Origin of the sequence: Bradyrhizobium sp. ERR14, assembly GCF_014198235.1 — a bacterium.
Classification (GTDB): Bacteria; Pseudomonadota; Alphaproteobacteria; order Rhizobiales; family Xanthobacteraceae; genus Bradyrhizobium.
The window spans coordinates 57,672-171,550 of the sequence record NZ_JACIHD010000006.1; the positions used below are offsets into that span (position 1 = coordinate 57,672).

General features: G+C 64.7%; 104 protein-coding genes and 1 pseudogene (2 of these 105 cut by a window edge). 49 read left to right on the plus strand and 56 right to left on the minus strand.

Features of this window, described 5'->3' with window-relative positions:
• Together GGD62_RS18560 and GGD62_RS18565 are read right to left on the minus strand one after the other, a co-directional pair.
• Positions 1-1,301 carry the 5' portion of an MDR family MFS transporter gene (locus GGD62_RS18560; RefSeq protein ID WP_092256511.1) on the minus strand. 283 nt of this gene lie to the left of the window's left edge, so only the first 1,301 of its 1,584 coding nucleotides appear in the window; its start codon is at positions 1,299-1,301; the stop codon falls past the left edge of the window.
• 163 nt (positions 1,302-1,464) lie between these two features.
• Positions 1,465-1,980 (minus strand): YcgN family cysteine cluster protein, encoded by a 516-nt coding sequence (locus GGD62_RS18565; protein WP_091953116.1) that lies wholly within the window; start codon positions 1,978-1,980, stop codon positions 1,465-1,467.
• Between the two features lie 294 nt (positions 1,981-2,274).
• On the opposite strand from GGD62_RS18565, the gene GGD62_RS18570 reads away from it, so the two are divergent.
• The 3 genes from GGD62_RS18570 to GGD62_RS18580 are packed head-to-tail and all read left to right on the plus strand — an operon-like array spanning position 2,275 to position 5,732.
• Positions 2,275-4,563 (plus strand): transglycosylase domain-containing protein, encoded by a 2,289-nt coding sequence (locus GGD62_RS18570; RefSeq protein ID WP_092256514.1) that lies wholly within the window; start codon positions 2,275-2,277, stop codon positions 4,561-4,563.
• A 9-nt stretch (positions 4,564-4,572) separates the two neighbouring features.
• Entirely contained in the window at positions 4,573-5,151 is a 579-nt protein-coding gene (locus GGD62_RS18575) for a DUF1214 domain-containing protein (protein ID WP_183709391.1), read from the plus strand.
• On the plus strand, positions 5,148-5,732 hold the full coding sequence (locus GGD62_RS18580; protein ID WP_183709393.1) for a DUF1254 domain-containing protein: 585 nt from the start codon (positions 5,148-5,150) through the stop codon (positions 5,730-5,732). Before GGD62_RS18575 ends, GGD62_RS18580 begins: the two co-directional genes overlap by 4 nt.
• 215 nt (positions 5,733-5,947) lie before the next feature.
• Here the strand turns inward: GGD62_RS18580 and GGD62_RS18585 are convergent, their stop codons facing one another.
• The 16 genes and pseudogenes from GGD62_RS18585 to purU form a co-directional block, all read right to left on the minus strand.
• Positions 5,948-6,928 (minus strand): ABC transporter substrate-binding protein, encoded by a 981-nt coding sequence (locus GGD62_RS18585; protein ID WP_092256520.1) that lies wholly within the window; start codon positions 6,926-6,928, stop codon positions 5,948-5,950.
• Positions 6,929-7,173: 245 nt separating this feature from the next.
• Entirely contained in the window at positions 7,174-8,130 is a 957-nt protein-coding gene (locus GGD62_RS18590; RefSeq protein ID WP_161499992.1) for an ABC transporter substrate-binding protein, read from the minus strand.
• Positions 8,131-8,381: 251 nt separating this feature from the next.
• Entirely contained in the window at positions 8,382-9,341 is a 960-nt protein-coding gene (locus GGD62_RS18595) for an alpha/beta fold hydrolase (protein ID WP_183709395.1), read from the minus strand.
• A 162-nt stretch (positions 9,342-9,503) separates the two neighbouring features.
• The gene (locus GGD62_RS18600; RefSeq protein WP_183709398.1) at positions 9,504-10,013 is read right to left on the minus strand and encodes a phasin family protein; all 510 of its coding nucleotides are present in this window, start codon (positions 10,011-10,013) and stop codon (positions 9,504-9,506) included.
• Positions 10,014-10,662: 649 nt separating this feature from the next.
• Positions 10,663-12,168, minus strand: a complete 1,506-nt coding sequence (locus GGD62_RS18605) for a CHASE3 domain-containing protein (RefSeq protein WP_183709400.1) — start codon at positions 12,166-12,168, stop codon at positions 10,663-10,665.
• 630 nt (positions 12,169-12,798) lie between these two features.
• Positions 12,799-13,398, minus strand: a complete 600-nt coding sequence (locus tag GGD62_RS18610; protein WP_183709801.1) for a class I SAM-dependent methyltransferase — start codon at positions 13,396-13,398, stop codon at positions 12,799-12,801.
• Positions 13,399-13,440: 42 nt separating this feature from the next.
• Positions 13,441-14,310, minus strand: coding sequence for an SDR family NAD(P)-dependent oxidoreductase (locus GGD62_RS18615; protein ID WP_312014269.1), 870 nt, complete (start codon positions 14,308-14,310; stop codon positions 13,441-13,443).
• Positions 14,311-14,437: 127 nt separating this feature from the next.
• Complete coding sequence (locus tag GGD62_RS18620) at positions 14,438-15,610, minus strand: L-dopachrome tautomerase-related protein (protein WP_183709402.1); 1,173 nt, start codon at positions 15,608-15,610, stop codon at positions 14,438-14,440.
• A 75-nt stretch (positions 15,611-15,685) separates the two neighbouring features.
• Positions 15,686-16,702, minus strand: coding sequence for an AraC family transcriptional regulator (locus GGD62_RS18625; RefSeq protein WP_183709404.1), 1,017 nt, complete (start codon positions 16,700-16,702; stop codon positions 15,686-15,688).
• Between the two features lie 9 nt (positions 16,703-16,711).
• Positions 16,712-17,536 (minus strand): oxidoreductase, encoded by an 825-nt coding sequence (locus GGD62_RS18630; protein ID WP_183709406.1) that lies wholly within the window; start codon positions 17,534-17,536, stop codon positions 16,712-16,714.
• Between the two features lie 201 nt (positions 17,537-17,737).
• A complete protein-coding gene (locus GGD62_RS18635) occupies positions 17,738-18,154 on the minus strand; it encodes a DUF2147 domain-containing protein (RefSeq protein ID WP_312014270.1) in 417 nt (138 codons plus the stop codon).
• Between the two features lie 200 nt (positions 18,155-18,354).
• Positions 18,355-18,493: pseudogene (gene glnQ / locus GGD62_RS40835) on the minus strand (glutamine ABC transporter ATP-binding protein GlnQ); the annotation flags it as partial.
• Between the two features lie 159 nt (positions 18,494-18,652).
• Entirely contained in the window at positions 18,653-20,023 is a 1,371-nt protein-coding gene (locus GGD62_RS18640) for an MFS transporter (RefSeq protein ID WP_183709410.1), read from the minus strand.
• A gap of 101 nt (positions 20,024-20,124) precedes the next feature.
• Entirely contained in the window at positions 20,125-21,033 is a 909-nt protein-coding gene (locus GGD62_RS18645; protein ID WP_183709412.1) for a bifunctional 5,10-methylenetetrahydrofolate dehydrogenase/5,10-methenyltetrahydrofolate cyclohydrolase, read from the minus strand.
• A gap of 7 nt (positions 21,034-21,040) precedes the next feature.
• A complete protein-coding gene (locus GGD62_RS18650; RefSeq protein WP_246800164.1) occupies positions 21,041-22,321 on the minus strand; it encodes an aminomethyl transferase family protein in 1,281 nt (426 codons plus the stop codon).
• A gap of 16 nt (positions 22,322-22,337) precedes the next feature.
• Positions 22,338-23,210 carry a formyltetrahydrofolate deformylase gene (purU, locus tag GGD62_RS18655; RefSeq protein WP_018315797.1) on the minus strand — a complete coding sequence of 291 codons (873 nt, stop codon included), beginning with the start codon at positions 23,208-23,210 and terminating at the stop codon, positions 22,338-22,340.
• 62 nt (positions 23,211-23,272) lie between these two features.
• Between purU and GGD62_RS18660 the strand changes: the two genes are divergently transcribed.
• Positions 23,273-24,451: a LysR family transcriptional regulator gene (locus GGD62_RS18660; RefSeq protein ID WP_312014271.1), complete on the plus strand. Its 1,179-nt coding sequence runs from the start codon at positions 23,273-23,275 to the stop codon at positions 24,449-24,451.
• 207 nt (positions 24,452-24,658) lie between these two features.
• On the opposite strand, the gene GGD62_RS18665 is transcribed toward GGD62_RS18660, so the two are convergent.
• Together GGD62_RS18665 and GGD62_RS40840 are read right to left on the minus strand one after the other, a co-directional pair.
• A complete protein-coding gene (locus GGD62_RS18665) occupies positions 24,659-24,874 on the minus strand; it encodes a hypothetical protein (protein ID WP_026201549.1) in 216 nt (71 codons plus the stop codon).
• 209 nt (positions 24,875-25,083) lie between these two features.
• Positions 25,084-25,551 carry a phasin family protein gene (locus tag GGD62_RS40840; protein WP_143109050.1) on the minus strand — a complete coding sequence of 156 codons (468 nt, stop codon included), beginning with the start codon at positions 25,549-25,551 and terminating at the stop codon, positions 25,084-25,086.
• Between the two features lie 816 nt (positions 25,552-26,367).
• Here GGD62_RS40840 and GGD62_RS18675 point away from each other — a divergent pair.
• Positions 26,368-27,081, plus strand: coding sequence for a Crp/Fnr family transcriptional regulator (locus GGD62_RS18675; RefSeq protein WP_183709414.1), 714 nt, complete (start codon positions 26,368-26,370; stop codon positions 27,079-27,081).
• A gap of 146 nt (positions 27,082-27,227) precedes the next feature.
• Here GGD62_RS18675 and GGD62_RS18680 read toward each other — a convergent pair whose 3' ends face one another.
• Positions 27,228-27,653, minus strand: a complete 426-nt coding sequence (locus GGD62_RS18680; protein ID WP_018315792.1) for a hypothetical protein — start codon at positions 27,651-27,653, stop codon at positions 27,228-27,230.
• A gap of 276 nt (positions 27,654-27,929) precedes the next feature.
• Between GGD62_RS18680 and GGD62_RS18685 the strand changes: the two genes are divergently transcribed.
• Positions 27,930-28,337 (plus strand): GFA family protein, encoded by a 408-nt coding sequence (locus GGD62_RS18685; protein ID WP_018315791.1) that lies wholly within the window; start codon positions 27,930-27,932, stop codon positions 28,335-28,337.
• Between the two features lie 33 nt (positions 28,338-28,370).
• Here GGD62_RS18685 and GGD62_RS18690 read toward each other — a convergent pair whose 3' ends face one another.
• Together GGD62_RS18690 and GGD62_RS18695 are read right to left on the minus strand one after the other, a co-directional pair.
• Positions 28,371-29,258, minus strand: a complete 888-nt coding sequence (locus GGD62_RS18690; RefSeq protein ID WP_183258403.1) for a DUF1259 domain-containing protein — start codon at positions 29,256-29,258, stop codon at positions 28,371-28,373.
• A 46-nt stretch (positions 29,259-29,304) separates the two neighbouring features.
• A complete protein-coding gene (locus GGD62_RS18695) occupies positions 29,305-29,538 on the minus strand; it encodes a hypothetical protein (RefSeq protein WP_183709417.1) in 234 nt (77 codons plus the stop codon).
• A 416-nt stretch (positions 29,539-29,954) separates the two neighbouring features.
• Here GGD62_RS18695 and GGD62_RS18700 point away from each other — a divergent pair, with 416 nt between their 5' ends.
• Complete coding sequence (locus GGD62_RS18700) at positions 29,955-31,025, plus strand: Cj0069 family protein (protein ID WP_183709419.1); 1,071 nt, start codon at positions 29,955-29,957, stop codon at positions 31,023-31,025.
• A 36-nt stretch (positions 31,026-31,061) separates the two neighbouring features.
• Here GGD62_RS18700 and GGD62_RS18705 read toward each other — a convergent pair whose 3' ends face one another.
• From GGD62_RS18705 to GGD62_RS18735, 7 genes are all read right to left on the minus strand, one after another.
• Positions 31,062-34,250 (minus strand): efflux RND transporter permease subunit, encoded by a 3,189-nt coding sequence (locus GGD62_RS18705; protein WP_183709421.1) that lies wholly within the window; start codon positions 34,248-34,250, stop codon positions 31,062-31,064.
• Positions 34,247-35,668, minus strand: coding sequence for an efflux RND transporter periplasmic adaptor subunit (locus GGD62_RS18710; RefSeq protein WP_183709423.1), 1,422 nt, complete (start codon positions 35,666-35,668; stop codon positions 34,247-34,249). Before GGD62_RS18710 ends, GGD62_RS18705 begins: the two co-directional genes overlap by 4 nt.
• 79 nt (positions 35,669-35,747) lie before the next feature.
• Positions 35,748-36,140: a FixH family protein gene (locus tag GGD62_RS18715; protein WP_183709425.1), complete on the minus strand. Its 393-nt coding sequence runs from the start codon at positions 36,138-36,140 to the stop codon at positions 35,748-35,750.
• Positions 36,141-36,241: 101 nt separating this feature from the next.
• Positions 36,242-36,607: a hypothetical protein gene (locus GGD62_RS18720; RefSeq protein WP_183709427.1), complete on the minus strand. Its 366-nt coding sequence runs from the start codon at positions 36,605-36,607 to the stop codon at positions 36,242-36,244.
• Between the two features lie 132 nt (positions 36,608-36,739).
• On the minus strand, positions 36,740-37,717 hold the full coding sequence (locus GGD62_RS18725; RefSeq protein WP_179734065.1) for a tripartite tricarboxylate transporter substrate binding protein: 978 nt from the start codon (positions 37,715-37,717) through the stop codon (positions 36,740-36,742).
• A 72-nt stretch (positions 37,718-37,789) separates the two neighbouring features.
• The gene (locus GGD62_RS18730) at positions 37,790-38,695 is read right to left on the minus strand and encodes a VOC family protein (protein WP_183709429.1); all 906 of its coding nucleotides are present in this window, start codon (positions 38,693-38,695) and stop codon (positions 37,790-37,792) included.
• A gap of 16 nt (positions 38,696-38,711) precedes the next feature.
• Positions 38,712-39,704, minus strand: coding sequence for a zinc-dependent alcohol dehydrogenase family protein (locus GGD62_RS18735; protein ID WP_183709431.1), 993 nt, complete (start codon positions 39,702-39,704; stop codon positions 38,712-38,714).
• A 112-nt stretch (positions 39,705-39,816) separates the two neighbouring features.
• Between GGD62_RS18735 and GGD62_RS18740 the strand changes: the two genes are divergently transcribed.
• The 3 genes from GGD62_RS18740 to GGD62_RS18750 all read left to right on the plus strand — a co-directional run bounded on the left by GGD62_RS18740 (position 39,817) and on the right by GGD62_RS18750 (position 42,063).
• The gene (locus GGD62_RS18740; RefSeq protein ID WP_092256579.1) at positions 39,817-40,518 is read left to right on the plus strand and encodes a GntR family transcriptional regulator; all 702 of its coding nucleotides are present in this window, start codon (positions 39,817-39,819) and stop codon (positions 40,516-40,518) included.
• A 92-nt stretch (positions 40,519-40,610) separates the two neighbouring features.
• Positions 40,611-41,474, plus strand: coding sequence for a fumarylacetoacetate hydrolase family protein (locus tag GGD62_RS18745; RefSeq protein ID WP_183709433.1), 864 nt, complete (start codon positions 40,611-40,613; stop codon positions 41,472-41,474).
• A gap of 7 nt (positions 41,475-41,481) precedes the next feature.
• A complete protein-coding gene (locus GGD62_RS18750; protein WP_183709435.1) occupies positions 41,482-42,063 on the plus strand; it encodes an amino acid synthesis family protein in 582 nt (193 codons plus the stop codon).
• Positions 42,064-42,078: 15 nt separating this feature from the next.
• Here GGD62_RS18750 and GGD62_RS18755 read toward each other — a convergent pair whose 3' ends face one another.
• A complete protein-coding gene (locus tag GGD62_RS18755; RefSeq protein ID WP_183709437.1) occupies positions 42,079-42,906 on the minus strand; it encodes an MBL fold metallo-hydrolase in 828 nt (275 codons plus the stop codon).
• Between the two features lie 97 nt (positions 42,907-43,003).
• Between GGD62_RS18755 and GGD62_RS18760 the strand changes: the two genes are divergently transcribed.
• Positions 43,004-43,876, plus strand: coding sequence for a LysR family transcriptional regulator (locus tag GGD62_RS18760; RefSeq protein WP_183237394.1), 873 nt, complete (start codon positions 43,004-43,006; stop codon positions 43,874-43,876).
• On the opposite strand, the gene GGD62_RS18765 is transcribed toward GGD62_RS18760, so the two are convergent.
• Both GGD62_RS18765 and GGD62_RS18770 read right to left on the minus strand, forming a co-directional pair.
• Positions 43,860-44,621: a hypothetical protein gene (locus GGD62_RS18765; RefSeq protein ID WP_183709439.1), complete on the minus strand. Its 762-nt coding sequence runs from the start codon at positions 44,619-44,621 to the stop codon at positions 43,860-43,862. The two genes, GGD62_RS18760 and GGD62_RS18765, sit on opposite strands and share 17 nt — an antisense overlap.
• 15 nt (positions 44,622-44,636) lie before the next feature.
• Positions 44,637-44,825, minus strand: coding sequence for a hypothetical protein (locus tag GGD62_RS18770; RefSeq protein ID WP_179734048.1), 189 nt, complete (start codon positions 44,823-44,825; stop codon positions 44,637-44,639).
• 253 nt (positions 44,826-45,078) lie between these two features.
• On the opposite strand from GGD62_RS18770, the gene GGD62_RS18775 reads away from it, so the two are divergent.
• On the plus strand, positions 45,079-46,053 hold the full coding sequence (locus tag GGD62_RS18775) for a DUF2336 domain-containing protein (protein WP_183709441.1): 975 nt from the start codon (positions 45,079-45,081) through the stop codon (positions 46,051-46,053).
• Between the two features lie 142 nt (positions 46,054-46,195).
• Here the strand turns inward: GGD62_RS18775 and GGD62_RS18780 are convergent, their stop codons facing one another.
• From GGD62_RS18780 to GGD62_RS18795, 4 genes are all read right to left on the minus strand, one after another.
• Positions 46,196-46,540, minus strand: coding sequence for a DUF1491 family protein (locus GGD62_RS18780; RefSeq protein ID WP_018315768.1), 345 nt, complete (start codon positions 46,538-46,540; stop codon positions 46,196-46,198).
• Between the two features lie 53 nt (positions 46,541-46,593).
• Positions 46,594-46,803, minus strand: coding sequence for a hypothetical protein (locus GGD62_RS18785; protein ID WP_026201548.1), 210 nt, complete (start codon positions 46,801-46,803; stop codon positions 46,594-46,596).
• A 154-nt stretch (positions 46,804-46,957) separates the two neighbouring features.
• Positions 46,958-47,668 carry a peptidoglycan-binding protein gene (locus GGD62_RS18790; protein WP_183709443.1) on the minus strand — a complete coding sequence of 237 codons (711 nt, stop codon included), beginning with the start codon at positions 47,666-47,668 and terminating at the stop codon, positions 46,958-46,960.
• Positions 47,661-49,526: an ATP-binding protein gene (locus GGD62_RS18795; RefSeq protein ID WP_183709445.1), complete on the minus strand. Its 1,866-nt coding sequence runs from the start codon at positions 49,524-49,526 to the stop codon at positions 47,661-47,663. The genes GGD62_RS18790 and GGD62_RS18795 overlap by 8 nt, the downstream gene beginning before the upstream one ends.
• Before the next feature lie 410 nt (positions 49,527-49,936).
• Here GGD62_RS18795 and GGD62_RS18800 point away from each other — a divergent pair, with 410 nt between their 5' ends.
• Together GGD62_RS18800 and GGD62_RS18805 are read left to right on the plus strand one after the other, a co-directional pair.
• Positions 49,937-50,380: a DUF5330 domain-containing protein gene (locus GGD62_RS18800; protein ID WP_183709447.1), complete on the plus strand. Its 444-nt coding sequence runs from the start codon at positions 49,937-49,939 to the stop codon at positions 50,378-50,380.
• Between the two features lie 67 nt (positions 50,381-50,447).
• Positions 50,448-50,876, plus strand: coding sequence for a SufE family protein (locus GGD62_RS18805; protein ID WP_092256626.1), 429 nt, complete (start codon positions 50,448-50,450; stop codon positions 50,874-50,876).
• Between the two features lie 160 nt (positions 50,877-51,036).
• On the opposite strand, the gene GGD62_RS18810 is transcribed toward GGD62_RS18805, so the two are convergent.
• On the minus strand, positions 51,037-51,456 hold the full coding sequence (locus GGD62_RS18810) for a MucR family transcriptional regulator (RefSeq protein ID WP_183709449.1): 420 nt from the start codon (positions 51,454-51,456) through the stop codon (positions 51,037-51,039).
• Between the two features lie 133 nt (positions 51,457-51,589).
• A complete protein-coding gene (locus tag GGD62_RS18815; RefSeq protein ID WP_183709451.1) occupies positions 51,590-52,492 on the minus strand; it encodes a DUF308 domain-containing protein in 903 nt (300 codons plus the stop codon).
• A gap of 312 nt (positions 52,493-52,804) precedes the next feature.
• On the opposite strand from GGD62_RS18815, the gene GGD62_RS18820 reads away from it, so the two are divergent.
• Complete coding sequence (locus GGD62_RS18820; RefSeq protein ID WP_183709453.1) at positions 52,805-54,454, plus strand: glycosyltransferase family 39 protein; 1,650 nt, start codon at positions 52,805-52,807, stop codon at positions 54,452-54,454.
• Positions 54,455-54,635: 181 nt separating this feature from the next.
• Positions 54,636-55,415 (plus strand): class II aldolase/adducin family protein, encoded by a 780-nt coding sequence (locus GGD62_RS18825; RefSeq protein ID WP_092256635.1) that lies wholly within the window; start codon positions 54,636-54,638, stop codon positions 55,413-55,415.
• A gap of 221 nt (positions 55,416-55,636) precedes the next feature.
• On the opposite strand, the gene GGD62_RS18830 is transcribed toward GGD62_RS18825, so the two are convergent.
• The 3 genes from GGD62_RS18830 to GGD62_RS18840 form a co-directional block, all read right to left on the minus strand.
• Positions 55,637-57,031, minus strand: coding sequence for a M20/M25/M40 family metallo-hydrolase (locus GGD62_RS18830; RefSeq protein WP_183709455.1), 1,395 nt, complete (start codon positions 57,029-57,031; stop codon positions 55,637-55,639).
• A 25-nt stretch (positions 57,032-57,056) separates the two neighbouring features.
• Positions 57,057-58,385 carry a glycosyltransferase family 87 protein gene (locus tag GGD62_RS18835; protein ID WP_183709457.1) on the minus strand — a complete coding sequence of 443 codons (1,329 nt, stop codon included), beginning with the start codon at positions 58,383-58,385 and terminating at the stop codon, positions 57,057-57,059.
• A 246-nt stretch (positions 58,386-58,631) separates the two neighbouring features.
• Positions 58,632-60,254 carry a helicase HerA-like domain-containing protein gene (locus GGD62_RS18840; protein WP_183709460.1) on the minus strand — a complete coding sequence of 541 codons (1,623 nt, stop codon included), beginning with the start codon at positions 60,252-60,254 and terminating at the stop codon, positions 58,632-58,634.
• 348 nt (positions 60,255-60,602) lie between these two features.
• Here GGD62_RS18840 and GGD62_RS18845 point away from each other — a divergent pair, with 348 nt between their 5' ends.
• The 9 genes from GGD62_RS18845 to GGD62_RS18885 all read left to right on the plus strand — a co-directional run bounded on the left by GGD62_RS18845 (position 60,603) and on the right by GGD62_RS18885 (position 68,763).
• The gene (locus GGD62_RS18845) at positions 60,603-60,968 is read left to right on the plus strand and encodes a DUF2267 domain-containing protein (RefSeq protein WP_183709462.1); all 366 of its coding nucleotides are present in this window, start codon (positions 60,603-60,605) and stop codon (positions 60,966-60,968) included.
• Between the two features lie 26 nt (positions 60,969-60,994).
• Entirely contained in the window at positions 60,995-61,402 is a 408-nt protein-coding gene (locus GGD62_RS18850) for a DUF4332 domain-containing protein (RefSeq protein WP_018315752.1), read from the plus strand.
• A 230-nt stretch (positions 61,403-61,632) separates the two neighbouring features.
• Positions 61,633-62,493, plus strand: coding sequence for a dihydropteroate synthase (folP, locus tag GGD62_RS18855; RefSeq protein ID WP_018315751.1), 861 nt, complete (start codon positions 61,633-61,635; stop codon positions 62,491-62,493).
• Positions 62,490-62,858, plus strand: a complete 369-nt coding sequence (gene folB, locus GGD62_RS18860; protein WP_018315750.1) for a dihydroneopterin aldolase — start codon at positions 62,490-62,492, stop codon at positions 62,856-62,858. The genes folP and folB overlap by 4 nt, the downstream gene beginning before the upstream one ends.
• A complete protein-coding gene (gene folK, locus GGD62_RS18865) occupies positions 62,858-63,349 on the plus strand; it encodes a 2-amino-4-hydroxy-6-hydroxymethyldihydropteridine diphosphokinase (RefSeq protein ID WP_183709464.1) in 492 nt (163 codons plus the stop codon). The genes folB and folK overlap by 1 nt, the downstream gene beginning before the upstream one ends.
• Positions 63,350-63,430: 81 nt before the next feature.
• Entirely contained in the window at positions 63,431-65,302 is a 1,872-nt protein-coding gene (locus GGD62_RS18870) for a methylmalonyl-CoA mutase family protein (protein WP_183709466.1), read from the plus strand.
• Complete coding sequence (locus tag GGD62_RS18875; RefSeq protein WP_018315747.1) at positions 65,299-65,763, plus strand: GFA family protein; 465 nt, start codon at positions 65,299-65,301, stop codon at positions 65,761-65,763. Before GGD62_RS18870 ends, GGD62_RS18875 begins: the two co-directional genes overlap by 4 nt.
• A 16-nt stretch (positions 65,764-65,779) precedes the next feature.
• A complete protein-coding gene (gene scpA / locus GGD62_RS18880) occupies positions 65,780-67,936 on the plus strand; it encodes a methylmalonyl-CoA mutase (RefSeq protein WP_183709468.1) in 2,157 nt (718 codons plus the stop codon).
• Positions 67,937-67,974: 38 nt separating this feature from the next.
• A complete protein-coding gene (locus GGD62_RS18885) occupies positions 67,975-68,763 on the plus strand; it encodes an RsiV family protein (protein ID WP_409333952.1) in 789 nt (262 codons plus the stop codon).
• A gap of 7 nt (positions 68,764-68,770) precedes the next feature.
• On the opposite strand, the gene GGD62_RS18890 is transcribed toward GGD62_RS18885, so the two are convergent.
• Positions 68,771-69,238 (minus strand): SRPBCC family protein, encoded by a 468-nt coding sequence (locus GGD62_RS18890; protein WP_183709470.1) that lies wholly within the window; start codon positions 69,236-69,238, stop codon positions 68,771-68,773.
• A gap of 216 nt (positions 69,239-69,454) precedes the next feature.
• Here GGD62_RS18890 and GGD62_RS18895 point away from each other — a divergent pair, with 216 nt between their 5' ends.
• The 7 genes from GGD62_RS18895 (at position 69,455) to GGD62_RS18925 (ending at position 76,455) form a co-directional block, all read left to right on the plus strand.
• On the plus strand, positions 69,455-70,447 hold the full coding sequence (locus GGD62_RS18895) for a tripartite tricarboxylate transporter substrate binding protein (protein WP_183237383.1): 993 nt from the start codon (positions 69,455-69,457) through the stop codon (positions 70,445-70,447).
• A 229-nt stretch (positions 70,448-70,676) separates the two neighbouring features.
• Positions 70,677-71,168 (plus strand): tripartite tricarboxylate transporter TctB family protein, encoded by a 492-nt coding sequence (locus GGD62_RS18900; RefSeq protein WP_018315742.1) that lies wholly within the window; start codon positions 70,677-70,679, stop codon positions 71,166-71,168.
• A gap of 4 nt (positions 71,169-71,172) precedes the next feature.
• Entirely contained in the window at positions 71,173-72,684 is a 1,512-nt protein-coding gene (locus tag GGD62_RS18905) for a tripartite tricarboxylate transporter permease (protein ID WP_183709473.1), read from the plus strand.
• Between the two features lie 52 nt (positions 72,685-72,736).
• Positions 72,737-73,726 carry a methylmalonyl Co-A mutase-associated GTPase MeaB gene (meaB, locus tag GGD62_RS18910; protein ID WP_183709475.1) on the plus strand — a complete coding sequence of 330 codons (990 nt, stop codon included), beginning with the start codon at positions 72,737-72,739 and terminating at the stop codon, positions 73,724-73,726.
• Positions 73,723-74,379, plus strand: coding sequence for a pyroglutamyl-peptidase I (locus GGD62_RS18915; protein ID WP_183709477.1), 657 nt, complete (start codon positions 73,723-73,725; stop codon positions 74,377-74,379). The genes meaB and GGD62_RS18915 overlap by 4 nt, the downstream gene beginning before the upstream one ends.
• 201 nt (positions 74,380-74,580) lie before the next feature.
• Positions 74,581-75,951 carry a TIGR03808 family TAT-translocated repetitive protein gene (locus tag GGD62_RS18920; protein WP_183709479.1) on the plus strand — a complete coding sequence of 457 codons (1,371 nt, stop codon included), beginning with the start codon at positions 74,581-74,583 and terminating at the stop codon, positions 75,949-75,951.
• Between the two features lie 195 nt (positions 75,952-76,146).
• Entirely contained in the window at positions 76,147-76,455 is a 309-nt protein-coding gene (locus tag GGD62_RS18925; RefSeq protein ID WP_026201544.1) for a GIY-YIG nuclease family protein, read from the plus strand.
• Between the two features lie 131 nt (positions 76,456-76,586).
• Here the strand turns inward: GGD62_RS18925 and GGD62_RS18930 are convergent, their stop codons facing one another.
• From GGD62_RS18930 to GGD62_RS18945, 4 genes are all read right to left on the minus strand, one after another.
• Entirely contained in the window at positions 76,587-77,333 is a 747-nt protein-coding gene (locus tag GGD62_RS18930) for a TIGR03809 family protein (protein WP_183709481.1), read from the minus strand.
• 536 nt (positions 77,334-77,869) lie between these two features.
• Positions 77,870-79,585: a S8 family serine peptidase gene (locus GGD62_RS18935; RefSeq protein ID WP_183709483.1), complete on the minus strand. Its 1,716-nt coding sequence runs from the start codon at positions 79,583-79,585 to the stop codon at positions 77,870-77,872.
• A 16-nt stretch (positions 79,586-79,601) separates the two neighbouring features.
• Positions 79,602-80,297: a hypothetical protein gene (locus GGD62_RS18940; RefSeq protein ID WP_183709485.1), complete on the minus strand. Its 696-nt coding sequence runs from the start codon at positions 80,295-80,297 to the stop codon at positions 79,602-79,604.
• Positions 80,294-80,863, minus strand: coding sequence for a sigma-70 family RNA polymerase sigma factor (locus GGD62_RS18945; RefSeq protein WP_018315733.1), 570 nt, complete (start codon positions 80,861-80,863; stop codon positions 80,294-80,296). The genes GGD62_RS18940 and GGD62_RS18945 overlap by 4 nt, the downstream gene beginning before the upstream one ends.
• 440 nt (positions 80,864-81,303) lie before the next feature.
• Between GGD62_RS18945 and GGD62_RS18950 the strand changes: the two genes are divergently transcribed.
• Both GGD62_RS18950 and GGD62_RS18955 read left to right on the plus strand, forming a co-directional pair.
• A complete protein-coding gene (locus GGD62_RS18950; protein ID WP_183709487.1) occupies positions 81,304-82,461 on the plus strand; it encodes a GGDEF domain-containing protein in 1,158 nt (385 codons plus the stop codon).
• 63 nt (positions 82,462-82,524) lie between these two features.
• Entirely contained in the window at positions 82,525-83,628 is a 1,104-nt protein-coding gene (locus GGD62_RS18955) for a DUF2336 domain-containing protein (RefSeq protein ID WP_183709490.1), read from the plus strand.
• A 10-nt stretch (positions 83,629-83,638) separates the two neighbouring features.
• Here GGD62_RS18955 and GGD62_RS18960 read toward each other — a convergent pair whose 3' ends face one another.
• Together GGD62_RS18960 and GGD62_RS18965 are read right to left on the minus strand one after the other, a co-directional pair.
• Positions 83,639-84,277, minus strand: a complete 639-nt coding sequence (locus GGD62_RS18960) for an NrsF family protein (protein WP_183709492.1) — start codon at positions 84,275-84,277, stop codon at positions 83,639-83,641.
• A gap of 2 nt (positions 84,278-84,279) precedes the next feature.
• Positions 84,280-84,825, minus strand: a complete 546-nt coding sequence (locus GGD62_RS18965) for a sigma-70 family RNA polymerase sigma factor (RefSeq protein ID WP_092256690.1) — start codon at positions 84,823-84,825, stop codon at positions 84,280-84,282.
• Positions 84,826-85,116: 291 nt separating this feature from the next.
• On the opposite strand from GGD62_RS18965, the gene GGD62_RS18970 reads away from it, so the two are divergent.
• The 5 genes from GGD62_RS18970 to GGD62_RS18990 all read left to right on the plus strand — a co-directional run bounded on the left by GGD62_RS18970 (position 85,117) and on the right by GGD62_RS18990 (position 89,938).
• Positions 85,117-85,809, plus strand: a complete 693-nt coding sequence (locus tag GGD62_RS18970) for a hypothetical protein (RefSeq protein WP_183709494.1) — start codon at positions 85,117-85,119, stop codon at positions 85,807-85,809.
• A 134-nt stretch (positions 85,810-85,943) separates the two neighbouring features.
• A complete protein-coding gene (locus GGD62_RS18975) occupies positions 85,944-86,723 on the plus strand; it encodes an enoyl-CoA hydratase (protein ID WP_183237374.1) in 780 nt (259 codons plus the stop codon).
• Positions 86,724-86,944: 221 nt separating this feature from the next.
• Positions 86,945-88,342: a TolC family outer membrane protein gene (locus GGD62_RS18980; protein WP_049814753.1), complete on the plus strand. Its 1,398-nt coding sequence runs from the start codon at positions 86,945-86,947 to the stop codon at positions 88,340-88,342.
• A 24-nt stretch (positions 88,343-88,366) separates the two neighbouring features.
• A complete protein-coding gene (locus GGD62_RS18985; protein WP_183709496.1) occupies positions 88,367-88,924 on the plus strand; it encodes an AAA family ATPase in 558 nt (185 codons plus the stop codon).
• Between the two features lie 51 nt (positions 88,925-88,975).
• Positions 88,976-89,938, plus strand: a complete 963-nt coding sequence (locus GGD62_RS18990) for an amidohydrolase family protein (RefSeq protein WP_092256706.1) — start codon at positions 88,976-88,978, stop codon at positions 89,936-89,938.
• A 3-nt stretch (positions 89,939-89,941) separates the two neighbouring features.
• Here the strand turns inward: GGD62_RS18990 and GGD62_RS18995 are convergent, their stop codons facing one another.
• From GGD62_RS18995 to GGD62_RS19005, 3 genes are all read right to left on the minus strand, one after another.
• Positions 89,942-93,058 (minus strand): efflux RND transporter permease subunit, encoded by a 3,117-nt coding sequence (locus tag GGD62_RS18995; RefSeq protein WP_179734002.1) that lies wholly within the window; start codon positions 93,056-93,058, stop codon positions 89,942-89,944.
• 38 nt (positions 93,059-93,096) lie between these two features.
• Entirely contained in the window at positions 93,097-94,341 is a 1,245-nt protein-coding gene (locus GGD62_RS19000; protein ID WP_018315722.1) for an efflux RND transporter periplasmic adaptor subunit, read from the minus strand.
• A 145-nt stretch (positions 94,342-94,486) separates the two neighbouring features.
• Complete coding sequence (locus GGD62_RS19005; RefSeq protein ID WP_183709498.1) at positions 94,487-95,887, minus strand: CoA transferase; 1,401 nt, start codon at positions 95,885-95,887, stop codon at positions 94,487-94,489.
• A 53-nt stretch (positions 95,888-95,940) separates the two neighbouring features.
• On the opposite strand from GGD62_RS19005, the gene GGD62_RS19010 reads away from it, so the two are divergent.
• Together GGD62_RS19010 and GGD62_RS19015 are read left to right on the plus strand one after the other, a co-directional pair.
• On the plus strand, positions 95,941-96,228 hold the full coding sequence (locus tag GGD62_RS19010) for a hypothetical protein (protein ID WP_028146977.1): 288 nt from the start codon (positions 95,941-95,943) through the stop codon (positions 96,226-96,228).
• 234 nt (positions 96,229-96,462) lie between these two features.
• On the plus strand, positions 96,463-97,233 hold the full coding sequence (locus GGD62_RS19015; RefSeq protein ID WP_183709500.1) for an SDR family NAD(P)-dependent oxidoreductase: 771 nt from the start codon (positions 96,463-96,465) through the stop codon (positions 97,231-97,233).
• A gap of 325 nt (positions 97,234-97,558) precedes the next feature.
• Here the strand turns inward: GGD62_RS19015 and GGD62_RS19020 are convergent, their stop codons facing one another.
• The 3 genes from GGD62_RS19020 to GGD62_RS19030 are packed head-to-tail and all read right to left on the minus strand — an operon-like array spanning position 97,559 to position 103,210.
• Entirely contained in the window at positions 97,559-100,933 is a 3,375-nt protein-coding gene (locus GGD62_RS19020; RefSeq protein ID WP_183709502.1) for an error-prone DNA polymerase, read from the minus strand.
• Positions 100,930-102,525: a DNA polymerase Y family protein gene (locus tag GGD62_RS19025; RefSeq protein WP_018315717.1), complete on the minus strand. Its 1,596-nt coding sequence runs from the start codon at positions 102,523-102,525 to the stop codon at positions 100,930-100,932. Before GGD62_RS19025 ends, GGD62_RS19020 begins: the two co-directional genes overlap by 4 nt.
• Positions 102,422-103,210 (minus strand): ImuA family protein, encoded by a 789-nt coding sequence (locus GGD62_RS19030; protein ID WP_183709504.1) that lies wholly within the window; start codon positions 103,208-103,210, stop codon positions 102,422-102,424. The genes GGD62_RS19025 and GGD62_RS19030 overlap by 104 nt, the downstream gene beginning before the upstream one ends.
• 163 nt (positions 103,211-103,373) lie before the next feature.
• On the opposite strand from GGD62_RS19030, the gene GGD62_RS19035 reads away from it, so the two are divergent.
• The 3 genes from GGD62_RS19035 (at position 103,374) to GGD62_RS19045 (ending at position 107,778) form a co-directional block, all read left to right on the plus strand.
• A complete protein-coding gene (locus GGD62_RS19035) occupies positions 103,374-104,609 on the plus strand; it encodes a putative DNA modification/repair radical SAM protein (RefSeq protein WP_026201542.1) in 1,236 nt (411 codons plus the stop codon).
• Positions 104,609-106,051, plus strand: coding sequence for a UdgX family uracil-DNA binding protein (locus tag GGD62_RS19040; protein WP_183709506.1), 1,443 nt, complete (start codon positions 104,609-104,611; stop codon positions 106,049-106,051). Before GGD62_RS19035 ends, GGD62_RS19040 begins: the two co-directional genes overlap by 1 nt.
• Before the next feature lie 98 nt (positions 106,052-106,149).
• Positions 106,150-107,778 carry an inorganic phosphate transporter gene (locus GGD62_RS19045; protein WP_183709509.1) on the plus strand — a complete coding sequence of 543 codons (1,629 nt, stop codon included), beginning with the start codon at positions 106,150-106,152 and terminating at the stop codon, positions 107,776-107,778.
• Between the two features lie 73 nt (positions 107,779-107,851).
• Here GGD62_RS19045 and GGD62_RS19050 read toward each other — a convergent pair whose 3' ends face one another.
• Positions 107,852-109,024, minus strand: coding sequence for a M20 aminoacylase family protein (locus GGD62_RS19050; protein WP_018315712.1), 1,173 nt, complete (start codon positions 109,022-109,024; stop codon positions 107,852-107,854).
• Between the two features lie 199 nt (positions 109,025-109,223).
• On the opposite strand from GGD62_RS19050, the gene GGD62_RS19055 reads away from it, so the two are divergent.
• The 5 genes from GGD62_RS19055 to GGD62_RS19075 all read left to right on the plus strand — a co-directional run.
• Positions 109,224-110,843, plus strand: coding sequence for a GMC family oxidoreductase (locus GGD62_RS19055; protein WP_183709511.1), 1,620 nt, complete (start codon positions 109,224-109,226; stop codon positions 110,841-110,843).
• An 11-nt stretch (positions 110,844-110,854) separates the two neighbouring features.
• The gene (locus GGD62_RS19060) at positions 110,855-111,736 is read left to right on the plus strand and encodes an alpha/beta fold hydrolase (RefSeq protein WP_183709513.1); all 882 of its coding nucleotides are present in this window, start codon (positions 110,855-110,857) and stop codon (positions 111,734-111,736) included.
• 238 nt (positions 111,737-111,974) lie between these two features.
• Entirely contained in the window at positions 111,975-112,919 is a 945-nt protein-coding gene (locus GGD62_RS19065) for a metallophosphoesterase (RefSeq protein WP_183709515.1), read from the plus strand.
• Positions 112,920-112,933: 14 nt separating this feature from the next.
• Complete coding sequence (locus GGD62_RS19070) at positions 112,934-113,269, plus strand: cupredoxin family copper-binding protein (protein ID WP_018315708.1); 336 nt, start codon at positions 112,934-112,936, stop codon at positions 113,267-113,269.
• Between the two features lie 103 nt (positions 113,270-113,372).
• A protein-coding gene (locus GGD62_RS19075) for a sigma-70 family RNA polymerase sigma factor (RefSeq protein WP_026201540.1) crosses the window boundary here: on the plus strand, positions 113,373-113,879 show its 5' portion. It continues 45 nt past the right edge of the window; only the first 507 of its 552 coding nucleotides appear in the window; the start codon lies at positions 113,373-113,375; its stop codon lies off the right edge, out of view.

The following is a 113,879-nucleotide window of genomic DNA, read 5'->3' on the forward strand; positions in this document are numbered from 1 at the left end:
ATGGTGCCGACCTGCGGGCGCGCCACCGAGTTCTGCAGCGAGACGACGCACACCGGGAAGGTGGTGCCGAGCCCGAGCGCGAATGCCGCCATCAGTGTCAGCAAGCCCCACAGCGGCAGGGTGGTGAGCGTGAGGCCGAGGCCGCACAGCGCGGCCCAGGAGGTGCCGATGATCGCGACGCGCTTGTAGTGCTTGGCACGGGCCATGGTGCGGCCGGCGACGGCCGCGCCGACGGTCGAGACCGCCGCGAGCGGGATCAGCGCGAGGCCGGCCTCGCTTGCGCTCAAATGGTAGACCGACTCGTAATACAGCGGCAGCTGCACGGTGAGGCCGGTGATCGCCCCGAGCCCGCAGCCGCCGGCGGTCAGCGCGAACGGCGCCACCGATCCAGTCAGCAGCTTCAATGGCAGGAACGGCTCGTCGGCCCGCCGGGCGTGCCAGACGAAGCTGACCGCGAGCGCGACGGCGCCGCCCACCATCGCCAGCACGGTCGGCGACAGCCAGGGGTAGCGCGAACCGCCCCAGGTCAGCACCAGCATGAAGACGACGGCGGAGGCCATCAACAGCACGCCGCCAAGCCAGTCGACCTTGCGCTTGCGGTGGAACACCGGGATCTTCTTCATCTTCGGCAGCAGCATCACGATCGCCGCGGCCGCGAGCGGCAGGTTGATCCAGAAGATCATCGACCAGTGCAGATGCTCGGCGAACACGCCGCCGATGACCGGGCCCAAAATGCCGCCGACCATCCAGACGCTGGAGAAATAGGCCTGGTACTGGCCGCGCTCGCGCGGGGAGACGACGTCCGAGATCACGGTCTGCACGACCGGCATGATGCCGCCGCCGCCGAGCCCCTGAAGGCCGCGCGCCAGGATCAGCATCGGCATGTTCGGTGCGATCGCGCACAGCACCGAGCCCGCCACGAACAGGCTGAGCGAGATGATGATCATGACGCGGCGGCCGTAGATGTCGCTGAGCGTGCCGAACACCGGCGCCACCGCCGTCGAAGCGAGCAGATAGGCGGTGATGACCCAGGAGAGATTGGAGACGTCCTGGAACTGGCGCCCGATGGTCGGCAGCGCGGTCGCCACGATGGTCTGGTCGAGGGCCGCCAGGAACATCGTCAGCATCAGGCTGATGACGATGGTGCGGACCTCGTCCTGCGACAGCGGCACCGGCGGCGCGATGGACGGCGCGTCATCGACGCTGATGACCTCGCTCGGAAGCCGGGACAGCTCCTCGGCGATATCGTCAGGCAAAGTCTGGATGTCGGCAGAACTGCTCTGCCGGTCGAACTTGTTCATCTCGCTCGGACGTCGTGGGGCGGCGCAACGCCGCAAAGGATTCGTTCTATGCAGCCCAATGTAGACAGCAAAGTTTGTCCCAGGCAGACGCCGCGGCGCATGGGTGCATCCCGCCCCCGGGCCATCCCGAAGACGTGATCACCGCGCAAGACCTGACGACGGTTCAGTCCTTCGGACGTCGCTTCAGGCGGGCCCGTTTCGGCAGCAGGGCCGGCCATTGCACGATGTGGTCCTCGAGCTCCTCGTCCGGGATCTCGTCCTCGCTGCCTTCGACCCGGCCGCGCACGGAGACGCCGGCGTCATGCACGGTGTTGGGATCACCGGAGACCAGCGGATGCCACCAATAGAGATCGCGCCCCTCGGCGACGAGCTTGTAGCCGCAGCTCGGCGGCAGCCAGTTCAGGGTGCGGACATTGGCCGGGGTCAGGCGGACGCAGTCAGGAACCTTGTCGGAGCGATTCGGATAGTCCTTGCAGGCACAGCTGGCGCCATCGAGCAGCTTGCAGCCGATATGGGTGAAATAGATCTGCCCGGTGTCCTCGTCCTCGAGCTTGTTCAGGCAGCAGCGCCCGCAGCCGTCGCACAGGCTTTCCCATTCGCCCGCCGACATCTCTTCCAACGTCTTGGTTTTCCAGAAGAATCCTTCCTGGCCTGAAGGTCGTTTGGGAACTGCGGTCATGCGCCTCAACAAAGGTTCGAAAGAGCTACGGCTCAAGCCATCTAGGGCGTGCGGCCGGGGTGGTGCAAGCAAGGCGCCTTTGAGGCCCGTAATGACCCGGGGTCAATTAGGCCTGTTGTTCAAAATCGCGAGCCTGACCATTGGTTTATGGGCCCCGCTCGGCTAGAAGGAACAGCAAGTCCCTCGGATGCTGGCCGGGCGCCTTGGGTTTGCCGCAACATTCCCCCAAGACGTCTCGATGCCGCCCCCGACCGGGTGCTTGAACGCTTTCGAACCAAGCCTCAAGGGTTCTAGGTGCGCCAGATCATACCACCGCATTGGAAGCAGAAGGTCCGGAATTTCTTCCTGGACCTCGATGCGCGCATCGACTCCTCGCTGTTCTCCTCGGCCAAGGGCATCCGCGAGCTCTACGAGCGCTACTCGACCTTCATGGACCGCTTCTATGTCGGACGCTGGAAGCGCTGGGTGTTCATCGAGCCCCTGTCGGAGGCCGCCACCCTCGGCCTCGGCGGCCTGGTCGTGATGCTCACCCTCGCCATCCCCGCCTTCCGCGAGACCGCGGACGAGGACTGGCTGAAGAAATCCGATCTCGCCGTGAGCTTCCTCGACCGCTACGGCAACCCGATCGGCAGCCGCGGCATCAAGCACAACGACTCGATCCCGCTGGAAGACTTTCCGGACGTGCTGATCAAAGCGACGCTGGCGACCGAGGACCGCCGCTTCTACGAGCATTTCGGCATCGATATCGCCGGCACCGCGCGCGCGCTCGTCACCAACGCGCAAGCCGGCGGCGTCCGCCAGGGCGGCTCCTCGATCACCCAGCAGCTCGCCAAGAACCTGTTCCTCAGCAACGAGCGCACCATCGAGCGCAAGGTCAACGAGGCCTTCCTCGCGGTCTGGCTGGAATGGCGCCTGACCAAAAACGAGATCCTCAAGCTCTATCTCGATCGCGCCTATATGGGCGGCGGCACCTTCGGCGTCGACGGCGCGGCGCATTTCTACTTCAACAAATCCGCGCGCGACGTGACGCTGGCCGAAGCCGCGATGCTCGCCGGCCTGTTCAAGGCCCCGACGAAATACGCACCGCACATCAACCTGCCCGCCGCCCGCGCCCGCGCCAACGTCGTGCTCGACAACCTCGTCGATGCCGGCTTCATGACCGAGGGCCAGGTGTTCGGCGCCCGCCGCAATCCGGCCTTCGCGGTCGATCGCCGCGACGAGGCCTCGCCGAACTACTATCTCGACTACGCCTTCGACGAGATGCGCAAGCTGGTCGAGACCTTCCCGAAGTCGTACACCGAGCGCGTCTTCGTGGTGCGCCTCGCCATCGACACCAACGTGCAGAAGGCCGCCGAAGACGCGGTCGAGAACCAGCTGCGCCAGTTCGGTCGCGATTATCACGCGACGCAAGCGGCGACCGTGGTGTCCGATCTCGACGGCGGCATTCGTGCCATGGTCGGTGGCCGCGACTACGGCGCCAGCCAGTTCAACCGCGCCACCGACGCCTATCGCCAGCCGGGCTCCTCGTTCAAGCCCTACGTCTACACCACCGCGCTGCTGAACGGGTTCACGCCGAACTCGATCGTGGTCGACGGCCCGGTCTGCATCGGCAATTGGTGCCCGCAGAACTATGGCCATTCGTATTCCGGCTCGGTGACGCTGACGCAGGCGATCACGCGCTCGATCAACGTGGTGCCGGTGAAGCTGTCGATCGCGATCGGCCAGAAGGAGCAGCCGAAGGCGCCGAACCCGGCCAAGATCGGCCGCGCCAAGATCGTCGAGGTCGCGCGCCGCTTCGGCCTCAAGGCGCCGCTGCCCGACACGCCGTCGCTGCCGATCGGCTCGGACGAAGTCACCGTGCTCGAGCACGCCGTCGCCTACGCGACCTTCCCCAACCGCGGCAAGGCGGTGACGCCGCATTCGGTGCTCGAAGTGCGCACCGGCGCCGGCGACCTCGTCTGGCGCTGGGACCGCGACGGCCCGAAGCCGCGGCAGGCGATCCCCGCCTCCGTTGCCGCCGACATGGCCGGCATGATGAGCCACGTCGTCAGCGAAGGCACCGCGCGTCGTGCCGCGCTCGACGGCATTCCGACCGCGGGCAAAACCGGCACGACCAATGCGTATCGCGACGCCTGGTTCGTCGGCTACACCGGCAATTTCACCTGCGCGGTCTGGTACGGCAACGACGACTATTCGCCGACCAACCGCATGACCGGCGGCTCGCTGCCGGCGCAGACCTGGCACGACATCATGCTCGCGGCGCATCAGGGCGTCGAGGTCCGGGAGATCCCCGGCATCGGCATGGGCCAGAAGCTGCCGCCGCAGCATGTGAGCAACGCGCAGGCCAATGCGGCGCCGAAGGTGCTGGAGACCAAGCCGGGTCCGCCGCCGGTGCTGACCAAGCGCGGCGCCGACATCCTGGTGCGCGTCGAGAAGCTGCTGGATGACGCCGCCAAGACGGCAAAGAAATCGGCGGATGCCGACACCAAGGCGGCCAGGCCGCCCTCGGCGACGAGCGCGCTCGCCTTCCCGCAGAACTATGCGGAAGAGAATGCCAACGCCTCCGCCCCGCGCAAGAACTGATCGAAACAAGTGCGGCTGATCCTGATCACATTGACGGCCCTTCTGCTCGCGACGGTGGTGGGCCTCGGCGCAACCTGGATGACGACGACGCACGGCACCGAGATCGGCGCGCTGACCATCGGCGCCTGGACCGCACGGCCGCGCACCGGCACCGCCGACGTCGATCCCTATTCGCGTGCCACCATCGTGCGCAACGGCGAGCTGCCGATCGGCACCGGCGACGGCGTCGCCTTCACCGCCACCACCGACGACAAGAAGAAGGCGCTCGACGGCCGCTGCGACGTGATCGTCTCCGGCGTGACGCCGCCGGCGCGGTTCTGGACGCTGACGCTGTACGACCGCAAAGGCCACCTCGTCGCCAACTCGCTGGCCCGCTACGGCTTCACCAGCCAGGAGATCGTACGCCAGTCCGACGGCTCGTTCGAGATCCGCATCGCCTCGCGCTCGCGCGCCGGCAACTGGCTGCCGACCGGCGGCATCGAACGCTACGCGCTGATGCTGCGCCTCTACGACACCCCGGTCGGCGTTGCGACGCGCACCCAGCGCGATGCGCCGATGCCCACCATCAGCACGGTGGGCTGCTCATGATCCGCCTCTTGTTCACCGTCGTTGCCGGCGTGGTGCTGGGCCTCGTGGTCCACCTCGTCAGCGTGCTGGCGCTGCCGCGGATCGCGACGCAGGACGCCTATTCGCGGCTGACACCGATGACGAAGCTCAATGGCGTCAGCCAGCTTCCCCTCGCCGATCCCAACACTTCACCGATGCCGTTCATGGACCCGGCCTTCGCGCTGGCGATCTGCCGCTACGACCTCACAAGCGGACCGATCAAGCTGACGGTGCCGGTGAGCCAGGCCTACACCTCGGTGTCGTTCTACACCCGCAACGAGATCGCCTATTACGCCATCAACGACCGCTCGGCGGGCCGCAAGGTGATCGAGCTCGACCTGATGACGGAAGCGCAGCACAACGAGCTGCCCGAGGACGAAGAGGTCACTGCGGCCGACCGCCTGATCATCGACTCCCCCAGCACCACCGGCCTGATCGTGATGAAGGCGCTCGCCCCCGAGCCCGGCCTGATGCCGCAAGCGCAGGCGACGCTTGCAGCTGCGAGCTGCGGCCCGCAGACCGAGCCGCCCGCCAAGGCCGAGGCCCCCCGCGGCCGGCGCTGAGCGCGGCTGGTTCGGCGGCCCTCAAAACAAAAATCTGAAAAACAACCCCATGCACAGTAGGGGGACGTTGAGATCATCGGGCTTGTGCGTGAACTCCTACGCACGCCCGGCGCCCCCATGTCGGCTCAGTGTCCAACAGCGGCGCGAAAGTGGCCGCGACTGAACTTCGCTTTTGGGGCCAACAAGAAACTCGTGCATCGCAGCAAATAGGATCTCTATTCGATCACCTCATCAGCGCGAAGCAGTAATGAGGTCGGCACGCTGAGGCCGAGTGCTCTGGCAGTCTTCATGTTGATCACGAACTCGAATTTAGTCGGCTGCTCTACCGGCAGATCGGACGGTTTGGCGCCTTTAAGTATCCTATCGACGTAGCCGCCTGCACGGCGGAACAGATCGGCGATATCGGGCCCGTAGACGATCAATCCCCCATTGGCGAATTGTCGGGAGAAATGAACAGCAGGCAGATGATGTTTCGCCGCGAGCGCGACGACTCGGGGGGCCTCGACAACGGTCAGAGTATCGCCAAAAACAATGATAGCATCAGCGCGCTGGGCGGCAGCCGAGGCAAAGGCCACATCAAGCTCCTCGGCCGTGATCGCCTGAACTATCGGCAGAGCCACACCCAGGTTGCGGGCCGTACTGGGTACCTCGTCGGCTAACAACAGCCTATGCATCGGGTTGCCTGGATTGGCCAGGATTGCAAACCGCGAGGCACCAGGCACCAGTTCCCGCAGGATTTCTATTCGTTTTGCGACAAAATCCCCCGGCACGTAAGTCGCGAGTCCCGTTATGTTGCCGCCGGGACGCGCTAGGCTTTGCACAAGGCCAAGTCCCACAGGGTCAGCCACAGCTACGAATACGATGGGAATGGTAGCAGTTGCCGATTTCAGGGCCTTGGTTGCCTGCGGTGCCGCGACGATGAGCACATCGGGACTGAGGGCAATCAGATCGGCAACTGAAGCGGGCAGTCGATCCGGAGGTTGGGAAAAACGATAATCGATAATCAGATTTCTTCCGTCTATCCAACCGTGGTTTCGCAGCCCATCAAACAACGCCAGTTCGGTTTGATTGAGCGTCCGCGCGCTTCCGTCACCTACAGCGAGAAAGCCAAGTCGATAGCGTCTGCTCTGCGCCCGCAAACCCCGTGACGAAACGAGTAACGCCGCAGCGGCCGCTATGAACTCCCGCCGCTTCATTCGACCCTCATCACAACTTGAGGACGACGCGGTGCAGTATATCAGTTCTCGACAGAGGTGGCACTTGGTGAGTGCAATATTGCATCGCAAACCGGCGCGAAGATATGCCCGCAATGGGTCAAAGGCTGCCTTCGGCAGCCAGAAGACCTTGGTCGGGTCACCTCTATGAAGCGGACATCGACGCAACTCTGGGCTGAGATCAGCAACGGCCACAAGCTGACTCGTGCACCGCAGCAACAACTCCCCTAATCGATCACCTCGTCGGCGCGGGCGAGCAGCATCGGCGGGACAGTGATGCCCAGCGCCTTCGCGGCCTTGAGATTGATGACCAATTCGAATTTGGTCGGCTGCATAACCGGCAAGTCAGCGGCCTTGGCGCCCTGAAGAATTTTGCCGGTATAAAGTCCAATCTGCCGGTACGCGTCGGCCAGGCTGATCCCGTAGCTCATCAGGCCGCCGGCCACCACAAACTCCCGGAACTCGTAGATTGCGGGAACGGCGTAGCGCGCTGCCATTGTGACGATCTGCTGGCGGTGAGCGTTGAAGAACGGATCGGCCGCGACGAGGAGAGCGTCGGTATGGTGCTCGGCCAGGATCGCGAAGGCCCTGTCGAGCTCCGGCTCGTTGTGTGCCCTTAGAACGTGAATCTCCCGCGCGAGGGTTTGCGCAGCCGTCTTTGCTTCCGTCAACTGGCTGTCGGCGCCGGGAGTGCCCGGATTGACCAGCATGGCGATGGTCGCGGCGTTTGGCACCAGTTCGTGCAGCAGGCCCAGCCGCTTGGCTTCCAAAGAGTTGGTCATCACATAAACGCCGGTGGCGTTTCCGCCGGGTCGGTTTAGGCTGACAACGAGGCCCAGCTCGACAGGATCAGTGGCTGAGGAAAACACGGTCGGAATTGTGGTGGTCGCAGCCTTCGCGGCTAGCGCCGAGGCGCCACCGCCGGTCGCAACAACCACCGCAACCTGGCGCCGAACCAGATCGGCAGCCAGCGCGGGTAAACGATCATTGTGATTCTCGGCCCAGCGATATTCGATCACGAGGTTGTGGCCTTCGATAAAGCCGGCTTCCTTCAGGCCCTCGCGGAACGCGGCTACGGGGCGGGCGATCGCACCAGGCGACAAGTTGTTGAGGAATCCAATGACCGGTGTGGCCGGCTGTTGCGCGCGTGTCGAGAGCGGCGCGACGAGGATGGCCGCTCCCATTAAAGCTATAAAACACCGGCGCCCACTCATGATCGCTCTGATGGTGCATTTCCAATTTCGGCAGCGCGCGCGCTTGCCATCATAGCCGTTGAAATGGTGGATTGAAACGTTGGTGATGTCTGGTGTGGGTCACCTGTTCGAAGTGGGCATGGCCCCGCGTCCGGTCTGCCGCGGATAGCCGACACCACAATGGCCTCAGCCTTGTGCGGTTGAGGGCCACTTCCGGGACGCCCGCATTGCAACAGGAAACCCTATGCGGTCTTCAGCGGCGCGGTGAGCGCCAGCGCCGCCACGGCATCCGCTATTCCCGGCGAATCTGCATAGGTAACCATGTGACCGGCATCCTCCACCAAGTGTAGCATGGAGCGGGGCAACGCCTCGTGCAGGCGGCGCGACTGGTCGGCCTCGATGAGCCGGTCACTCTTCCCATGCACGATCCTGACGGGACACCGGATACCCTGATACTGAAGCTGCAATTGCGCAGCAGCGGGAATAAGGAACGCGCTCTCCTCGGCTGCCGCCCTCAACTGCTTGGGCCGGAGAGCCAACGAGATCGGAAATTCATTCTTGAATTCCGGCGGAATGGCACGCGGCGCGAACAGCGTGCGCATCAGCTTCGGCGCGATAGCCCACGATATCATCGGCGAGATCGTGTAGCGCATAAGATCGCCCAGCAGCGGCAGTGCCGGACCTGACATGAGCCAAAAGTCCATCCGAGAGGTTGGAAAATAGTAGCCGGACACAAGCACCAGCCCGCTCACGGCATAACCGCTTCTCAGCGCCAGCGCGATTGCCACCAGCGTTCCCCAGGAGTGGCCGAGCACCACGGGATTGCGCACTCCGAGCTGATCAAGGGCCTTCGCGAACAAGGAAGCTTGCGTTGTGGGCGTCCAGATGCGCGTGCGCGGACGGTCGCTGTAGCCAAACCCTGGCCGGTCGAAGCAAACAACGCGATAGTTGCGGGCCAGGCGGTCGACCAACCCGCTGAGGACGAGATCCTGAACCATGGTGCCATTTCCGTGGAGCAGGACCACGCAAGGCGCGGCGGCATCGCCCCGTTCGATATAGTGAAGGCGCACTCCGTCGCACACGGTGAAGATGCCGATAGGCGGATTCCTTCGCTCCGCTGTCACCTGAAACGTGATGTTGCAGAGGATAAGAAAGACAAGTCCTGCCAAAACGATCAGCAGAACGGCTTCAGTTGTCGACATGGTGTCAACCTCCATTCCCGATCGCGGGTCCCTCGGATTGGCGGCATCGCGCCCTCTAAGGGCTGCTGATTCCGCTCCCTTCTAGCCAAAAGAACCGTGATCGCCCCGTGCGTGATCCGCGTTGCGTCCATCCTTTGCCGCAGCGGGCACGGCTTGCAGTTATCATCCCGGCAGAGCCGTGAGCTCTCGGAGCGGCTCGATGCGCCAGAACGGATATGCCGCCAATTCTTTCGAGTGCTGCCCGAACATGTCGACCCGTCTGGTTGTAAACTCCATAATGACGGGGAAAAATTCAGTTGGTGACCTGATCGTCGCAAGTCTCAGGCCGAAATCGAAAGCAAATTGCACGTTGGCCTGAGCTATCTCAAGAAGCTTTGCTTGGTACGCCTGCATGTTTGCCGTGGCTAAGGCAAAGCCTTTCATTGGATCGCTATTAATCATTCTCCGACTGAGGTCATCTGGCAGGGCATCCACCCGAGACTCAATGACAGGAACCTCGGGTCTAGGATCGTTATGAAGCTTAAGAGGTGGTTCAATCGAGGTTGCCGCAACAGAGCGAGGTCCATTCTCTTTCGAGCTTTTAACAATGGCCTGCTTGTTCCGTTGGGCCCGCGCGGCCGTTTTCGGATTGGGGGCGCGCTTTGACGCTGGTGGCGGTTTGCGTTTGCTCATCTGACGCTCCAAAGAATATGGGGGGCGACCACACAGTCATTTCTGAACGGACAACAGGCTTTGTGATGTGGCGTTCCAAACCCGCGAATTGTTGGAGTTCCGCATGAACTGAGACACGCAGGTTCTGCGACGTGGGCGTTGATTTCAGGTAGCAACTCCAACCAACAAACGTCTAGCTGGCGATCTTCCAGACTATGCTCAATGGGCGTCGGCCTGAGAACAATCAGCTTTCCGACCGTTGTGCTTTGCGGCGACTACGCAAACATTCATGCCTTGATCGCGAGGCCTCCTCGTATCGAACCTTCGGAGAGCAGCATCGGTTGCGGCCGTTGATGGGCCGCATCGCTGCAGCAATTTGAATGTTCTCGTCACTAGCAGTTCGGCTTTGCGAGATCGTCCGGAGGACATTGTTGGTTCCGGTAGCTTCGGATCGGGCGGAGGCGTCGCCTTGACCAATCGAGCATGGGCGCTCAAAGGTTCTATATCTCTCGAAAAATCTGCGGCCCCTTTCGAGTTGAAAGCCTGAAAGGTGACTTCATCCCGCAGGCACATGGCGCGCCGCGCTGGCGGATAGAGGCGGCAAGCTGACCCGGAAGCTCGGCGACGTGCTCGAGGACAACCTGAGCGCTCTTGCAATAGGCCAAGTGGCCTAGTCATGAAGGGGAGCGAGGGTAAACTGGAAGACGGCGCCCCGCGGTGTATTCAGGGTGACCCACAATCGTCCGCCATGAGCCGCAATGATCGACCGACAGATGGCAAGCCCCATGCCTAGGCCGTTGGACTTGGTCGTGTAAAACGCGTCGAAAACACGTTCCGCATTCGTCGGCTCGAGCCCCGGGCCTGAATCCCGTACAGCGACGAGCACGCCGCCTGCAACATCCCTTTCGGTACTGATCTGCAACTCCCGCTTGCCATCCTCAAGGCTGTTCATGGCTTCCACGGCGTTGAGGATCAGATTAAGGAGCACTTGCTGCAGCTGAATGCGCTCACCTTCGATTTGCGGCAGGTCCTCAGCGAGTTGTATCTGTACCGAGATTCCATGCCTCACCGCCTCGCTCCGGACCATGGCGATGACGTCCAGAACGGCTGCGTTGACGTCGAGCCGACTTTTGGGCAACGGCGCTTTCCTGACCATAGCGCGGATCCGGTGGACGATGTCGCCGGCTCGTTGGCAATCTGTGACAATGTGGTGGAGGGACTCGCGGCCCTTGTCCAGGTTTGGTGGGTCCGCGGCGAGCCAGTTCAAGGCGGCGTCGGCGTTAGTAAGCGCAGCCGAGATCGGCTGATTGATCTCATGGGCAATCGAGGCCGTCAGCTGCCCCATTGTGGCTACGCGACTGACATGAGCGAGCTCGACCTGTGTCTTCTGGCGTTCGATAATGCCTTTCTTGAAAACATTGACCGCGGCCGCCATTGCGCCGATTTCGTCACGCCGATCAATTCCAGGCACGTCGATGCTCGTGTCTCCCTTGGCAAGTGCCGCCATAGCCCCGGTCATGCCTGTGATCGGCCGCGCGATCGCGCGTGTGAGTAGTATGCCCATCAACACTGCGATCATGAGCGAGGCTGCGGCGCCCATCACGGTTGCCGTATATGCAGTAGCGTATGCCAACTTCTGGACGGCGTCACGCCTTGCCAACAGATCGCGCTCAACCTGCTCGATTTCCCTCGCCTTGGCGCGGATTGCGTCCATGGCAGCTTTGCCGGTCGCCCCCTCCAACGTGCGCGCCTGCTCCCGAGTCGTGGGATGCGCCATCAGCGCGATCTCCCGCTCAGCGGTCTCGACGCGCCAAGTCATCGCCAGCTTGTTCAATTCATCTAGACGGCCTTGCTGGTCTGGGTTATCCGAAGTCTGTTCTTTTAATTTTCGGATTGCCGCGCTGAAGTCGGCGCCGCCTCTGCGGTACGGGTCCAAGAACTTCTCGTCGCCGCTGATCAAATAGCCGCGTAAACTAGTTTGTTGATCCAGCGCTGCGGCTACTGCCGCCTCTAACGTGTCCAACACGTCAGTGGTATGGATCCGCCGGTTTTTGGCCTCTTCGATCAGGCTAAGTCTGTCGTAGACTATTGCGCCGCTCACGAATATGACCACTACCACGGCGGCAAATGCCGCCATCAATTTGTGCAAAATCAGTAAACTCGAAAACTGGGGCACCTGACCCTCAAGGCCGAAGTCCGCGACCGACCAGACAGCTAGCTCAAGCTTGCTCCCAAGCGATGGCATTCGCAAGAATTGGTATGGCACGGGGACGGGGCAAAGCGGCGCAGCCTCCGGAGTGGAGCGCAGTCAGTGTGTCTCGTCGGCCGTCGCCCAAGCGCCGAAGCAAGCCGTCGCTTCTCCTGCCTTGCAGAAGGAATTCGATGGCTTCATCGAGAACTTTCGTGCGGCGCTGACTAGCCGGCCAGCATGAGATTGGTCGGGTCACCTGTCGGAAGCGGACGTCTTCGTTGCTCTGGGGGGGTAACGGCAGCCACGGGCCAATTCCGGGCTCGGCACGCGGCAAATCCTCTTCTATTCGATTACTTCGTCAACGCGGGTCAAGGCCGAGGCCCCGCACGGCCGGCGCTGAGCGGGGCTGTTTAGGCGTTCGCAAAACAAAAGCGCGAAAACAACCCCATGCACAGTAGCAGGGGCATAGAAATCATGGGCTAGCGCGCTTCGCTCGGCGAGCTGCCGGAGCTGCACGCGTGCGCAGCTTTGACACGTCGGGCAAAACACCGGCAGCATGCCACGATCCAGGGATTGACCAGTTGAAGAGCTGTCACCGGCGGGCCGTGATGATCCTCAGGACATTCCCAACGACTGCAACCTGCGGCGCCGCCGGATGCGATAAACAGATGCCGGGGGGATGTTCAATGCCGTTCGTCCGACCAGGCTCGCTTTCAAGCCGAGACGATCCAGAATCGGCCGTGGCACCGGACAACGCGGTCCATATGTAAACTGATAAAGCGTGCCGCCCTCCTGCAGGTGGCGGAACGCTCCGGACAGGATCGCGATCACCTTCCGCGGCGACATCGACAGGAGCGGAAGGCCGCTGACGACAGCGGAAGCTGGCGCCATGAAGGGCTCGTATTGCGAGAGCTGGCGTGCATCCATCCAGAGCACGCGCGCCCTCGGGAAACGCTCCTGCAACAGCGGGATGAAATCTGAGCCGTACTCCACGAGCATCAGCTCGCGTTCGGGTACGCCGCGCCGAATGAGCGCCTTGGTGAAGATTCCGGTCCCTGGGCCAAGCTCGATCACCGGGCCGGCGCCTGGAACAATTTCTTGCGTCATCAGGCGGGCAAGCGATTGGCCCGATGGCGCTATCGCGGAGACCTGCCAAGGATTGGAAACGTACGAGCGGAAGAACTGGAAGAAGTCTGCGACTGCGGTAGCGTTCATCACGATCCTCTTTTCCGTTCGCAGCGAGAGAACGGATGCGTTTCACTGAAGGAAGCTTGGCCCTCTACGATGCGATGTTGTGTTGCCTGGCCTCGCCCTGGGCAGCGGTGGAAACGGTTTCCCATGCTTGCCAGGTGGCGAGACGATCGGCGTATGCAGCGCGGGCGCGCGGCAAGCCTTCCGTGCCGACAAAGAACCGCAACGGCGGCTTCTCCGAGTCGACGATCTTAAAATTGCATCCGCCGTCGCTTCCGGATCGCCAAATTCGGCTTTGGCTCCAGCCGCAAACACTTCCGCTCGCGTGTTGCTGTAGGCGTTGATGGCGGGTGAAATCCTGAGGGACGCCATGCTGGCAAAGCCGGTAGCGTAGGCACCCGGCTCGAGCAACGTGACTTTCACGCCGAAGCCCTTGATCTCCTGCGCCAAGCTTTCGTGGAGGGCTTCAAGCGCGAATTTGGAGGCGTTGTAGAATCCTGTGATGGGACCGGCGACGATACCGGCGACACTCGATACGCCGATGATATGGCCGCTGCCCTGTCGCCGCAGCAGAGGAAGCGCGGCCTGGATGACGCGAAGAGCACCGAAGAAATTCGTATCAAATTCAGCGCGGACATCGGCCTCATGCGCCTCCTCGATCGCTCCAACCAGAGCATAACCCGCGTTGTTGAGGACGACGTCCAGCCTTCCGAAATGCGCGTAAGCCGCGGAGACGGCATTCTGCACCGCCTTGGCATTGGTCACGTCCAGCGCCATCGGCAGCACCGCGTCGCCGTAAGTTTCCGAAAGGTCAGCCACGTCTGCGTGGATGCGTGCAGTCGCCGCCACCTTGTCGCCGCGCTTGAGGGCGGCCTCGGCCCAGATGCGCCCAAAGCCGCGCGATGCCCCCGTGATGAACCAGACTTTACCAGACATGTAGATTTCCTTGCTTGGTTGATCTCTTGCTTCCTGCTTTTCGTATCGCTGAACCGAACATTCGGCAGTGACAGGCGGCGCCAACGAAGTTGCCGCAAGCGCCAAAGCAGACGCAGTGAGCCGAGGCCTACGGCTTGTGCCGGTAGATGAAGTACGGTTGGTGGGCGAGCAGGCGATCTTTGTCCGGCGGTCCGGCCAGCTGGCCGATGTACGCCGAGAGCGCACTGTCCGTGAAGTACAGCGAGCCGTCCGGTCCGGTCGCCACGCCATCGGCCCATATCACGTCGTGCGAGCGCACCAGTGTTTTGATGCCCTTGGTCTCGGGATCGAAGCTCATCAGGCTGCCGTGCTCTACGTCGGTGAGGATGACGTGGCCCGCCTTGTCCACCGTGATGCCGTCGCTCAGCGGTTTGGGCCCGAGGACTTCCACCTTCTTCGCAACTTCAAACGAGGTTTTGCTCGCGTCGAGCACCACAGCCAGCGGGACGCGGCACAAATGAGAGTTGGTCATTGCCGCCAGGTACACCCACTTCTGGTCGGGGCTGATTTCGATTCCATCAAGTCCGACCGCGACGTTCACGAGCCCAGCACCCATGCGATAGACCCCAAACGGCGTCTGCATCAGCCAGTCCTCGGGCGAGGTACAAGGATTCCCTGCTAAAGCGGTCCGGAAGCTGTGGTCCTGCACCGAGTAAACGATGAGCTTCGGTTCGGTGAACCGCATGATGCCGGTATCGGCAAGGATGACGTACTTGCCGTCGGCGGTCACGCGCAAGTCTTGCGCGAATTGCGCTTCGTTGCCCGGAAATTCGAAATACTCGACGCGTTGCCGTGTGTTGAGGTCAAAGGCCCACAATCGCGTATGCTGGAAATCAAAGCTGGCCGGTTCGATCAACCAGACCCGGTTTTGCCTGTCGATGGTCATGCCGAAGCTGCCCTGGAAGTCCTTCTGGGCCTCCACCGAGGGGAACGGCGTTATTTTTCCATCGACCCACTCAAACATCGTCGCGGCTGAGAACCGCCCCGCGCGCGCGATGGGATGATAGTTGAAATAGACATGGCCGTTCGGGGCGACCGCCACGTTACCAGGCGGGTAATCGAGCTTGATGAGCTTCTCCAGCTTGCTCGCCCCTTCAGGGTTCTCTGAACCGACGTCTGGATACAGCGTACCGCGACCGTACTCGAACTTAATGAAGGCCAGCACGCTGACGATCGTAAGCATCACAACAAGCCCGACGCGGAGTGCGATGCGCCGCACGGCTCCCCTTGATTGTCTGCGCATCGTTTCTTCCTTTCTCATTGCAATGGTCCAGCGTTCACTGGGAGACGCTCTCGGCATCGTCCCAATGTTGGCCGCGTCCGGCGTTTTGAACGGTTAGTGAAGCTTGTTGCCGTGCAGCTCTCGCCAGCGGCTGGGCGTCACGCCTTCCCAGTATCGGAAAGCGCGACAGAAGGAGCTTGCATCCTGGTAGCCCAGCAGGCACGCCACCTCGTCGATTTCAGCTGTTGGATCTGACAGGAGTTGGCGCCCGAGTTCCTGGCGGGCTTCAACGAGGAGTTCGCGGAAGCTCGTCCCTTCCTCGGTGATGCGGCGCTGAAGTGTCCGTTCACTCGTGCCAAGGTCACGGGCCACGTCCGAGAGTTCCGGCCGACCGCTCGCGAGGCTCCTCTTGAGAACGACCTTCACCTGCTCCTTGATGGAGCTGCGGGCTTGCAGCTCGCCCAAGGCTGACGCCAGCGCCGGCGTGAGGATTTCGAGCAGTTCCTGGTTGTGGCCGGGAAACGGACGATCCAGGTCGGCGGATTTCAGGATCAGGACGTTTCGTGCCGCGCTGTAACGGATCGGGCAATCAAAGTAGTTCTGATAGACGTCGCTGTTGGGTCGAGGACGGACCAGCTCCACGCGTTTCGGTGTCAAACGCTGCCCCGTACCCCGGCGCCCGAGTTCAACCATCGATGCAAAGGTCACGTCGGTGGAGATTGAGGGCTCCGGATCAGTCGCATACGGCCATTCCACCGTAATCGTGCATTCGTCCTTGCCCTCCTTGACCTGGAGCTGCTCGGGCGAGCAAAGCCGTTTGAAGCGTGCGATGCGGAGCAGCCCGTCGCGGTAATCCCTCGCGTAGAACGCGGCCAGGCTCGACGGCGGATGAACGGCAGTTTCGGCGCGCTGGACCAGCTTGAGGCCGAGCCCAGGCTCCGGCTTTAGTTCCTCAAGCGCTTTCCAGAGCGCGAAGAATTGAGTCGTAGTGACCTGTCCCTGTTCATTGAGATGCAAGGTCGCTGGCAACTTGGCCTGGCGCAACAGCGAGGCCGGTGGGACACCGACATGCTCGACCGCCTGCCAAAAGGCACGGGGGACTCTGCATCTGTCTGCCGCTGTTCCGCTCATGGCTGGTCCCTAGCGCATCTGGCTCATGATGACGCGGTCGAACATGCGGTCACCGAGCCATTCGCGGATCTTGATCATGGGCAATGCATACTTGCCTGCGACATAGCGCGTACGCGGCTTGGCTTCCTTCACCGCCTTGGACACGACGTCGGCGATGACACTCGGATTGGTGCCGCGACCCTGGCCATAAGCATCCCGCGTGGATTTCGCGACCGCCTGCGTGAGCTTGGCGTAAGGGCCCGAACCCGAGCGCTTGAGCAACCCATTGGCGACCACATCGCCGAACCCCGTCTCTATCAGGCCGGGCTCGACGACAACGACCTTGATGCCGAACGGCGCGAGTTCGAGCCGCAGGCAGTCGGACCAGCCTTCCAGCGCATGCTTGGTCGCGTGGTACCAGGCACCCAGCAGGGTATAGATCTTGCCCCCCATGGAGGTGATGTTGACAATGGTGCCGGAGCGCTTCTGCCTCATCGACGGCAGCAGCAACTGCGTCAGCCGGGCGGCACCGAACAGGTTTACCTCGAATTGGTATCGCGCTTCGTCGATCCCAACCTCCTCAACGGGACCGTACAGACCAAAGCCCGCGTTGTTGACAAGCACGTCAACGCCGCCGACTTCGTCGAGGATGGTGTCGACGGCAGCCTTGATCTCGGCGTCCTTGGAGATGTCCATGCGCAACGTCCTCGCGCCAAGCTTGGCGAGATCGCTCATTTTCTCGATGTTGCGCGCTGCGGCGTAGACCTGGAAGCCGTCCTTGATCAGGCGCTTGGCGATTTCCTTGCCCATGCCGGAAGATGCTCCGGTAACGAGCGCCGTTCTTTTCGATGCCATGGACCTACTGACCTCTCTTCGTTCAGGCCTTCATCCTGATGCCTCCAGGAAACCAAGTGACTAACAAAGCGCGCCAACAGACTGGCACAATACGCCATTGCAGGCGACATTTGTTAAGCATTTGAATTTGGGGCGATTTCCAAACGAGAAGGGCGGCACTGGAGCCGCGTTTCTGCAAACGGTTCGGGATTGGCAGAAAGTTCAGCCACGCGCGCGGTGGAAAGAGCGCGTTTGTCCCATCGCAGGAAGCCCGAGATATCCTCTCAAATGCATCTTGCCGTCCTTGACAGTGGCCTTGCAATTGTAGGTGCGCCCTGATGAGGCGTCATAGATCGAGCCGCCGCTCCACTCGCCATCGGCCCACCGCAAGCCCGTAATGAAGACGATATTCTTCAGCGAGCGCGAACGCAGCGCCGGATCAGGGTTCTTGGCGTCCTTCTTGAATGTGACATTGTCGGCCTCCACGATCTCGTTGCCGTAGAGCATGCGCGCCTGAAATTCCCCTCCGGCCTTGACCATGTCGAGCTTCACGGTGCCGTCGTCCGCCTCCCATGTTCCGACGATCGCCTCGGGCACCGGCGCCTCTCCGTGCGCCATCGGAATCAATCCAACGTTCATGACCGCCATCAGTAGAAAGATCGCAGATCGGCGAGAAAGCGGAGAAGTTTGCATGCTGTGTTCCTAGGTTTGCGGATTGAAGGAGCGATCGAGCCGATCGCTGATCTCGCAATGTCTCTAGGTTTCGGGATGCGACTTGGCAGCGGCAGAAGGCGCCAGCGGAATTGTGAGATGCGCCAATCCGTGCCGGCGCTGAGCCCCCTCGCCCGCTCCGTCCTGGGCGCGCGGAGGACGGTTTCGGGATCTGCTTCCTCGACGATGGCGCCGCGGTCCATGAACACCACGCGATCGGCGATCTCGCGGGGAAAGTCCATCTCGCGTGACGCAGACCATCGTCATCTGTCTTGCGCGAGCTGGCATCATCGAAACTTCGTCACACCCGCGCGGAGCAGTCCGCCGCGGGTGTTTTGTTGTCGGAACGCAGATTGTCTCATCAAGGGATCGTCAACGTCCTCTGCGTCAAATGCAGCGATGCAGCAAAACCTGGATGCATCTCCCTCAGATGCCGGAACTCGCCGTTTCGGCTCTCATCGCCGCCTGATGCATATCGATGACCGCCACCGCGATGAACGTAATCGCGACGCAGAAAGCGATGACGGCGAAGAACACGGTCGCACCGTAGTTCAGTGCGAATGTGCCGACATAAGCGCTGACAATAGCCCCCGCCCGGCCGAAGCCGGCTGCCGCACCGACACCGGTCGACCGGACGTTGGTCGGATAGATGTGGGCCGCCAGTGCATAGAGAGAGCCCTGCGCGCCGAGCAGACAGAAGCCTTCGATGCACAAGAGAGCCATGAGCAACGGCTGGGTTTCGGTCGATAGTGGTATCGATGCCAGGATCATCGCGCCGATGGTTGCCGCGCCGGCAACAGTCAGGATCGCAACGCGCGTCCCATACCTGCCGATCGCCCAACCGGTGACGATGCAGCCACCGACGCCGCCGAAGTTGAACAGTGCCAGACCGAAGCTCGCCGTCTGCACGTCAAAACCCTTGCCGGTCAAAAGAGTGGGAGCCCACGCGTAGAGGACGTAGACCGGCAACAAACAGAAGAAGAACGCGATCCAGAGCGCGGTCGTCGTACGACGAAATCCGGCAGCGAACAATGCGGTGAGCGAAGCACGTTCGACGCCGACGTCGCGCCGGTCGATGAAGGCTTTGGAAGCGGCAGCGGACTCGTCCAGGATCCGAACGGATTTCGCCACCCTTTCCATGTCGGCGCCACGCGCCAACAGATATTGCGGCGATTCCGGCAGTGCGAACGTCAGGATCGCGGCGACGATCACCGGCAACACGCCGCTGACCACGAAGAGCATGCGCCAACCATATTCGGGCTGCAGCTGAGCGGCGATCAGGCCGCCAATCATGCCTCCGATGGGGATGCAGACAATGCCCAGCATCACGGAAAGACTGCGATTTCGCCTAGGCGTGAATTCCGCGATCAACGCGGTCGCCGCCGGAAGGGCACCGCCAAGTCCAAGGCCCGCCAGGAAACGATGCAGGCCGACCTCGCCGACACCATGAGCGACCGCAATCGCGAAGGTCGCCGCACCAAACAGGAAGACGGATGCGATGAGGGCAACCTTGCGTCCGAGCCAGTCGCCGACGACGCCCCCGATCGGGGTGCCGATCGTCATGCCCACGAAGCCCAACGCGAGGGCCGGAGCGAAATCGCTGCGCGTGACGCTCCACTCCTTGATCATCGATGGTATGGCGAAGCCGAGAATTTGATTGTCCAGACCGTCGAGGACGATAGCGAGAGCGCAGAGGAGCAGCACCTGCTTTCGCGAGGCGTTCCACGTCCCCTCCTCTGCGAGCGAACCGATGTCGATAACCCGCTGCTGCGGCGTATCCAGGACCTGTGTCGTCATGTTCGTTCTCCCCCTTTTGTAAACGCTTTCGAATATCTCTGCTCGGGCGGCCGCAACTCGGCCGCCCGATTCTCGCCAGGCACGTTCGTCCGCGGTTGCAGTCAGGCAGCCGTCGTCACGTCCGCCTCATTCGCCTTCGAGCGGGAGGCTTCCATTCGGGCCGCGGCCAACGTGTTGGCGAGCAGACACGCGATGGTCATCGGCCCGACGCCACCCGGGACGGGCGTGATCGCGCCGGCGACCTCAATTGCCTCGTCGAAAGCGACATCGCCGACAAGCTTCTCGGCTCCTGAACCGGACTTGATGCGAGTGATGCCGACGTCGATAACCGTTGCGCCCGGCTTGATGAAATGACCGCGGATCAGGCCCGGGACGCCGGTTGCGACAACGAGGATGTCGGCTTCCCTGCAACGCCGTTCCAGATCGGTGGTCCGAACGTGCGCGATGGAGACCGTGCACATCTCTTGCAACAGCAACCGCGCCATCGGCCGGCCCACGACGTTCGATGCTCCGACGACCAGTGCTCCGAAGCCGGCGATGTCGTCGTGCACCGATTTGATCAAACGCAGGATGCCGAGAGGCGTGCACGGAACCAGGGCACCTTCCATTCCGGCGGCCGTCCGCCCCACGTTCAACGGATTGAATCCATCGACATCCTTGTCGGGCCGGATAGCCGTCACGACGCGCGCGGCATCGATCTGAGAGGGCAACGGAAACTGAACCAATATCCCGCTCACGGCGGGATCGCGGTTCAACTGCTCGATCAGGTCGAGCAACAGCCGCTCCGGCGTGTCCGCAGCGAGCACGAACCGGCTTGATCGCATGCCAACAGCTTCGGTCTGCCGCACCTTGTTCGAGACATAGACGTGGCTGGCGGGGTCGTCGCCGATCAACACGACGGCCAACTCCGGGACCGCCGCGCCGCCGGCAACCAGGGCGGCGACGCCCTTGGCCACTTCATTCCGAACCTCGGCAGCGAGCGCCCTTCCATCGATGATGCGCGCGGACATGGGCGGGTCAGACCTTGGAGAGATCAGCGCGCCGGTTGTCCTTCTTGTAGGGCGCCGGCGCCACCTTGGCGCGGATCTGCTTTTGCCGACGTCCGGGCTCGCCCCAGACAACGACGACCTCATTGCCAATCTCGGAATGATCGACGTCGATGGTGCAGAGCGACAACATTTCGCGGAAGAAGTAGCTATATCCCCGCGACGTCGTCACGCCGACGTCCTTTCCGCCACTCAGCACGCGGTCGGCGTACATGAAGCCGCGCTGGTCGCGAGGCATCTCCATGTACTGGTACGGCTCATGCTCCTTCTGAAAGAGGGAGGCGTGCACGTCGGCCACGTCGTCTCCGTTCCAGACGAGCGTGCGGATCACGCGCTTTGGATGGGCAACTTCGTCCTTGAGCGCCGCGCGTCCGATGAAGTCATGATCGAACTTGATGTTCTTGGCCCAGCCCAGCTCGACCGGGCTCCGGTACCAGTCGCGGACGTCGTCCGATTGGAAGCTGCCTGCGATGTTGAAGGTCGAGGCGAACCCCGGCATCGCTGCGCGGAACTCATCCTGATACTCCTTCATGCCCTCGTCGAAGATCGCGGGCATGTAGTCGGTGACGATGGTCGGGAAGCAGGCCTCGAGATGGTTGATGAAGATCGCGCGGCCGCCGATCCGGCGCAGGCCGAACTCCTGGCCGGCAGCGACGATGGCGTCGTAGACGGCCGCCGCCTGCGCCATCGGCCCCTGAAGCTCGAAGCCGATCTCGCCGGACATGCCCTGCCGCAGCGCGAGCATCTTGCAGCCGGCAATCTCGATCTCGCCCGAATGCATGAACTTGACGTCTCGCAGCGACTGCTTCGCGACCTTTTCAAGGAGCGCGAGCGATGTCGGCCCCTGGACCTGGAAATTGAACCAGTCATCGGCTGCGGACGTCACCTTGTAGTCGCCGTGCCGGCGGATGTAGTCGACCCAGAATGTGCCGCGCCCGAACAACATGAACTCGTCTTCGGACAACCGCGTGAGGATGCCCTCGGCGATGACTTTTCCCTGCTTTGTCGTATGGACGACGTGCTTGGACTGACGGATGTCGAACTTCTGGAAGCTGTTGACGGAAGTATCCGAGAAAAGCTTCAGGGCATCGGGTCCCTTGAAGCGCCGCTCCCAGAGGAACGACCAGTCGCCGATGGCGCAGGTCTCCTTCCACGACATGCTCTCGTCGATCCAGTCGGTGTATTCGGGAAGGCCCCAACGCGAGGTGAAATAGCCTTCGGGGGTCTTGCGCATACCCTTGGGGGTCAACATTGTCGTGCTCCGTTTCTCAATTGGAGAAGACGATCGTTCGATCGCCGTTGATGATGACGCGGTCCTCGAGGAAGAGATGGACCGCGCGCGAGAGGACGCGCCGTTCGATGTCGCGCCCCTTCCGGACCAGATCGTCCGGCGTATCGCGGTGGCTGACGCGCTCGACGTCCTGTTCGATGATCGGACCTTCGTCCAGATCGCTCGTTGCGAAGTGCGCGGTCGCTCCGATGAGCTTCACGCCACGCGCGTGCGCCTGGTGGTAGGGTTTTGCGCCCTTGAACCCCGGCAGGAAGCTGTGGTGGATGTTGATGCAACGGCCATGGAGATGGCGCGAGAGATCGTCCGAGAGGATCTGCATGTAACGCGCGAGAACGACGAGATCGGCATTCGTCGTCGCGACAAGCGCCTTGATCTGCGCTTCCTGCTCCATCTTCGTTTCCTTCGTAACCGGAAGGTGATGGAAAGGGATGTCGCCGACGAGGCTCACGGCAAGGGCCGAACGCGGATGGTTGGAAACGATCCCGACGACGTCCATCTGGAGCTCGCCGAGCCTGTGGCGATAGAGGAGATCGCCCAGGCAGTGATCGAATTTGGAGACGAACAGGAGCACGCGCTTGCGTTCGGCCTGGGATCGGAGCTTCCACTCCATGCCGAACCTTCGGGCGATGATCTCAAGGCCTGCTCGCGCCTTCTGCGCGCCCTCGTCCGACAGTGTGACACCGACCCTCATGAAGAAGCGTTCGCTCATGATCTCGTCGACCTGCGCCGCCTCGATGATGTTGCCGCCGTTCTCGAACAGACAGCGCGAAACGTCGGCCACGATCCCGGGCACATCGCGGCATGACAGGGTCAGGATGTATTGAGAGCTTCCAGCAAGTTCAGGCTGCATCTGCGGACGATTCCTCGCGCCACGCGCGGTCGTGCTCCGACGCACCGACGGGGTGAGCGGATGTGGGAAAGGTTGAGAGGCGGACTGAGGAAGGGGACCGGACCAGCCTGTGCGGCCGGCGACCTACGGCTTTGACTTCACTCCCAAAGTCGCCCTGCGGGCGTTGCAGGAGACCATCGCGCATAAAGCCGTCATTGAAAATCCGGTATTATTCAATACAAGCTATCAATGTGATGGATATCAGACGGCTCGACCTGAACCTTCTTCTGCTGCTCGACGGGCTCTTCCGCACCCAGAACCTGTCGGCGCTCTCCCGTGAGCTCGGAATGAGCCAGCCAATGGCCAGCACCGGTCTGCGCAAGCTGCGGGATTTCTTTGGCGATCCGCTGTTTCTTTCGACCGGGCGCGGCATGCGGCCAACGCCCTTCGCGGAATCAATCGCCGAAGCCGTGCGGACAGTGCTGTCCACCGTCGATCAGCAGATACTCCGCAAGCCCCGTTTCGTGCCGGAAGACAGCGACCGCGTGTTCACGGTCACAACCTCGGATATCGGCGTCCTGATTTTCATCCCGCCGATCCTCCAACGCATTCGCAGCATGGCTCCCGGAGCGAGCTTGCGGTGCCTGCCGACGTCGCACGAGGATCTGGAAGACGCGCTCGAAAGCGGCGAGATCGATCTGGCGATAGGCTATTTTCCGGACCTCGTCGGTCCGAACATCGTGACGGAGGATCTGTTCGATCATCCCTTCACCAGCATCGTCCGAAAGGATCATCCAACGATCGGTGACACCCTCTCGCTCGAACAGTTTCTCGCCGCGGACCATATCGTCGTAAACCAGCAGGGGCGCAGTCAGGAGATCTTCGAAAGGCGCGTTCGCGAGCTCAAGCTGCAACGCCGCGTCGTGCTGCACCTGCCGCATTTCATGAGCGTGCCGCAATTGATTGCGACGAGCGATATGATCTCCACCGTGCCGTTCTCGCTCGGGGCCTGGTACGCGAACGCGGGGCTGAAGCTGCTGCCCCCGCCGGTCTCGATACCTCTCATCGAGTTGAAGCAGCACTGGCACCGGCGGATGGACAACGAACCCGCCGTGCGATGGCTTCAAACAATCGTGGCCGAGGAGCTCCGGGACCGCGACCCCGCGCTGGCGATGTCGGCCGATTATGCCAAGTCGCGCGCCAAAGCCGCGGCACCCATCGCCGGGCGGTCTGCGGCAACGACGGCGTCACGGCGGCGGTAAGCGCGTCACGAAGAGTTCACCATTTGGAGGAAACCGCGCCCAGTCCGCGCGTACCGGCTACATCAGCGGGGAAAATGTAGTGAACGCGGTCTTGGCATTTAACGCTGCTGGAAAGATCAAGACCCTGAGCTGTGGTCCGCCAGCACCAACTCATGCGTCATGTCGTCTTTGACGCGGTGCCTTTCAATGAGGGCGCCGGCGACCATTTCATCCATATTCCGGTACCAGACGCCAGCTCGCGGCGCGGGTGGCCGGCTCGTCGACCCAGGCTTCCCGCGCGAACCATGCGTGATCGGTGCGGCAGATCGGACACCGGGTGCGGGAGAAAAACACCGCGCGGCGTCCAAAGCTCTCGCGATCAGTCTTGATGCCGGTGGGAATCGCGTGTCCGGTTTGTGGACATTTGACCATGACCATTCCCATGTTGCCCTCCCTTGCGATTTGTCTTTGTTGTGGTTTGCAGAAAAACACCGGCCGGCTGGAATGCGCCTCTCGTCGGTGCGAGGCCTGAGAGGCATCGCGCACCTTGTTGGTCGAGCATGGGGCAGTGGGGCGTGCTCGCTCAGTTGGGCGTGGTCCAACCAGCCGGATCTCCTCCTCAGACGAATCCGAATGTGAAATTGAACGCGCTTTTAGCCGCCTGGGTGGAGGACCCTGGTGAAATGCTTCCTGATCGGCTCACCCGTTTCCGTCGCGAGCTTCTGGGCAAGCGCCCACAATTCCCTGTTCTGGTCAGAGGCGGTGTCGAAAGCCTTGCGCGCTTGCGCCGCCGACAATGTATAGGCATCGGTCGCGGACTTGCTGCCGAACAGATCGACGAAGAAATCGAGCGCAGAAGCGGCATTGGCGTTTGAGATTTCGAACACCTTGAGCCCGTAGTCGGTCGTGCATCTCGCATTGCTCGAATAGGTCTCACGCAGCGCCTGCGTCATTTCTTCCGATGCGGCCTTGATCTTCTCGCAGCCTTCCCGTGCGCGGGCGAGGCCCTGCTCGGCAAGCTCGCGCCCCACGCCGGGCAACACGACCTTCGAGAAATCCAACCATGGCATCGCGAAAACGTTCGTTCCGTTCGGCGGCAGTTTCGTTTGGCTTTCAGTCACGCAACATTTCCTTTCTCAAGCGAAAGCACTCCTCGCAACGCTCGCTTGCGTCACGAGAGCTCACGCTCTGTGTTCGATCAGATTTTGGATGAGCCTTGATCTAGCCCCGACCCGCCACGACTTTGTGCTGCGAGAAGCGGGAAGTCGGTTCGGTTTGTGACTCTCGCTCAAACTTTTTTTGAGATTGTCAACACAGACGAAGGTATGTCGGGCGAATGACTGTGCACAACAGGGATATCGCGAGGGGCAGGAAGTTCCTTCCTTAGCGCAAGCCTTGCAAAGGAGCCCCGCGCTGGCTGCGTTGGGATGCGCTACGTTGCGCAAGAACGGACATCACGCGACGTGCCTGCAACGGTAGCTTGCAAGCCTCAAGCCGCCTGCCCTTCTGCTTCACCCTGCCTATCGCTCACGGGCCACTTTCGGACAAACGAAACCGGCGGAGTGTGCTGGCGGAGTTCCTGAACGGCCCTTTCAGTAGCTTGTGCTCATCATCGCGTAGATCGCGCCGATCGCGGTGAAAGGCATGGTTCGCCCAACTCTCTCACCGCTGCGTTTGCCGCGCTCCGGAAATTGGAACCCCTTATGGTGTTACCCATACGCATTTTGCAATTGTGCCACATAGCGCTTGAATCTAAGTCCTGAATGATGGCGTAAGGCAAAACGCGCCTCGCGGTCGCGTGTGTTCGGAGTTTTATTTTTGAAATTGAGAGCTTCCGCAGCTGAATTGGATTTCGGAGCGCGAAGCGTACGCGGTTTCAAACAAAGTTCGAGTTTGCCGTCCTATGCCGCTCGAAATGCGGTTCGCGGTGGGCTACCGTGACGCGTCCCAGCGGAATTGGTAACCGACTTCTCGCCGCCCTACCGGCGGCAGATCTCGGTCTGCTAGCACCCGAGCTGGAGATGGTCGCGCTCGATCGGGACGCGGTCATCTCGCGGGCGGGTGACCAGACCGAGCACGTCCTCTTCCCTCATAGTGGGGCCATTTCGGTGATGATCGACATGGCGAACGGGGAGACGGTCGCCAGCGCTGCGATAGGGCGCGAGGGAGCAGTAGGCACCCTTTCCGTGCTGGGGCCGTCTCCTGCGGCCCTCACCGCCATCGTTCGTGCCGCCGGCACCGCCTCGCGGATCCCCGTATCGCGATTCCACGCGGCTTTTAGCCGTAGCCCCGCGATCCGCCACGCTGTCCAGCTTCACTTCAAGGCGATGCTGATACAGCTACAAATCGGCGGAGCCTGCAATGCGCTGCATCCGGTCCAAGCCCGCATGGCACGCTGGCTGCTCCATCTTCACGACCGCGTCGACCACGACGTCCTCCCGCTCACGCAGGAGACGCTTTCGCAAATACTGGGTGTGCGACGGACGACGGTGACGCTCCTGATGCGCAATCTGCGTGCTTCCGGAGCGATCAGATCTGAACGGCGAGGCGAAATCGAGATCGACCCATCGCGGCTCGCAGCGGCGGCGTGCGAATGCCGCGACACCATGCGTCTCGAAGTCGACGATATCTTCTCTATCGATCCAGCTTGAACTCGCGTTTGGTTCTGCCGAGGCACATTTGACCGTGACGATGACCGGTTTAGCCCGAAGAGCCGACGCCCCAGCGAGGAACGACATCCGGCGCCAGGGGCCAGAGGTCGACAAGGCGCGCGGGCTGTTGTCGTCGCAGCGCCTGATTACCGCTCCTCGGTCGGATGCACCCATTTGTAGGGCGTGATGCTTTGCGTGGCCGTCAGCTTGATCATGTGGACGGGCGGCGCGGAACGTCCCTTTCGGCACGACCGGCACTTGAGCGAGGCTTCCAGCTTCCAGATCGGCGTATCGCGGGGACGGCGGATCGCATCGAGCGGCAGGCTCGCGCGCGCCTTGCACCTGTTGCACTCGACCTCGAGCCAGCCCATGCCGCCGTTCAGGCATTGGCCGATCGTCGGCGAGGGCTGCGACGGACCACCGTAACCTTCCATGCGGACCGACCAGGCTTCGGCTTCGGCCCGATCAGCCTCGCGAACCGCCTTCCTGGCCTCCTCGCGCGCGTGCTTGGCCGAAATTTCCGCACCCAGAATCCGGCCGCCCCAGATGACCTCGCGTGATTTGGTGCTCATGCCGTCATCAAAGCTGCGCCCGACGGCGCTGGCAAATTATCGATCGCTAGTAGGTTGGATCCGCAATTCGATACTGCGGGTCGTGGGTGTGGAAAACCGAGGCTGAAGATCCCGTGGCGAAGCCGCGGCGCCAAGGGCTTGGCGTGGCACCGAAGGCCTGGCATGGCAGCAGCTGTCAGGCGACAGTAGGACGCAACTTCAAATCGCTTGCGCCGTTGAAGCCGCGCGTCTCGCGAGTTATCGATCCACCAAACCCGCCTTCCATCGGAGGAATGCATGAGCACCATCACCGGCGGCTGTCACTGCGGCGCAATCCGTTACGAGGTCGAGGGCGAGGCGATCGTGCATGCGCTGTGCCACTGCCGCGATTGCCGGCTCCACGCCGGCGCTCCGGTGGTCGGCTGGACGATGTATGCGGAGAGCGCTCTCAAGGTGACCAAGGGCGAGCCGAAGGTGTACCGCTCCTCTGAACATGTCCGGCGGCACTTTTGCGCCAATTGCGGCACCGGCCTGTTCTACGACAATGCCAGCCTGATGCCCGGGATCATCGATATCCAGAGCGCGACCTATGACGATCCCGAGGCCGTGCCGCCGACGATGCACATCCAGGTCGCCGAGCGCCTGCGCTGGATGGAGCACGCGCACGAACTGCCGACGTTCGACCGCTTTCCGCCGCAGCCGTAAGCGCGAGACATCATCGCCGGCTCGGCCTCGCCGTCAGCCTTTCGTGCTTGCAGTCTTGTCCAGCGCGGCGCGCAGGCCGTTCGCGAGCTTGACCGCGTCGTCATTGGCCCAGAAGTGCATGAAGAACAGTCGCGGCTGCTCGTCCAGCATGTGGCTGTGCAGCGCCGTGACCTCGATGCCGTGCGTGCGCAGCGCCACGATGACCGGGTTCACCTCGTCGCTGGTCAGCACGAAATCGCCGGTGATGGCGGCCTTGCCTGCTCCGGTCGGCTGGAAGTTGATGGCGATCGCAACGCCCATCGCACCGACGGGGGTCAGCAGCATGCCGTCCTCCGTGATCGGGTCGCGCCGCTTGACGTTGAACTGGTAGACGCCGCCGTTGGCCTGCCCCTTGACGCCGATGACCTGATCGAGCTTTGCGGTGTCGAGGTCGATGGCAGGCGGCGGGCCCGCCGGCACCGCGACCGTCAAGGGGGTTTTGCTTTCGGCCAGCGCATCGTGGATCGCCGAGGCCAGCTTGACGGGATCGCCGTGTCCGGCGACGTGCATGTAAAACGTCGCCGGGCTCGCACGCAGCAGATGATTATGCACGGCGGTGATCTCGATACCGCTCGCGATCATCTTCGCCATCACGGGATTGATCTCGGTCTCGAGGAGCACGAGATCGCCCATGACCATGGCACCGCCATGCGCGGGCTTGAACGCGAGCCAGCCGCCGAGCGCCAGCGCCGGCTTGATCGTCACCCCGTCCAAAGTCACGGTGAGATCGGTGCGAGGAAAGCCGTAGCGGTGGACATCGTCCGCGACGGCGGGCTTGCGGCCCAGTGTCTCGTCGACCTTCTTCCAGTCGAGTTCCTGCGCATGGGCGCTCGCGATGAAGCAGGCACCGACGCCGATCAGTGCCAAAATTGTCTTTCGCATTGAACTGCTCCCTAAGCTTGGATTTCAGGCTCCCGTGCCCCAGGGTTCACTTCTGCTCCTTGATCTGGCCGGCGCTGTCGACGACGAGCCGCACGTCCTTGCCGTCCTTCACGGCTTTTGCGGTCGTGCCCTCGGCAGTCGATTTGATGTCGCTGGCCAGCGTGTAGCCGGCCGCCTGGATTCTGGCGACGACCTCCTCTTGTGTCAGAGCGCGTGCACTCGACAGCCCGCTGGCGATCGCCAGAAAGAGGATTGTGTGAAAGATGACCTTTGTCCGCATGACATTCTCCTGGCGTCTCCTGCCCCAGGTGAAGTCGTTCGGCGCGGCGCGACGAGATGATGCCAACGCGCTTCGGCGCGGCCGCCGTGCACGAATGAAAAATCCCGATTTTGTCTGATGAGATTGGGAAACGATGACATGCTGCGTCCTTGGTGATCAGGACGCGATGCTTGGGCATGTCGCCTCGCGGGGAGATCGCAAATCCCCGTCGCGACGAATAGAAACCCGGGTGGCCCACCTGTCAACCGGCGCATCGCCGAGGCGCGTCACGAAGAGTTCACTCGGAACGGAACCGCCAACCGGCATCTTGAAACGACCGGGCGATCTCATTAGGGTTCGTCACGTGGGGACGAAGCAGACTCCCCGTGAGACCCCGGTCCAAGCTCTGCGCAGCACGCCATTCGTGGAGCTTGCGCATGGACACCGACTTCTCTTCCCGAAATGTTATCGCCATCCTCTCGCGCGGAGACGCCGCCGCGCGAGCGGCCGCAACGCCGCACAACAGCCGCTTCGTCTGCGTCTTCGAAGCCCTCGCCGCGTTCGGCATCGACGCGCGCCCCGTGATCTACGACGAGAGCTTTGCCGACGCAGTCCGCGATCAACTGCTCGCGGCCGACGGCGTGCTGGTCTGGGTCGATCCGATCCACCAGGGCAAGACGCGCGCCGAGCTCGACATCCTGCTGCGCGACGTCGCGGCGCGAGGTCCCTGGGTGAGCGCCCATCCCGACGTGATCCTGAAGATGGGCGTCAAGGAGGTGCTTTACCGAACGCGCCATTTGGGCTGGGGGACCGACACCCATCGCTATGATACCGCCGCGGCGTTCCGCGCCGAATTTCCCTCGCGCCTTCGGGCGGACGGCCCCCGCGTGCTCAAGCAAAATCGCGGCAATGGCGGCCAAGGGGTGTGGAAGGTCGAAGCGCTTCCGAACACGACGGAGACGGTTCGCGTGCTCCATGCCCAGCGCGGGAGCCGGCCCGAGGACATCAGGTTCGAGGATCTGGTGGCGCGCTGCGCGCCGTATTTCGGCTGGGGTGGCTGCATCATCGACCAGGCGTTTCAACCTCGTCTGCCCGACGGGATGATCCGCTGCTACATGAGCGGCGCCAGGGTCGCGGGCTTTGGGCACCAATTGATCAAGGCCTTGATCCCACCGCCTCCGGAAGGCCTCGACGCGCCCGAGGCGCAGCCCGGACCGCGGATCATGCACGGCCCTGATGCCCCGCCGTTCCGGGCGCTGCGAAGGTCGATGGAGGATGAATGGACGCCGCAGATGGTGGAAACGCTCGGCATCGATGAATCGTCACTGCCAGTGATCTGGGATGCGGATTTCCTGTACGGGCCGCGCGATGCGGCGGGCGCCGACACCTACGTGCTGTGCGAGATCAACGCGAGCTCCTGCTTTGCGATCCCCGAGGAGGCGCCGGCGGCGATCGCACGAACGGTGACGCACCGCCTGCTGCGGAGCCAGGAGACACGGTCCGGCTGAGCCAAAGCCCGGGAAGCCGGACGGCGTCTCGCGATCCTATTCGGCCGCTTGCGGAGGGCGCATGCCGTTCTCCATTTCAACGGCATGTTCGTCGACGAGCGCCGGTTGCTCGCCATCAGGCAGCCCCCGCCCCTTCACCAGCCCGAAAATCGCCGGGATCACGATCAGCGTCAGCAGTGTCGAGGAGATCATCCCGCCGATCATCGGCAGCGCGATGCGCTGCATGATCTCCGATCCGGCGCCGGTGCTCCACATGATCGGCAGCAGGCCCGCCATGATGGCGACCACCGTCATCATCTTGGGCCGGACGCGCTCGACCGCGCCCACCATGATGGCGTCATGGAGATCGCGCCGGGTGAAGACCCCGCCCTCGGCCTCGCGCCTCTCCTTCATCTCGGCCAGCGCGTGATCGAGGTAGATCAGCATCACGACGCCGGTCTCGGCGGCAACGCCGGCGAGCGCGATGAAGCCGACGGCGACCGCGACGGACAGATTGAAGCCGAACCACCACATCATCCAGATGCCGCCGACCAGCGCGAACGGCAGCGACAGCATCACGATCAGCGTCTCGGTCAGCGCCCTGAAATTCAGATACAGCAGCAGGAAGATGATCGTCAGCGTCACGGGCACGACGATTTTGAGGCGCGCTGCCGCGCGCTGGAGATATTCGTACTGGCCGCTCCAGACGACATAGGTGCCGGCGGGAAACTGGATGCTCTCCGTCACCGCGCGCTGCGCGTCCGCGACGTAGCTGCCGATGTCGCGGTCACGGATGTCGACATAGATGTAGGTCGCCAGCTGGCCGTTCTCGGTTCGGATCGACGTCGGCCCGCGCGCCGGCTCGACCTTCGCCACCTCGCCGAGCGGCACGGCGCCGCCCGCCGGCATCGGAACCAGGATATCGCCAGCGATCGCCTTGGGATTGTCGCGCAGGTCACGCGGATAGCGCATGTTCACCGTGAACCGCTGCCGGCCCTCCACGGTCGTCGTCACCGTCTGCCCGCCGAGCGCGGCCGCGATGGTGTCCTGAACGTCCTGGATCAAAATGCCGTAGCGGGCGAGCGCCTCGCGGTCCGGAACGATCTCGAGATAGTAGCCGCCGATGCCGCGCTCGGCGTAAGCCGAGGACGTGCCCGGAACGGTCTTGATCACCCGCTCGACCTGCCGCGCCAGCCGGTCGATCTCGACGAGGTCGGTGCCCATGACCTTGACGCCGACAGGCGTACGGATGCCGGTGGAGAGCATGTCGATGCGCGCCTTGATCGGCATGGTCCAGGCGTTGGAGACACCGGGAAACTGCAGCGCCTTGTCCATCTCCGCAATCAGACTGTCGACGGTGACGCCGGGCCGCCACTGCTCCTTCGGCTTCAGATTGACCACCGTCTCGAACATTTCGGTCGGCGCCGGATCGGTCGCGGTCGCCGCCCGTCCGGCCTTGCCGTAGACGGAGGCGACTTCGGGGAACGACTTGATGATGCGGTCCTGCGTCTGCATCAGTTCGGCCGCCTTGGTGACGGAGATGCCGGGCAGCGTCGTCGGCATGTAGAGCAGCGTGCCCTCGTTCAGCGCCGGCATGAACTCGGTGCCGAGCTGGCGGGCCGGCCAGATCGTGACGGCAAGGACTGCGACCGAGATCAGGATCACCAGCGTCCTGGCGCGAAGCACGCCCTTGATCACGGGCCGGTAGATCCAGATCAGGAAACGATTGACGACATTTTTGCTCTCCGGCACGATCCGGCCGCGAACGAAGATCACCATCAGGGCGGGCACAAGCGTCACGGACAAGAGGGCCGCGGCCGCCATCGAGAACGTCTTGGTGAACGCCAGCGGGCTGAACAGCCGTCCCTCCTGCGATTCCAGCGTGAAGATCGGCATGAACGACACGGTGATGATCAGCAGGCTGAAGAACAGCGCGGGGCCGACCTCCGCGGCGGCATCGATCAGGACCTGCACGCGCGATTGGCCGGGCCCGGCGCGCTCGAGGTGCTTGTGGGCGTTCTCGATCATGACGATCGCGGCGTCGACCATGGCGCCGATCGCGATTGCGATGCCGCCGAGACTCATGATGTTGGAGCCGAGGCCGAGCAGCTTCATGGCACCGAACGCCATCAGCACACCGACCGGCAGCATCAGGATCGCGACCAGCGCGCTGCGGACGTGCAGCAGGAACACGATGCAGACCAGCGCGACGACGACGCTCTCCTCGAACAGCGTGTGCTTGAGCGTGTCGATGGCCGCGTAGATCAGGTTGGAGCGATCGTAGACCGGCACAATCTCGACCGATTTCGGCAGGCTGCTCGCGATCTCCTTGAAGCGCTTCTTGACGTTCTCGATGACGTCGAGGGCGTTGACACCGAAACGCTGCAGCACGATGCCGCTGGCGACCTCGCCCTCGCCGTTCAGCTCGGTGATGCCCCTGCGCTCGTCCGGTCCGAGCTCGACATTGGCGACGTCGCGGAGCAGCACCGGCGTTCCGCCGGAGGTCTTCAGCACGATGTTGCCGAGATCGTTGATGCTCTTGATATAGCCCTTGCCACGGATGACATATTCGAACTCGGCGAGCTCGACGGTGCGTCCGCCGACATCGGCGTTGCTGGCGCGGATCGCCTCACGAATTTTCTGCATGCTGATGCCGCGGTCGCGCATCCGCTGCGGGTCGAGCACCACATTGTACTGCTTGACGAAGCCGCCGATGCTGGCGACCTCGGCGACACCTTCGGCCTTGGCCAGCGCGAATTTCAGATTCCAGTCCTGGATGGTGCGAGTATCCGCCAGGTTCAATTCCTTGGACAGGACCGCATACTGGTAGACCCAGCCGACGCCGGTGGCGTCGGGGCCGATGGTCGGGGTGACGCCGGCGGGCAGTCGCGACGAGGCGCCGTTGAGGAATTCCAGCACGCGCGAGCGCGCCCAATAGATGTCGGTGCCGTCCTCGAAGATCACGTAGACGAACGAGACTCCGAAGAAGGAGAAGCCGCGCACGACCTTCGATTTCGGCACCGTCAGCATCGCCGTCGTCAGGGGATAGGTGACCTGGTCCTCGATCACCTGCGGCGCCTGACCGGGATATTCGGTGTAGACGATGACCTGGGTGTCGGAGAGATCCGGGATTGCATCCAGCGGCAGGTGGATCAGCGCATAGAGACCGGCGGCGGCCGCAAAGCCGGTGCCGAACAGCACCAGCAGCAAATTGCGCGCCGACCAGGCGATGATGCGGGCGATCATTTGTGCTCTCCCGTCGCATGGCCCGCATCTGACGGCTGAGGCGCTCCCTCCGCAAACCCCTTGAGCGCGGCCTTCAGATTGCTTTCCGCATCGATCAGGAAGGTGGCGGATGTGACCACCGCCTCGCCATCGGCAAGTCCGTCGCGCACCTCGATGTAGCCGCCGCCGCGCCGGCCGAGCTTCACCTCGCGCGGCTCGAAGCGCCCTTCCCCCTTGTCGACGAGGACGGCCTGCCGCGTGCCGGTGTCGAGCACCGAACTGTCCTGGATCGCCAGCACAGGCGCGCCATCGGCCGTGTCGATCTCGGCATCGACATACATGTCCGGCAGCAGCACCGCATCGGGATTGGCGAGCTCGATCCGGACTCGAACCGTCCTGGTGTCGCGGTTCACCTGCGGATAGACCACGGCGATCTTGCCGCTGAAGATACGGCCGGGAAAGCTGCGCGCGCGCACCGCCACGGACTGCCCTATCTCGATGTTGCCGAAATCGCGCTCGGCGACGTCGGCCAACGCCCAGACGACCGAGGTGTCCGCAATCCGGAACAGCACGTCGCCGGAATTGGCGCGCATGCCGTCGATCGCGTTGCGCTCGAGCACGATGCCGTCGCGCGGCGCCGACCAATGCACGGTGACAGGCGCAACGCGCGTCCGCTCCATCTCGGCGATGACCTGCTCGGGCACGTCGAGATTGACCAGCCGTTGCCGCGAGCCGCGGCCATAGACCTCGACGCCGCCGACCGTCTTCGAGGTGATGGTCGCAAGATATTCCGCCGCCGCGGACGCCACCGCCGAGCTGTAGATCTCCATCAGCGGCTGGCCTGCCTTTACCCGCGTGCCGGTGGTGACGTCTGCGACTTTCTGCACGAAGCTTTCGGCACGCATCGCGATGACAGAGACGCGGCGCTCGTCGAGCTGGATCGTGCCGGGCGTCCTCACCGCGACGCGGATCGCGCGCCGCCGGACGGGCTCGGACTTGACGCCGGTGCGCTGGATCTTGCCCGGCGACAGCTTCACCGTGCCGTCGTCGGTCTCGTCGCCTTCGTAGACGGGGATATAGTTCATCCCCATCGGGTCCTTCTTCGGCACCGGCGAGGTGTCGGGCAGGCCCATGGGGTTGCGGTAATAGAGGATTTTTCGCGCGGAAGCGGCTTGCGCTGGCTTCGGTGCCACTGCAATCGCCTCACCGTCCTCATAGACCGGCAGATAATCCCGGCCGCGGTCGTCCTGCTTCGGAGTGGCGGACCAGAGCGGCGCGCCGCTGGGGTCGCGATAGTAGAGCGGAGTCCGATCCGCCTGGGCCGGAGCCGGGGTCGCCTCGGCATGAACGGACCAGCGGCCGTCGTTCGAGAACCAGTACGCACCCAAAGCCAGGCCGCCGCCCAGCGCGAGTGTTGTCAGGAGACGCAGCGTCTTCATGGTGTGCCTTCGCGCGGCGTGCGCGCATCCATGTGAATGGGACAGAGGAGTTCGGACGCCGCGCGCGGCGTCCGCACGCTCACTTGGTCGCCGTGACGATCACCTTGCCGGTGACAGTCTCGGGCTCGCCCTGGACCTTGGCCGACAGCGTGACCTGGTAGCGGCCGGCCATCGGCAGGTCCGTGCGGAAGGCATAGACGCCCGGCTCCTTCGACGGCAGCGGCGCCACCGCCGATTCCATCTCGGCCATCCCGTCCGGGGCCATGTCGACGCGGGTCTTGAAGATGACGGCGTCCGCCACCGGCTTGCCGGTCTGCTTGTTGGTCAGGCGAACCGAGAGCGTAACGTCGGCGCCCTTCTTCATTTGCGCAGTGACCGGCTCGAAAGCGTAATCGCCGGCGCCTGCCATCGCCGCGGAGGCGGCAAGCGAAAGGGTGGCGGCGAGCGCCGCGGTGGTGAATTTGGAAAGCATTGTCCTGTCCTCATGATCTGATCTTTCGCCGCGGCGCATGGCGCGCGCACGTCAGTCGTCGTCGCGCGCAAACGTGCTGCGCGCGTTCGGCTGTTGCGAGATCAGATTCGAGGAGGTCGGAAGGGAGGACTGCTGCCGCGGACGGAGACGACCTGATCCTCAGGGATGGCGATCGTGCTCACCGCTACGGCGAAATGCCCAAAGATGACGGGCCTGACGGCATCGAGCGCGATGGTGCCGCCGACGCAGCAGAAGCCCATCCCGCATTTGTAACCGCCGGTCTGGGACGGCGTCCCCTTCATGTTGGGGCAGCAATCGTCCATCGCCATGTCGCCGGCCGCGCCCATCTGCATGGTCGCCGGCATGTCGTCCGACGACATGGCAAGGCCGGATGCGGACGCGCCAACGGGCAGCATCGCCAGGGATATGGCGATTGCGAATGCCAGGATGGTACGAACGAGGCGCATCTTTATTGAGTCACCTTATCAAGGTCGCAGCGTATCCCTCGTAGCATATCCCAGTGCCGGTGGCGCTTGTTGATCCCGATCAAGCATTCGTGAGCAGGGGCCGGCCGGTACCGGCCCTGCCGCCGGCCCGGCTCAGATCTTCGGGATCTTCGCCCGCTCCACTACGCCGGTCCATTTGGCGATCTCGGTCCCGATCAGCTTCTTCATCTCCTCCGGCGAGCTGCCGCGGACCTCGCCGCCGACGGCCGTCTCCAGACGCTGCCTTAGCTCGGGATCCCCGAGCGCCTCCAGAGTCGCGGCATTGAGCGCGGCGATGATGGCAGGCGGCGTTCCCTTGGGCGCCAGCAGGCCGGCCCAGGTGCGCACGTCGTAGCCCTTGATGCCAGCTTCCTGCACGGTCGGAACATCAGGCAACAGCGCGGTGCGCGTCGGCGAAGTCACGGCCAAGCCACGGATCGCGCCGCTCTGGATCTGCGGGGCCAGCAGCACGGGCGTGCCGACGATGACGGGAACGTCGCCACCGAGCAGCGCGGTGACGGATTGGGAATCGCCGCGATACGGCACGTGCACGATCTCGATGCCGGCGGTGGCGTTGAGCAATTCGCCGGCAAGATGATGCGTGCTGCCGAAACCGACCGATCCGAAGCTGAGTGAACCCGGCTTTGCCTTGGCCATGGCAATGAGCTCACTCAGCGATTTTGCGGGGTAATCGTTGCGCACGGCGATGACGAGCGCGTAGTAGACCAGCGTCGAGATCATCTCGAAGCTTTCGGCCGGCTGATAGGCGAGGCTCTTGTAGGTCGCCGCGGAAATCGCGTGCGCGCCGGTGACGAGGCCGAGCGTATAACCGTCGGGCGCCGCCTTGGCGACCGCATCCGCCGCGATGTTGCCGCCGGCACCCGGCTTGGCCTCGACGATGATGGGCTGCCCGAGCTTCTTCGACAGCCCGTCGGCAATGATGCGCGAGAGCGTGTCGGCCGCGCCGCCGGCGGCAAAGCCATGCAGCAGGCGGATCGGGCGCGACGGATAATTGTCCGCCGATGCCGGGATGGTCGCGAGACAACCACCAAGCAGAAAAATGGCCGCAGCAAGCCGCTTCATCCGACGCATGGATGCATCCTCCCTTTGATTGTTATGTCGTTGGCCGCGCGTGCGGCGATCTTCCGTTAGAACTCAAATCCGCTAGCGCGCGAACTCCGTGCATTCAGGCGATGGCGGCATGCCCCAGACGTCGCGCGGCAGCCCGACCCAGACTTTTGGCCGCTGCGGACGATCGCGATGCCAGGGACGCGGCTCGAAATAGCCGAGCTCTTCGTCCACCATCCGATCGAGGTCATGAAACAACTCGACCAGATGCCCATCGGGATTGCGGTGATAGATCGCCGTGTTGTGGCCCGGGCCGTGACGCACCGGTCCCCAGAGCACCGGGAGCTTGTGACGCGCGAGATGGTCGCAGGCCCGATGCATGTGCTCGGGGCCGCGCAGCTCGAAAGCAAAGTGATGCAGACCGCGGTCAGGCGCGAGCGCGAAGTTGAGCGTGTGATGCTCGAAGCCGCTGCGCATGAACACGAAGCGGTCCTCGATCCAGTCGGAGACCCGCAGCCCCATCACGTTCGCGTAGAATTCCGAAGCGGCTTTGGGATCGGGCGTGCGGAGCGCGACGTGGCCGAGCTTGGCGACAGCAAGCCCACCGATCCGCTCCTGGGCGGGCGTCGGCGTCCAGCCCTGGATCAACTCGAAACGTGTGCCTTCGGGATCGCTAAACGACAGCAGCCGGGACACACCAGGCAAGGGATCGCTCCGAAGCTCGGGCCGTAAGTCCGCCTGCTTGAGCGCGGCGCCCAGCGCCTCGATCTGGACCTCCGGGGAGATCTCAAAGGCGATGCTGCTCAGCGCGGCATCGCCGGGCTCGATCACGAGCGAGAGCTGCTCGGAATCGCTGGCGAGGAACAGGCGGTTGCCATCGCGGGCCACGAGGCCAAGTCCAATCACGCCGCGATAATAGTCGAGCAGCCGCTCCGGATCGGGCGAGGTGAAGGTCGCGTGTCGCAGCCGCGTGAAGCGTGCAATGGGTGCTTGTGTGCTCATCGTGCGGTTCACCCCCTCATGGAATCATGATGATCTTGCCGAGCGCGGAGCCCTGCTCCAGCAGCGTATGGGCCTTCCTGACCTCGTCGAGCTTCAGCACCGCCGAGATCGCCGGCTTGATCGCGTTGCGGCTCAAGGCCTCGATCACGCTGCGCATCAGGGCACGGCGTCCGTCACGATCGTGGTCGTAGATGTGGAAGGAGAAGCAGCGTATCGCCGGACAGATGTCGAGATGATCGCGCATCGCCGCCATCAGATTCTCTTCCGGCAATCCGGCGAAGGCGTTGTAGGACAATAGCGTGCCCCATTTGCCGAGCGCGCCGAGATAAGAGGTGAACTCGGGACCGCAGACGTGATCGAGCACGAGGCCGACGCCCTCGCCATCCGTCAGTTCGCGGGTGCGCGCCACGACATCCTCGCTTCGGTAGAAGATGACATGATCGGCGCCGTTCGCCCTGGCGAATGCAGCCTTCTCTTCGGTGGAGACCGTGCCGATGACGGTCATCCCGGCAAGCTTGGCCAGTTGCACCAGCGCCGTGCCGACGCCGCCGGCTGCGCCGATCACGAGCGCGCTTGCGGGCGCGCGGGGATGGCGGCATTCGTGCAGCAGTGCGTAAGCGACCTGATAGTTCGACAGGCACACGGCGGCCTGCAGCTCGACATGATCGGGCAGCGCGTGCACGGCATCCGCGGGCGCGACCACGTAATCGGCGTAGCAGCCGCCGCGCTGGGACAGATCGCGGGCGCTGAGCAGCACCTTCTGGCCGAGGGCAAGTCCCTCGACGCCGGACCCGAGCGCAGAAATGCGTCCCGCAACATCGTTGCCGGGATTGGCCGGCAACGGCGGCATCCATTTGTAGACGCCGCGCCGGATCAGCACGTCGGGTTGACCGACCCCGAACGCCTCGGCCCGGATTTGCACCTGGCCGGCTCCGGGCACAGGCACAGGAAGCTCGACCACCTCGAGCGCATCCGGCCCACCCGGCTGACGCACCAGCACCGCCCTCATGACTTCACACGCTCCCTAGACCATATTTTCGAAAATCATACCGTTTACGAAAATTATTGCAAGATGCTCGTTAGCGCGGCATGTTCAGGCATCGATTCAGCGACAGATCCCCATGCCCGAGAGCGCCATCCGCCCCCGCAAGGAATTCGGCAAGACCATCGCCGCCGACATCACGCATCGGCTGCGCGAGGAGATCATTGCCTGCGCGCTTCCGCCCGGCGAGCCTTTGCGCTTCGACGTGCTGCGCGAACGGTTCGGCGCGAGCTTCACCACGCTGCGCGAGGCGCTGACCGCGCTCGCCGCCGAAGGCCTGGTCGACGCCCAGGAGCAGCGCGGCTTTCGCGTCGCGCCGGTGAGCCGCCAGGATCTGGTCGAGGTTACCGATGCAAGGGTGCTGATCGAGGTGGAATTGATCCGCCGCTCTATCGAGCGGGGCGATGACGATTGGGAAATCGCGGTGATCTCCACGCTCCACCGCTTGAAGCGGATCGAGCAGCGCGATCCCGAACATCCCCTGCGCGATCCCGAGTGGAAGATCGCGCATCGCCAGTTCCACCAGGCGCTGGTCTCCGCCTGCGGCTCGGCGACGCTGCTCGCCATTCGCGCCGAGCTGTTCGATCGTGCCGAGCGCTACCGGCATCTCTCCGCCAATTTCAGGCCGCGCCCGCGCGACAAGGCCGGCGAGCACCAGGCCATCATGCAGGCCGCCATCTCGCGCAACGCAGATCTCGCCGTGCAGTTGATCGAAGCGCATATCCGCTCGACCTCCGACAACGTCGCCAAATACGCCGGCCATCTGCTCGACGCCGAATAGACGAACTGCATTTTGACGCGGCGGGCTTGCGCCCGGCTTCATTTTCGAAAATAATACACCCTATCGAAAATAGGAACCCTTGGGGCGAAACCATGAAGCTGCTGTCGTTCTTGGACGGAAATCGGGAAAGCTGGGGCGCCGTTGTCGAAAACCGCGTGGTGGATCTGGGCCGCGCCCTGCCCCGGTACCCGACGCTTGCGGACTTTCTCGGCAGCGATGACTACGCCAGGCGCGAGGCGATCGTCGCCGGGCACAAGCCGACGCTGGCGCTGAGCGACGTCAAGTATCTGCCGGTGATTCCGCGGCCCGAGAAGATCGTCTGCGCCGTGCGCAACTATCTCGACCACCACAATGAAGCCGTGGCGTTCGGCATGAAGCGCGAGATTACGGAATTCCCGCCGATCTTCCTGCGGGTCTGGCGTTCCCAGGTTGCGCACAACGCGCCGGTGATCCGGCCGAAGGTCTCGGACAATTTCGACTGGGAGGGAGAGCTCGCCGTCGTCATCGGCAAGGGCGGCCGTCACATCAGCCAGGCCGACGCATGGAATCATGTGGCGGGCTATTCGATCTACAACGACGTCAGCGTGCGCGACTGGCAGCGCCACGCGCAGCAAATCGCTTCGGGCAAGAACTTCGTCGGCACCGGCCCGTTCGGACCGTGGCTGGTCACGCCGGACGAGATCGGCGATCCCACCAAGCTGAAGCTCGAGACGCGCGTCAACGGCGCGACCGTGCAGTCCTCCGACACCTCGATGCTGATCTTCTCGATCCCGCGGCTGATTGAATATTGCTCGACCATTTTCGATCTCGTCCCCGGCGACGTCATCGCGACCGGCACGCCGGCCGGCGTCGGCTTCACCCGCAAGCCGCCGATCTTCCTTAAAGCCGGCGATGTGGTCGAGGTCGAGATCGAGAACATCGGCGTGCTCAGCAATCCCGTCGTGGACGAGGCCTAGCTTCAGCATGTCGTCCTACGATATTCGCAAGACCGCGCTCGGCGTCGAGACCATCTGGCATGAGCGCGGGCCCCGGCTGGAAAAGCCGCTGCTGGTCGGAACCGCCGTCGCGGTGATCCGCAATCCCTTCGCCGGCCGCTATGAGCCGGACCTGATGCCGTTCCAGGCGTCCTTGCGTCAGCTCGGGCGCGAGCTTGCGAGCGCGCTGATCGCACAGCTCGGCGGCGCCGAGCGCATCGAAGCCTATGGCAAAGGCATCATCGTCGGCGAGGACGGCGAGCTCGAGCAAGGCGCCGTCTGGCATGAAGCCGGCGGCCATGGCATGCGCGAGGTACTGGGCCAGCCGAAGGCGATCGTGCCGGCCGCGAAGACCATCGGCGGTCCCGGCACGCGCCTGATGGTACCGCTCGGCCACATCCATGCCGCCTATGTCCGCAGCCATTTCGGCACCGCGGAGATGACGCTGTGGGATGCGCCACGGCGCGACGAGATCGCCTTCGGCCTCGTGATGGCAACCGGCAGCCGACCGCACGCGCGCATCGGCGGCCTCAAGGCGTCGGAGATCTCCGTGCATGACGGGCAGCGGTGAGGTGTCGGCGCGCGCTCAGTGCGCGCCGCAGCGGCAGCGCTCGTAATCGGCGGGATCGTGGCTGTTGACGATGCTCACGCGATCGCCGTGATCGCGCTTCAGCGCGCGCAGCCGTTCCTGGTTGGCGATCCGCATGTCGCGGTCCATGTCGCCGCGGCGTTGGAAGTAGCCGAGCATCAACGGCATGCGCGGCGACGCGTCGAGCTGGGCATGGTGGAAGTAGCTGTCGCCGGCATGCAGCAACCAGCCATCGCCTGATCGTACCGCGATGCCGCAATGGCCGAGCGTGTGGCCGGCAAGCGGGATCATCAGGATGTCCGCCTCCTTGTCGCCGAGCGCGCGCACGCCCTTGAAGCCGAACCAGTCTTCACCGGCTTCGCCATAGAATTGCCAGCGCGGACCGTGGCTCCACTGCCCCGTGACAAAGCGGCCTTCCGGAGGCGCGGGCTTGCGCAGCACCGCCATGTCGTATTCCGCGCGGTGGACGTGGATCGCGGCATCGGGAAAGTCGGGCACGCCGCCGGCATGATCGCGGTCGAGATGCGTCAGCAGCACGTGACGCACGTCGTTCGGTGAATAGCCGAGCGCCCTCACCTGCTCGGCCGCCGTCTCCGCGGGATCCAGCTTTGGCGCGGTCTGCCGCACCCAGCGCCGCCCCAGCCGCTCAGGCGATGCGATGTCATCGAGGCCGATCCCGGTGTCGACCAAAGCCAGCCCGTCATTCGTCTCCATCAGCAGGCAGTGGCAGACCAGGCGGGCGCGCTGGAACAAGCTGCCGCTACCGTTCACCAGGCGGCGGCCGATCGGGCACATCGTGCCGGTGTTGAGATGGTGGATCTTCATCGCGTATCCCTGCCGGTGTTCGTGAGCAGGACGCTCTTGTCATGGCTCGATCCATAGGTAAAATATCGAATATTGATACTATCTCTAGGCCAATCCTATGGATATCCGCGAGCTTCGCTACTTCGCCGCCGTCTACCGCGAGCGCAATCTGACCGCGGCGGCGCGGGCCTGCTTCGTGTCGCAGCCGTCGATCTCGACTGCGATCACCAATCTGGAGGCGGAGCTCGGCACCACGCTGTTCATTCGGCACAAGAAGGGCGTCGCGCCCACTGCCTCGGCCGAGCAGTTTCATACGCTGGCGCGCCGCATTATCGACGAGGCCGATGCCGCGCGCAGCCTGTTCAAAAAGCCTATCACGAAGACCACGGTGACGCTGGGCCTGATGCGCACGCTCGACGTGCCCCGGACCATCGCGCTCTTGAAACCGCTGACGGCGCGTAGCGACATCGCGCTTCGCCTCGTCGGCAGCGAAGAGCGCGCAGACGCGCGGATCATCGCCAAGACCATGGTGCGCGATGACGAGCATTTCGTCGCGATGTGGAGCGAGCGCTATGTCGCCGCGTTGCCGCCGTCGCACCCGCTGACGCTGAAGGACAAGCTCCGGGCTGCCGACCTCGCCGGCGTGCCGCTGATCGACCGCTGTCATTGTGAACAGAACGCATTCTTCGGCCGCAATGCGCAGCGGCGCCAGACCGCGGCGATCGCGCAATCGGAGGATTGGGCCATCGCGCTGGTCGCCGCCGGCGTCGGCATCGCCATCGTCCCGGAAGGCGTGGCGAAGGGCAATCTTGATGTCGCGGTGCGCGAGATCGAGGTCAAGGTGAAGCGCGAGGTCGGCCTCGCCTACCGCGCCTCGGTGCCGCTGGCGGATGCGCTGAAGGAGTTTGTCGGGAAGCTGCAGAAGCAGCGGCGGCCGGATCGAACCAAGCGCCGGGTCGGCGCGCGCAAAAAGCTCAGCCCTTCGAGATGACCGCACGCCCATAGGGCGGTTGCGCCTGGACCGGCGGGTTGGCGGTCTGGGCGGCGAGCTCGCCGATCAGGCGGTCGGCGTCGGCGGCCATGCCGTCGGGGGCATGGATCACCAAGCGCTCCAGCGCCCAGCGGTAGGAAGAGATCCGCTGCTCCAGGCATTGCTGCACCCACTGCACGATCAGCGAGTTCTCCTGCATGCGCGCCACCGCGTCGTCCCTCTCCCTCGGCGAGAGCGCGGAGACGCGCGCCATGCTGGCGTCGCGCTTCCGGTCGAGATCGATGACGCGGATCGCGGACGCGAAGAACGGCTCGAAGCGGGTGATGTCGTTGCGCACGTCCTCGATCAGCTGCGCATAACGCGAGGAATGCGAGCGGTGCGGCTCGTCGATCAGTGTGCGACCATACATGGTACGGTCGAACACGACCTTCTGCCGCCAGGGCGAAGGCATCGCCTTGTAGTCGCCGAACACGCTCTTCCATGCGGGGCGTGACAGCGGCGGCTCGATCATGGGATAGGCGAGGTCGCGCAGCTGGCGCTCCTCGTCGGTGAGCTGGAATTGCGAGGGACCCAGGCCGACGCTGCCGGTGGCTTCGGCCCCCAACCAGCGATGCATATCGTCGCTGCGCATGTCAGCGCGGGTGCGGCCGAAATCGCCGCCGCTACAGGCCCCGAGCGTCGCAGCCAGGAGCGTGAGCAGGACGGCCGATAGAACAGACCGGATCTGGCGGATGGTGTCCGGCATTGCAAAAGCCCGAAATCAGCGACGGCGACGACGGCGCCCCGGCGCTGTGCCCTGCTCCGGCCCGTGATCGCCGCTGGTTTCGTCTACCTCGCGCTCGATACGGATGACGGGAAGGATCAGGATCGTTCCCATGTCCGCGCGCGGAGCGACATCCCCCGACGAGCCCACCCGGCGACCGGCCGGAAATTCAATGATGGTCCCCATGTCAGCTCTCTTCAATTGCCGCGCGACCAGGCGCGCTCATGCAACATGCATTCATTAAGATCAGTTCATGGTTAACGGGGTGTAAACGTCGCGGTCGGACCGTAGCCGCACGGGCCGGCCGCGACGTCCCGCTGCGGCACGAGATCGCTACAAATCGAGCGTTCGGCTTCACGCCTCGTTTTCCTTAACGAGCCTTTAAAGGAGCCTGCGATAGGCTGGCGAGCAGTATCTCTTCCAGGTCGCGTATCTCTCCATGACCAAGTCGCTGTTTCCCGGATTCGACGGGCTGATGTCCCTCTCCCGTCGCGAAGGCGTCGATGTTCGGCCGACGCTGCTGCGCGTGCTGACCGACCTCTATGTGCAGACGCGCATCCACAGCGACGACGAGCAGCGCCAGTTCACCGAGCTTGCAACGCGGCTGATCGACCAGGTCGACGATGCGACCCGCGCAGCCATCAAGGCCAAGCTCGCAATCTATCCGTCGACGCCCGTCCCGGTCCTGCAAAAGCTCGGGCTCGTCGCCGCGCAGGAAGGCCGCAGGGTTCCGCTCGCCCGCGAGATCGCCACGCCCGCACCCGCCCCCTCGCCGGCCCGCACGCCGACCGACGCCGAGCTGCGCATGGCCGCCAACATGGCGATGCAGCCGACGGACGCCGCCGAGATCCACGACATGTTCTTCCACGCCGGCGCCTCCGAGCGCGCGCTGATCCTGCACAACCTGGCGCAGACCCCGCTGAAGGCCGCGCCCCGCATTCCGACCGTGCGCGCCAAGCGCGCGATTCAGATCCTGGAGATGGCGGCGATCGCGGGCGACGTCGACAATTTTACCCTCGAGCTCGGCGACAGCCTGATCCTGCCCTCGCGCGTCGCGGCCCAGATCGTCGACGATGCCGGCGGCGAGGCGCTCGCGGTCGCCGCGCGCGCGCTCGACATGCCGAGCCCGAACTTCCAGCGCATCCTGCTGTTCTTCAAGCCGGAGATCGGCACGTCCGTGAACGAGGTGTACCGGCTGTCGCGGCTCTACGACCGCCTCAGTGACCGTTCGGCGCTGGTGATGCTGGCAGCCTGGCGCGGCTCGACGCTCGCCGTTACGCGCGCAAAGTACCAGCCGTCACTGCACGATGGCGAACGCCAGCGCGCCCGCGCGGGGGCAAGCCAAACGCGGCCGGGCGTGCAGCCCGGCGCGATGCCGCGCCGCACCGGCACCGACGGGTCATCGGATCGGTAGCGCAGACGGTTTAGCCCGTAGCCCGGATGGAGCGCAGCGTAATCCGGGTCTCCGTCACTCGTGGCGGAAGTCCCGGATTACGCTTCGCTCCATCCGGGCTACAAGGCTGGGTGTTGGGCTCGCAACGACGGAAGAGCAGCAGTTACGTCTTCGCCAGTTCCAGAAAATGCCGCCCGCCGCGATCCTCGGTCTCGACGATCCAGGCGTCCGGATCGAAGCGGATTTCCTTGGCGAGACGCTCCTCGATCGTGTGCTCGGGCAGGGGTTGCTGCGCGACCGGCACGAAGAAGCGATCGACGGGACGGCCGTCGTCATAGACGGTCTGCGGCGCCGGCGCGTAGAGCATCGCATGGCCGTCGAGCAACGACACCTTCACGAACACCGCGCCCGCCTCCTCGGCCCCGCGACGACGCACCGCGCCGAACACGCCCTCGGTCTGGCACCGGCGCAGGTAGGCCGCGACCCATATGTTGGATTTCAAACGCATGAGTCGAACGATAGGCCAGCGTGACGCGCGCCGCCAGTCTCAGCGTCCGATTGTCACGCCTTGCTTACACGTTGCCCGCCGTTGATCTGGCGCGCAACGAGATATGACAGCGGCATCGCAAGCGCGAATCCCACGGCGACTGCATAGGGGATGTTCCTGATCGCGTCGGCGGCGAAACTCGGCACCATCAGCACGACGATCAGGCTGACGCCCGCCAGCGTCGTGCCCAGCATAATCCAGACCAGAACCGAGACCTTGAACATGACAATCTCTCTTCTTCGTTGAAGATGAGCGATCATGTTCCCCAACGCTGTCGACCGTCATTGATCCCAAGCAAATCGCCCGCGCGCGGGCGCGGCTTGGTCTGCGGCGCGCGATGGCCGGAATTGATCGGCGTCAATGACAGCGGGATGCGCGTTATTCGACGGGATGGCCGATCGCGGCGCCGAGCTCGCGCAGCAGCCGGTCGGACAGCTGGCCAGTGACCTGCATCTTGTGCTCGCGCTCGAACTTCTGGATCGCGGACTGGGTCTCACCGCTCATCGTGCCCGTGATCTTCAAATTGCCGTAGCCATATTCGGACAGCGCGCGCTGCACGCCGGCGATACGCCGTGCGGCGGGGCTCTGCGGCACGGGAATCGGCGCGGGCGGACGCATGGCGGACGGCGGCGTCGAGGTCGTCGCCTTGACCAGATTGGTCATGGGATCACTGCCCGCACGCGTCGTCGATGCGGTCGCCTCGACGGGCTTTTCGGGCGGCTTCTCGGCGGCTCGCTCGGCAGGTTTCGGCTCGGCGCGGAACTCCGTCGCGCGCGGCTCCAGCGGCGAGGTATCGGCGCCGACCGGGCGCGGACGCGGCATTGGGTTCGACAGCGCCACGGCGGACGGCGCGGGAAGATTGATCACGGTGCCGAACATCGGCGCCGGATGGCGGCCGGTCTGCAGGAACAGCGCATTGGCAACGATCGCGCCGATCGCGGCGACGGCGACGAGACCGGCCAGCGTGTCCTTCGGGCTGTGCAGCAGCACGCGCATCACGAGGTTGCGCTCGGTCTCGACATCGATGACCGCGGCCTTCGCGCCACGGCGGCGCGGAGCGGCTTCGTCCTTGGCAGACTTCTTAGGCACTTTTCTTCACCAGAGCGGGTTGGTCCTGAGACTGGTCGTGAGTTTGGTCCTGAAGGTCCTGGCGCAGCACCGGCGTCAGCGTCGCGACCTTGCTCTCGACCGGCTTGACTTGCGGCGGCGTGTAGACGAGCGGCAGCCTGACGGTGACGGCGGTGCCCTCTCCCAACCTGCTTTGTACCGTCAATTCGCCGAGATGCAACGCCACGAGACTCTTCACGATCGAAAGTCCGAGGCCGGTTCCCTCGTGACGGCGCTGATAGGTCTTGCCCGCCTGGAAGAACGGCGCGCCGATGCGCTTGAGATCGTCGGGCGCGATGCCAACGCCGGTGTCGCTGATGCGCAGCGTCAGCTGCGAACCCGACACGGCAGCGGTTACCGAGACCTGACCGCCACGCTCGGTGAACTTGATGGCGTTGGCGACGAGATTGAGCACGATCTGCTTGAACGCCCTGGGATCGCCGGTCATGACAGGCAGATCCTGCGGCGCGTCGGTGATGAGGTCGATGCCGTTCTCCCGCGCCTTCAGCGCCAAGAGATTGCAGCAATGCAACAGCGAGGCGCGCGGCGCGAACGGCTCGGACGCGATCTCGAAATTGCCCGACTCCATCTTCGACATGTCCAGGATACCGTTGACGACCGACAGCAGGTGCTGGCCGGAATCGTTGATGAGCTGGGCATATTCCTGGCGCTGAGCCGAGCCCAGCATCAGGGTCTGCTCCTGCGCGATCATCTCGGAGAAGCCGATGATGGCGTTCAGCGGCGTGCGCAGCTCGTGGCTCATGGTGGCGAGGAAGCGCGTCTTGGCGGCATCGGCAGCTTCCGCGGCACTGCGCGCCTGATCCAGCGCCTGCTCGGACAGCTTGTGGTCGGTGACGTCGCGCATCACGGCGACGACTTCGGCCTCGCGCATGACGTCGCCATGAGGATTCTGGCCGATATCCCGGTCGAGCGGGCGGCAGCGCATCTCGACCCAGAGGAAATCGACCTGACCACGCTCCGAACCGTCGGGCTCTCGCCGCAGCCGGAACTCGATGCTGCGCACGTCGCCGCGCGCGGCATCGGAGAGCGCGGTGAGATAGGCCGGGCGATCGGCGACATGGACGCGGTCGAACAGGCCATGCCCGAGCAGTTGCGCCACCGGCGTGCCGAGCATCGCTTCCGCCGGGGGCGAGATGAACTGCACCGCACCGTTGCGCCGATGCCGCGAGACGACGTCGCTCATGTTGCGGGCGAGCAGGCGATAACGCTCCTCCTCACGCGAGAGCAGCGCCACGCTGGTGCGCGCCAGCGATTCCGCGCCGAAGGCAAGGCCGGCGGCATAGAGCGTCGCCGAGACGACGCCGCACGCCATCAGCACGCCGCGTTCAGCAGGGCTGGTGTCTGCAACCGGCAGCCAGCCGAGCTGGCCGACGAGGATCAGGAGTCCTGCACAGGACAGCGCGAGCAAGGATGCAAAGGCCGCGACGCGGCGCGAGGCCGACAGCGCGGCTTCGAGGGGAACCACGACCAGCCAGACCGCGGCGAATGATTCGATGCCGCCCGTGGTGCCCGCGACCGCCATGATCAGGCCGGCGAGCGCCAGCGACGACAGCACATGGGCGCCTTCATAGCGGCCGGTGCGCGACAGGAACCAGGACAGCAGGATCGGCGCGATCAACCAGGCGAACGCGGCGACCTCGACCGCGCTCGGCGCGCCACGCATGGCGAGATAGACCGGGAATGCGGCAAAGGCGGCCAGGCTGCCGAGCAGCCGCGGCGCCATGAAGGCACGATGACGCGCCCGCATCAGCGCATCGTAACGCGCGGAGGGATGCAGCAGTGCATCGAGACAATCGCGGATGATACTCAAAACTGTCACGGGTCTCGCGCTTCGGCTCAATCGTCTTTTGGAAGACGCGCCGCAACGCCTCCTTGTCGTTGAGCCACCGTGTCAGAGCGACCTTAAACGAGTGCTAAGGCGGCTCGGTGTGCGGCCGGACGCCGGGACATCGCGGGGCTTTTTAGACGATTTGGCGACGTCTTCGGCGAGGATGGTGAACACAGGGTTTCACGCCTCCCGGCATGGTTTCGAATTGGTGGATATGCGTGCCAGCGAAATCACGGGCGCCCGCGTCAATCGAAAATTTACGACACCGTCGATCTCGAAGAATTTTGCGTAAATTTTCCGCGAATTAAGCTCAAGGCAATCACTTGCGATTTATCGAGAGTTGCTAGGTCCGACATCCGCGGAGTTCGCCGTGGACGGGATCGAACGTACAGGTCGCTAAGATGCGCTTTCTGCTCCGCATCACATTCTGGCTCGGGCTGGTGCTGGTGCTCCTGCCCAGGGACAAGACGCCCGAATCGGACAAGCTGCCGCAGATCGGTGCTGCCGATGCGGTGCAGGCTGCGACCGCGGCCGTCTCCGACATGACCCAGTTCTGCAAGCGCCAGCCGGCGGCCTGTGAGGTCGGCGGACAGGCCGCGACCATCATCGGCCAGCGCGCCCAGGACGGGGCGCGCAAGATCTACCAGATCATCAACGACAAGAAAGAGCAGATCTCCAACGACAAGAACGAGAAGACCGACAAGACCGACAAGAAGGCGCCCGACCACACAGGCTCGATCGCGATGGCCGGCGAAGGCGATGCCGCATCGACCGAGGCGCCGCGCGATACCCTGAGCCAGGACGACCTTGCGCTGGAATGGCGCGGCCCGGCGGCGGCGAATTAGCGCCCAAACCCTATCGATTTCATCTCCTCGCATCCTTATATTGGCCCTAACGGGAACACGGGCCAACATGACGACGATCGACGAAATCAGGGACAATTTCGAGCTTCTGGATGAGTGGGACGACCGCTACCGGTACGTCATCGAGCTCGGCCGTACCCTGGAACCGATGCCCGAGGCGGAACACTCCGCCGAGAACAAGGTCAACGGCTGCGTCAGCCAGGTCTGGCTGCAGAAGCTGGTCGACCGCGGCCATGGCGCGCCGATCCTGAAATATCGCGGCGACAGCGACGCGCATATCGTGCGCGGGCTGGTCGCGATCGTGCTCTCGCTCTATTCGGGCCGCACGCCGCAGCAGATCCTCGATACCGACGCGATCGCGGTGTTCAACGAGTTCGGCTTTCGCGATCACCTGACGCCGCAGCGCTCCAACGGCCTGCGCTCGATGGTCGAGCGCATCAAGACCGATGCGAAAGAGGCGCTGGCGGAAGCGTCGTAAGACGCTCTCGTAGGGTGGGCAAAGCGGCTTGTCCGCCGTAGCTCGAAGAGCGAAGGCGGAAGCGTGCCCACGATTTGCGTGTGACTGGTGAGAATTCGTGGGCACGTCGCGCAAGCGCGCGCCTTTGCCCACCCTACCAGAGCTGGCCGAGCGAGCGGCTCTACTTCCCCTTCCTCCGCTGCTGCTGTCCGAGGCCCATCTGCTTGGCCAATTGCGAGCGCGCCACCGCATAGTTCGGCGCGACCATGGGGTAGTCGGCCGGCAGGCCCCATTTCTCGCGGTATTGCTCCGGCGTCATGTTGTACTGCGTGCGCAGATGGCGCTTCAGCGACTTGAAGCGCTTGCCGTCTTCCAGGCAGACCAGATAGTCGGGCGCGATCGACTTCTTCAGCGAGACCGCCGGCTTGGCCGGCTCGAGCGGCGCGGTCTCGGTGCGACCTGACGACACCCGCACCAGGGCGCCATGCACCTGGCTGATCAGATTCGGAATCTCCGTCGCAGGCGTCGGATTGTTGCTGAGATAGGCCGACACGATGCTCGCCGTCAGCTCGATGAAATTCTTTGCCCCAGCGTCCGACATCGGCCCGCCCCTCCACTTGCGCCTCACGGGATAGACGACGCCGAACTATTCCGTGTCAACAGGACGTTCGGCTGAAACAAGACGATGACCGACACGGTGGCGACAACGGCGCTCTAGTTCTGCGCGGCAGAGCTCAGGACCGCTGGTCGAGATGGGCGCGCAGCTCGTCGATCGAGGCAAAGCGCATCATGCCCTCCGGCATCTGCGCTTCGATCGAGCCGTCGGAATAGAGCGAATAGGCCATGCCGTCGACGATTCCGGATTTGAGCACGGTGACGGGCGGCTGCTCGACAGGTGGCGGTGGAGGCGGCGGCGGCTCGGGTGCAGGCGGAGCGGCCTCCGCAAAGGTCGATGGCGAGCGCGGCGGCGGCCGGCGCAAGGCGGCCGGCGGCTCCGGCGGACGCATGCGGTCCGGCTTCGGCCAGGCATCGTCGAAGCTTGCAGGCGGGGTATCCAGCGCCTCACCGGGCTCCGCAGGGAGCTGCGGCGGCGCGTCCTCGATGGCCTTCGCCTCCGCACGCTCCCGTTCCTTACGCGAGGTCGAGGCGAACAACAGGTTGCGTCGGCGCGGCGCTTCCGGAGCCGCGGGCGGCGTTGGAGCTTCCGGCACCGGCGGCGTCTCGACACGCGGACGCTCGCGCGCGGCGACTTCGCTCTGCCACGGCGGCGGGCCTGCGGCGGGCGGCGGCGACGGTGGCGGCTCGATCCTTGCCTCGCCCCTTGCCGCCGCAGCGGGCATCGGCTCGGGCGCAGCAGCGCCTGGCACGGCAAGGCCCGGCCCGGATGCGGCGAGGCCCGGCAGCACGGGCCTGACCCGAACCTCGGACGGCGCACCGGCCAGCCGGCGCGCGAGGCCCTTCAGTTCCGTGACCACGACATAGAGGCCGGCCAGTAACAATCCGGAGCAGACGGCGATCGTGCCCGAGATTATGAGGGGGCTGCCGAGGCTGAACTCCCTGACGGAGAAGCCAAACAGGATCGAAAGGAAGCCCGCCACGACGGCGAAAATCCCCGCGATCAACAATGCCAGATTCATCGAACTCACCCCCGGTCGCCATCCACACGCGACAACCGCTACGCCACGATACCGTCATCCGGTGTTCCACGCCAACGAGGAATTGTCGGTAGCGTTCCTAAAGGGAAGGAAATCAGGGACTTATTCACATTCCCTTCAGCTACGGCTCGCTACTGCTTAGACTGCTCTCAAGTAACCGGAATTGCTGCGTCGCATCAGGAATTTAGCCATAATGCCCAATTACTTGGTAATGGAACTGCGCTATAGGGAGTCCGGGGTTGAGGCCCGCGCGCACCAGCAGGGCCAAGAGGGGATTCCGGGGCACCGATAGCCATGACATCCATCACGACTGCGGCGATCGACACGCCTCTGCGGCGCTCGGTCGAACGGACTTGCGACGATCTCGCCATGCTGGTGCTGGCCGCGGTCGCGGTCATTGCGGGCCTGACGTTCCGCGACTACGGCCTCGGCTGGGACGACTACACCCACGCTGAATATGCCGATTTGCTGCTGCGCATGTTCGGTTCCGGCTTCAAGGACACCGCGGCGCTCTCCTTCGCCAATCTCTACATGTATGGCGGCGGCTTCGACATGGTCGCGGCCCTCCTGCACAAGATCATTCCGCTCGAGCTGTTCGAGACGCGACGACTGGTCGGCGCCATCGTCGGCGTGGTCGGACTTGCGGTGACGTGGCGGCTCGGCCGCCGCATCGGCGGCCCCCTTGCCGGTCTTGCCTCGCTGCTGCTGCTCGCGCTGTGCCCGATCTTCTACGGCCACATGTTCATGAATCCGAAGGATGCGCCCTTCGCGGTGGCCATGATCATCCTGATGCTCGGCCTGGTCCGGCTCGCCGAGGAATATCCCAAGCCGTCGCCGCGCACGATCCTGATCGTCGGCCTGGGTGCCGGCCTTTCGCTGGGCTGCCGCGTTCTCGGCGGGCTCGCGCTGGTCTACGCCGTGCTCGGCTTCATCCCGCTGTTCCTGCAGGAACTGCGCAGCGAGGGCCTGCGCGAGTCGGTCCGCCGCTTCGCCCATGTCGTCTATGTGCTGCTGCCTGGCCTCGCGTTCGGCTACCTCGTGATGGGCCTGATCTGGCCGTGGTCGATCATGGAGCCCGGCAATCCCTTCGAGGCGCTGACCTACTTCTCGCACTTCTTCGAGAAGCCGTGGAAGGAGATGTTCGACGGCGCGATCGTGTCCGTGCCCGACATGCCCTGGTCCTATCTGCCGACGCTGTTCGCGCTGCAGCTGCCCGAGGTGATGCTGGTGCTGACGGCCGGCGCCGTGGTCGGCACCTTCGCCATGCTGCCGCGAAGCGAAGTGCCGGCGCGGCGCAAGACCATCATGCTGATGCTGACGCTCGCCGCAACCCTGCCGCTTGCGATCGCGATGGTGAAGCGGCCGGCGCTGTACAACGGCATCCGCCATTTCGTGTTCGTGATCCCGCCGATGGCGGTGCTCGGCGGCGTCGCCTTCGCCTGGGCCATGGAGCGCCTGCGCGCCAATCACCGCACCTGGCAGCCGGTCGTGCTCGCCACGTTCTGCTTTGGCCTCGCGCTCTCGCTCGCCGAGATGATCCGGCTGCATCCCTATCAGTACACCCACTTCAACCACATCGCCGGCACCGTCCGCGGCGCCGACGACCGCTTCATGCTGGACTATTGGGGCCTCGCGCTGAAGCAGGCCTCGGATGAGCTGCGCGAGCAGATCGTCGAACGCCAGGAAGTGCCGCCGACTAATCGCAAATGGAAGGTCGCGGTCTGCGGTCCGCAGCGCCCCGCCCAGGTCGCGCTCGGGCCCGACTTCACCATCGGCTGGGATTCCAACGCGGCCGATTTCGCGATGACGCTCGGCGAGTTCTACTGCAAGGGCCTCACCGCGCCCGTGATGGTCGAGATCAAGCGCGACGACGTGGTGTTCGCCCGCGTCTACGACATCCGCGGCCGCAGCATTTCCAGCCTGCTCTCGATCCCGGCGCCGTAATATTCTTCTTCCGTAGCCCGGATGAGCGAAGCGACATCCGGGATCCCTCTCAGAGCGGTCCCGCATGTCGCTCCGCTCATGCGGGCCACGCTTGACTGCCGCGCGCTTGTCGCGCCTTGCTGCTTGCCACGAGCGGTACTACGCTCCCTCCCCGCAACAACGATGTTCGGAGAGATCAGCCATGTCGCCAGCGGAAGCACGCCTGAAGGAAGTGCCGTCTGATATGACGGAGGCCGAGTGGCAGCAACGGGTCAATCTCGCCGCCTGCTACCGCCTTGTCGCGCTGTACGGCTGGGACGATCTGGTCGACACCCACATCTCCGCGCGCGTGCCCGGCCCCGACCATCATTTTCTCATCAATCCCTATGGGCTGATGTTCGACGAGATCACGGCCTCGAGCCTCGTCAAGGTCGATTTGCACGGCAACCAGCTCTCCGAGAGCGAATACAGCATCAACCCGGCGGGCTTCACCATCCATTCGGCGATCCACGAGGTGCGCGAGGACGCGATCTGCGTGCTGCACCTCCACACCCTCGACGGCACCGCGGTGTCGAGCAGCGCTGAAGGCCTGCTGCCGCTGAACCAGACCGCCCAGCTCGTCACCCACGACCTCGCCTATCATGACTATGAAGGCATCGCGCTGGACCACGACGAGCGGCCACGGCTGCAGAAGGATCTCGGCGACCACAACCACATGCTGCTGCGCAATCACGGCACGCTCACCGTCGGTCGTTCGGTCGCATCCGCCTTCGAGCGCATGTACCACCTCGAGCGCGCCTGCTCGATGCAGGTGCGCACGCGCGCGCTCGGCACGCCGGTCTACCCGGTCGACGATACCGCGATCGACAAGAACACCGAGCTGCTCGCCAACCGCGACCGCGCCGAGCTGCGCGCCACCAACCTCGTGTGGCCGCCGCTGCTGCGCAAGCTCGACCGTGAGCTTCCGGGCTACCGGTCTTGAAATTTTCGGGATTTGGTGTAGGCTAGCACCCAACTAACCTCTACGCCTTTTGGAATGAAACGCCGCCCAATTCCGGGCGGCGTTTTTATTTTGGGGCGGTGGTCGCCACGAAAGCATAGCCGTAGGGTGGGCAAAGCGCAGCGTGCCCACGTTCTTTCGCGTTTGGTGAGAGATGGTGGGCACGGCGCTTTGCGCCTTTGCCCACCCTACGGCACCGTGCCCTACTTCACCTCCGCCAGCGCCGCGAGGATGCGGGCCCAGGAGCGGATGCCTTTCTGGAAGCTTCTCAAATCGTACTTCTCGTTCGGTGAATGGATGTTGTCGTCGTCCAATCCGAAGCCGACCAGCAGCGAGTCGAGGCCAAGCGTGCGCTTGAAGTCGGCGACGATCGGGATCGAGGCGCCGGAGCCCATCAGCACGGTCTCCTTGCCCCATTCCTCCGTCAGCGCCTTGCTGGCGGCGGCGAGCGGCTTCATGTTCCAGTCGAGCGCGACGGCGGGCGCGGCGGAATGGTCGCCGAACTCGACCTTGCAGTCGCCGGGAATGCGCGCCGTCACGTAGTCGCGGAAGGCCTTGCGGATCTTTTGCGGGTCCTGCCCTTCGACCAGGCGGAACGAGACCTTGGCTGAAGCATGCGACGGGATCACCGTCTTGGAGCCCTCGCCGATATAGCCGCCCCAGATGCCGTTGACGTCGCAGGTCGGGCGCGATGAGGCCTGCTCGATCAGGAGGCGCCCCTTCTCGCCGGCCGGTATCGACAGGCCGATCGGTTTGAGGAACATCTCCGGCGTCAGGTTGAGCTTCTTCCACTGCTCCAGGATATCAGGCGGCAGATCCTTCACGCCGTCGTAGAAGCCGGGAATGGTGATGCGGTTGTCGTCGTCGAACAGGCCGCCCAGAATTTTCGTCAGCACCCGGATCGGGTTCATCGCGCTGCCGCCGAACACGCCGGAATGCAGGTCGCGATTGGCGGCGGTGATCTTCAGCTCCTCATAGAGCAGGCCGCGCAGCGAGGTCGTGATCGCCGGCGTGTTGCGGTCCCACATGCCGGTGTCGCAGACCAGCACGTAGTCGGCTTTGAATTCGTCCTTGTTGGCCTCGATGAAGGGCACGAAGTTCTTCGAGCCGACCTCCTCCTCGCCTTCGATCAGGAACGTGATGTCGACCGGCAACGAGCCCGTCACCTTCTTCCAGGCGCGGCAGGCTTCGACGAACGTCATCACCTGGCCCTTGTCGTCCTCGGCGCCGCGCGCGACGATGATCTTGCGGCCGTCGGCATGGTCGGTGACGACGGGCTCGAACGGCGGACGGTGCCAGAGATCGAGCGGGTCGACCGGCTGCACGTCGTAATGGCCGTAAAAGATCACATGCGGCCGCCCTCCGGCCCCGGTCTTGCCGACGATGGCGGGATGGCCCGCGGTCGGCCTCACTTCAGTGGCGACACCGAGGCTCGCGATATCCTTGGCGAGATGCTCGGCCGCCGCCTTGCAACCCCCGGCGAAGGCCGGATCGGCGGAGATCGACTTGATCCGGAGCAGCGCGAACAGGCGCTCCAGGCTGTTGTCGAAATCCTTGTCGATGTGGTCGAGCACGGATTGAAGCTGCGCATTGGCCATGGTCGTTGGTCCTGACGTTCGAGTCTCAAGAGGTACCGGGTTTTAGCGCCGTCGCGGGCTCGGAGCCAGCCGCAACGGGCGGATGCCGGATGTGCCATGCAAGACTACCTGCAAGAACGGCGGTCGCGAGGAGATTGTTGCCCCAAGCCTGGAGGACAGTTGGAAACCACGGCAGCGCCAGCAGCATGAGAATTCCGGCTGCGCCGAGGGCGAGCCAGGTTCCGAGACGCACATTCGGCCGCTCGTCGAAGGCGGCGCGATGCATCAGCACCGTCATCGGGAAGAACAGCCACATGAAATAGTATTGCCGAGCCAAAGGCGAGGCCACCGTGATCAGGCAGAACAGGATGGCGAGCTCCTCGGCATCCGAGCGCGCCGTTCGCCGCGCTTGCTGCGGCATGATCGCGACGAAGCCGAGCCCGAGCAAGGCCGACAGCACCAGCACGATCCAGTTCGCCGTCCTGTAATCGACGTCGATGATGTTCATCGTACGCGGCGGCTTGCCGGGATCCTCCAGATTGAAGTTGATCGGACGGACCAGGCGGTGCGTGACGGCGATGAGGGACTGGTTGACCCACGACCAGTTCTGCTCGTCACGCTGGCCAAAGCCCTTTTCCGAGCTCGTTCCGACCATGCCCTGATACCAGGTCGCAAGCTCGGCCGCGTTGCGCTCGAAGCCGCGGATCGGCGCCGGCACGACATAGAGAAGGATGCCGGTGAAGGCGACCGTGCCGGCGGCCGCCGCCCATTTTCGCCGCCAGACCAGATACGGCAGGACCGCGATCGGAAACACCTTGATGGCAGCGGCGAGCGCGAACATGAAGCCCGCTAGCCAGGGACGTTGATGCCGCAAGCTCCAGAAACCGTAGAGCATCATGGCCAGCAGGACGAGGTTCGGCTGGCCGAGGTCGAACATGTCGAACACGAACGGCACGGTGACGACGGCAGGCAGCGCCTCCAGCCAGCGGCCGGGGCTGCGCCCCGAGCCGGCCATGACCTGGGAGAACGTCCCGGTGTACCACCACGCCACGGCATTCAGGATCGACAGGACGACATAGAGCGGGATCTTGCCGAACCAGCTCGGGATCGCCAGCAGGATCGCCGGCAGCGGCGGATAGATGAACTCGAAATACTCGACGGCCGTGGCGGGATAGAGTGGCTCACCCTGCAGGACCTGTTGCCCGGCCCACAACCACAGCGGGTAATCCTTGGTCTTGCCGCTGCCGAAGATCTCGGGAACGAGCACGTCGGCGGTGAGCAGGACGCAGCAGAACAGAAACAGCAGGTCCAGCGGCGCGCGCAGCGACAGGCGTCTGGGCGCGTCAGGCTTGGCTAACGGGGCGGGCGGGGTCACGGGGTGGTCCTGTGCGGCGGCGAACAGGACGTAGCAGACCGGCGCAGGCTTGGAGAGCCCCTCACCTGAAATTGTACCGTTGGCGGCCTCGGGCAACGGCACATGAGGTGACTAGCAGAGTACTTGAGCTTTCACAGCGTCATGGCCGGGCTTGTCCCGCCTGCGCGGCCGAAGCCGCTTCGGCGCGGCGAAGGCCTGGGCGTCCACGACCTTTTGGGGCAAGCGGAATTGCCAAAAGCGGCCCGCCTACCGCCGCAGCAATCCGCCGAGCGCGCCGCGGACCAGCGTGCGGCCGATCGAGCCGCCAAGCTGGCCGCCGACCGACTTACCGATATTGGCGGCCATCCCGCCGATCACCTGGTTGGTGACCGATCGCGTCACGTCCCGCGCAATGACCTGGCCGGTCGACAGGCGGCCGCGCTTGACGTTGGTGCCGAAGATAGTGCCGACGATCGAGCCGAACTGGCCGAGAAGGCCGCCGCCATTTCCGCCAGCCGGGCCGTCCGCTGTGGCCGCTGTGCCGGCGATGCGCTTCTGGATCATCTCGTAAGCGGACTCTTCATCGACCGCGGCGTCGTATTTGCCCTTCACCGGGCTCGCAGCCATGATCGCCTTGCGCTCGTCCGGCGTGATCGGCCCGATGCGAGCCGACGGCGGCCGGATCAGCACCCGCTCCACCATCGCCGGCGTGCCGTTGCCCTCGAGGAAGGACACCAGCGCTTCGCCCTTGCCGAGCTCCATGATCACCTTGGCTGTGTCGAGCTTCGGGTTGGGCCGGAAGGTCTGGGCCGCAGCGGCGACCGCCTTCTGGTCCCTCGGGGTGAAGGCGCGTAGCGCGTGCTGCACCCGGTTGCCGAGCTGTCCGAGCACGCGGTCGGGGACGTCGACCGGGTTTTGCGTCACGAAGTAGACGCCGACGCCCTTGGAGCGGATCAGGCGGACCACCTGCTCGATCTTGTCCATCAGCGCCTTGGGCGCATCGTTGAACAGCAGATGCGCCTCGTCGAAGAAGAACACGAGCTTTGGCTTGGGCAGATCGCCGGCCTCGGGCAGCTCCTCGAACAACTCCGACAACATCCACAGCAGGAATGTCGCGTAAAGCCTGGGGTTCTGCAGCAGCTTGTCGGCGACCAGGATGTTGACCATGCCGCGGCCGTCGCGGTCGGTCTTCATGAAGTCCTTCAGCGTCAGCGCCGGTTCGCCGAAGAATTTGGTGCCGCCCTGGTTCTCCAGCACCAGCAGCTGGCGCTGGATGGTGCCGACGGTGGCCTTGGTGACGTTGCCGAACCCCTGCGCGGCCTTGCGGATGGCGGCGAGCGGATCCTCCCCCGCGTCCGCGCCCTTCTTCGCGCTATCGGGCACGATGGCGTCGAGCAGTGCGCGCAGATCCTTCATGTCGATGAGGGTCAGCCCGTTGTCGTCAGCGACGCGGAAGGCGACGTTGAGCACGCCTTCCTGCACGTCGTTGAGGTCGAGCATGCGCGCGAGCAGAAGCGGCCCCATTTCCGTGACGGTCGCGCGCACCGGGTGCCCCTGCTCGCCGAACACGTCCCAGAACACTGTCGAGAACTGGTCGGGCTGGAAATTCAGCCCCATTTCGGAAGCGCGCTTGAGGATGAAGTCTTTGGCCTCGCCAACCTCGGAGATGCCGGAGAGGTCGCCCTTGATGTCCGCCGCGAAGACCGGAACACCGGCGCGTGCAAATCCTTCCGCCATCACTTGCAGCGTCACGGTCTTGCCGGTTCCGGTTGCACCCGTGACGAGGCCGTGGCGATTGGCGAGCGCCAGCGTCAGCCATGCCTGCTCGTCTCCCTTGCCGACGAAGATCTTGTCGTCGGTATCGCCGAGCTTGCTGTCCTGTGCGGTCATTATTCTCTCTGATCTCTCTGCCGGGTTTCGCGTATTGAAACTCAAATGCACCAGTTCCGTAGTTTAACGCATGTTGCGCGCCGATTAAAACGGTTCAACACGGCCGAACATGCGACATAGTCGGAAACGGACGGACGACATCAGCCGAAAGTAGGAACGAGGCGTTCGCAACGCGGCAATTTTTCGCCGATTCCAACTCCGCTCTTGCATCGCTGCAACACTTTTCGCGCGTTCGAAGGTGAATCGCGACGACGCGTGCGTTCATCGCTTGAATTTCACATCACACCGGCTCAAGATCATTTTCGAAAGAAATACTCCGGCAAGCAAACCGGCTGAGGGGCGGGCCTTATGGACGAGCTGATCGGGCGGCTGGCGACAAACGCCAGCATAGATAGTGCTGTCGCTGAAAAGAGCGTCGGCATCATCCTGGGCTTCCTCCGCAACGAGGGTCCTTCCGACAGCGTGCAGGCCCTGATCGATCAGATCCCCGGAGCGGAAGCCGCGATCGAGGCATCCAGGAGCGGCGGCGGACTGTCGCGGCTGATGGGCGGCGGCTTGATGGCTGCCGGCTCGCGCCTGATGGGCCTCGGACTTGGCATGTCGGAGATTCAAAACGTCGCCCGTGAACTTTTCCGCTTCGGCCGAGACAAAATCGGAGCAGATCAGATGGGCAAGATCATTGCGGGGACGCCGGGCCTCAGCCAGTTCGCCTGAAGCTTTGGCAATTCATATCGAGTATCATGACATATCCGATCTCCGAGATTGAGGGCCTGTCGGTCTTTGCCGCCAACAAGTTGAAGGCGCAAGGCATCCGCACCACCGACGGGCTGCTCGAGGCGGCCGGCACGGTGAAGGGCCGCAAGGCGCTTTCCGCCAAGACCGGCATTAGCGAGCAGCTGCTGCTGGAATGGGCCAACGTCTCCGACTACATGCGTATTCCCGGCATGGGGCGGGCCAAGGTCGGCCTGGTCCGCGCCGCCGGCGTCACCACCGTGCGCGAGCTCGCCTATCGGAATCCGGCAAGGCTCGCCCAGAGCATGCGCGACGCCAACGAAAAGAAGAAGCTGCTCCGCATCCTGCCTTCCGAGAAGTCGGTCGGCGACATCATCGCCAAGGCGAAGAAGCTGCAGCCGAAGATTACGTATTAGTTCACTTGCTCTCTCCGTCATCCTGAAGTGCGAAACACGGGACGCAAAGCGTCCCCGTGGAGAGCCTCGAAGGATGCACGGCCACCGCCACATCCGCACGGAGAGAGCCGGGCCGTCGCCCTTCGAGGCTCGCCGAAGAGGCGAGCGCCTCAGGGTGACGGTCTCAGACCAGGGTTGTGCTGCGCCCTTCCGTCTTGACTCCCCCTCCCCGACCGCGCAAAGCGGGCGGCATGAATGCCTCGCCCTCCCCATCCGTCCCGCCGGCCGGCTCGGCCGGGCCAGATGCGCTGCGGAAACTGCTGGAACGACCGATCCCGGCGGTGATGGGCGTGCTCAACATCACCCCGGATTCCTTCTCCGATGGCGGCGAGTTCATCGCGCCCGAGCAGGCGCTCGCACGGGCGCGGGCGATGATCGCGGATGGCGTCGACATCATCGATATCGGCGCCGAATCCACCCGGCCCTACAAGGGCGCGAAGGCCGTCACGGCGGACGACGAACTCGCCCGGCTGAAGCCGGTGCTGGCGGGCGTGGTCGCGCTCGGCGTGCCGGTGTCGATCGATAGCATGAAGGCCGAGGTGGTGGCCTACGCGCTCGACCAGGGCGCGGCGATCGCCAACGACGTCTGGGGCCTGCAACGCGACGCCGCCATGGCGCCGCTGGTGGCCGCGAGAGGCGTTCCCGTCATCGTCATGCACAACCGCGACGACGCCGATCCCGCCATCGACATCATCACGGACATGAAGACGTTCTTCCTGCGCTCGCTGGATATCGCCGCAAAGGCCGGCATCGCGCGCGACAAGATCGTGCTCGATCCCGGCATCGGCTTCGGCAAGACTGCCGAGCAGAGCATGACCGCGCTGGCGCGCTTGCGCGAATTCGAGATGTTCGGCCTGCCGATCCTCGTCGGTGCCTCGCGAAAACGCTTCATCGCTTCGGTGTCGCCATCGGAGCCGAAGGACCGGCTCGCCGGCTCGATCGCCGCGCACCTGATCGCCGCACAGCGCGGCGCAAAGATCATCCGGACCCATGACGTCGCCGAGACCTTGCAGGCGCTGCGGGTGGCGAACGCAATCGAGGGCAAGCAATGACCGATACGATTTTCGTCACCGGCCTGTCGATCCACGCCCGCCACGGCGTGATGGATCACGAGACCGAAGTCGGCCAGCGCTTCGTCATCGATCTCGAACTCTATACCGACCTGTCGGAGCCCTCGCGCAGCGACCGGCTCGCCGACACCGTGTCCTATGCCGACGTCGTGGCGACGACGACGGCAGCGTTCAAGAATACCAATTACAAGCTTCTGGAGCGCGCCGCCGGCGCGGTGGCCGACGCCATCCTGTCGCACTTCCCGCGTATCCGCGCCGTGAAGGTCACCGTGCACAAGCCGCATGCGCCGATCGCCGCGATCTTCGACGATGTCGGCATCATGCTGACCCGCTCGCGGCACCCCTGATGGCAAGCGTGCTGATCGCACTCGGCGGCAATGTCGGCGATGTCCGCGCGACATTCGCCAAGGCGATCGCGCACATCTGCGGCATGGCGCAAGGCGCCCTGATCGCGCGGTCCTCGGACTATGCCACGCCGCCGTGGGGCGACGAGGACCAGGCGCCCTTCATCAATGCCTGCATCGAGATCGAGACCGACCTCGATCCGCACGCGCTGCTGTTCGTGCTGCAGAAGGTCGAGCAGAAATTCGGCCGCACGCGGAACAAGGAGCGGCGCTGGGGCCCGCGCACGCTCGATCTCGACATGATCGCCTATGACGATGTCAGCTTGCAGAAGCCGGACCTGACCTTGCCGCATCCGCGCCTGTTCGAGCGCGCTTTCGTCCTGGTGCCGCTGGCCGAGATTGCACCCGACCGCGTGATCTCGGGCATTCCAGTGCGTGACGGGCTCGCCAGCGTCTCGACGCAAGGCATTGAGCGGCTTCCGGATACCGGTTAACCAAAAACAACCGTTTGCAGGGGCGGTCCGCCGTGGCAATTTCGCCTGCGAATAACGATACGTTTGGGAGCCCTTGGCCGCATGACCTCCGTGACTGACGACCTGCCGCTGGCGGCCGATTTTCCCAAGGCGACCGTCGAGGATTGGCGCAAGCTGGTCGACGGCGTTCTGAAGGGCGCGCCGTTCGAGAAGCTGGTCGGCAAGACCTATGACGGACTCAAGATCGATCCGCTCTATCCGCGCGCCAAGGGTGTCGCGCCCGTCGTGGGTCGACCGGCCGCCGCCCCCTGGCAAATCATCCAGCGGATCGACCATCCCGACGCGGCGCTCGCGAATGCACAGGCGTTGCAGGATCTGGAGAACGGCGCGACCGGGCTCGCGCTGGTGTTCGCCGGCGGCAGCGGCGCTCACGGGTTCGGTCTGGAACCTTCGGCCGAAGCCATCGCAAGGGTCTTGAAGGACATCCATCTCGATGCCGGCATCGGCCTCGAGCTTCAGATCGGTCCGCAATCGCGGATGGCCGCGATCCATGTCGCGGAATATGTGAAGAGCAGCGGCCTCGATCCCGCCGCCTGCAACATCCGCTTCGGGCTCGATCCGCTCGCGGCGGGCGCGGTGTGGGGCCACAGTCCCTATACCTGGGAGGAGATCGCCCCTGCCGTCACCGGCGCGATCAAGGGCCTCGCCGGGCTTGGTTTCAAGGGACCGTTCGCGTCCGCCGACGGACGCGTGATCCACGATGCCGGCGGCTCCGAGGTGCAGGAGCTCGCCTTCGTGCTCGCCTGCGGCGTCGCTTATCTGCGCGCGATCGAAGGCGCCGGCATTCCGCTCGAAGCCGCGCAGGGCATGGTCTATGCGCGGCTCGCCGCGGATGCCGACCAGTTCCTGACCATGGCGAAATTCCGCGCGCTGCGGCTGCTCTGGGCGCGCATCGAAACAGCGTGCGGGCTTACGCCCAAACCATTGTTCATCGCCGCCGACACGGCGTGGCGCATGCTGACGCAGCGCGATCCCTATGTGAACATGCTGCGCGCCACCATCGCGACATTCGCGGCGGGGCTGGCCGGCGCCAACGCGATCACCGTGCTGCCGCATACGCTGGCGCTCGGCCTGCCCGATCCGTTCGCGCGCCGTGTGGCGCGCAACACGCAAGCCCTGCTGCTGGAAGAGAGCAACCTCGCCAAGGTCTCTGATCCCGCCGCCGGCGCAGGCGGCATCGAGACGCTGACCGCGCAGCTTTGTGAGGCGGCCTGGACCCTATTCCAGGAGAGCGAGACGGCCGGCGGTGCGTTTGCCGCGCTTCAGCAAGGCCTGTTTCAGGGCAAGGTCGCGGCCGCGCGAAAAGCGCGCGACGCCAACATCGCAAGGCGTCGCGACGTGCTGACCGGCGCCAGCGAGTTTCCGAACCTGCACGAGAGCGAGACCGCGGTGCTGAAAGCGACGCCGGTCGAGCTGGCACCGTACGGCGAGCAGAAATACAAGTTCGATCCGCTGCCGCCGATCCGGCTGGCGGAACCGTTCGAGGCGCTGCGTGACAAATCCGACGCGGCGCTGAAGGCGCGCGGCTCCCGGCCGAAAGTGTTCCTGGCCAATCTCGGCACGGCCGCCGATTTCACGGCGCGCGCGACCTTTGCCAAGAGCTTCTTCGAAGCCGGCGGCATCGAAGCCCTAGATAGCGAGGGCTTTGCCGATGCGGCCAAGGTGGCTGCAGCGTTCAAGGCCTCGGGCGCCGAGCTTGCCTGTCTTTGTTCCAACGACAAGGTCTATGCGGAACACGCCGAAGCTGCAGCGAAGGCCCTGCAAACGGCCGGCGGTCGACATATCTATCTGGCAGGCCGCCCGACTGAGGCCGAGGCGGCGCTGCGGGCCGCCGGCGTCACGGGTTTTGTCTTCGCCGGAGGCGATGCGCTTGCCACTCTGCAAGACGCCTATCGACGGATGGAACAGAAATGACCGAACCAGGCAAACCAGTTCTCACCGGCGGCTGCCAATGCGGGGCCGTGCGCTTTGGCGTCACGACCGCGCCAACCAGGATTTCGATCTGTCACTGCCGCATGTGCCAGAAGGCGGCCGGCGCGCCGTTCGCGTCCTTTGCCGACATCAACAAGACCGACTTTGCCTGGACCAAGGGGCAGCCGTCGTTCTTCCGCTCCTCCACCATCGCCGAACGCGGCTTTTGCGCCGGCTGCGGCACGCCGCTGAGCTTCGGCCGCATCGACGGCGACCGGATCGAGATCATGACCGGCGCGTTCGACCGTCCTGACCAGATTATTCCGACACGACAGTTCGGCACCGAATCCCGCCTCGGCTGGGTGGTGGGCATCGCCAATCTGCCGAGCCAGACCACGCAACAGAATTACGGACCGGAGAAGATGGCGACCATCGTCAGCCATCAGCATCCGGATCATGATTGAGGATATGGTTGAAACCATGAGCCGCATTCCCAATTTCGCAGACGTCGCCTTCGAGCGCGCCACGACCGCCGCGCCGTCAGGCAACGCCGAACCGTGGCTGACGCCCGAGGGCATCTTGGTGAAGCCCGCCTATGGCGAGGCTGATCTGGCCGGCCTCGATTTCCTCGAGACCTATCCCGGCATCGCGCCTTACCTGCGCGGGCCCTACCCGACCATGTATGTCAACCAGCCCTGGACTATCCGGCAATATGCCGGCTTCTCCACGGCGGAGGATTCCAACGCGTTCTACCGCCGCAACCTCGCGGCCGGCCAGAAAGGCCTTTCCGTCGCCTTCGATCTCGCCACCCATCGCGGCTATGACTCGGACCATCCGCGCGTCGGCGGCGACGTCGGCATGGCCGGTGTCGCCATCGATTCCATCTACGACATGCGCACACTGTTCGCTGGGATTCCGCTCGACCAGATGAGCGTGTCCATGACCATGAACGGCGCAGTGCTGCCGATCCTCGCGCTCTACGTCGCCGCCGCCGAGGAACAGGGCGTGCCGCCGGAGAAGCTGTCGGGCACCATTCAGAACGACATTCTGAAAGAGTTCATGGTGCGCAACACCTACATCTATCCGCCCGCCCCTTCGATGCGGATCATCTCGGACATTTTTGCGTACACCTCGCAAAAGATGCCGAAATACAATTCGATCTCGATCTCCGGCTATCACATGCAGGAGGCCGGCGCGACGCAGGATCTCGAGCTCGCCTATACGCTCGCCGACGGCGTCGAATATTTGCGCGCCGGCCTAGCTGCAGGTCTCGACGTCGACCGCTTCGCGCCGCGCCTGTCGTTCTTCTGGGCGATCGGCATGAACTTCTTCATGGAAGTCGCCAAGCTGCGCGCCGCGCGCCTGCTCTGGGCGAAGCTGCTCAAGCCCTTCAACCCCAAAGACCCACGCTCGCTGTCGCTGCGCACGCACAGCCAGACCTCGGGCTGGTCGCTGACCGCGCAGGACGTCTTCAACAATGTGATGCGCACGACGGTGGAGGCGATGGCGGCGACCCAGGGCCACACCCAGTCGCTGCACACCAACGCGCTCGACGAGGCCCTCGCCTTGCCGACCGACTTCTCGGCGCGCATCGCCCGCAACACCCAGCTGTTCCTGCAGCAGGAGAGCGGCACCACGCGGATCATCGATCCCTGGGGCGGCTCGTATTACGTCGAGCGTCTCACGCGCGACCTCGCGGCGAAGGCGTGGGGCCACATCCAGGAGGTCGAGGAGCTCGGCGGCATGGCGAAGGCCATCGAGGCCGGCCTGCCGAAGCTGCGCATCGAGGAGGCCTCCGCCAAGACGCAGGCGCGGATCGACGCCGGCAAGCAGGCGGTGATCGGCGTCAACAAGTACAAGCCGACCGACGAGGCGCCGATCGACATCCTCAAGGTCGACAACACCAATGTCCGCCGCCTGCAGATCGACAAGCTGACGCGGCTGAAGAGCGAGCGCAACCAGAAGGACGTCGATGCCGCGCTCGCCGCGCTGACGCGCTCGGCCGGCGAGGGCAATGGCAATCTGCTCGCGCTCGCGATCGACGCGGCGCGCGCCAAGGCGACCGTCGGCGAAATCTCTGACGCGATGGAGAAGGTGTTCGGCCGCCACCGCGCCGAAATCAAGTCCATCACCGGCGTCTACAAGCGGGAGGCGTCCACCATGGGCAACCAGGTCGAGAAGGTTCAGGCGCTGATCGACGCCTTCGAGGAGGCTGAGGGCCGCCGCCCGCGCATCCTCGTCGCCAAGATCGGCCAGGACGGCCACGACCGCGGCCAGAAGGTGATCGCGTCCGCGTTTGCCGACATCGGCTTCGACGTCGACATCGGGCCGCTGTTTGCCACCGCCGATGAGGCCGCGCGGCAGGCGGTCGAGAACGACGTGCACATCCTCGGCGTCTCCTCGCTCGCCGCGGCCCACCTCACCGCCGTGCCGGAGCTGAAGGCGGCGCTCAAGAAGCAGGGCCGCGACGACATCATGATCATCGTCGGCGGCGTGGTGCCGCCGCAGGATTACGACGCGCTCTACGCCGCCGGCGCTGAAGCGATCTTCCCGCCGGGCACGGTGATCGCGGATGCGGCTGAAGAGCTGATCCGCAAGCTGAATGCGCGGCTCGGGCATAGCGAAGCGGCGGAGTAGCTTCGCCGTCTATTTCCCGACAAGAAGGAATTTGCGTGATGTTTTTCGCGCCAATGTTCATGCGCGCGCTCAGCGTCGCCACGGTTTGCAGCGCGCTGTTCGGTCCCGCCCACGCCGCCGACCCCAAGCCCGACGCCGCCGTCAAGACCAAGAGCATCGAGGCGCGCATGTTCCTCGACGACAGGATCAAGGCGGATACGGCGCTGGTGGCGGATTGCGTCGCGGAGGGCAAAAAATGGCTCAACAAGAATGCCGCCGAAGCTGCCGCCGCGCGCAAAGCCGACCCGCAATTCTTCAAGGACGGTGGCTGGGATTTCGAGCGCAAATATTCGGTCCGCTCCGTCGTTGCCGACCGCTACGTCAGCGTCCTCCGCAACGACTATATGAACACCCGCGGCGCGCATCCCAACTCGGACGTGAACACGATCCTGTGGGACAAGGCCGACAACAAGCGCATCTCGATCCGCCCGCTCTTCACCGATACTGCCGATAACGGGGCGACGATGAAGGCGATGGTGAAGGCCGTGATCGCCTCGCTCCGCACCGAGAAAACGAAGCGCGGCGCCGGCGAGACCGCAACCGACGAGTGGTTCAAAGAACTGAAACCGAGCCTGCTCAAGATCGGCGCGGTGACGCTCGCGCCGTCGACCGAGGCAGGCAAGAGCTCCGGCCTCACCTTCCACTATCCGCCCTACGCCGTCGGCCCCTACGCCGAGGGCGAGTATGTCGCCTTCGTGCCGTGGGAGACGCTGAAGCCGTATCTCACCGCGGAAGGCGCGCGCATCTTCGGCGGCGCGCGGCCGAAGGGCGACGCCGAGGAGCCGTGAGCGGTCGCTAACTGGCCCGCGCCAGCGTCCGCGCAAGTGAGTCCGTCCAATCAGGAATCCAGGACGCGAATAGCGACTGCCAGCGATCGGCATCCGCCGGCTCGGTATCGAGAGCCACCGACCATTCGATGAGGGTGCGATCGCCCTCGATGATCGGGCGCAGATGCATGGTGCCTTGATAGCGCGTCGGCGCAGGCGCCTGGCTTCCGTCATCTTGCGGATACGGCAGCGCGTCGAGACCGGCATAGGTCAGGGTGTGCTGCCGATCCGAGTGATCGACCAGGCGCTGGCGGATCCAGTTTCCGAGATAGCAGAAGCGCCTGATCGCGCCGACTTCATCCCCGCGCTTGTCGTCTTCGATCTCGCTCTCGCTCACGCCGTCGATGTAAGCGGGATAGTTGTTGAAATCGCGGATCAGCGACCAGACTTCGTCCAGCGGGCGGTCCAGCACGGCGCTATAATAGGCTTGGGTCATCGATGGCTTGCCTTTGGCTTTCGTTACGCGCAGAGGTTGGCGAATTGCGCTAGCAAAACCCACCCGATTTCCGACCGCCCATCCGATGGGCATCATGGTTTCACACAACATGGCGATCTCGTTGGTAGCGCTACCTTGCGGCGGTGCTGCAAAGCCGACTAGAATGGCACATTGAGAAGAGCACCCGACGTCACGGGCGCCGCTGGGAGAGATTCAATGTCCAAGATTTCGCGCCGCACCTTTGCGGCTTCGACCGCCGCCGTTGCCGCGTCCGCCGCATTCGGCTTCAAGCCCGCACTTGCGCAAGCCTATCCGGCCCGGCCGGTCACAGTGATCGTGCCGTGGGGCGCGGGCGGCGGAACCGACGCGACCGCGCGCATTGTCGCAGCGCTTCTGGAAAAGGACCTCGGCCAGCCCTTCAACGTGGTCAACCGCACCGGCGGCTCCGGCGTGGTCGGCCATAGCGCGATCGCGACCGCACAGCCCGACGGCTACACCATCGGCATGCTGACCGTCGAAATCTCGATGATGCACTGGCAGGGCCTCACCGAACTGACGCCGAAGAGCTACACGCCGCTGGCGCTGATGAACGAGGATCCCCCGGGCATCCAGGTCTCCTCCTCCTCCCCTTACAAGACGGTCAAGGAGCTGGCCGACGCGATCAAGGCGGCGCCTCCTGGCAAGTTCAAGGCCTCCGGCACCGGCCAGGGCGGCATCTGGCATCTGGCGCTGGTCGGCTGGATGCAGGCGATGGGCCTGCCCGCCAACCAGGTCGCCTGGGTGCCGTCGAACGGCGCGGCCCCTGCGATGCAGGATCTCGCCGCCGGCGGCCTCGACCTCACCACCTGCTCGGTGCCGGAGGCGCGCGCCATCATCGAGGCCGGCAAGGCCAGGAGCCTCGCCATCATGGCCCCCGCGCGCAACCCGATCTTCAAGGACGTGCCGACGCTGAAGGAAGCGATGGGCATCGATTATGCGACCGGCGCCTGGCGCGGCATCGGCGCCCCGAAGAACCTGCCGCCGGAGATCGCAACCAAGCTCACCGCGGCGCTGAAGAAGGTCTACGAGTCCGCCGAGTTCAAGGACTTCATGAGCAATCGCGGCTTCGGCACCGTGTGGGGCGATGCCGGCCAGTTCGCAGGCTTCATGGACAAGGGCGACGCCCAGATGGGTGAAGCGATGAAAGCGGCGGGCTTGAGCAAGGCGTGACCTTTCACAGCTCTCGCGTGAGATGACTTTGGCTGACGTGGTTGGTTCGCTCACTGCATCACCTCTCCCCGCGTGCGGGGGAGAGGTCGAATTCGAGCTTTGCTCGAATTCGGGTGAGAAGGACTCTCCACGCCTCCAACTCTCACCTCGCCCGCGGCGAGCCCCCCTCACCCCAACCCTTTCCCCGCAAGCGGGGAGAGGGAGCGCACCTCCTGTAGGACTCCTCCCCATGCGTCTTCCCGACTCCGTCACGGGATCGTTTCTCGTCGTCCTCGGCGCGGCTGCCGCCTATGGCGGCTACATCCTGCCGCCGGTGCCGGGTCAGCCGGTCGGCCCCAACGTGTTTCCGCTCGTGATCGGCAGCGGCCTTGCGCTGTGCGGGCTCGCGATCGTGTTCGGGATCGGCCACTCCTTCGAGGAGGAGGAAGAGCTGATCCCGCTGGAGGACGGCCAGGCGGCCGCTCCACCGCCGCAGGGCAAGCTCTACGGCCTGCGCGCTTTGCTGCCGCCAGCGCTGCTGCTGTTTTACGTCGCCGCGGCCGACCGACTCGGCTTCATCATCACCGCGGCGATCATGGTCTACGTGACGTCCACCGCGCTCGGTGCGAAGTGGAAGCTGGCGCTGCCGCTCGCCGCGCTGTCGCCGTTCGCCATCCACCTCATCTTCGGCAAGCTGCTCCGCGTGCCGCTGCCCGCCGGCCTGCTGCCGACGCCCTGGTAATCCCATGCTGAAGACCTTGCTTGACGCATTCGCGCTGATCTCCACCTGGGAGGTCATCATTTCGATGTTCGCGGCCTCCGTGTACGGGCTCGTGATCGGCTCGCTGCCGGGCCTGTCGGCGACGATGGCGACCGCCCTGCTCGTCCCCGTCACCTTCTACCTCTCGCCGATCGCGGCGATCGCGACCATCGTCGCGGCGTCCTCGATGGCGATCTTCTCCGGCGACATCCCCGGCGCACTGCTGCGCATTCCCGGCACGCCGGCCTCCGCGGCTTACGCGGACGAAGCTTACGCCATGACGCGCAAGGGCCAGGCCGAGCTCGCGCTCGGGGCCGGCGTGTGGTTTTCCGCGGTCGGCGGCATCGCCGGCGTGCTGTCGCTGATGATCCTGGCGCCGCCGCTTGCCGAGATCGCGCTGTCGTTCTCGACCTTCGAATATTTCTGGCTGGCGCTGCTCGGCCTGATGTGCGCCACCTTGGTGGCGCGCTCCTCCCCGGTGAAGGCGATCGCCGGCATGTTCCTCGGCCTGCTGGTTTCCTGCATCGGCATCGAAAATCCCGGCGGCGTGCCGCGCTTCACCTTCGGCCTCACCGATCTGTTCGGCGGCATCGAGCCGATCCCGGCGCTGGTCGGCGTGTTCGCGGTGGCGCAGGTGATGCGCGCGATGCTGACGCCGGAACCGCCGCCGCTGCCGCGGCGAAAATTCGGAAGCATCATGGCGGGACAGTGGAGGCTGACAAAGCTGTATCACTGGCAGATGACGCGCGGGAACATCGTCGGCATCATCATCGGCGTGCTGCCCGGCGCCGGTGCCGACATGGCCGCCTGGGTCTCCTACGCGATGTCGAAGCGCTTCTCCAAGGAGCCGGAAAAATTCGGCACCGGCCATGTCGAGGGCCTGGTCGAGGCCGGCGCCAGCAACAATGCCAGCATCGCCTCGGGCTGGGTGCCCTCGCTGCTGTTCGGCATCCCCGGCGACACCATCGCCGCGATCGCGATCGGCGTGCTCTACATGAAGGGCCTCAATCCGGGCCCGACGCTGTTCACCGAGAAGGCGTCGAGCATGTACGCGATCTATCTGATGTTCATCATCGCGAACATCATGATGATCCCGCTCGGCATCGCCATGATCCGGGTTGCCGCCTACATCCTGCTGGCGCCGCGCTCGACCATAATGCCGATCATCATGCTGTGCTGTGCGGTCGGCTCGTTCGCGATCGGCAACAACATGTTCGGCGTCGTCACCGTCGCCGCCTTCGGCGTGATCGGCTACGTGATGGAGGCGAACGGCTATCCCGTCGCCGCGATGGTGCTCGGCATCGTCATGGGCACCATGGTCGAGCAGGCCTTCGTGACCTCGCTGATCAAGTCGGACGGCAGTATTTTGCCGTTCTTCGAACGCCCCGTTGCCGCGATCCTCGCCGCGATGGCGATCGGCGCGCTGCTCTGGCCGGTGATGGTGTGGGTCTGGCGCAAGGTAAAACAGCCGCAAGCCGCGGCAGCCACGAGCCGGTGATATCGGGCGGGCGGGCCTCGCCTGCCCCGCCTCGGCATTGTAAAGCAGGGGCATGACTGAGAAGAAGCCCTCGCTCGACATCAAGACCCTCGCCAAGGAGCTCCGCGGCGGCAGCCGCGCGGCGCTGGCGCGGGCCATCACGCTGGTGGAGAGCCGGCGCGCCGACCATCAGGCGCTGGCGCGCGAGCTGGTGCAGAGGCTTCTGCCGGAGACCGGCAAGGCGTTTCGCGTTGGCATCACGGGATCGCCCGGCGTCGGCAAGTCCACCACCATCGATGTGCTCGGGACCTATCTGATCGAGCAGGGCCACAAGGTCGCGGTGCTTGCGGTCGATCCGTCCTCGGCTCGCAGCGGCGGCTCGATCCTCGGCGACAAGACGCGGATGGCGCGGCTGTCGGCCTCGGACGATGCCTTCATCCGCCCGTCGCCGTCCTCGGGCACGCTCGGCGGCGTCGCCGCGAAAACGCGTGAGGCGATGCTGTTATGCGAGGCCGCCGGCTTCGGCGTCGTGCTGGTCGAGACCGTCGGCATCGGACAGTCCGAGACCGCGGTCTGCGACATGACCGATTTCTTCCTCGCGCTGATGCTGCCGGGCGGCGGCGACGAATTGCAGGGCATCAAGAAGGGCCTGGTCGAGCTCGCCGACATGATCGCGATCAACAAGGCCGATGGCGACAACCTCAAGCGCGCCAACATCACCGCCGCCGACTATCGCGGCGCGCTGCATATCCTCAGCCCCCGATCCGAGCACTGGCATCCACCCGTCGTCACCTATTCGGCGCTGGCCGGCACCGGCATCGCCGAGCTCTGGCAGAAGGTCCTCGACCATCGCAAGGCGATGAACGCGTCCGGCGATTTCGCCGCGCGGCGGCGCGACCAGCAGGTGAAATGGATGTGGTCGATGCTGGAGCAGCGCATGCTGGCGCGGCTGCGCAGCGAGGCCTCGGTTCGCACGAAGGTCCGGAAGATCGAGACCGAGGTCGCCGAGGGCCATCTCACGCCGGCCCTCGCCGCCGAGCAGATCTTGGAGTTGCTGAAATGAGCGAAAAGCTCCGCATTCTCCTCACCGGCTTCGGCCCGTTTCCCGGCGCGCCCTATAACCCGACCCAGCCGCTGGTCGCGCGGCTCGCGCAACTGCGCCGTCCGGCACTCGACGATGTCGCGATCTCCAGTCACATCTTCCCGGTCACCTATGCCGCGGTCGACCGGCAATTGCCGGAGGTGATCGCGAAGGGGAAGCCGGATGCGCTGTTGATGTTCGGCCTCGCCGCGCGCACGCCTTACCTGCGGATCGAGACCCGCGCGCGCAACGCCGTCACCATGCTCTGGCCCGATGCCGCCAACACCCGATCGAGCAAGCGCGGCATCGCCGGCCATGCCGACGCGATGAATTTCGGTCCGCACACGGCAAGGCTGCTGCGCGCCGCGCGCCTCACCGGCATCGATGCGCGCTCCTCGCGCGATGCCGGCGCCTATCTCTGCAACTACCTGAGCTGGCGCGCGATCGAGAACGTGAAGGCGGGCGGCCCGCAGCTCGCCGCGTTCATCCACATTCCCCTTCTCGCACGCAGCGGCGCGGTTCGGCGCAAGGGTGCGCCGCGGATCACACTGGAAGAGCTGGTGGATGCGGGGGAAGCGATGCTGATGGAGATGGTGGCGTTGGCGAGGAAGGGGCGGAACACGCCGGCTTCGTAGGGTGGGCAAAGGCGCCCCTGCGCCGTGCCCACCATCTCGTTCCATCTCCCGTCAATTCGTGGGCACGCTACGCTTTGCCCACCCTACGGCACCGTCTCTGCGTAAACATTTAACCCTACCGCGAACAATCCCCGCGCCCTCGCCTGCCCTGCGCTACCTAGTCGGCGCGGATGCCCTCCCGCCTCCGCCGGAGGACGCGTCATGGACCTCAATCGCCGCCATCTGATCGGAGCTTCGACCGCAGGCATCGCGGGCTCGCTCGCCATGCCGGCCGACGCCGCGCGCGCGGCACCACTGACATCCCTGCTCGGCCGCGATGCCACACAATACGGCGTGCGGCCCGGCAGCAGCGAAGATCAGACCCGCGCGCTGCAGCGCGCGATCGACGAAGCTGCACGCGCACAGCTGCCGCTGGCGCTACCACCCGGCGTCTATCGCGCCGGGCTGTTGCGGCTGCCCAACGGCGCGCAATTGATCGGTGTGCGCGGGGCGACGAAACTCGTCTTCACCGGCGGCGCCTCGGCGATCCAGAGCGACGGTTCGGACTCCATCGGCCTCACCGGCATCACTTTCGACGGCGGCAGCATTCCGCTGCCGGCGCGGCGCGGGCTGATCCATGTCCTCGGCGGGCGCGATACGCGCATCACTGATTGCGAGATCACGAACTCAGGCGGCAGCGGCATCTGGCTCGAACAGGTCTCCGGCGACATCTCCGGCAACATCTTCACTGACATCGCGGTGACCGCGGTGGTCTCGTTCGACGCCAGGGGCCTCGGCGTCTCCCGCAACACGATTCTCGGCACCAACGACAATGGCATCGAGATCCTGCGCACCGCGATCGGCGACGACGGAACGCTAGTTGCCGACAACCGCATCGAGAACATCAAGGCCGGTCCCGGCGGCTCCGGCCAGTACGGCAACGCCATCAACGCCTTTCGCGCCGGCAACGTGATCGTGCGCGGCAACCGCATCAGGAACTGCGATTACTCCGCAGTGCGTGGCAACTCCGCCTCCAACATCCACATCACAGGCAACAGCGTCAGCGACGTGCGCGAGGTCGCGCTCTATTCGGAGTTTACGTTCGAGGCCGCGGTGATCGCCAACAACACGGTCGACGGCGCCGCGGTCGGCGTCTCCGTCTGCAATTTCAACGAAGGCGGCCGCATCGCGGTGGTCCAGGGCAACATCATCCGCAACCTCGTTCCGAAGCGCCCGATCGGCACCGCGCCGGACGACGATGCCGGCGTCGGCATCTACATCGAGGCGGATACCTCGGTGACCGGAAACGTGATCGAGAACGCGCCGTCCTACGGCATCGTCGCCGGCTGGGGCAAATATCTGCGCGACGTCGCGATCACGGGCAACGTGATCCGCAAGGCCCTCGCCGGCGTCGGCGTCTCCGTCGTGCCGGGCGCCGGCATCGCGCTGGTCAACAACAACATGATCTCCGAGACCCCGCGCGGCGCCGTGGTGGGACTGGACCATGCGCGTGCGGTGACGTCGGATCTGTCAGCCGACGGCGCGCAGCGGTTCGCGCAGGTGGTGCTCGGCGGCAATGCGGTGCGCAGGTAGGCGTGGCTGACAGCCGGGCCGGTCATCCTTCGAGGCTCGCTCCGCGGTGCTCTGCACCGCGAAACTCGCACCTCAGCATGACGGGATAGCCTTTGGGTTGTCGCATCAAACTTGACAACCCAAACACTGCCGTCATCCTGAGGCGCTCCCCACGTGGCGCAGCGCGCCACGTGGGGAGCCTCGAAGGATGATGTTGTGGGCATCTATATCTACATGCTGCAATGCGCCGACGGCTCTTTCTACATTGGAAGCGCGACCGGTGAGGATACGTCCAAACGTGTCGATGAGCATAATGCCGGCGCTTATCCCGGGTATACTTATTCGAGGCGTCCCGTCGTCCTGGTGTGGTCCGAGTATTTCGATCGGATCATCGACGGGATTGCCGCCGAACGTCAGCTCAAGGGATGGAGCCGCGCCAAGAAGGAAGCGCTCATTCGTTCGGATTGGAAGGCGGTGAGCCAGTTTGCGCGGCGTCGGGCGGGAGCGCCTAGATCGAAGACATAAGCTTAGTATGGCGGCAGATGGGCCGCTCATCCTTCGAGGCTCCCCATGGGACGCCTTGCGTCCCATGCCTCGCACCTCAGGATGACGGGGCGAGAGAGGCGGCCGACTCTGCTCGGGCCTCACCCACGGCCTTAGAACGCATTCCTGAGCAGCGGGTACTTGGCTTCGAGGCCGTCGAGGCTGAAGGTGAATTCGACGACGCGCTCGCGGGCTGCGACGATTTCTTCGGCCGGCGGGGTGAACTGCGGCAGGAGCGATGCCATTGCAGCAGGCGCAGCCGTCTGCGGCTTCGCGGCAGGAACCGCGAGTGGCGGCCTCACTTCAGGCGCCGCGCGCGGCGCCATTGCGGCGGGCACGGCGAGCGGTGACCTCACGGCAGGTGCGGTCAGCGGCACCCTCGCCGCGGGAGCCTTGAGCGGCGGCATCTCGGCAGGCGCGATAAACGACGCCATCGCAGCGGAGGCTGCGGGCGCGGCGAGCGGCGCGACCGGGGCTTCGGTGATCTCGGCGAGAACGTCCGGCTTCGGATCGAGCCTGACCGGCACGGCGGTCTCGGGGGCGATGTGGACGGCCTTTGGCTGCAGGGTCTTGGGCTGCACGATCTGCGCCTGCTGCTCGCGCGGAAACACGCGGGGCATGGTCGCCGGCGACCAGCCGAATGCCGGCGTCACGCTCGCGGCGGCCTCGGCGACGTCCCCACCGGTCGCGAGCGCGCGCCAGGTCTGGACCGCCCGCTTGGCTTCCTGGATGTTTTCGAGAAATGCGATCTCGGAGTGATAACGGCGCCAGCGGCCGGTCTCGAACATTTCGGAGAGATGTTGCAGCCGCTGCTCGGCGAGAGCGCACCAGCGCGCCGCGACGTCGCGGCCAGCAACCACAGCACGCGCAGACGCCCAATCGGACGTGCAGCTAGACTCTTGGCGATGTGTCATGAACCAGCCCGTCAGGGGAAAACACGGACGCGGAGGACGCAACGCACACGAATCAATTTAGACGCGACATGAATATTTTGTGGAAAAGTTTTGACTTGTCCAGCAACGACACGGCATTCGTCGTCAATCACCGTAGTCGTGCGGAGATTTGCTGTGTTTTCGAGTCAAGCCTCGCACAAGCATAGCGGAGGTGCGACGCGCCGGGCGAACAGCCGACTCGAACATGGCGGCATCCCATCAACCGCAAGCTGAACGACGCGAGGCTTCGAAGAATCGGATGCCGAAAAGAAAAGACCCGTCCGGGGGGACAACCGGACGGGTCAAGCCATATGGGCGCTTGGGGTGGATGGGCGCTCGCGCCTGATATGACTGATGGGGAGGGATGACCGCTCCCACATAATTTGGTCGTGGCAGCTGGCTGAACGTTCAATGCGGGGTTCGATTTTTTGACCTTCGGCCCGCGCGCATCTTTGTCGCAGCCGCTATCGCGTCGCCGGCCTATCCGCCTGAGAAATCGTGGATTTATCGTCCGCACTCGACAACGAAGGTTGTTCGATCGCGCGGGTGCCAGGCTCGTCGCGACGCTTGCCGGCATCTTCACGTTTTGTTGTACCGGACGCAGCCGCAACCGGCGTCGCGCCGTCGGCGGGAACAGCCATGACCGCGGCAAACGCATCGGTCTGGCCGTCGCCGAAAAGCTCGTCACGCCCGGGGGAGCCGAGGTCGCGCGCGGTCTTCGCCAGCGTCACGCGCAGCGCTTCCGGCTTCAAGGTGTAATTGCGCTCGAGCAGCAACGCCGCGACGCCTGACACATAGGCGGCCGAGAACGAGGTTCCCGATGCCATCTGGTACTTGCCGTCCGGCGCCGGCAGGAAGATGTCGACCCCGGGCGCCGCGACGGCAATGTAATTGCCGCGGTTGGACGCGGTGAACAGCCTGTCCTGCTGGTCGGTCGCGCTGACCGCGATCACGTTCGGATTGGCGGCCGGATAGAGCGGCGGCGATTTTGCGCCGGCATTGCCGGCGGCGGCGATCAGCACGAGGCCGCGCGCGGCGGTCGCCGCGATGGCGCGCTCGATCACCGCATCCTTCGGACCGGCAAAGCTCATATTGACGATCTGCGCGCCGTGCTCGGCGGCGTAATTCAGCGACCGCAGGATGATGTAGGACGAGCTCTCGGCGCCGCCATTGCTGCCACCGAAGGCACGGATCGCGATGATGCGCGCCTGGGGGGCGCTGCCCATCAGCCGGTCATGCGCCACGATGGCGCCGGCGATGCCGGTGCCGTGGACGTGCGGCCCCTCCGCGCTGCCGAGTGCATCGAAATTGTCGGCGACGGAATTGGCGAGCTCGGGATGCCTGGTGTCGATGCCGGAGTCGATCACGGCAACCGTGACGTTGGCGCCGTGCGCCAGCGTATGCGCCTGCGGCAAGCGGAGCTTTGTCAGTGCATATTGCGCAGGATCGCCTTCGCTGGGGGGCGGCGATTTCTGGTCCTGCAGCACATAGCGGAAGTTCGCCTGGACCGAGCGCACGCTGCCGTCGGCCGCGAATTCGCGCCGCACCGTCTCGTACGGCCGGCCATCCGTGATGCGGAACAGACCGAACGTAGCCCCGATCAGCGGGAAGCTCTCCGACGAGATCCGCGTCAAGCCGTGCCGGCGGGCCAACGCGTCGGCATCACCGGGCGACAATGCGCCGTCGATCTCGGCCACGAATTCGTTGGCGAAGCTGCGAAGATTGGCGGCGGCCGGCGTGGCGTTGCCGCGGCCCTTGCCGGCGCTCTTCTTGGCGGGTTTGCCTGAGCCACCGCCGCCGGCATTCGGCTGCGCCAGGCATTCGCCGTCGGCATCGCGATAGGGCGCGGTGCAGGCCGGATACAGGTTCGGCGAGTAGCGCGCATAGGGCAGCACCGTCGTCGTCGGCCGCAGGCGCGACGTCGTGGTGTGGGGAATGGTCGCCATCGTCCGCGGGCCGCGGTCGACGGACACCGCCCTGGCCGAGATGGTCGGACCGATGCGCGGGGCGATGCTCGGAGAGATGGTCGGCGTTCGCGTGGGCACGCTGATCGTCGGCGTGCGCATGATCGCCTGCGCCTGCGCAACCTCGACGCCGAGACAGGCGGCGATCAAAAGCGCGGCGCCGACCGATGAAGCGTAGGCCCCGGCGCGCACCCTGCTCTCGGACTTGCCTGTCATCGGATCAGCGGCGCGCTCAAGGCGCCGCGACGGCGAGGTTGACGAACTTCTCGCGCTGCATCTTGCCGAGCAGCGAGGCGAACTCGTCCTGGCTCATCGCCTTGTCGAACTGGAGGCGGAACATGCCGCCCTTGGCATCGCCGATGATCGAGGCCTGGTAGCTGTCGAGCAGCGCGGTGATGTCGGCGACGCGGGCCTCGGGCGTGAAGCGCACCAGCGCGCGCGCCGGCGGAACGGTGGTGCCGAGTTCGCGAGTGATCGGACCGCTGGTCGAGAGCGAAGCGGTCTGGAAGGTCGCGGGCTGGTTCTTCATCAGCACGGCGCCGATGATTCCGGCTTGCAGCATCAGCCCGATGGCGCCAAGGCTCGCCGACCACGCCAGCGTGCGCGGCGACAGGCTCGCGAAGAAGGTCGAGATGCGCGCCGACAGCGGCCGCGAGCCGCTCGCCCGCGCCGGCTCGGCGTCGATCGCGGCGAACAGTTTCTGCAGCGCGCGCGCCGACGGAGCCCCCAAGCTCTCGTTCAGATGAATGGTCTCTTCGTACTCGCCGCGGATAGCCGCATACTGCCTGGCAAGCTCGGGATCGCGCGCCAGCGCATCCTCGACCCGCCGCGCATCGCGCGCGTTCAGCGTGCCGGCCGCGTGCCACGGCAGCAGCAGTTCAATTTCACTGGGCTCTTGCTCCAGCATCTTCTTGCTCAAAGCCATCATGGCCAGCCTCGCTCAACGCCGGCTGCCTTCAGCAGTTCGGCCAGTTTCTTGCGCGCATAGAACAAGCGCGTCTTCACAGTGTTTTCCGGTATTCCGACGATTTCGGCCACCTCTTCCACGGACTTCTCGTGGTAGTAGACGAGATCGACGATTTCCCGATGGTCCGGCGAGAGGCCCGTCAGACACTCCCGCAACGCTTCACTGGTATCCTTTTTCTGCACCACCGTTTCCGGATTGTCGGACGTATCCTCGATCGCGTTGGCGGCGTCTTCGTCCAGTTCGAAATCCTTCCTGCGCCGGAGCGCAGACAGGGCCTTGAAACGGGTGATTGCCAGTAGCCAGGTAGAAACGGCGGATCGGCCCTCGAACTTGCCGGCTTGACGCCAGACGTCGAGAAATACCTCGCTGATGAGGTCTTCCGCCGCCTGCTCGTCCCGCACGAGCCTCAGCCCGAACCTGTAGACCCTGACATGGTGCCGCCCGTACAGCACCTGCATGGCGAGCCGGTCACCTTGGGCGATCCTGGCGATCAGGACCTCGTCCGAAGCCGCCTGTGTCACGCTCAATGCCCGTCTCGCAAAGTTGGTCGGGTCGGCGCGGCGGACGGTTCGATAGGGGGGGCAAAATTCTTCAGTCTACCGCGGTCATACGGAGGCTTGTGTGACCTACCCCACATACGCGTGTTTTTCTTGTCCCACCCGCGGCCGTCAGCCGCCTTCATCCTGATTGGTAACATAATACTGCAACACTTCCCTGCGGAATGCCTGTCCGGCACAGGCGGCCCGGCCTCGTTCGGTTCCATAGCAACCCTGCACGACATATGTCTCGCCAAGCCCGGCTTAGGCTCGATCGCATCGCAAACGGATGCCTGATCGCCGGCAAAATTTCCCCGCCAGCAGCCTAGCACCTTGTTCCGCGCTGCACGGTTCGGATTCGGTTTCAAAGGATACCAAACCTAAAGGCTTGCCACGTAGATTTTTACGCTGACATCACCATTGGCGGGACCATGAGCACGGCCGCGACGTCCTTTCCCGAGAGGAATGCCGCTGAGGTCGCGGATCTCGTGCTCACGCCCGAGGCGGCGGCGTCCGAAGTGCTGGCGCGCCGAGCCCGGCAGCGCCGCCAGATGTTTATCGGCCAGGTGGCGAGCTATTCGCTGGGTGCCTCGGTCCTGCTGCTCTACGCCTATGGCGGCACGGTCTCCATGGCCGTTCCGTCGCTGTTCTGGCTCGGCGGCCTCCTGATCATCGGTACGTTCACCGTGCTGTCGGAAGCCGGCTTCGGCGACCGGTTCGAGGATCATTACCTCACCGTCTTCCAGATCTCGGCGCATATGGCGCTGCAGCTGCTGTTCCTGCTCGCAGTGCCGACGGCCGGGGTCGCTTTCCTCGCCGTGCTGTTCCTGATCTTCGCATTTGGCACGCTGCGCATGACCTCTCACCAGGCGATGGTCACCTGGGGCCTTGCGACATGCGGGCTCGCTTTGGTCTTCCTGGGCTCGGACCTGCCGATCGGGCTGCCGGTTGCGACCCGGCTGGAGCGAACCGCCTCGATGCTCTGTTTCGTGCTGGTGATCGGCCAGTGCGCCTTCCTCGGCCTGTTCGGCGCCACCCTGCGCAAGATCCTGTACCGGCGCAGCATCGAGCTGAAGGCCGCCTATCAGCGCATCGAGGAGCTGGCCGAGCTCGACGAACTCACCGGCTCCTACAATCGCCGCTGCATCATGCGGCTTCTCGACTCCGAGATCGAAAAGTCGCGGCAGGCATCGACGCCCTGCGCGATCGCGCTGATCGATCTCGACTGGTTCAAACGCATCAACGACGCCCACGGCCATCCCGTCGGCGACGAGGTGCTGCGCACTTTCGCGATCACCATGTTCGCCAACATCCGGCCGGCCGACTGCTTCGGCCGCTACGGCGGCGAGGAATTCCTCCTGCTGCTGCCGGACACAACGGGCGAGGCCGCACAGCGCACGCTCGAGCGCTTGCGCGGCATCGTCGCCGATCTCGACTGGAGCGCATTCTCCCTGAATTTGCGCGTGACCATTTCCGCGGGCGTCGTGACGCTGCGCGACGTCGATACTGCCGATACGTTTCTCGCGCGCGCCGATCGCGCGCTCTATTCCGCCAAGGCGCAAGGGCGCAATCGCATTGCAACGAGCTGACCAATCCATTTCTTCCCGCTGCGACAGAAGCCGCCGCCGGACCGAGCGCTCCAGGACAGGGCCATGAGATCCAGATCCGCAAAAACATCCGAGAATTTGCTCGAGGAACTGCAGGCTGCACTCTCGCACGGCACCGTCGCGCGCCGGGTCGAGACGCTGCGCCGCGTCACCGATCTGTTCGTGGGCAACGCGGTGGATTATTCCGACGACCACATCCGCGTGTTCGACGACGTGTTCCAGTGCCTGATCGAGCAGATCGAGACCTCGGCCAAGGCGCTGCTCGCCGACCGCCTCGCACCGGTTGCGGCCGCGCCGCCGAAAATCATCCGCACGCTCGCGCTCGACGAGGTCATCGAGGTCTCCGGCCCCGTGCTGTCGAAATCGGAACGGCTCGACGAGACGACCCTGATCGAGATCGCGCGCACGCGAGGTCAGGCGCATCTCAAGGCGATCTCGCTGCGGCGGGTGCTGTCGGAAGCGCTGACCGACGTGCTGGTGACGCGCGGCGACGAGGACGTGGTGCAATCGACCGTCAGCAATCCGGGCGCGCGGCTCTCCGAGGGAAGCCTCACCGATCTCGTCACCCGCGCCGAGCGCGACGACGACCTCGCCACGTGCATCGGACTGCGGCCGGACCTGCCGCGCCATCACTATTTGAAGCTGGTCGCCAAGGCGTCCTTGAGCGTGCGCAGGAAGCTCGAGGCCGCGCATCCGGAACTCATGGACGAGGTGTCGAGCGTGGTGCAGGAAGTGGCCCAGAGGGTCCGCGCCGCCGCCATGACGAAGCAGACCGAGATGGCGCGCGCGCTGGTGAGGTCGCTGCACGAGGACGGCCGTCTCAACGAATTCCAGATCACCAGTTTCGCCGAGCAGGGCAAGTTCGACGAAACCAATGCGGGGCTCGCGGCGCTCGCGGGCGTCGCGGTCGAGACCGCCGAGACCATGATGATCGAAAGCCGCACCGAGGGCGTGATGATCCTCGCCAAGGTCGCGGGCATGTCCTGGCCAAGCGTGCGCGCCATCATCGCCATGCGCGAGAAGCTCTCCGGCGGCTCGCAGACCGACATGCTGACGCTGCGCGACGTTTACGAGGCGCTGCGCAGCTCGACCGCGCAGCAGGTGCTGCGCTTCCACCGCATGCAGCTGGGCACGACGCCGGCGGCGTGAGGCCGGCGCGCTAGTAACGCAAAACCCTCGCCCCGACCGCCGCGCCGATCGCGGTCACCAGCGCGGTCGCGAGCGTGTACCAGGTCGCGACGAACAGCGGCGAATCGTCAGTGCAGTGCGAGGCATAGAGGGTCGCGGCAAGGCCGGCCGACACCAGGCCGGCGAGCGCTCCGGCAAGCGCCGGCCGCGACGGCGCGCCATGGCGCAGGCCGAACAGCGCCCCCGCAAGCAGCGGCAGCGACATCGCCGGAATTGCGACCAGGCACACCCTTGAGTTCTTGCCCATCAAGCGCATCGTCATCGGCATGGCCGGCGCCATCATCGCCTCACTGCCGATCGCGACCGCGAGCAGCCCGACGGGAAGCAGCAGCAGCCAGCCCCAGCCGCGCAGCAGGGCTTCCGGACGCGACAGATGCAGGCTGATGATGATGGCGGGAATCGCGAGCGACAGCGTCACCGCGAATTTCATGTCGAAGAACGGGTTGTGCATCGCGCTCATCACGTCGTGACGCACGCCGAGGAACGTCGCGAAGATCAGGATCGACAAGGGCGCGGCCACCAGGAGCGCCGTGGTCAGCACGGTGCCGACGCGCGGCGCCCGATGGGCGTTGTCGGCTGCGAGCGAACGGATGAGTTGATCGGTGTCCATGACTACTGATCCCGCAGTTTGGTCGTCAGCGCCGCAAGTCCGCGATGCAGCGCGACCCGCACGGCACCCTCGCTCATCGAAAACTTCGCCGCCGTATCCTTGATCGAGGCGCTCTCGACCGCGATCGACTGCAGCACGTCGCGCTGGCGCTGCGGCAGGGTGTTGAGCTGGGCCGCGACCTCGCCCGCGGAGGCCGTTTCCTCGGGCGCCTCGCCCGGCAGGGTTTCGGCGAAATCGTCGATATTGACGAAGACGCGCCTGCCGCGCCGGCGCAGCGCGTCGATCAGCTTGTTGCGGCCGATGGCAAACAGCCAGGGCGCGAAGGGGGCTTCGCTGTCCCAAGTGTGCCGCTTCAGATGCACCGCCAACAGAATCTCCTGCACGATATCCTCGGCCTGGTCGGGAGGCTGGCCTGCCCGTGCCAGGCCTCGCCTCGCGGCAGCACGCAGCACCGGCGTGACCGCCCTCAACAGGCGATGATAGGCCGCATCATCGCCAGCCATGGCCGACCGCATCAGGCCGGTCCATTCGTCCTCACGTCCGCGCACGCGCGCCCCTCACCATGCAATTCGGCCGTCCGTTCAATTTGTTACGCGGGTCCGACGAGATCACGAATTCGTGATATGCCCCGGACCTCGCGACCGATCCGGCCGTAAACGTCTGCGACGGCTCATAACACCGATCGGCCCGTCCCGCACCCGGCGGCTGGCTTCATGGGGGCCGGTCTGCCCCGGTTTTGCCCGGTGTAGCCCGAAGATTCCCATTTTCTGCCCCGCTGTCGTCACGCCCCGGGGTCTCTGTTCGTTTCCGGGACGGGCGGAATTGGGGAGATCATCACCATGATGAAAGCCAGCGGGCGCGCGGCCCTGATCGTTCTGGCCGGCCTATTGTTGCTGTTGGGAGGCCTTGCACAGGCGGCCCCAAGCTCAACCACAAGCAATTCGGACAGCGCTGGCAAGCAGGCCGACGCGGCCAAGCCGAGCAAGCACCGGCGCCATGAGTCACGCCGCACCACCACCAGCGGCAAGACAGCACAGAAATCCGACGACAAGGCCGACAAGACCGCCGCTCCGGCCCAGGCCGACGAGGCCAAGTCTGACAACAACAAGGCGGCCGACAACACGGCCGATAGTAGCGTCCCGGCCTCGAGCCAGATGCCGCCGGCGGTCGCCAACGCCAATGCGCAGGTCGCCACCACCGACACCCCGACTGCGGCAGCGGCCTCGGCGATGACGGACCGCGCCAACACCAATGTCCAGGCAGCGGCCGATAATACCAGTGCCGCGAACGCCGAGAGCCAGGTCGTCCCGCCCGATCAGCTCAACGACATCGACCGCGCTGCGCAACAGGACAACCCGCCGGCGCAGAAGGCGGTGATTGCCGCAACCGAGGCCCAGCCCCGGCCGGCACCGGTGATGGCAAGCGCCCAGCAAAGCTCTGCCTGGGACCAGAGCTCCCTGATCGGCAAGATCTTCATCGGCGTCGGCACGCTGCTGACGCTGGCGTCCGCCGCGCGCATGTTCATGGCGTGATTGCGGGCCCGATCCTGGCCTGAGAAACCTCCCCGGAACGCGCATCTCGCTGCGTGTTCCGGCGGCCGTTAGCCCCTTGAAGCTCACCGCGCCAGCGGGCACATTGCCTGCCCAATCAAAAGCGTGGGTGGAGCATGAGCACGTTCGAACACATCATCGTCGAAAGCAAAGGCGCGGTCGGCATCATCAAGCTGAATCGGCCGAAGCTGCTCAACGCGCTTTCCTTCGGCGTCTTCCGCGAGATCGCAGCTGCCGTCGACGATCTCGAGGCCGATGACGCCATCGGCTGCATCGTCGTGACCGGCAGCGAGAAGGCCTTTGCCGCCGGCGCCGACATCAAGGAGATGCAGCCGAAAGGCTTCATCGACATGTTCTCCGAGGATTTCGCCGCGATCGGCGGCGACCGGATCGCGCGGTGCCGCAAGCCGACGATTGCCGCGGTTGCCGGTTATGCGCTCGGCGGCGGCTGCGAGCTCGCCATGATGTGCGATTTCATCATCGCCGCCGACACCGCAAAGTTCGGCCAGCCCGAGATCACGCTCGGCACCATTCCCGGCATCGGCGGGACCCAGCGCCTGACACGCGCGATCGGCAAGTCCAAGGCGATGGACCTCTGCCTCACCGGCCGCATGATGGATGCGGCGGAAGCCGAGCGAAGCGGGCTCGTCAGCCGCATCGTGCCCGCTGACAAGCTGATGGACGAAGTGATGGCGGCGGCCGAGAAGATCGCCGCGATGTCGCGCCCTGCGGCCGCGATGGCCAAGGAAGCCGTGAACCGCGCCTTCGAGACGACGCTCGCCGAGGGCATGAGCGTCGAGCGCAACCTGTTCCACTCGACCTTCGCGCTGGAGGACCGCTCCGAGGGCATGGCGGCGTTCATCGAGAAGCGCAAGCCGGTGAACAAGAACCGATAACGTCAGGGAACGGGTCAGGCTGGTGTAAGGCTCGGCCGCGTTCCCGTGAGACGCTGTGACGAAGCTGCAACAAGCACGGATTTCATGGGGGTTTCCCCCGCGGCAGTTTGCCTGCGGGACCTCGGCTGGTTAAACAGTTAAGAGGCCACCGTCGGCGGGGGCGGACAGCCGAGGTTAAGCGGGATTACATGATTGGGCGTACCGCCAGAGCTGGTCGCGAGATGACGCGGCATCGATCGGGCGTGGGTCCTGTGCTTGCGACATGGACCACGTTGGCGCTGTGTTGCGCCCTGCCCTCCGCCGCCTGGGCCGAAGCCCTGCCGGAGGCGCTCGCCAAGGCCTACCAGACCAATCCGCAGCTCAATGCCGAACGTGCGCGACAACGCGCCACGGACGAGAACGTGCCGCAGGCCCTCGCCGGTTACCGGCCGCAGATCGTGGCGAGCCTCAGCGCCGGCCTGCAATCGGTGCGCAATCTGCTGCCCGACAACACGATCCAGACCGGCAATTTGAAGCCATGGATCATCGGCGTCACCGTGACGCAGACCCTGTTCAACGGCTTCCGCACCGCCAACAACGTGCGGGCCGCCGAGCTCCAGGTGCAGTCGGGCCGCGAGGCGCTGCGCAATGTCGGCCAGGGCGTGCTGCTCGACGCGGTCACCGCCTACACCAACGTGCTCGCCAACCAATCGCTGGTCGAAGCGCAGCGTTCCAACGTCGCCTTCCTGCGCGAGACGCTCTCGGTCACCCAGCGTCGTCTCAACGCCGGCGACGTCACGCCGACCGACAGCGCGCAGGCCGAAGCGCGCCTCAACCGCGGCCTTGCCGATCTCAACGCCGCCGAAGTCGCGCTTGCCGTCAGCCAGGCGACCTATGCGCAAGTGATCGGCAATGCGCCGTCGCAGCTTCGCCCCGCCGAGGCCGTCGATCGCTATCTGCCGAAGAGCCGCGAAGACGCGATGACGATGGCAATCCGCCAGCACCCGGCGGTGATGGCCGCCAGCTTCGACGTCGATGTCGCCTCCACCAACATCCGCATCGCCGAAGGCGCATTGCTGCCGAGCGCCACCATCCAGGGCAGCGCCAGCAAGAGCCGCAACAACGACCCGACCCTCGGCACCTTCGCCGAGGACCAGGCCTCGATCGTCGCCAATGTCACCGCGCCGATCTACGACGGCGGCCAGGCCGCCGCGCAGACCCGGCAGGCCAAGGAGATCACGGCGCAGAGCCGGCTCGTGCTCGACCAGGTCCGCAACCAGGCACGCACGGCGGCGGTGAGCGCATGGGTCGCCAATGAAGGCGCCAAGATCACCGTGTCGGCCTCGGAATCCGAAGTGAAGGCTGCGACCGTCGCGCTCCAGGGCGTGCAGCGCGAGGCCGCCGGCGGACAACGCACCACGGTCGACGTCTTGAACTCGCAGGCCGATCTGATCCAGGCCAAGGCCCGCCTGATCGGCGCCAACCGCGATCGCGTCATCGCCTCCTACACGCTGCTCAGCGCCATCGGCCATCTCGACGTCAAGACGCTGAGCCTGAACACGCCGGATTATCTGCCCGAGGTTCACTACCACCAGGTCCGCGACGCCTGGCACGGGCTGCGCACGCCGTCGGGGCAGTAGTTTCAATCTATCGGGCCGGTGCCCATGAAAAGCCGCCGCATCCATCTGACGGGCGCTTCGGGCTCCGGCGTGACGACGCTCGGCCGGGCGCTCGCCGGCCGGCTTGCGCTGCCGCATCACGATAGCGACGACTATTTCTGGCTGCCGACCGCGCCGCCCTATCAGACGACGCGCTCCGTCGCCGACCGCCTGCGCCTGATGCGCGAGATGTTTCTGCCGCGTCTCGATTGGGTGCTGAGCGGATCCGTCACCGGCTGGGGTGAGGAACTCGCTTCGTACTTCGATCTCGTCGTCTTCGTGACCGCGCCGCGCGAGATCCGGATGAAGCGATTGCGCGCCCGCGAGGCCGCCCATTTCGGCGCTGACGCCGTCGCGCCGGGCGGCTGGCGCCATGACGAGACCGAAGACTTCGTCGAATGGGCCTCTCATTACGAAGCGGGGGATCGCGAAGGTCGCAGTCTCACCAAGCATGAAGCATGGCTCGCGGGCCTGCCCTGCTCGGTCGTGCGCGTGGACGGCTCACGTCTGCTTGCGGACATTGTCGAGCAGCTATGCAACGAAGCGCAGCTTCGATTCGGCTGATGTGGTACCGTCCCGGCACACTGCCAAATAAAACAACCAGGGAGAGAAACCGTGCTCAATCGACGCAGCGTCCTGCTTGCCTCCCTCGCCGCCGGAGTAGCCATGACCAACAGAGCCCACGCCCGCGCGGCGCAGCCTGCGACGCCGGTCAATTTCGACGTCCCCGCGCATGCCTGCGACTGCCACACTCACATTCATGGCGACGTCGAGAAATTTCCGTTCTTCGCCGGGCGCGTCTACACGCCCGAGCCGGCAAGCCCCGAAGAAATGGCTGCACTGCACAAGGCGCTGCATATCGAGCGCGTGGTGATCGTCACCCCCAGCGTCTACGGCACCGACAATTCGTCGACCTTGTTCGGCATGAAGGCACGCGGCGCCAATGCGCGCGGCGTCGCCGTGATCGACGACAAGACGACCGAGGCACAGCTCGATGCGATGCAGGCGGACGGTTTCCGCGGCATGCGCCTCAATCTCGCAACCGGCGGCGTCAACGATCCCAATGTCGGCAGGTCACGCTTCACCACCGCCATCGAGCGCATGAAGGCGCGCGGCTGGCACGTGCAGCTCTACACCACGCTTCCTATGATCTCGGCGATCAAGGACCTCGTCGAGACGGCGCCGGTACCTGTCGTGTTCGACCATTTCGGCGGGCTGGAAGCTTCGCTCGGCCTGGAGCAGCCGGGTTTCTCCGATCTCGCTGCGCTGGTGAAGTCCGGCAAGGCCTATGTGAAGATCTCCGGCGCCTATCGCTCGTCCAAGCTCGCGCCGGATTATCAGGACATGGTGCCGTTCGCGCAGGCGCTGATCGCGGCCAACCCGGATCGCGTCGTCTGGGGCACCGACTGGCCGCATCCGGATTCGAGCCGTGTCGAGGGACGCAAAGCCACCGACATCGCGCCGCTCTATCAGATCGACGACGGCCGCCTGCTCAACCAGCTTCCGGTGTGGGCACCGGATGCCGACGTGCGCAAGAAGATCCTGGTCGACAACCCGGCACGACTCTACGGATTTTGACGGTCAGCGCGCGCGGCGCGAGAAGAACGAGATCAGGACCGGCAAGGTCACGAGGATCACGACCGGCGCCAGCATCATGCCGGTGACGACGACGACCGCGAGCGGCTTCTGCACCTGCGAGCCGATGCCCTCGGACAGCGCTGCCGGCAGCAGCCCGACGCCAGCGACGACGCAGGTCATCAGCACCGGCCGGAGCTGCAACTCACCGGTGCGCACCACCGCGCTCGCGCGGTCCATGCCCTCTTCGATGAGCTGGTTGAACTGCGACAGAATGATGATGCCGTCCATCACGGCGATGCCGAACAGCGCGATGAACCCGATCGCTGCGGAGACGCTGAACGCAGTGCCGGTAATCAACAGGCCCAGCACGCCGCCGAAGATCGCCATCGGGATCACGCTCATCGCGAGCAGCGTGTCGGTCATCGAGCCGAAATTGAACCAGAGCAGCACGCCGATCAGCGCCAGCGAGATCGGCACCACGATCGACAACCGCCGGATCGCGTCCTGGAGATTGCCGAACTCGCCGACCCAGTCCATGTGCGAGCCGGGCGGCAGCTGCACCTGCTCGGCAATCTTCTGCTGCGCCTCGCGGATCGCACTGCCGAGGTCGCGCTCGCGCACCGAGAACTTGATCGGCAGATAGCGCTCCTGCTGCTCGCGATAGATGTAGGCCGCTCCCGAGACGAGGCTGATGGTGGCGACCTCGCTCAGGGGAATCTGCGTGACGGTGCCGTTCGGCCCGGGTGCGCCGATGCGCAAATTCTGGATCGCCTCGGCACTGCGGCGGTATTCCGGCGCGAGGCGGACGATGATCGGGAAGTGGCGATCGGAGCCGGACTCGTAGAGATCGCCCGCCGTGTCGCCGCCGATCGCGACCTTGATCGTGGCGTTGATGTCGCCCGGCGCAAGGCCGTAGCGCGCGGCCTTGGCGCGGTCGATGTCGATCTGGACGGTCGGCTGCCCGAGCGAGGTGAACACCGCAAGGTCGGTGACGCCCTGCACCGTGGCCAGCACCGACTTGATCTTGTTGGCGGTGTCGGTGAGCGCCTGAAGGTCGCTGCCGAACAGCTTGATCGAGTTCTCGCCCTTCACGCCGGACACGGCCTCGGAGACGTTGTCCTGGAGATATTGCGAGAAGTTGAACTCGACGCCCGGGAAGCGATCGTCGAGCTGCTTGAGCAATTGCGCGGTCAGCTCTTCCTTGTCGCGGGTGCCGGGCCACTGGCTGATCGGCTTGAGCGGCGCGAAGAACTCGGCATTGAAGAAGCCGGCTGCGTCCGTGCCGTCGTCGGGACGGCCGTGCTGCGACACGACGGACTCGACTTCGGGCCGGGCGCGGATCACCTTGCGCATCTCGTTGACGTAGCTGTTGCCTTCCTGCAGCGAGATGGTCGGCGGCAGCGTGGCGCGAATCCAGAGATTGCCCTCTTCCAGCTTCGGCAGGAATTCGAGGCCGAGCAGCCGGCTGAGCGCCACCGTCATCAGCACGAGGCCGACCGCACCGCCGAGCACGATGTTGCGGTTGGCGACCGCCCATCGCAGCAACGGCGAATACAACCGGTGCAGGATCCGCATCACCCTGGTCTCGGTTTCCTCGACATGCGCGGGCAGGATGATCGCGGACAGCGCCGGCGTGACGGTGAAGGTCGCTAGCAGCCCGCCGGCCAGCGCATAGGCGTAGGTGCGGGCCATCGGCCCGAAGATGTTGCCCTCGACACCGGAGAGCGTGAACAACGGCAGGAAGGCCGCGATGATGATCGCCGCGGCGAAGAAGATCGAGCGCGAGACGTCGGCGGCCGCGCTGAGGATGGCGTGGCTCTTCATGCCGAACAGCGTCTCATGGGACATATGCTCGGTCTCGGACATCGGCGTCGTCTGGGTCAGACGGCGGAAGATCGCCTCCACCATGATGACGGTGGCATCGACGATCAGACCGAAATCGATCGCGCCGACCGAGAGCAAATTGGCCGATTCTCCGCGCAGCACCAGGATGATGACGGCGAAGAACAGCGCGAACGGAATGGTGGCGCCGACGATCAGCGCGCTGCGCAGATCGCCGAGGAACATCCACTGCAGCAGCACGATCAAGAGAATGCCGACCACCATATTGTGCAGCACGGTGTGGGTGGTGAGCTCGATCAGATCGCCGCGGTCGTAGATGCGCTCGATGCGCACGCCGGGCGGCAGGATGCTGGAGTTGTTGATCTGCTGAACGAGCTGATGGACCCGCTTGATGGTCGGCGAGCTCTGCTCGCCGCGGCGCATCAGGACGATGCCCTGCACGATGTCGTCGGACTCGTCGAGTCCGGCAATGCCGAGGCGCGGCTTCTGACCGACGGTGACGGTGGCGACGTCCTTGACCAGCACCGGATTGCCGCCGGTCTGCGCCACCATGGTATTGGCGAGATCGTCGATCGAGCGGATCAGGCCGACGCCGCGCACCACGGCCGATTGCTGGCCGATATTCACGGTGTTGCCGCCGACATTGACGTTGGAATTGCCGACCGCCTGGAGCAATTGCGGCAGCGTCAGACCGTTGGCGACCAGCTTGTTGAAGTCGACCTGGAGCTCATAGGTCTTGCTCTTGCCGCCCCACCCCGTGACGTCGATGACCCCCGGCACGGCGCGGAAGCGGCGCTGCAGGATCCAGTCCTGGATGGTCTTGAGATCGAGCACGCTGTAGTTCGGCGGACCCACGAGACGGTAGCGGAAGATCTCGCCGATCGGGCTAAGCGGCGAGATCTGCGGCTGCACGTTGCCCGGCAGCGGCGCCAGCTGCGCCAGGCGGTTCAGCACCTGCTGCAACGCCTCTTCGTAAGTATAGGCGAAGGAGAATTGGATTTTGACGTCGGAGAGACCATAGAGCGAGATGGTGCGGATGGTCGTGATGTTCTTCAGGCCTGCGACCTGGGTCTCGATCGGGATCGTGATGTAACGCTCGATCTCCTCCGCCGACAGCCCCGGGCTCTGCGTCACGATGTCGACCATCGGCGGGGTCGGATCGGGATAGGCCTCGATGTTGAGCTGGTTGAAGGCGATGACGCCGCCGATCAGCACGGCGACGAACATCCCGACCATCAGGAAGCGCCGGTTGACGGCAAGGGCGACGAGACGATCCATTCAAGCTTCAGTTTGTCTGCAATTTTTTGGGTCGTCGATCAGCTGCCGGACGCCGCGCGGTCGATGAACAGGCTGCCCTTGGTGACGATCTGCTCGCCAGGTTTCAGGTTGCTGGTGACCTCGACGAGGTTGCCGTTGATGAGGCCGATCTTGATCTGGCGCAGCTCGACCGACTTGTCCTCGCGCGCGACCCAGATGCGGACCTTGTCGGCCTCGTAGATCAACGCCTGCTTCGGCACCGCGGGCGCTGCGCGATCGCCGGCCGAATAAATCGTGACGTTGGCGAACATCTCGGGCTTGAGCAGCCCGTCCTTGTTGTCGATGGTGGCGCGAACCTGCAGGCGGCGGGTGTTGGGGTCGATCGCGGCAGCGACGTAATTGATCTTGGCGGTCAGGGGGCGGCCCGGCAGCGCCATCACGTTGACCGTGATGTCCTGCCCGATGCAGATCGCGGCCGCATCGCTCTCGCGCACGAAGGCGGTGAGCCAGACTGTGGAGAGATCGCCGACCACGAAGACCGGATCGCTGGCGCCGGAATTGACATACTGGCCCGGGCCGATCTTGCGCTGCACGACCGTGCCGGCGATCGGCGAATAGATCGTGACTTCCCGATTGATCACGCCTTTGTCCTGGAACGCCTTGATGGTCTCGTCGGTGAAGCCGAGGATGCGCAGCTTGTTGCGCGCGGCTTCCAGCGCAGTCTCCGACGAGCGCATGTCGTTGCGCGCCTGAACCTGGGTCGCTTCGGCCTGCTGATAATCCTTCAGCGGAATGGCATGGCCCTCATAGAGGTCCTTGGCGCGCTTGAACTGGATGTCGGAGAGCTCGAGCGCCGACTTCGCCTTGTTCTGCGAGGTCATCGCCGCGATGAAATCGTTCTGGGCCTGCACGGTGTCGGCGGCCTCGATCGTGAACAGCGGTTGGCCCTGCTTCAGCATCTCACCCGGCTTGGCCAGCAGCTTGGTGACGCGGCCGGCATAGGGCGAGAACACCGGTGTCGAGCGGTCCTCGTCGACGGCGACCTTGCCTTCGGTGACATATTCGGCGCGGAAGGCCTTGGCCTTGACCGGCTCGATCGTCAGCGTCGCCCATTCCGACGGCGTCGGCGTGAAATTCTGCGCATTCTTGCGCGACTGGCTGGAGATCTCGGAGTGCTTCTTTTCTTTGGCGCCGACGTAGCGAAAGCCGTAGGCCCCAACGCCGGCAAGAGCTAGTAAAACTACGGATGTGACCACCCGTTGTTTTGTAAACACCTGCAATCGCTTGGTATTTTCAACTACCATGGAGCCCGGTCGTGTCTGCGACGATCTCGGCAGATGCCTGCCTTATCGGTTGCGCTAATAGTGCCGAATTGCAATTCCAAACAACCTAAAAAACGCTGCGCGCCTTTCGGTTTGCGTTAAAATTTCGCGACATGTCAGCTTCACGTCAGCTTCGCGCCGGCCACTGTGCCGGATGACTGCCGAGCGGCATTGCCGGGCGGCTCCATTGCGCCGGCGTCTTCGACAGCATCGCCGCATGGCGCACCGCCTTCAACATGCCGAAGCCAGATGGCATGTTTTCGATGAACGCAGTATGTACGGCTTCGCCCGTAAGATCCGGGGTGTTCAGTCCGCCATCGAGCCGGCCGAGATCCCAAAGCCAGCGCCCGGTCTGCGCCAGCGACACCCGCGCGTGCCAGCTGCCGCCTTCGCGCGCCTGACGCGCCTTGGCCATCATCGCACCGAACGCCATCAGATAGCCGGTGGCGTGATCGAGCATCTGTGCCGGCAATTCCTTGGGACCATCGAGACCGGCAGCACGTCCCTCGGCATGATTGAATCCGGTCGTGGTCTGCACGAGGGAATCGAAGCCGCGCCGCTCGGCCCAGGGGCCGGCGTGGCCATAGGCCGACAGCGTCACATAGACGATGCCCGGATTGATCTGCGCTGCATCCTCAGGAGCGAAGCCGAGGGCGGCGAGCGCGCGCGGGCGATAGCCCTGCGAGAAGATGTCGGCCTCCCGCAACAGTTCGCGCAATTGCGCCCTGCCCGTCTCGCCCTTGAGCTCGACGAACGTGGCGAGCTTGCCCCGGCCGGTATCGATGGTGAGCCAGGGAATGGCGGGCAGCTCCGGCCCTGACACCAGCAGAACGTCCGCACCATGCGCAGCGAGCGTGCGGCCGGCGACGGGGCCTGCGATGACGCGGGAGAGATCAAGCACGCCCAGGCCCGCAAGCGGACGATCGCCTTTTGGCCACGGCTTTGGTGGGGCCTCGCCGATCTTCTCGATCGAGAGCAGCGGCAACCCGGCGAGCGCGCGCGCCTGCGGCAGAGCCGACCATTCGTCGTAGCTCCGCATCAGAGCGACCACGCCGCCCGCGGCGGAAGCCGCAGTCTCGAAATCCTCGCCCTTCCACTGCATCAGCGCTGCCTGCACCTTGTCGCGCTCCGCCTCGCAGCCGAGCACCCTGCAGACGGCATCGCGGTGATGCGGGAAATTGGTGTGGCAGCGGACGAAGCGGCCATCGCCGGTCCTGTAGACGCCGGCGATGGCGTCCCAAGCCGGCGGTGGCGGCTTGTCGTCGAGGCGCAGATAGCGCTCGGAGCGACATTCGGCGACGGCGTGGCGCATGTCGACGGAGACGTTTTGGGTTTCGCCGCTGCGTTGTCTCCATATCTCGGCCGCTGCAAGGCCCGCCGCAGCAATCGTGGTTTGGCCGGCAACAGCAACACGAAAGGAGGATGGAATCTGCGGCTCCTCTCCGGTCAAGCGCACACGTTCGAGCGCGGACGCATCGCCGCCGGCGGAGGTCCAGATATCCCTGAGAATGTCGGCGGGGCTTTGCATGACCCTTCTCTCCCTTTAGCTTTCAACATCCTATTAGCATATAAGGACATGCAATGGCCGCCATCGATCCTCTCACCGCAGGTGCCGTGTTCATCGCAACGGCGGCCACAGACGCGGTCTATGTGATGTTCACCTCGGCTGTAATCGCGCGCAAGCGCATGTCAGCTGCGAACTGGAGCGCGGTCTGGTACATGCTCTCCTCCTACGCCGTGATCAGCTACACCGAAAACGCGTTCTATGTCGCTTTCGCGGCGATCGGCTCCTGGGCCGGCGCCTACGCCTCGCTAACCTTCCTGCACCGCCCGCCCGGCGGCCCGCCGGTCGGCGCTGCGCCGGAGTGAGGACGTAAAGTGGTGGCATGTCCTCCAATGCTAATCCCGTCATCCTGAGGTGCGAGGCTTGCGATGCATCGCGTCGCAAGTCGAGCCTCGAAGGATGCACGGCCGAGGTGGCAGCCGGGCTGTCGCTCTTCGAGGCCTCCGCTACGCTCCGGCACCTCAGGGTGACGGTCGAACAATGGGATTTGCGGCGCACGCGACTACACTCTCCACGACCAACAAAAAGGAAACCCAACAATGGATCTCGGTCTCAAAGGCAAGAACGCCATCGTGCTCGGTGGCACGCGCGGCATCGGGCGGGCGATTGCGGAGACGCTCGCCGGGGAAGGCACCAATGTCGCGGTGTGTGCGCGCAACGCCGATCAGGTTGCGACCACCGTTGCCGAGCTGAAGGCGAAGGGCGTCAACGCCACCGGCGGCCCGGTCGACGTGACTGACGGCGCGGCGCTGAAATCCTGGATCGAAGGTGCCGCAAAAGAGCTCGGCGGCATCGACATGCTGTTCTCCAATGCCGGCGCGATGGCGCAGGGCCACGATGCAGCATCCTGGCAGCAGAATTTCCAGCTCGACGTGCTCGGCGCCGTGCACGCGTTCGATGCCGCGCGGCCGTTCCTTGAAGCCGGCGGCGAGAAGAGCGGCGACGCCGCCTTCGTCATCATCTCCTCGATCTCGGCGGCGCAGGCGGACACGGCCAGCTCCTACGGCCCGATCAAGGCGGCGCTGATCCACATGGCCAAGGGACTGGCGCGGCAATTTGCGAAGAAGAAGATTCGCGTGAATGTGGTGTCGCCCGGCACCGTCTATTTCAAGGGCGGCGTCTGGGAGATGGTCGAGAAGAACATGCCCGAGCGTTACAACGACGCGATGAAGCGCAATCCGACCGGCCGGATGGCAACGCCGCAGGAAATCGCGAGCGCCGCGGTGTTTCTGGCAAGCCCGGTGTCGGGGTTTACGACGGGGTCCAATCTCGTCGTGGACGGCGCGATCTCGAACCGGGTGAATTTTTAGAAGGGCACACTGTCATCGCCCGACTTGATCGGGCGATCCAGTATTCCAGAGACGGCGCGGCTAGAGCCGAGAAGCCGCGGCGTACTGGATACCCGCTTTCGCGGGGTATGACGGCTGAGCGTGTGGCACGCTACTTCAACAAATTCGTCATTGCGAGCGGGAAACTCGTAGGCTGGGCAAAGCGACTTGTCCGCCGTAGCTCGAAGAGCGAAGGCGGAAGCGTGCCCACGTCTTCGCGACGAGCCGCAAAAGGAGGTGGGCACGGCGCTTAGGCGCCTTTGCCCACCCTACGGCAGCCGTACGTGGCAGCACTCCGCGCCACCCCTCAATGAAAATCCCGCGATGGCGGCAGGATGCGGACGTTGCGGGGGTGGCGGATTTTCTGCGCCGGCATGTCCGCGAGGGCGCGAGAGTCTTCGTTAAGCGGCTCGACCACGGTGGCACCTGCCGGCACCGGATGCTTGCGGCTCAGGGCGTCGTTGGCGAGGCCGACCAGATCGTGCGAGCGATCGATCATGCGCTGGGCGATGAGATGCGTCACCTTCTCGGGGCTGCTCTGGATATAGCCTTCGACCAGGATGAGGCGCGCCCCCATCACCTCTTTCCGGTACTGCTCCATGATCTTGGGCCACACCACGACATTGGCGATGCCGGTTTCGTCCTCCAGCGTCATGAACACGACGCCGCTGGCGCTGCCCGGCCGTTGCCGCACCAGCACCACGCCGGCGCAGCGGACGCGCCGGCGCTCGTTCTCGTGGCTGACATCCTTGCAGGCGACGACGCGCTCGCGCGAAAACATCTCGCGCAAGAATTCCATCGGGTGCCCCTTCAACGATAGCCGGATGGTCTGGTAGTCCGCGACCACCTGCTCGGAACGCGGCATCACCGGCAGCGGTTGCGCGTGCTCGTCCGGCTGCTCGCGCGCGGTCGCCGCCTCGAACAGCGGCAGCGGCACGTCGTCGGGCAGCCGCCGCACCTGCCACAGCGCCTCGCGACGGTCGAGCCCGAGCGAGCGAAACGCGTCGGCATCGGCCAGCAGGATCAGCGCGCGCTTGGGTAGGCCGGTGTCGCGGGCGAAATCCTCCAGCGAGGTGAAGGGGCGGCGGTTGCGGGCGGCGATGATGCGGTCGGCCCAGTCCTCCTGAGTGACGTAGACTTTGCCTTGCCGCTTCGCCTGCTCCTTCTTGAGGACCTCCTCATCGGGATCGAGCCAATGGAAGCCGTCGATCTGGCGAAAGCCAAGGCGGACGGCACAATACCTGCCGTCAGTATTCTCCAGCGTGTTCTGCGCAAAACTATAGGACACGTCGATATCGCGCACCTCGACGCCGTTCTTGCGGGCATCGCTGACGATCTGTACCGGCGCATAAAAGCCCATCGGCTGCGAGTTCAGGAGGCCACAGCAGAAGGCGTCGGGGTGATGATATTTCAGCCATGACGAGATGTAGACCAGCTGGGCGAAGCTCGCGGCGTGGCTCTCCGGGAAGCCGTAGGAGCCGAAGCCCTTGATCTGGTCAAAGCAGCTTCTGGCAAAGTTGGCATCGTAGCCGCGCGCGACCATATTGCCGATCAGCTTCTCCTCGTATTGGCCAATGGTGCCGACATTGCGGAAGGTCGCCATCGAGCGGCGCAGGCCGTTGGCTTCCTCGGACGTGAATTTTGCCGCCTCGATCGCGATGCGCATGGCCTGCTCCTGGAAGAGAGGCACACCCTTCGTCTTGTGCAGCACCTTGTAGAGCTCGTCCGCGGGGCCATGCTCGGGCGATGGTGAAGGATAGGTCACTTTCTCAAGCCCGTTCCGCCGCCGCAAATACGGATGTACCATGTCGCCCTGGATCGGACCCGGGCGCACGATGGCAACTTCGATGACGAGATCGTAGAAGGTCCGCGGCTTCAGGCGCGGCAGCATGTTCATCTGGGCGCGGCTCTCTACCTGGAACACGCCGAGCGATTCCCCGTCACACAGCATGTCGTAAACCTTGGGGTCGTCCTGGGGAACGCTCGCCAGCACAAAACGCTCGCCTTTGTGGTATGCGATCAGATCAAAACATTTCCGGATGCAGGTCAGCATGCCCAGCGCGAGCACGTCGACCTTCATCATGTTGAGCGCGTCGACGTCGTCCTTGTCCCATTCGATGAAGGTGCGGTCGTCCATCGCCGCGTTGCCGATCGGGACATAGGTGTCGAGCCGGTCCTGCGTCAGCACATAGCCGCCGACGTGCTGGGACAGGTGGCGCGGAAATTCGATCAGCTCGGTCGCAAGCTCGACAGCAAGGTTGATCATGGGATTTTGTGGATCGAGCCCGGCCTGCCTGACCTGCATGTCGTTGAGACCCTTGCCCCAGCTGCCCCAGACGGTGTCGGCGAGCGCGGCGGTGACGTCCTCGGTCAGGCCCAGCGCCTTGCCGACGTCGCGGATGGCGCTGCGCGGGCGATAGTGGATGACCGTTGCGATGATCGCGGCACGATGGCGGCCGTAGCGGCGATAGACATATTGCATCACCTCCTCGCGCCGGGAATGCTCGAAATCGACGTCGATGTCGGGCGGCTCCAGCCGCTCCTTGGAGATGAAGCGCTCGAACAGCAGATCGACCTTGGTCGGATCGACCGAGGTGATGCCGAGCACGTAGCACACCGCCGAATTCGCCGCCGATCCCCGACCCTGGCACAGAATGTTCTGGCTGCGCGCGTAGTGCACGATGTCGTGCACGGTGAGGAAATAATGTGCGTATTTCAGCTCGGCGATCAGCGCGAGCTCTTTGTTCAACGTCGCGCGCAGCTTGTCGTCGATCTTACCTCCAAAATATTTATCGACGCCCGCCCAGGTCAAATCCTCCAGATGCCCTTGCGCGGTCTTGCCCGGCGGCACCGGCTCGTCCGGATACTGGTATTTGAGCTGGTCGAGCGAGAAGTCGATCTTCCCCGCAAAACGCATGGTCTCCGCGATCGCCTCGGGGATATCGCGGAACAGCCGCGCCATCTCCCTGGGCGTCTTCAGAAACCGCTCGGCATTGGCTTCCAGCTTCCGTCCGACTGCCTCGATCGTGGTCTTTTCCCGGATACAGGTCAGCACGTCCTGAAGCGGACGGCGGCCGGGATCGTGATAAAGCACCTCGTTGGTCGCGAGCAGCGGCACTTTTGCTTCGGCGGCGAGGTCATCGAGCCGTGCCAGGCGGCGCCGGTCGTCGCCGCGATAGATCAGGCTCGCGGCCAGCCACACGCCTTCGGCGCGGCTCGCCTTTAGTTTTGCAAGCACATCCAGCGCCTGCGCCGGCTCGAAGCGATGCGGCAACGTCAGGACCAGGAGCTGGCCTTCCGAGAATTCCAGGAGATCGGCGAAGGTGAGACGGCACTCGCCCTTCTCGATCCGCGTGGTGTCGTCGCCGCGCTTGCCTTTGGTCAGGAGCTGGCACAGCCGGCCATAGGCGGCGCGGTCGCGCGGGTAGACAAAAATGTCGGGCGTGCCGTCGATGAAGACGATGCGCGCACCGATCAGCAGTTTCGGCTTGTGCAACACCTTGTCATTGTCGAGCTCATTCCAGGCCCGCACCACGCCGGCGAGCGTGTTGTGGTCGGCGATTCCGATCGCGGGAATGCCGAGCTTGCTCGCCTGATGCACATAGGCTCGCGGATCCGAGCCGCCGCGCAGAAAGGAGAAGTTCGTGGTGATGCCGATCTCGGCATAGGCGGGGCTATTCATGCGAAAAGACCGTGCACATACCAGCCGGGAGAAGCAGGCTCGCCGTCGCCGTCGAACACCTCCCCCTCGTAAAGTCCATCGCGAAAAATCCAGAAGCGCAGGCCCTCGGCGTCCTCGATGCGAAAGTAATCCCGCGTCAGCTGCTTGCCGTCCTGCCGCCACCATTCCATCGCGATACGCTCGGGTCCTTCCACCCGCACCACGGCATGCAGCGCGCGGCGCCAGGTGAACTGATGCGGCGGACCATCCGGCACGGCCGCGAACGGCACCTTGATCGGCTCCGGCTTGTCGAACAGCCTTAAGGGACGCAGCGGCGGCTCGCTTTCGGTCCGTGCCGGCCATTCGGCCTGCATGGCGGCGGCGAGATGATGCTGCGCCGGCGCGGCCATCACAGCGCATTCGGGGATATGGGTATCCTCAGGCAGGTGCACGACGACGCGCTTTCCGCCGATGCGCGCGGCGATGCGGTCGATCAGCGCGGCAAGCTCGTCATTGTCGTGGACATGGGCGTCGAGATCGCGCTGCTCCTGCACCACGATCTCGGTGCGGCTCGCCGACAGCCGCACCATGTCGAAGCCGAAGCCGGGATCCAGCGGATCGGCCAGCGCATCGAGACGCTCGCGGAACAGCCGGTCGATCACCGCGCTTCGCGTCACCGGACGTCCGGTCTCGACCATGATCGCGCGCACCACGCCGTCGGTGCGGAAGAACGCGGCTTCCAGCCGGCGCGCGCCCTTGCCCTGCTTCTCCATCGACGCGATCAGCGTATCGGCGAGCCGCGACAGCGTCATTGCGATCATGGTGTCGGTCGCGATCGGCTCGGCGAAACGCTTCTCAACGATGTAATCGGGCAACGGCTTACGCGGGTTGATTGGCGCATCGCCCTGCCCTAGCGCATGTGCGAGCAAGGTTGAGAACCGCGCCCCGAACCGCGCCGTGATCTCGCTCGGCGAGCGCGCGGCGACGTCGCCGATGGTCTTGAGGCCGGCGCGGCGCAGACCGGTGGTGATGGCCTCGTCCGCACCGAGCGCGGACACCGGAAACCGGCTGATCGCCCTCGCCTCTTCGCCATCGGCAACGATGGTGCCCGTGGCCTGCCGCGTCAGCGTGCGCGCGCAGACCGAGGTGCCGGCGATTGCCGCGCTGACGGCAAAGCCTTGTCGGCCGAGCGCACGAACCAGCGCTTGCAGCAGCGCAGCCTCGCCGCCGAACAGATGCGCACAGCCGGTGATGTCGAGGAACAGCCCATGCGGCGGGTCGAGCGCGACCAGCGGCGTGAAGCGGTCGCACCAGTCGGCGATGTCGCTAAGCGTCTTCGCATCGGCCGCGACATCGGCATCGAACACTTTCAGGTCCGGGCACATCGCCCGCGCATTGGCCAGCGGCTGACCGATGTACAGGCCGAGGCGCTCGGCAGCCTCGTCCAGCGCATGGATCACCAGCGCATTGTTGTCCTTGATGACGACGATGCTCGGCTCATTATTGGTTTTACCCAGCCCGGCGCTGTTGAAGAACCGCTGGATCCGGTCGATGGGCAGGCGCGGCAGCCACAGGCTGAGAATACGTCGACGGTTCACTGAACTGGCACTCATCACAATTCCATTCCATGATCCACCGGCCGCAGGGGCCATGACGATTACGCAAGAGTTCGGCATCGAAACGCGGCGCGCCCCATGCGTCCCACACCGATCCCGGCGGCGAATGCGCCGCGCGCAGCATCCACCGTGTCTCCGCGGTCGAAGGCAGCGGCTGCGCCGCCATCCGCAGCATCAGGCCGGTGACGCCGGAGCCTTGCGCGGCCAGCGTCAGCTTGCGGCTCGCCACGAGATCGAACTGCCTGGTCTCGCCCCAGAGCTCGAGCACGACGGCGCCGAGCGCATCGCAAGCGAGCGCATCGGCCGAGGTACGCAGCGCGCTCTCGACATCGGCGGCGCGCACCATCACCACGCGGCGCGGATCGAGGCCGAGCTCGGCGAGCCCGCTCATCGACAGCGCGCCTGCCTCTATCTCCAAGAAATCCTGCCGTACCCACAGCAACGGCCGCTGCGCCGAGACGCGCCCGGCAAGCCCCATGACGAAGCCGGTCGCGGCCGTCCCCTGCCGTCCCTCACAAAACACCTCGTGGATCGCCGCGCGCGCGAGCCCGCCCTTCAGCGCGTTGTCGGCTTCGCTATGACCGAGTGCGACGCGATCGTGCGGATGCACGACCGTTGCCGTCTCGATACGCTCGATCTGGCCGCGCAAGGTCGCAAGCGCGCTTTGACGTGCGCCGCTCATGCTCGCCGCTCCTTCAGAGGTGATTGCCGATGGCTCTCAAAAAGAGAACCAGCGGCTGGCTCATTTGTTCATGATATGTTCTAATATAAAGCTAACGGCGCGTAGAGAGTCAATCGAATTGGCGCGCAAGCGGATTCATGAGCTGAATCAAAGGGATTCCAAGATGGACGTACAACGCAAGCTGGAAATCCTGGCTGACGCCGCCAAATACGACGCGTCCTGCGCCTCCAGCGGCACCGAGAAGCGGGATTCCAGCGACGGCAAGGGCATGGGCTCGACCGCGCCCGGCATGGGCATCTGCCATTCCTACGCGCCGGATGGACGCTGCATCTCGCTGCTCAAGGTGCTGCTGACCAACGCCTGCAATTACGATTGCCTCTATTGCGTCAACCGCGCCTCCTCGAACGTGCCGCGCGCCCGCTTCACCGTCGACGAATTGGTCAAGCTCACGCTCGACTTCTACCGTCGCAACTACATCGAGGGCCTGTTTCTCTCCTCCGGCATCATCCGCAGCCCCGACTACACCATGGAGCAGGTGGTGAGCGTCGCGCGAAAGCTGCGCGAGGAGCACCACTTCCGCGGCTATATCCATCTCAAGACCATTCCCGAGGCCGACGATGCGCTGATCGCGGAAGCCGGCAAATATGCCGACCGTCTCTCCATCAACATCGAGATGCCCGAGGAGACGAGCCTGCAGCAATTCGCGCCGGAGAAGGACGTGCGCGCGATCCGCCGCACCATGGGCCGGCTGCGGCTGAAGCTCGACGAGGCCGAGGAAGGCCGCAGTGCGAAGACCAGGGCGAAGCCGCAGCGCTTCGCGCCGGCGGGCCAAAGCACGCAGATGATCGTCGGCGCTGATGCTGCCTCCGACCACACCATTCTCCACACCAGCGCCAATCTCTACGGCGCCTACCGCCTGCGGCGCGTCTACTACTCCGCCTTCAGCCCGATCCCCGACGCCAGCCGCGCCTTGCCTCTGGTGCAGCCGCCGCTGCTGCGCGAGCACCGGCTCTACCAGGCCGACTGGCTGATGCGGTTCTACGGTTTCGATGTCGGCGAGATCGTCGACGACAGCGCGATGCTGCCGCTCGACATCGATCCAAAACTCGCCTGGGCGCTGCGCCATCGCGACCGCTTCCCGCTCGACGTCAACCGCGCCAGCCGCGAGGAGCTGCTGCGCGTGCCGGGCTTCGGCACCAAAACGGTCGAGCGCATCATTACGACGCGGCGCACCACCACGATCCGTCTCTCCGATCTCGCGCGGCTGCACGTGCCCAAGCACAAGGCCCTGCCATTCATCGTCCTCAGCGATCACCGCCCCTCGCCGCATCGTCTCGATGCCGCCGGGCTGATCGAGCGCTTCAAGCCGAAAGCAACACAATTGGGATTTGGCTTCTGATGCAGTACATCACCCTCGACAACGAAACCGATTTCGACGGCTGGCGCAAAGCCGCGCGCAGCCTCGTGCTTCATCATGTGCAGCCGACCGATGTCAGCTGGACCGTGCGGGGCGGCGAAGCCGATTTGTTCGCGCCGCAAGCGCCGTCTCCGATCCTCGAGGTGAACGACGGCACCTTCAATGTCTCCGCAAAATTTGTCGAACTCGCCCAGGCCGCAATCCTGCACCGCGATATCAAGCGCTTTGCGATCCTCTATCGGCTGCTGTTTCGGCTGAAGGACAACCACGACCTCATCGAGGTCGCGACCGACCCTGATGTCGCGCAGGTCACGGCGATGGCGCGAGCGGTCCATCGCGACGAGCACAAGATGCACGCCTTCGTCCGCTTCCGCGAGATGGGACGCGAGCGCGCAGCGCATTACGTCGCCTGGTTCGAGCCGGAGCATCACATCGTCGAGCTCGCCGCGCAGTTCTTCGCCAAACGCTTCGCAGACATGCCCTGGTCGATCCTGACGCCGGACCTCTGCGCACATTGGGACGGCCACGCGCTCGCGTTCACGCCGGGCGTCAGCAAGAGCGATGCGCCGGGCGAAGACCGGCTGGAGGAAACCTGGCGGCGCTATTACGCCAGCATCTTCAATCCAGCCCGGCTCAAGGTGAAGGCGATGCAGGCCGAGATGCCGAAGAAATATTGGAGGAACCTGCCCGAGGCTTCGATCATTAAGCCCTTGATCGAGGACGCCGAACGCATGACCGGCGCCATGATCGCCAATGCCGCAACCGAGCCGCACAAGCCTCAGAAGCGGCCGGAGGCTCCGATGAAACGCAAGCCAGCTGCCAACGATCTCGAAGCGCTCCGCGAGGAAGCCGCGCATTGCCGCGCCTGCCATCTCTACAAGGACGCGACCCAGACCGTGTTCGGCGAAGGCCCTAAGTCGGCAAACATCATGCTGGTCGGCGAGCAGCCCGGCGACAAGGAAGATCTCGCCGGCCATCCGTTCGTCGGTCCGGCCGGCCAGATGCTCGACCGTGCGCTGGAGGAGGCCGGTGTCGATCGCAAGAAGGTCTATGTCACCAATGCGGTGAAGCACTTCAAATTCGTGCCGCGCGGAAAGATCCGCCTGCACCAGAAGCCGAATACGCCGGAGATCCGGGCCTGCCGGCAATGGTATGAGCGGGAAGTCTTGGCAATTCAGCCTGATCTGATCGTGGCGATGGGTGCCACCGCCGCGCAAAGCGTGTTCGGCAAGATCACCCCCATCGGCAAGACCCGCGGCCGGCTCATCGACCTTCCCGACGGACGCAAAGCGCTGGTGACGGTGCACCCGTCCTATCTGCTGCGGCTGCCCGATCCGGAAGCCAAGGTGCAGGAATATCAGCGCTTTGTCGACGATTTGAAGATCGCTGCCGGCTTGCAGAAGAGAGCCGCGCGGGCCGCCTAAATACTGGCAGGAAAACGGTTTTCAACCGCCGCTTGTCATCCAGCCTTCAAATCCATCGCGGACAATACCCTTACTTCAAAGTTAAGGGGCGTCCAGACATGACCGATGTAGCATTCGACCGCGCGGTAGCCGATCCCGCGCCGATCCAGCCGGCCTCGCGGCCAAATCTCGACAAGGGCTTCAATCCGCTGACGATGATCCTGTTCTTCGGCATCCTCGCCGCGGGCCTGCTGTTCGTCGCCTACAGCATCTATGTCGACGTCAACGCGACCGGCGCGCGCGTGACGAGCTACCTGCCCTACATCCTGTTGTTCGTCGCGCTGCTGATCGCGCTCGGCTTCGAATTCGTCAACGGCTTCCACGACACCGCCAATGCGGTGGCGACCGTGATCTACACCCATTCGCTGCCGGCCGAAGTCGCGGTGATGTGGTCGGGCTTCTTCAACTTCCTCGGCGTGCTCATGTCCTCCGGTGCGGTCGCCTTCGGCATCGTCTCGCTGCTGCCGGTCGAGCTGATCCTGCAGGTCGGCTCCAGCGCCGGCTTCGCGATGGTGTTCGCGCTGCTGATCGCCGCGATCCTGTGGAATCTCGGCACCTGGTTCTTCGGCCTGCCCGCCTCCTCGTCGCACACGCTGATCGGCTCGATCATCGGCGTCGGCGTCGCCAACGCCGTCATGCGCGGCCGCGACGGCACCTCGGGCGTGGACTGGACCAAGGCGACCGAGATCGGCTACGCGCTGCTGCTGTCGCCGCTGTTCGGCTTCATCTGCGCTGCGACGCTGCTGCTGCTGCTCAAGTTCGTCGTGCGCAACCCCGCCCTGTATGCCGCGCCCGAGGGCAACAAGGCGCCGCCGCTCTGGATCCGCGGCCTCTTGATCGCGACCTGCACCGGTGTCAGTTTCGCGCACGGCTCGAACGACGGCCAGAAGGGCATGGGCCTGATCATGCTGATCCTGATCGGCACCGTGCCGACGGCCTACGCGCTCAACCGCGCGCTGCCGGAATCCCAGGTCGCCCAGTTCCAGAAGGTCTCGGATGCTGCTTCCAAGGTGATCGCGGCCAAGGGTGCCGGTCACTCGATCATCGGCGATCCCCGTCCTGCGGTGACGCAGTACATCACCTCGCACCACATCAGCGAAGGCACCTACCCCTCGCTGTCGGTGCTGGTGAAGGATGTCGGCGACCAGGTCGCGAAATACGGCTCGCTCAACAAGGTGCCGGCGGAAGTGGTCGGCAACAGCCGTAACGACATGTACCTGACCTCGGAAGCGATCCGCTTCCTGATGAAGGACAAGGAAAACGACCTCAACAAGGAAGAGGTCGCGACCTTGAACGCCTACAAGGGCGGGCTCGACAGCGCCACGAAGTTCATCCCGACCTGGGTGAAGGTCGCCGTCGCCATCGCTCTCGGCCTCGGCACCATGATCGGCTGGAAGCGCATCGTCATCACGGTCGGCGAGAAGATCGGCAAGAGCCATCTGACCTACGCGCAAGGCGCCTCGGCCGAGCTGGTGGCCGCCGCTACGATCGGCGCCGCCGACGTGTTCGGCCTGCCGGTCTCCACCACCCATGTGCTGTCATCCGGCGTCGCCGGCACCATGGCCGCGAACGGTTCGGGCCTGCAAATGGCGACCATCCGCAATCTGTTGATGGCCTGGGTCCTGACGCTGCCCTGCGCGATCATGCTGTCGGCCACGCTCTACGTGATCTTCTCGCGGATCTTCTGAGCAATCACGCTCCTCAAAGACAAAGGGCCCGTGCGATGCACGGGCCCTTTTCATTTGCGCTTGAAGCTCGGCGTTACGACGCCGCGAGCGATTCCTCGACCAGCTTGACCCAGTAGGACGTGCCGAACACGATCGCCTCGTCGTTGAAATTGTAGGCGGGGTGATGCAGGCCGGCGCTGTCGCCGTTGCCGCAGAAGATGAAGGCGCCGGGCCGTGCTTCCAGCATGTAGGCGAAATCCTCGCCGCCCATCAGCGGCGGCATCTCGTGCACGTTGGCATCGCCGGCAACCTGCTTTGCAATGCGCCGCGCCACCTCGGTCTCCGCGGCGTGGTTGTTCACGACGGGATAGTTGCGCTGGTAGCGCAGGTCGATCTTCGCGCCGGTGATCTGTGCGACGCCCGCCACCACCTCATGCACGCGCTTCTCGACCAGCTTGCGCACCTCGGGCGAGAGCGTACGGATGGTGCCCTTCAGCGTCGCGGTCTGCGGAATGACGTTGCGGGCGTTGCCGGCGTGGAATTCGCAGATCGAGATCACCGCCGATTCCAGCGGATCGACGCTGCGCGCGACGATCGACTGCAGCGCGGTGATCACTTGCGCGCCGACCAGCACGGAATCGACGCATTTGTGCGGACGCGCGGCATGACCGCCGAGGCCCTCGATCATGATATCGACCTCGTCGGTCGCTGCCATGATCGGGCCCGGCCGGATCGCGAACGAGCCGATCGGAATACCGGGGCCATTGTGCATGCCGTAGACCTGCTCGATGCCGAAGCGCTCCATCAGGCCGTCCTTGACCATGGCCGCGCCACCGGCGCCGCCCTCCTCGGCGGGCTGGAAGATCACGACCGCATCGCCGGCGAAATTGCGGGTTTCGGCGAGGTAGCGGGCGGCCCCGAGCAGCATCGCGGTGTGGCCGTCATGGCCGCAGGCGTGCATCTTGCCCGGGGTCTTGGAGGCGTAAGGCAGGTTGGTCTGCTCCTCGACCGGCAGCGCATCCATGTCGGCGCGCAGGCCGATGGTCTTGAGCCCCTCGCCGGCCGGCTTGTTGCCCTTGATCACCCCAACCACGCCGGTCTGGCCGAGCCCGGTGACGACCTCGTCGCAACCGAACTCGCGCAACCGGTCCGCGACGAATGCTGCAGTGCGATGAACATCGTACAGCAGCTCGGGATGCTCGTGGATGTCCCGGCGCCAGGCCTGAATATCGGGTTGAAGGTCGGCGACGCGGTTCACGATGGGCATGGAAGGTCTCAAGCTTTGTTGAAAATGCAGGATTGTCTACCATGCAAGCGCCAGTCCACCCAACTGCCGCGGGCCGAGGGTAACCCTGTCCTCTCGTCATGGCCGGGCTTGTCCCAGCCGTCCACGTCTGACTATTAGAACAGAAAGTGCGTGAATGCCGGGACAAGCCCGGGCATGACGCCGGTTGGGTGGAAGCAGAATGCCGAGACGGCTCGAAGGTGAATTTGATTACATTGTCGTCGGGGCAGGTACGGCGGGCTGCATCGTCGCCAACCGGCTGTCGGCCGATCCCGGCAATCGCGTCCTCGTCCTCGAAGCCGGCGGCGACGACAACTGGATCTGGTTCCACATCCCGGTCGGCTATCTCTTCGCGATCGGCAATCCGCGCTCGGACTGGATGTTCAAGACCGAGGCCGAGCCGGGCCTGAACGGCCGTTCGCTCGCATATCCCCGCGGCAAGGTGATCGGCGGCTGCTCGGCGATCAATGCCATGATCTCGATGCGCGGCCAGGCCGCGGACTATGACCACTGGCGACAGCTCGGCATGACCGGCTGGGGCTATGACGACGTGCTGCCGCTGTTCAAGAAGCTCGAAGACCACTTCCTCGGCGCCAGCGAGCATCACGGCGCCGGCGGCGGCTGGCGCATCGAGGCGCCGCGGCTGTCCTGGGACGTTCTCGATGCCGTCGGCGATGCCGCCGAAGAGATGGGCATCAAGCGCATCCCGGATTTCAACACCGGCGACAACGAAGGCACGAGCTACTTCCATGTCAACCAGAAGCGCGGTCGGCGCTGGTCCTCGGCGCGCGGCTTCCTCAAGCCTGCGCTGAACCGCCCGAACCTGCGGCTCGAGAAGCATGTGCTGGTCGACCGCGTCATCATCGAGCAAGGCCGCGCCGTCGGCGTGCGTTTCATCCAGAACGGCGAGATGATCGAAGCGCGAGCGAAACGCGAGGTGGTCCTGTCGGCCGGCTCGATCGGCTCGGTGCAGGTGCTGCATCGCTCCGGCATCGGCCCTGCCGACTGGCTGTCGCCGCTCGGCATCGACATTGTCATGGACAAGCCCGGCGTCGGCCGCAATCTGCAGGATCACCTGCAGCAGCGTGCGATCTACAAGGTCGAGGGCGTGCGCACGTTGAACGAGACCTATTACAATCTGTTTCGCCGCGGATTGATGGGCCTCGACTACGCCTTCCGCCGCCGCGGTCCCCTGACCATGGCGCCGTCGCAGCTCGGCATCTTCACGCGCTCCGACGCGACGCGCGCCCGCGCCAACATCCAGTTCCACGTGCAACCGCTGTCGCTCGACAAGTTCGGCGATCCCCTGCACCGTTTCCCGGCCATCACGGTCAGTGCCTGCAATCTTCAGCCGACCTCGCGCGGCACCGTGCGGCTGCGTTCGGCGAGCCCTGACGAGAAGCCGATCATCGCGCCGAATTATCTGTCGACCGACGACGACCGCCAGGTCGGCGCCGACGCCATCCGCACCACGCGCCGCCTGATGCAGCAGAAAGCGCTGGCACGATATCGCCCGAGCGAATATCTGCCCGGCCCCTCCATCGGCGACGACGATGCATCGCTCGCAAAGGCTGCCGGCGATATCGGCACCACCATCTTCCATCCCGTCGGCACGGCGAAGATGGGCGCGGTGAGCGATCCCATGGCAGTGGTCGACGAACGCCTGCGATTCTACGGGCTCGCAGGCCTGCGCATTGTCGATGCTTCGATCATGCCGACCATCACCTCCGGCAACACGAATACGCCGACGGCGATGATCGCCGAGAAGGGCGCGACGATGATTTTGGAGGATGCGAAGTAGCATCCTGTCGCATGATCAATCCTCACCGCTTTTCAATCGGCCCCGCCGACGCAGCGATCGCCATGCTGCAATGGGGTGAAAGCGGCAAGCCGCCTGCTCTGCTCGTGCATGGCACCGGTTTCGTCGCCGACGTCTGGGACGAAGTCGCGCGCGAGCTAGCATCGAACTATACGGTCTATGCGCTCGACCGCCGCGGCCATGGCGCCAGCCACAAGCCCGGCGCCTATCACTTCCTGGACTATGCCGAGGATGTCTGCCGGGTGATCGATGCACTCGAGCTGCGCGACGTCTACGGCATCGGCCACAGCGCCGGCGCCACCGACCTGCTGCTGGCGGCAAAACTCTTGCCAGGACGCTTCACACGCCTGTTCGTGATGGAGCCGACCATCATGGACCCGCGCGCGGCGCGCCCCGGAGGGTTGGGCGAGGAATCCCTGTCGCGAGTCCAGGGCACGCTGCGCCGGCGCGCCGAATTCGACAGTGCCGAGGCCGTCTTCGAACGCTATCGCACCGCGCCGGCGTTTGCGGATTGGACCGAGACCTCGCTGCGGGCCTATGTGCGCCACGGCTTCGTGCCGCTCGACGATGGCCGGGTGCGACTCTGCTGCACGCCGGAGATCGAGTGCGCAATCCTGCGTCCGATCTACGAGGCGATGGAGCAGGTCTATGTCGGCGATGCCCGCGGTAACCCGTTTGCCTCGCTCACCGAAATCGACTGCCCGGTGCGCGTCACGACCGCGGCGAAGTCCGGTCCGATCTACTGGGAGATGGCGCGACGCGCGGTGTCGCTGATTCCGCGCGTCAGCACGCTGGTGTTCGAAAACGCCGGGCATTGCGTGGCGCAGGAAGTGCCGGAGCGTGCGGCCGAGGCCGTGAGAGAGTTCGCAAAATAGTCTCGTGCCCCGGACGCAGCGCAGCACGCAGTGATGCGCTGCTGAGCCGGGGCCCATCTCACCGCGTGCCGTGCCGCCTTCTGGGTCCCGGCTCTGCAACGCATCACCAAGAGGTGCTGCGTTGCGTCCGGGACACGAGACTTCCCCTCACGAAATCGTCATCACCTCCCGCGAATAAGCCTCCCCCTCCCCCGATCACCTCCTGAAAGCCCAATTCCGGGCGACGTGGAGAGATGCGATGAGCGGACATGATCACGGCGGCGACGGCGTCAGCCGCCGCAAGGTGCTGGAATGCATGACCTGGGCCGGCACCGGGGTGCTCTGGACCGTCACCGGCGGTGTGCCGCACTCGCTCGGCATCATCGATTCCGCACAGGCTGCGACCGCAGCCGCGCCCGGCATGAGCTTCCTCCAGATCAGCGACAGCCATGTCGGCTTCGACAAGCCGGCCAATCCCAACGCACTCGGCACGCTGGAGGAGGCTGTGGGCAAGATCAACGCGATGCCGGCCAAACCGTCCTTCATGATCCATACCGGCGACATCACGCATCTGTCCAAGGCCGCCGAATTCGACAATGCCGAGCGCATCATCTCGCAGAGCAAGCTCGATGTGCACTACGTGCCCGGCGAGCATGACTTCCTCGACGAGGAGGTGAAGTTGTATCGCGAGCGCTATGGCCGCGGCACCAAGGGCCAGGGCTGGTATTCCTTCGATGCCGGCGGCGTGCACTTCATCGGCCTCGTCAACGTCGTCGACCTCAAGGCCGGCGGCCTCGGCAATCTCGGCGCCGAGCAACTTGCCTGGCTCCAGGACGATCTGCGCGGCAAGTCGAAATCGACGCCGATCGTGCTGTTCGCCCACATCCCGCTCTGGACCGTCTATCCGGAATGGGGCTGGGGCACCGAGGACGGCGGCCGCGCGCTGGAACAGGTGAAGGGTTTTGGCTCGGTCACCGTGCTGAACGGACACATTCACCAGGTGATGCAGAAGGTCGAGGGTAACGTCACCTTCCACACCGCGCGCTCCACCGCCTTCCCGCAGCCGGCGCCGGGAGCCGCCGCCTCGCCCGGACCGATGAAGGTCGAGGACGCCAGGCTCCGCGGCATGCTCGGCGTTGCCAGCATCAACTTCAAGCAGAACGAGCAGCGGCTCGCGATCATCGACACGCCGCTCCAGGGCTAAGGTGGAAGCTGACAATGAAGACCCTCAACCGCCGCGCCTTCGGCGTCGATCTCGGCCTCGCTCTGGCCGCGGCCATCCTGCTGCCCGCAACAAGCGCTCGTGCCGACGACATGGAGATCCATATCGACAATTTCGTCTTCCAGCCGGCCGAGCTCAAGATCAAGGCCGGCACCACCGTGACCTGGACCAACCGGGACGACATCCCCCACACCGTGGTGTCGGCCGGCAAGTTCAGGTCCAAGACCCTGGACACTGACGACAAGTTCTCTTTCACCTTCACCAACGCGGGCGATTACAAGTATTTTTGTTCGCTGCACCCGCACATGACGGGGATGATCAAGGTTGAGTAACGTCTCCAACCAAGGCATCAACGTCTTGCCCGGCCGGTGGTCCCACGCCGGCCGGGCTCCTGCGTCTTCGGCGACATCAGGCGAAACGGCAAAGCGAGCGGCGATGCCACCGACAAGCGACGATCTGGACAAGGCGCAACGCTTCCGCGAAGCGGCGCTGCCCCATCTCGACGACGTCTACACGCTCGCGCGCTATCTGCTGCGCGACGCCTCCGACGCGGAAGATGCGGTGCAGGAGTGCTATCTGCGCGCGCTGAAGCACTTCGACAGCTATCGCGGGCCGGCGATGAAGCCATGGCTGTTCGCGATCCTGCGCAATGTCTGCAACGCCGAATATGCGCGGCGCGCGCATCGGCCCAGCGCGATCGAGGACACGCCCGGCGCCAACGAGCAGACGCCGATATGGCAGGAGAGCGAGGCAAGTCCCGAGACCGAAGTGCTGCGCAGCCGCGATGCTGGCGCCATCCGCAGGCTGATCGACGCGCTCGCCGAACCGTTCAGGGAAGCCTTCGTGCTGCGCGAGATCAACAACCTGTCCTATCGTGAAATCGCCGAGACCATCGGCGCGCCCATCGGCACCGTGATGTCCCGCCTCGCTCGCGCCCGTACC

What these genes read in the sequence shown, in the direction of transcription:
- GGD62_RS18840 (WP_183709460.1), bottom strand. Translation starts at nt 60,254, where the DNA reads ATGACCGCACAGGACAGCAAGCTCGGCGATACCGACGACAAGATCTTC.
- GGD62_RS18985 (WP_183709496.1), top strand. Translation starts at nt 88,367, where the DNA reads ATGAAAAGCCGCCGCATCCATCTGACGGGCGCTTCGGGCTCCGGCGTG.
- folP (WP_018315751.1), top strand. Translation starts at nt 61,633, where the DNA reads ATGAATGCCTCGCCCTCCCCATCCGTCCCGCCGGCCGGCTCGGCCGGG.
- scpA (WP_183709468.1), top strand. Translation starts at nt 65,780, where the DNA reads ATGAGCCGCATTCCCAATTTCGCAGACGTCGCCTTCGAGCGCGCCACG.
- GGD62_RS19005 (WP_183709498.1), bottom strand. Translation starts at nt 95,887, where the DNA reads ATGCAAAGCCCCGCCGACATTCTCAGGGATATCTGGACCTCCGCCGGC.
- GGD62_RS18900 (WP_018315742.1), top strand. Translation starts at nt 70,677, where the DNA reads ATGCGTCTTCCCGACTCCGTCACGGGATCGTTTCTCGTCGTCCTCGGC.
- GGD62_RS18820 (WP_183709453.1), top strand. Translation starts at nt 52,805, where the DNA reads ATGACATCCATCACGACTGCGGCGATCGACACGCCTCTGCGGCGCTCG.
- GGD62_RS19055 (WP_183709511.1), top strand. Translation starts at nt 109,224, where the DNA reads ATGCCGAGACGGCTCGAAGGTGAATTTGATTACATTGTCGTCGGGGCA.
- GGD62_RS18600 (WP_183709398.1), bottom strand. Translation starts at nt 10,013, where the DNA reads ATGAGCAAACGCAAACCGCCACCAGCGTCAAAGCGCGCCCCCAATCCG.
- GGD62_RS18705 (WP_183709421.1), bottom strand. Translation starts at nt 34,250, where the DNA reads ATGATCGCCCGCATCATCGCCTGGTCGGCGCGCAATTTGCTGCTGGTG.
- GGD62_RS18995 (WP_179734002.1), bottom strand. Translation starts at nt 93,058, where the DNA reads ATGGATCGTCTCGTCGCCCTTGCCGTCAACCGGCGCTTCCTGATGGTC.
- GGD62_RS18685 (WP_018315791.1), top strand. Translation starts at nt 27,930, where the DNA reads ATGAGCACCATCACCGGCGGCTGTCACTGCGGCGCAATCCGTTACGAG.
- GGD62_RS19070 (WP_018315708.1), top strand. Translation starts at nt 112,934, where the DNA reads ATGAAGACCCTCAACCGCCGCGCCTTCGGCGTCGATCTCGGCCTCGCT.
- GGD62_RS18750 (WP_183709435.1), top strand. Translation starts at nt 41,482, where the DNA reads ATGTCGTCCTACGATATTCGCAAGACCGCGCTCGGCGTCGAGACCATC.
- GGD62_RS18740 (WP_092256579.1), top strand. Translation starts at nt 39,817, where the DNA reads ATGCCCGAGAGCGCCATCCGCCCCCGCAAGGAATTCGGCAAGACCATC.
- GGD62_RS18805 (WP_092256626.1), top strand. Translation starts at nt 50,448, where the DNA reads ATGACGACGATCGACGAAATCAGGGACAATTTCGAGCTTCTGGATGAG.
- GGD62_RS18975 (WP_183237374.1), top strand. Translation starts at nt 85,944, where the DNA reads ATGAGCACGTTCGAACACATCATCGTCGAAAGCAAAGGCGCGGTCGGC.
- GGD62_RS18785 (WP_026201548.1), bottom strand. Translation starts at nt 46,803, where the DNA reads ATGTTCAAGGTCTCGGTTCTGGTCTGGATTATGCTGGGCACGACGCTG.
- GGD62_RS18815 (WP_183709451.1), bottom strand. Translation starts at nt 52,492, where the DNA reads ATGAATCTGGCATTGTTGATCGCGGGGATTTTCGCCGTCGTGGCGGGC.
- GGD62_RS18960 (WP_183709492.1), bottom strand. Translation starts at nt 84,277, where the DNA reads ATGGACACCGATCAACTCATCCGTTCGCTCGCAGCCGACAACGCCCAT.
- GGD62_RS18980 (WP_049814753.1), top strand. Translation starts at nt 86,945, where the DNA reads ATGACGCGGCATCGATCGGGCGTGGGTCCTGTGCTTGCGACATGGACC.
- GGD62_RS18810 (WP_183709449.1), bottom strand. Translation starts at nt 51,456, where the DNA reads ATGTCGGACGCTGGGGCAAAGAATTTCATCGAGCTGACGGCGAGCATC.
- GGD62_RS18955 (WP_183709490.1), top strand. Translation starts at nt 82,525, where the DNA reads ATGAGATCCAGATCCGCAAAAACATCCGAGAATTTGCTCGAGGAACTG.
- GGD62_RS18700 (WP_183709419.1), top strand. Translation starts at nt 29,955, where the DNA reads ATGGACACCGACTTCTCTTCCCGAAATGTTATCGCCATCCTCTCGCGC.
- GGD62_RS18565 (WP_091953116.1), bottom strand. Translation starts at nt 1,980, where the DNA reads ATGACCGCAGTTCCCAAACGACCTTCAGGCCAGGAAGGATTCTTCTGG.
- GGD62_RS18730 (WP_183709429.1), bottom strand. Translation starts at nt 38,695, where the DNA reads ATGAGCACACAAGCACCCATTGCACGCTTCACGCGGCTGCGACACGCG.
- GGD62_RS19045 (WP_183709509.1), top strand. Translation starts at nt 106,150, where the DNA reads ATGACCGATGTAGCATTCGACCGCGCGGTAGCCGATCCCGCGCCGATC.
- GGD62_RS19015 (WP_183709500.1), top strand. Translation starts at nt 96,463, where the DNA reads ATGGATCTCGGTCTCAAAGGCAAGAACGCCATCGTGCTCGGTGGCACG.
- GGD62_RS18935 (WP_183709483.1), bottom strand. Translation starts at nt 79,585, where the DNA reads ATGACAGGCAAGTCCGAGAGCAGGGTGCGCGCCGGGGCCTACGCTTCA.
- GGD62_RS18890 (WP_183709470.1), bottom strand. Translation starts at nt 69,238, where the DNA reads ATGACCCAAGCCTATTATAGCGCCGTGCTGGACCGCCCGCTGGACGAA.
- GGD62_RS18610 (WP_183709801.1), bottom strand. Translation starts at nt 13,398, where the DNA reads ATGAACGCTACCGCAGTCGCAGACTTCTTCCAGTTCTTCCGCTCGTAC.
- GGD62_RS19020 (WP_183709502.1), bottom strand. Translation starts at nt 100,933, where the DNA reads ATGAATAGCCCCGCCTATGCCGAGATCGGCATCACCACGAACTTCTCC.
- GGD62_RS18680 (WP_018315792.1), bottom strand. Translation starts at nt 27,653, where the DNA reads ATGAGCACCAAATCACGCGAGGTCATCTGGGGCGGCCGGATTCTGGGT.
- GGD62_RS18725 (WP_179734065.1), bottom strand. Translation starts at nt 37,717, where the DNA reads ATGCGTCGGATGAAGCGGCTTGCTGCGGCCATTTTTCTGCTTGGTGGT.
- GGD62_RS18825 (WP_092256635.1), top strand. Translation starts at nt 54,636, where the DNA reads ATGTCGCCAGCGGAAGCACGCCTGAAGGAAGTGCCGTCTGATATGACG.
- GGD62_RS18940 (WP_183709485.1), bottom strand. Translation starts at nt 80,297, where the DNA reads ATGATGGCTTTGAGCAAGAAGATGCTGGAGCAAGAGCCCAGTGAAATT.
- GGD62_RS18630 (WP_183709406.1), bottom strand. Translation starts at nt 17,536, where the DNA reads ATGGCATCGAAAAGAACGGCGCTCGTTACCGGAGCATCTTCCGGCATG.
- GGD62_RS19040 (WP_183709506.1), top strand. Translation starts at nt 104,609, where the DNA reads ATGCAGTACATCACCCTCGACAACGAAACCGATTTCGACGGCTGGCGC.
- GGD62_RS18635 (WP_312014270.1), bottom strand. Translation starts at nt 18,154, where the DNA reads ATGAACGTTGGATTGATTCCGATGGCGCACGGAGAGGCGCCGGTGCCC.
- GGD62_RS19025 (WP_018315717.1), bottom strand. Translation starts at nt 102,525, where the DNA reads ATGAGTGCCAGTTCAGTGAACCGTCGACGTATTCTCAGCCTGTGGCTG.
- folB (WP_018315750.1), top strand. Translation starts at nt 62,490, where the DNA reads ATGACCGATACGATTTTCGTCACCGGCCTGTCGATCCACGCCCGCCAC.
- GGD62_RS18735 (WP_183709431.1), bottom strand. Translation starts at nt 39,704, where the DNA reads ATGAGGGCGGTGCTGGTGCGTCAGCCGGGTGGGCCGGATGCGCTCGAG.
- GGD62_RS18920 (WP_183709479.1), top strand. Translation starts at nt 74,581, where the DNA reads ATGGACCTCAATCGCCGCCATCTGATCGGAGCTTCGACCGCAGGCATC.
- GGD62_RS18770 (WP_179734048.1), bottom strand. Translation starts at nt 44,825, where the DNA reads ATGGGGACCATCATTGAATTTCCGGCCGGTCGCCGGGTGGGCTCGTCG.
- GGD62_RS18620 (WP_183709402.1), bottom strand. Translation starts at nt 15,610, where the DNA reads ATGAGAAAGGAAGAAACGATGCGCAGACAATCAAGGGGAGCCGTGCGG.
- GGD62_RS18830 (WP_183709455.1), bottom strand. Translation starts at nt 57,031, where the DNA reads ATGGCCAATGCGCAGCTTCAATCCGTGCTCGACCACATCGACAAGGAT.
- GGD62_RS18950 (WP_183709487.1), top strand. Translation starts at nt 81,304, where the DNA reads ATGAGCACGGCCGCGACGTCCTTTCCCGAGAGGAATGCCGCTGAGGTC.
- GGD62_RS18650 (WP_246800164.1), bottom strand. Translation starts at nt 22,321, where the DNA reads ATGTTGACCCCCAAGGGTATGCGCAAGACCCCCGAAGGCTATTTCACC.
- GGD62_RS18780 (WP_018315768.1), bottom strand. Translation starts at nt 46,540, where the DNA reads ATGCGTTTGAAATCCAACATATGGGTCGCGGCCTACCTGCGCCGGTGC.
- GGD62_RS18690 (WP_183258403.1), bottom strand. Translation starts at nt 29,258, where the DNA reads ATGCGAAAGACAATTTTGGCACTGATCGGCGTCGGTGCCTGCTTCATC.
- GGD62_RS18895 (WP_183237383.1), top strand. Translation starts at nt 69,455, where the DNA reads ATGTCCAAGATTTCGCGCCGCACCTTTGCGGCTTCGACCGCCGCCGTT.
- GGD62_RS18915 (WP_183709477.1), top strand. Translation starts at nt 73,723, where the DNA reads ATGAGCGAAAAGCTCCGCATTCTCCTCACCGGCTTCGGCCCGTTTCCC.
- GGD62_RS18760 (WP_183237394.1), top strand. Translation starts at nt 43,004, where the DNA reads ATGGATATCCGCGAGCTTCGCTACTTCGCCGCCGTCTACCGCGAGCGC.
- GGD62_RS18755 (WP_183709437.1), bottom strand. Translation starts at nt 42,906, where the DNA reads ATGAAGATCCACCATCTCAACACCGGCACGATGTGCCCGATCGGCCGC.
- GGD62_RS18800 (WP_183709447.1), top strand. Translation starts at nt 49,937, where the DNA reads ATGCGCTTTCTGCTCCGCATCACATTCTGGCTCGGGCTGGTGCTGGTG.
- folK (WP_183709464.1), top strand. Translation starts at nt 62,858, where the DNA reads ATGGCAAGCGTGCTGATCGCACTCGGCGGCAATGTCGGCGATGTCCGC.
- GGD62_RS18590 (WP_161499992.1), bottom strand. Translation starts at nt 8,130, where the DNA reads ATGGGAGCGGCCATCCTCGTCGCGCCGCTCTCGACACGCGCGCAACAG.
- GGD62_RS19030 (WP_183709504.1), bottom strand. Translation starts at nt 103,210, where the DNA reads ATGAGCGGCGCACGTCAAAGCGCGCTTGCGACCTTGCGCGGCCAGATC.
- GGD62_RS18875 (WP_018315747.1), top strand. Translation starts at nt 65,299, where the DNA reads ATGACCGAACCAGGCAAACCAGTTCTCACCGGCGGCTGCCAATGCGGG.
- GGD62_RS18585 (WP_092256520.1), bottom strand. Translation starts at nt 6,928, where the DNA reads ATGAAGCGGCGGGAGTTCATAGCGGCCGCTGCGGCGTTACTCGTTTCG.
- GGD62_RS18745 (WP_183709433.1), top strand. Translation starts at nt 40,611, where the DNA reads ATGAAGCTGCTGTCGTTCTTGGACGGAAATCGGGAAAGCTGGGGCGCC.
- GGD62_RS19050 (WP_018315712.1), bottom strand. Translation starts at nt 109,024, where the DNA reads ATGCCCATCGTGAACCGCGTCGCCGACCTTCAACCCGATATTCAGGCC.
- GGD62_RS18905 (WP_183709473.1), top strand. Translation starts at nt 71,173, where the DNA reads ATGCTGAAGACCTTGCTTGACGCATTCGCGCTGATCTCCACCTGGGAG.
- GGD62_RS18595 (WP_183709395.1), bottom strand. Translation starts at nt 9,341, where the DNA reads ATGTCGACAACTGAAGCCGTTCTGCTGATCGTTTTGGCAGGACTTGTC.
- GGD62_RS18640 (WP_183709410.1), bottom strand. Translation starts at nt 20,023, where the DNA reads ATGACGACACAGGTCCTGGATACGCCGCAGCAGCGGGTTATCGACATC.
- GGD62_RS18580 (WP_183709393.1), top strand. Translation starts at nt 5,148, where the DNA reads ATGATCCGCCTCTTGTTCACCGTCGTTGCCGGCGTGGTGCTGGGCCTC.
- GGD62_RS18845 (WP_183709462.1), top strand. Translation starts at nt 60,603, where the DNA reads ATGGACGAGCTGATCGGGCGGCTGGCGACAAACGCCAGCATAGATAGT.
- GGD62_RS18720 (WP_183709427.1), bottom strand. Translation starts at nt 36,607, where the DNA reads ATGCGCCTCGTTCGTACCATCCTGGCATTCGCAATCGCCATATCCCTG.
- purU (WP_018315797.1), bottom strand. Translation starts at nt 23,210, where the DNA reads ATGCAGCCTGAACTTGCTGGAAGCTCTCAATACATCCTGACCCTGTCA.
- GGD62_RS18870 (WP_183709466.1), top strand. Translation starts at nt 63,431, where the DNA reads ATGACCTCCGTGACTGACGACCTGCCGCTGGCGGCCGATTTTCCCAAG.
- GGD62_RS18765 (WP_183709439.1), bottom strand. Translation starts at nt 44,621, where the DNA reads ATGCCGGACACCATCCGCCAGATCCGGTCTGTTCTATCGGCCGTCCTG.
- GGD62_RS18970 (WP_183709494.1), top strand. Translation starts at nt 85,117, where the DNA reads ATGATGAAAGCCAGCGGGCGCGCGGCCCTGATCGTTCTGGCCGGCCTA.
- GGD62_RS18615 (WP_312014269.1), bottom strand. Translation starts at nt 14,310, where the DNA reads ATGTCTGGTAAAGTCTGGTTCATCACGGGGGCATCGCGCGGCTTTGGG.
- GGD62_RS18625 (WP_183709404.1), bottom strand. Translation starts at nt 16,702, where the DNA reads ATGAGCGGAACAGCGGCAGACAGATGCAGAGTCCCCCGTGCCTTTTGG.
- GGD62_RS18710 (WP_183709423.1), bottom strand. Translation starts at nt 35,668, where the DNA reads ATGAAGACGCTGCGTCTCCTGACAACACTCGCGCTGGGCGGCGGCCTG.
- GGD62_RS18715 (WP_183709425.1), bottom strand. Translation starts at nt 36,140, where the DNA reads ATGCTTTCCAAATTCACCACCGCGGCGCTCGCCGCCACCCTTTCGCTT.
- GGD62_RS19000 (WP_018315722.1), bottom strand. Translation starts at nt 94,341, where the DNA reads ATGGTAGTTGAAAATACCAAGCGATTGCAGGTGTTTACAAAACAACGG.
- GGD62_RS19060 (WP_183709513.1), top strand. Translation starts at nt 110,855, where the DNA reads ATGATCAATCCTCACCGCTTTTCAATCGGCCCCGCCGACGCAGCGATC.
- GGD62_RS18645 (WP_183709412.1), bottom strand. Translation starts at nt 21,033, where the DNA reads ATGTCCGCGCGCATCATCGATGGAAGGGCGCTCGCTGCCGAGGTTCGG.
- GGD62_RS18665 (WP_026201549.1), bottom strand. Translation starts at nt 24,874, where the DNA reads ATGGGAATGGTCATGGTCAAATGTCCACAAACCGGACACGCGATTCCC.
- GGD62_RS19010 (WP_028146977.1), top strand. Translation starts at nt 95,941, where the DNA reads ATGGCCGCCATCGATCCTCTCACCGCAGGTGCCGTGTTCATCGCAACG.
- GGD62_RS18695 (WP_183709417.1), bottom strand. Translation starts at nt 29,538, where the DNA reads ATGCGGACAAAGGTCATCTTTCACACAATCCTCTTTCTGGCGATCGCC.
- GGD62_RS18775 (WP_183709441.1), top strand. Translation starts at nt 45,079, where the DNA reads ATGACCAAGTCGCTGTTTCCCGGATTCGACGGGCTGATGTCCCTCTCC.
- GGD62_RS19035 (WP_026201542.1), top strand. Translation starts at nt 103,374, where the DNA reads ATGGACGTACAACGCAAGCTGGAAATCCTGGCTGACGCCGCCAAATAC.
- GGD62_RS18885 (WP_409333952.1), top strand. Translation starts at nt 67,975, where the DNA reads ATGTTTTTCGCGCCAATGTTCATGCGCGCGCTCAGCGTCGCCACGGTT.
- GGD62_RS19065 (WP_183709515.1), top strand. Translation starts at nt 111,975, where the DNA reads ATGAGCGGACATGATCACGGCGGCGACGGCGTCAGCCGCCGCAAGGTG.
- GGD62_RS18850 (WP_018315752.1), top strand. Translation starts at nt 60,995, where the DNA reads ATGACATATCCGATCTCCGAGATTGAGGGCCTGTCGGTCTTTGCCGCC.
- meaB (WP_183709475.1), top strand. Translation starts at nt 72,737, where the DNA reads ATGACTGAGAAGAAGCCCTCGCTCGACATCAAGACCCTCGCCAAGGAG.